Raw genomic sequence first — 115,343 nt, 5'->3', positions numbered from 1 at the left:
AACAATATTAATATTTTTACCTGTAAGTTGATTGGGATAGCCGGAGCCGTCCCACTTTTCATGGTGTGTATGGGCAATGATTGAACCACACTTTAAGATTTCGTTATTCGAATTCTTTAGAATATCATAACCAACTTCGGCGTGAGTTTGCATAATGGCCCACTCTTGAGCATTAAGCTTATCGGGTTTATTGAGAATATGATCTGGAATGCTTATTTTTCCAATATCGTGCAAGGGCGAGGCGAGTTTTATTACTTCACACTCGAAGTTATTTAAGCCATATAACTTACCTAATAATTCACTATAGTGCGCAACTCTTTTGACATGTGACCCGGTTTCTTTTGAACGTTTTTCAACGGCTTCACCAAGAATATACGATAACTCCTTTTGCGAATCCTTCATTGTTTCTCGTAGTTTTAGGTTATCGTAAGCCAGAGCTATATTATTAGCAAAAAACTCCAAAAGCTGATAATCGGTGGTTCCTAATAACGAGGCTTTATGCACATACAGCATCGTTTCTAGGCCCGCCTGAGTTGGAAAATAGCCAATGTAGTCATGCATGGTTTTTTGTGATGATTTGCGATTGTGAGCCTCAACAAATAATTGCTTTACATCTTCGGGGAGCATATTGGCATTAGGCTCAGGCTCAACACCTGAAGCTGCCAGTAGCTTAAAATCAGTGGCTGGGGATGTTTGTTGGTTAACAGCAGCAGCACAATAAATTTCTGTGTCATCTAAGCTCATAACATTGGTTACATGAGATAAAATTGTTGATGCAAACTCATGGACACTATCACATTTCAAAAATGAGCTAGAAGCGTTGATTATTTTTTCAAGCCCTTTTCTATGGCGCTCAATAATTTGAATATCACGGTGTGAACGCAAAGCTGAATACAATAATGTTTTCATTTTTATTGCCGTCAGCTCGGTTTTATTTTTGTAATCGTTAATGTCGTACTCGCGGATCACCGCTTCTTCGGGGGCTTCGCCGGGCTGGCCAGTACGCAAAATAAGACGAATATCGTGGTTATTAATATCATCACGGATAAATTTTATTAAATCTAACCCAGCATGGCTAGTTTCCATTACCACGTCGATTAAGCCAACCGAAAAATCGAGATTTTGTTGTAATAATACTTTTGCAGCTTTCGCTGAATATGCATGATGCAAACATAAAGCTTTATTTTCAAAGGTAAAGCCTGATAGTACAAGTTTAGTGACTTGGTGAATATCATCCTCATCATCAACCACGAGGATATTCCAGAACGCTTGTGGTGACTGAGCTTCTGACTCTTCAATGACATTTTCTGAAAATAAAAAGTCGTTCACATTTACACCTTTAGTTTAATCACCCTGCTAAAGAGTATAGTGCTTGTTTTTTAGTCTGCCTTGTTGCTCAGTGGTTTTTTTTCAATGTTTTTAAGCTCAATTTCAATTGCATCACATGAAATATGTATTTCATATAAAGAGGTTAGCAACGATAGCGCGAGGCTGGCTAAGCTAATGCCAAATAAAATTACGCCAGTGGTTTTAAACTCAATAAATAACGCAAACATTGAGAATGTACACATTAAAAAAGAAGCAACGCCATAGACTTGCATGGTTCGAATGAGCCTAATGCGTTTCCTTAGGTTTGTAATTTGTGCAATGACTAATGGTCGAATGGTGTCGCCTTCACGGGCATTAAGTTCACGAATTAATTGTGCTAGCACTAAAAAACGGTTGGTATATGCTAATAACAATAAAGAAATTGCAGGGAACAGCAGTCCAGGTGTCGTGAGGGTCATGATTATTTCCTATATAACAATTACTTTGCTTAGAGTAGCTTAGGGTAATTTAATCGCAAAGAAAAAGAGGTTGTCATTGCAAAATAAAATAAATAATAACAATACAGAGCAAGCTCCATTTCAATGGTTAACAATCTATTGCGCAGCAAATGCGGTAGAGGCAAACATCGTGAAAGGATTATTACTTAACAGCAATATTGAGTGTCAGTTACTCGGTGAGTCCTTACAAGGGGCTGTTGGCGAAATACCTTTAGAGCAAACCCAAGTTAGAGTGCAGGTTTTTGTGATTAAAGAGCGCCAGGCGCGGCAAATATTGGTAAACTACACTCAAGTACAACAATCCGCTCCTGATTGGGTATGCCCCAACTGTCACGAGCATAATGGACCAACATTTGAAATTTGTTGGTCTTGTAGGACACCAAATAATGACTAAAGCGAATAATTTTCAGCGTATAAGAGAGCTTAACTATTTGCAACAAGCGGTACTGGCGGCAGCATTAATTGAACGTATGCTGCCTAATTATGGTTTATTTAGTGAAGCAACAGGATTTGGTGACGAAGCTATTTTGCGCAGTGCACTTAATTTGTGTTGGGAAAAAATCTTACTTCCGAAAAGTAAGATTAGTCTTGAAAAGCAAATTGAGAAAATAGAGCCGAATGTTCCAGAACTCGCTGATTTTGATATGTTCGGAACTTATCCAGCGATAGATGCCGCCACTGCTTTATTAGGCTTAATGCATGGTTTAATTGCCAAAGATGAGCAAGAATTTATCAGTATTAGTAAAATCTCTCAGGCGACTGTTGCGCGTTTTATTGAATATCAATTAACGGTTGAAGGTGAGCTGGCTGATAATACAGCAGTACGTGAACATCCGTTGATGCAATACGAAATTGAAGTGTTAGGTGAGTTAATTGATTTTGTTGAGCAGATGGGCAGAATAACAGCTGAAAACGTGAAAGCGTTAAAGCAACATGCTATCGCTGATGGACAAACAAACATTGGTATTACACTTTAAGTAATCAAAACTCTGATTAAGAGATTTATTTTAAGAATTTAAAAGTGCCAAAGGGCATGGGAGAAAACTGCAGTGCGAATTTTAGGCATTGAATCGTCGTGTGATGAAACGGGAATTGCAATTTATGATGATGAACAAGGTTTACTTGCTCATCAACTCTATAGCCAAGTAAAAGTGCATGCAGATTATGGCGGTGTAGTGCCTGAGCTTGCATCTCGAGATCATGTTCGTAAAACCTTGCCATTAATCGATGCTGCTTTTGCACAGGCCGGTTGCGGACCGGGAGATATCGATGGTATTGCTTACACTGCAGGCCCTGGACTTGTGGGGGCGCTATTAGTGGGGACCTCAATTGGGCGCTCTCTCGCCTATGGTTGGAATATTCCAGCGGTGGCAGTGCATCATATGGAAGGCCATCTACTGGCGCCCATGCTTGAAGAAAGTGTGCCTGAGTTTCCGTTTATTGCCTTACTAGTGTCAGGTGGGCACACCATGATGGTTAAGGTGGCTGGGATTGGCCAATATGAAGTATTGGGTGAATCGGTAGATGATGCAGCAGGTGAAGCATTTGATAAAACGGCCAAGTTACTTGGTTTAGATTACCCTGGTGGACCACGATTAGCTAAACTTGCTGAGCAAGGTGTTCCTAAGCGCTTTATTTTCCCACGACCAATGACAGATAAACCGGGCCTTGATTTTAGTTTTAGTGGCTTGAAAACGGCGGCTGCAATTACTATTCGTAATAATGACGATGATCAGCAAACCAAAGCAGATATCGCTCATGCGTTTCAAACCGCAGTTATTGATACATTAGTTATTAAATGTAAGCGTGCTTTAAAGCAAACCGGTATAAATCGCTTAGTAATTGCTGGTGGTGTAAGCGCCAATATACAGCTACGTGCGCAACTAGAGCGGGTAATGCAAGGCATGAAAGGACAGGTTTATTATCCGCGTACAGAGTTTTGTACTGATAATGGTGCCATGATCGCCTATGCTGGTATGCAGCGCCTAAAGGCAGGGCAGTTTGCCAGCCTTGATATGAAAACGAAACCACGCTGGCCGATCGATAGTTTAGAGGCTATTTAAACTGAAGTATTGGTATCATCTTTAGTTGGTGACGCTTTCTTGTCACCGATTTTAGGTTCTTTGCCACTAAATAAACGTTTAATATTACCGTGATGACGAAAGATAATCAAAAGAGTTAAAAGAGTTACTGGTAAGGTATAAAGCGGCTTGATCCACCAAGTGTATAATGGCGCTAAAGAAACGGCGACTAATGCGCCCAGTGATGAATAGCGTGTAATGACAACGACCGCCACCCAAGTTGAAATTAATAGCCCGCCTAGAAACAAGCCAATGGGTAGTAATGTTCCAAAGGCAGTTGCAACTGCTTTGCCGCCTTTAAAGTGAAAGAATACCGGAAACATATGCCCTAAACACGCAGCAACCCCGATTAATCCCAGCATTAGTGGTTCAAATTGTAAAAAATAAGCGCCCCAGACAGGAATCGTCCCTTTGAGAATATCAAATACTAAAACTAAGCAGGCAGGAACCGCTCCACCAAGGCGATAAACATTGGTGGCGCCTGGGTTGTTTGAGCCATTGCTGCGAGGATCGGGTAGCTTAAACAGCCGAGACACTAAAATAGCCGATGAGATCGACCCGAGTAAATAGGCTAAAACTAACATTAAAACGGCTATCACGCGCTTCCTTATTTTTTAATCACAGTTTTTCGGCTATCATTGGCCGCAAAAATTGCATTCATATTTTTTGCTGTTTAAGTAATAGGTACTAAATATACCTGCAGGCTAATAATATTATATGGGTAATTTTACATAATAAAACACAGTTAAAGTGTATAAAGGCTATAAATGCAAATTATAGCCGATGTAGACTTAAGTCAATGAGTTTTAAGTTTTTGCCAGTTGGAGCAGTTATGGATAAGGTTTTTATATCGCAACTACATGTTGACACTATCATAGGCGTGTACGATTTTGAAAAAGAAACCAAACAGAGTTTGTATTTTGATATCGAGATGCTGTGTGATATTAAACCCGCAGCAAAAACCGATGACATTGCCTTAGCACTTGATTACGCAAAGGTAAGTGAGAGAGTAATCGCGCACACGACAGCACAGCCTGTTGAGTTATTGGAGACCTTAGTAGAGCAACTTGCGGCTATCATTTTAACCGAGTTTGCTACAACACAAGTTACCATTCGAGTTAGTAAACCCGCAGCCGTAGCGCAAGCACGCACTGTAGGTGTTGAAATTACCCGACTCAAGGCACGTTAAGATGGCGCAAATTTATATTAGCCTTGGCTCTAATGTTGATAAAGAACATTATATCCGTCAAGCGTTAATTGCCCTAAAAGCTCTTCTTATAGAATTCGATCATTCCAGCGTCTTTGAAAGTGAAGCCGTTGGCTTTGCAGGTAATAACTTTTACAACTCAGTCATTGGTGCACAAACACAGATACCGCTTCCCCAGTTATGTCAGTTACTCAAACAGATTGAACGAGAGAATGGTCGCACAAATAACGATAAAAAATTTAGCCCGCGTACACTTGATCTAGATTTACTGTTTTACGATGACGTAGTGTGTGATTCTCCTGCACAGTTACCCCGTGATGAAATCACCAAGAATGCCTTTGTTCTTCAGCCTTTGGCAGAAATAGCTCCCGATTTTTATCATCCTACAGCAAAGCAAACAATTGCTCAGTTGTGGAATACTTACAACAACCCCAAGCAAAAATTATGGAAGGTGGAGTTTACTAACCCATGAGTATTATCGAAATTATTGTTTTAGCCCTGATCCAAGGATTAACTGAGTTTTTACCTATTTCAAGCTCAGCTCACCTCATTCTCCCTTCACAAATTCTTGGTTGGCAAGATCAAGGCCTTGCCTTTGATGTTGCTGTGCATGTAGGTACGCTGATTGCCGTAATAATTTACTTCAGAAAAGAAGTTGTCGAAATACTTACTGCATGGTTTAAATCATTTGGTGCGCAAGGTGCAACAGATGACAGTAAACTTGGCTGGTGGATTGTTTTAGGTACAATCCCGGCCGCTGTATTAGGTTTAATTTTTAAAGATTTAATCGAGCTCTATTTACGCAGTGCGTGGGTAATTGCAATCACTACTATTTTGTTTGGTTTATTACTTTGGTATGCCGACGTAAAAGGTAAGCAAACTAAAACCATTTATCAATTAACTTGGAAATCAGCACTGATGATCGGCATGGCGCAAGCGATGGCGATGATCCCAGGTACGTCACGCTCAGGTATTACTATGACCGCCGGTTTAATGCTGGGGATGAATAAACAAAGCGCTGCGCGTTTTTCATTTTTACTCGCAATTCCAGTGATCTCAATGATGGGCTTGTATTACACCATTGAGCTGGCATTAGGGGATCATATAGTTGATTGGACAACGTTAATTTTAGGTGCAGGTTTATCGTTTATCTCTGCGTATGCGTGTATTTTCCTGTTCTTAAAAATAATTGAACGTATGGGGATGATGCCATTTGTTATCTATCGATTATTATTGGGCGTAGGTTTAATTGTATTTTTGATGATGTAGCACTGCGTTTATTAAAGATAAATAAAAACGCCTTAACTCAATGAGCTAAGGCGTTTTTTATAAGCCAATATACACCTTAAATTAGAAGGTGTATTTTGCACTCATCGATAAGCGACCTTTCCTGCGAGGCTCTGCAATTACATCTACATTTGCGCGGTTAAGCATAAGTAAGGGAATTATTTAACTTATATACTTATTTAGTTGTTATTTAGCACAAGTGTTGTGTTAGATGGCAATGGTAACTGAACGCTATTTTTGGCATTATGGCACCTTATCGATTATCTATTTTTTAGCGCTGCGTAAGCTATGTGTGGCGGCAAAGGAATAATATGCATATTCATATTTTAGGCATTTGCGGCACCTTTATGGGTGGTATTGCGGCGATAGCTAAGTCGCTAGGCCATACAGTCACGGGCTCTGATCTAAACGTATACCCACCAATGAGCACGCAACTTGAAGAGCTTGGTATTAAATTAACCCAAGGCTATGATACATCTCAGTTAGAACCCGCACCAGATATGGTGATTATTGGCAATGCAATGAGTCGTGGTAACCCATGTGTTGAATATGTATTGGACAAGGGCTTAGCGTATACTTCCGGCCCTGAATGGTTAAAGCATAATTTATTGCAAAACTCTTGGGTATTGGCGGTTGCTGGAACTCATGGTAAAACCACCACTGCAAGCATGCTAGCATGGATTTTAGAATACGGGGGTTTAAAGCCAGGGTTTTTGATTGGCGGTATTGTGCAAAATTTTGGTTTGTCGGCACGGGTTGGCGAAACGCCATTTTTTGTTATTGAAGCTGATGAATACGACACTGCCTTTTTTGATAAACGCAGCAAGTTTGTGCATTACTTACCGCGCACACTGATTTTAAACAATCTTGAATTTGATCATGCTGATATTTTTGAAGATTTAAACGCTATTAAAAAACAATTTCACCATTTGATGCGTACACTACCAAGTAGCGGCAAAGTTATTTGGCCACAACAAGACGATGCTCTGCAAGACGTAATTAACCAAGGTTGTTGGAGCGAAAGTGAAACACTAGGTGGTGATTGGGGATATGAGCTGATAAATGCCGATGGCAGTGAATTTGCAGTGTTACTCAATGATGAATACCAAGGCTCGGTAAAATGGCAAGCGTTTGGTGAGCACAATGTTAAAAACGCTATCATGGCTATTGCTGCCGCGCGCCATGTCGGGATTGCAATTGAACATAGCATTACAGGGTTAGGGGAATTTATTAGTCCTAAACGCAGAATGGAGCTAAAAGCCGATATTGCCAATATTAAAGTGTATGATGACTTTGCTCATCACCCAACAGCTATCACTACAACGGTTGCTGGGTTGCGTGCAAAAGTAGGCAATGAAAAAATTATTGCGATATTAGAGCCGCGCTCGAATACGATGAAAATGGGCGTGCATCAACATACGTTATTGGCGTCATTAGTTGATGCTGATGATGTGTATTTATTCGAGCCCGACAATTTAAACTGGTCGTTAAGTGAGCAGGCTAAACAGGCTGGCATGGTATGCTTGAGTAATACCGATGAGATCGTTGAGCAAGTAGTCTCGAAAGCGCAACCGCAACAACATATTTTGATCATGAGTAATGGTGGCTTTAATAGCCTCCACGACACATTGATAACAGCTTTGCAGCATAAATTTATCCAGCAATAAACCGGAGCGACAGTGCAATATAAAGAAACCATAACGCTGGCCTTTAGTGGTGCGTCAGGCGCGCCATATGGCTTACGATTACTTGAAGTATTGCTCGCGCAGCAGTTTCGCGTGTATGTATTGATCTCAAGCGCGGCGCGGGTAGTGCTAGATACAGAATCAAACATTAAATTATCAGCCAATGAAGATAAAGCCACCGAACAATTAAGTAGCTTATTTAAATCACAGCCAGGGCAGTTACAAGTATTTGGTAAAGATAACTGGTTTAGCCCTGTGGCGTCTGGCTCTGCAGCGCCGAAAAAAATGGTCGTGTGCCCGTGTAGTGCAGGCTCGGTCTCTGCAATAGCGATGGGGGCCTCTGATAATTTATTAGAGCGCGCCGCTGATGTCGTGATTAAAGAGCGTGGTCAGTTAATTTTAGTGCCACGAGAAACGCCATTTAGTGAAATTCATCTAGAAAACATGCTAAAGCTCGCAAAGCTCGGGGTAACAATTATGCCAGCTGCACCGGGGTTTTATCATCAACCGCAAACCATTAATGACTTAGTTGATTTTATGGTTGCACGTATTTTAGATCATTTAAAGATTGCACACACACTAACTAAACGTTGGGGTTATGGGGAGGGTAAATCATGAGTAAAGCATTGGCTTTGAATATTGAAGGCCTGACCAAGGTATATAAAAATGGTGTTGAAGCCGTTAAAGGTGTGGATCTACAAGTATATGAAGGTGATTTTTTTGCCTTGTTAGGCCCAAATGGCGCGGGTAAGTCAACTACCATTGGCGTGATCTCATCACTTGTTAATAAAACCAAAGGCTTAGTTGAGGTGTTTGGTCACAACATAGATTCAGATTTAGAAGCCGCTAAATCACAACTAGGCTTAGTGCCACAAGAATTTAACTTTAGCCAGTTTGAAACGTTGACGCAAATACTGGTAAATCAAGCGGGTTACTATGGTGTACCCCGTAAGGTGGCGCATCAACGAGCGGATAAATATTTAGCGCAATTAGGCTTACTTGAAAAGAAAGACAAACAAGCACGAACACTATCAGGCGGTATGAAACGTCGTTTAATGATTGCTCGTGCGTTAATGCATGAACCAAAACTGCTAATTTTAGATGAGCCAACCGCCGGTGTTGATATTGAATTACGCCGCTCGATGTGGGATTTTTTAAGACAAATTAATGAGCAGGGGGTGACAATTATTCTCACCACCCATTACTTAGAAGAAGCCGAGCTGCTGTGTAAAAATATCGCGATCATTGATTCCGGCATTATCGTTGAAAACACCACCATTAAAGCATTGCTTGCTAAGCTAGATAAAGAAACCTTTATTCTTGATTTAAAACAGCCTGTCCAGCCAGTTACCGTTAAACTTGATGATTATAAGTTTACTATGGCTGATGATCATACTATTGAGGTTGAAGTAGCCAAATCTCAGGGCTTGAATGCAGTATTTACAGCATTAACCGAGCAGGGCAATACCGTGCTTAGCATGCGAAATAAAGCTAACCGATTAGAAGAGTTGTTTGTAGGTTTACTAGAGCAAGGGCGGGGCAAGTAGATGTTTAAATATGGCGTAGCCTTAAAGAGTTTATGGTTTAAAGAGTGTATTCGATTTTTGCGTATTTGGGTACAAACACTCGTGCCACCGGCAATCACTATGAGTTTGTACTTTGTGATTTTCGGTAATCTTATTGGTTCTCGTATTGGTGATATGGGTGGCTTTAGCTATATGGAGTTTATTGTACCGGGTCTTATCATGATGTCGGTGATCACTAATTCGTATTCTAATGTGGCATCAAGCTTTTATTCAACCAAGTTTCAAAAAAGCATTGAAGAGCTGTTAGTTGCACCCGTGCCTAATTATATCATTGTGCTTGGCTATATGGGCGGCGGTATGACCCGTGGCATGTTGGTGGGATTAATTGTTACGTGTGTGTCGTTATTGTTTGTGGATATTCAAGTCCATAATATTTTTGTGATCATCGCGACAGTAATTTTAACCTCTGCAGTATTTGCATTAGGCGGTTTGATCAATGCTATTTATGCCAATAGTTTTGACGATATCAGTATTATCCCAACTTTTATTCTAACGCCATTGACCTATTTAGGAGGTGTGTTTTACTCAATCACTTTATTGCCAGAGTTTTGGCAAGGCGTATCGCAGGTTAATCCAATTATTTATATGGTCAATGCCTTTAGGTATGGTTTCTTAGGCGTGTCGGATGTTGATTTAACGGTCGCATTTGGCGTGTTGTTATTATTTATTACAGCCTTATTTACATTAGCTTTAACGTTAATTAAAAAAGGTGTGGGGTTAAGACACTAATGAGTGATGCAAATTCACGAAGTATTGTATCGAATCAACCAGGCATACATGAAAAGCTGGATGATATAGTTAATAAGCATTTAACTGCCCAGTTTAAAAAACCTATTGCAGCACATACGCAAGCAGCGTTTGAGCAAGTCAATGAAAAGGTACAGGCCTTTGCTGGGCCCATTATTTTAGATTCGTGTTGTGGGGTAGGTGAAAGCACAGCAAATTTAGCTAAATGCCATCCTGATGCGTTAGTGATAGGTATTGATAAGTCATCTCATCGTTTAGATAAACATGACATTGAATATAAACAAACCGATTCAGGTCAGTACATTTTAGTACAAGCCGATTTAAATGATTTTTGGCGACTTGCAGTGTCGGCTAATTGGCAACCCACACACCATTACTTGCTGTATCCAAACCCGTGGCCAAAAGCTAAGCATATTCAGCGGCGTTGGCATGGCGCTGCTATTTTTCCATTTATTGTTAAATTAGGTGGGCTGTTAGAAGTTCGCAGCAATTGGGATATTTATGTGAAAGAATTTGCTCAAGCTCTCAAGCTCACCGGACATAACTGCACAGTCGAACATTATCAAAATGATTTGGCAGTTACACCATTTGAACGAAAATATTGGGCAAGTGGTCAACCAAGCTACCGCTTAGTGATTAATTTAAATGTTGCTTCAAAATAAACCTAAGTGCTTTTATAACTTAATGTTTTCGTAAATCTCTTAACCTGAGTTTAGATTAAGAGATTGGATACGATTGCTCTGTATTTGCAGTAATATGTGGCATAGGCTCGGCAAAGTAATTGCCTTGCATTAGTGTCACATTGGCCTTTTTTAGCGCGTTGGTGATAGGTTTACTCTCTACATGCTCAGCAATTAGCTGTAACTTAAGTTGCTGAGTAAAACTGGCAATGTGTTCAATAAATAAATAAATGTCTTTATCGTGGATAATTTGTTTGATCAAACTACCATCAAGCTTAATGCCATCCACTTCTAACTTTAGTACATTAGATATATTCGAATAACCAGTGCCAAAACCATCAATTATTACCCGTACACCGCGATTCTTAACCATGGTTATAAATGCTTTTACCTCAGAATAATTTGCGATAGCTTCAGTTTCTAATAGTTCTAGGGTGACATTGCTTGGTAGTGGATAGCGTTTAAATTCATCTTCTAAAAACTCTGCTAGGCTTGGGTCAAGTATATCTTGGACTGTGATATTGATGCTCCAGCACGTACTGGTTTTTCTAAATCGTGCAAAGCACTGTGTGAGCATTGTGCGGGTGAGCATACCATCCATGCGAGAGCGATTAATGACATCTAAGAATGACTCTGGTTTGAGAATTTCACCATGACAGGTGATCATCCTAGGCAAACATTCATACTGAATGATAGTGTTGGTTTCATTATCATAAATAGCCTGAAAATAAGGCACAATTCTATTATTCTCAAATGCTTCACGTACTTCTTTTGCCATTGCTATATTGTATTGATATTGGTTTTTTGCATCATGTAGTGTGCTTGAATAATTAACCACAGAGAGTCCACCCTGTTTGGCTTGTAATGCGGCAATATGAGCATTTTCAAGTAACATTGATTTATTACCTTTGGCAATGCCTGCGCACAAGGTGATGTATATAAAGGGGTCGGTAAGTAATGGGGTGCTGCAATTGTAAGCTTGGATCACCTCTAGAAAACCTGCATTACCTTTATCCAAAGGAGCAATAAGGACTATTTTGTTGGTTGTTAGACGAAATATCTGGCTACCTGTAGGACTGTGTTTTTTAAAGTGTTGCAATAGGTTTTTCATAACACGGTCACCTATTTCCGTACCATAAAAACCACAGATATCTTCAACTTCATTTACCCAAATAACAGCGAGTTGCATATGATGTTCTGAGGAGTTTTTAATATAATATTCAAGAGCAATATGATTGGCAAAGCCGCTACTGGTATCGGTTGAAATCGCACGTCTCAATAAATAAACATAAATACCTGCCACTAACAGAGCAATAAAAAAGAAAAATACAGCCATGCCCGCAGCTTTAGATACACTTTGTGCTAACCGTAGATTGAGATCGTATATGGTGATATCGGCTCCAGTTAAATAGGTGACTCCATTGGCATCAACAAAAGGGACAAAAATTGTTTTAAAATACCCCCATTGATCTTTTGAAATTTCAAACACCGGCTCTGTTGAATAAAACGCGCCAATATTAGCGGTAGTTGCTTCAGGGTATAGATCGAGTAATTGGGTGATTTTACCGATATTTTGATCGTTTTGAGTGTAACTAGAAGCACTAAAATATACATTACCGTCTTTTAATACCATGGCATACACATAAGCGATATTTAACGCATTAGCAAACTCTGATAATTGACGGCTTTTTTGTTGGTATTCTGTTGATGATATATATTGTCCAGCATTGATTTTTTGATGGTAGTCATCACCCAACATATGCTTAACGCTTAATGCGGCATTGAGTAATCGAGTATCAACGCCGCGCATTATTTCGTTACGAGTGCTGTTGTAAGTGTAATAGATGTAGCTTAATAAACTGATAAAAAGCAGCATAAAACCCGCGATTATCCAATTTGTCCGTAAATTTGTATCTATCATGCTCTTCCTTTATTTATCAGCCCTCCTATTATACAAAAAAAGGCTGTATCGCCTATAAAAATATAGCTGGCCATTTGAATGATAAATATTAATCAATTTATCATTCATTTGTTATGCAATTGACTACTTTTGTGGCTTTATGCGAGACATTTCTATTCTATTACAGTAAAGTTAACGCATTTCGTAGAATCATTGTAGTTTTAGCGTTATTAACAATGGAGTTCCTGATATGGATCTTCAGCTAAACAAAGCTACATTTACTGGGTATAAAGATGGATCAAAAGCGTTGTGCTGTCGCCTCTAAAGAAACACTGATGCGTATATTTACTGTGCCTGAAGCACCAGACTCAACTTTGAGTAAAATCGAACTTGAGATCTCGAGCAATTTAGCAGGTTTTTTGAATGAGAACATAGCGGCAATTGAAAAGCCATTGCATGAGGTTGAAAAAGATTTTCAATCGGCAGCGATCCCAGAAGATCCGACTTTTGTATCTGCTTATGCGCAAGATATTATGGAGCAACTTGTTGCCCATTCAGTGCATACGGCAGCGCCAAGCTTTATCGGTCATATGACGTCAGCATTACCGCATTTTGTATTGCCACTTTCTAAGTTGATGGTTGGTCTTAATCAAAACTTAGTTAAAATAGAAACCTCCAAAGCATTTACGCCACTTGAACGCCAAGTATTGGGTATGATCCATCATTTAATATTTGGGCAAGATGATAGCTTTTATAGTAAGTGGATGCACAGTGCTAAAACGTCATTGGGCGCATTTTGTTCTGGTGGCACAATTGCAAATATTACCGCATTATGGATTGCCCGAAACCGCTTACTTAAAGCCGATGGTGAATTTAAAGGGATTGGTTCACAAGGTCTTGCTAGTGCAATGTTGCATTATGGTTATAAAGGCCTTGCAGTACTAATCTCAGAGCGTGGGCATTATTCATTAGGAAAATCAGCTGATTTGCTTGGCGTTGGTCGTGATAACTATATTGCTATTAAAACCGTAGATAACAATAAAGTTGATGTTGATGCAATGCGCGAAAAAGCCTATGAGCTAGCAGCGCAGGGCATAAAAGTAATGGCTATTATAGGGGTCGCAGGCACGACTGAAACAGGCAACATTGATCCTCTTGATGCTATGGCTGATTTAAGTCAAGAGCTCGATTGTCATTTTCATGTCGATGCGGCATGGGGGGGAGCAACACTTCTTTCTGGTACATATCGTTCTTTGCTTAAAGGTATTGAACGGGCAGATTCCGTTACTATTGATGCTCATAAACAATTGTATGTGCCGATGGGAGCTGGATTAGTGCTATTTAAAGATCCTGCAGCTGCGGATGCGATTGAGCACCATGCGGAATATATATTGCGAAAAGGGTCGAAAGACTTAGGCAGTCACACACTCGAAGGTAGCCGTCCAGGCATGGCTATGTTAGTACATGCGTGTTTACGGATCATAGGCCGAAAAGGCTACGAAATTTTAATTGATAAAGGGATTGAGAAAGCACGTTATTTTGCTGATTTAGTAAAGGCTGATGATGATTTTGAACTTATCTCAGAGCCTGAGTTATGTTTGCTAACATACCGTTATGTGCCAAAACAAATTAAGCAAACAATAGCGCAAGCCGATGAGCAAACCCGTTTGGATATATTTGCCTCGCTAAACCGTTTTACAGCGAGTATGCAAAAACGCCAACGTGAAGCTGGGCGTTCATTTGTATCACGTACACGATTAACACCAGCTCAGTATGATCATCAACCAACGGTGGTCTTTAGAGTGGTACTTGCTAATCCGCTTACTTCTGAGAACATTCTTCAAGAAATACTTGCAGAGCAAAAAGCGCTAGCTAAAACAGATCCTGTGTTTAAAAAGTTCTTATCTAAGTATATGGATTAGTTGTATAGCGGCACTTCTTTAAATAAAGCAGTGCCGTTGCTTTTTACTGTTCAGCTAAAACAACTGGCTTTAATCATTTCACTAATCATATGTTGTGACGGTTTTATTTTTTCCATAGCTAAAAACTCATCCGGTTGATGGGCTTGGTTAATGGAGCCAGGCCCCATTACGATAGTCTCGCAGCCAAGCTGCTGAATAAACGGTGCTTCTGTGCAGTAATTTACTGCCACAGCTTGCTCGCCGGATATCTTTTCTGCAAGTTGCACTAATGCTGTGTCAGTACTGCCAGTAAAAGCAGGAATAGGCTCATGCATATCCAGCACACTCACTGCATCTGGGCATTGGTTATTAATTTCTGCTGCGATTTTTAACAACATCATTTGCAGTTCTTGCACGCTTAAACCTGGCAATGGGCGCATATCAATGTGCATTTCACAGCAGCCGCAAATACGATTTGCGTTATCGCCACCGTGAATATGGCCTAGGTTTAATGTTGGATAGGGAATAATAAAGTGCTCTACTGAATATTTATTCTTTAACTCTTCTTTTAAAAGTAACAATTTTGCAATTACTTTATGCATCACTTCAATGGCATTTAAACCACGTTCAGGATCAGAACTATGACCTGAGCGGCCAACTACTCGAATGGCTGTGCTCATATGTCCTTTATGTGTAAATACTGGCGTCATATCAGTAGGTTCACCAATAATACAGCGGGCAGGTTTTAAGTTTGGATGCTTGCAAATTTGCTGTGCACCGGCCATGGTCGTTTCTTCATCGGCGGTGGCTAAAATTAAAATGGGCTGGGTTTGCGTTGTTGCATCGAGTTTGCTAATTGCTTGCAGTACAAATGCAAAAAAACCTTTCATATCGATACTACCTAAACCATACAGTTTATTATCATTTTCACTTAATTTAAACGGATCATAATTCCAGCGACTATCATCAAATGGGACTGTGTCGGTGTGACCGGCAAGCATTAAACCACCATCTCCCTGGCCACGTTTTGCGAGTAAGTTAAAACGACCTTTAGGGCCTGACAACTCAGTAATTTCGCATTCAAAACCTAAGCTAGTACACCAATTGGCAAGTAGGTCGATCACGCCTTTATTACTCATAGCTAACGATTCATCCATGGCACTAATGGAAGGGGCGGCAATCAACTGCTGATACATGGACAAAAAAGACGGTAAAGGCATAAAAAAATCCAAATTAATTATTCAATCTAATTGCATAACAATATAAAAGTATTTATGATGAATATCAATTCACTTTTTAAGCATAAATATATTAAAGCGACGCAATGAATATAAAACGACGATAATCCAGTTTCATTCCCAACACAGTGTGTTTATACACTGTCTAACCCGATTTGAATGTAAATGTAGTAGCACAACCCAAAAAGAGTAACGAATGAAAGTAGTGATTATTGGCGCAAGTGGTTATAGCGGCGCAGAATTAGCAAGTTTAGTCGTAAAACATCCGCAGTTAACTCTAGCTGCGTGTTATGTGTCTGAGCAAAGCTTAGACAAAGGTAAGCTATTAAGCGACTTGTATCCTGAGCATGTTGGTTTACTTGATTCTCCTTTATTGCCGCTTGGCGAAAGTGCATATAACGATATCGAAAGCTCTGCAGATTTTGTGTGTTTATGTACTGATCATAAAGTGAGTGTTGATTTAGCGCCACGTTTTTTGAAGATGGGTAAGAAAGTATTTGATTTATCGGGTGGTTACCGTTTAAGCAGCAATAAAGATTATCAAACCTACTATGGTTTTGAACATCAACATACCGAATTATTAAATGAAGCTGCTTATGGCTTGGCTGAATGGAATAGTGAAGCGATTGCAAAAGCGCAGCTAGTCGCCGTAGCGGGCTGTTATCCAACCGCTGCATTAAATGCGTTAAAGCCACTGCAGCAAGCCGGCTTATTAGCCGAGCAAACCATTATTATTAATGCGGTATCGGGTGTAACCGGTGCGGGACGTAAAGCGAGTGTCGCCACGCATTTTTGTGAAGTATCGCTTGCACCTTATGGATTGTTTAATCATAGACACAGTCCTGAGATTGAGCAGCATTTAGATCACAAGGTGCTATTTACGCCGCATTTAGGCAATTTCCCACGGGGAATTTTAGAAACTATCTATGTGCAATTAAAAGCAGATGTTACCCCTGAGCAAGTCGCGCAAGCTTATCAAGTGCTTGCTGATGAGCCGTTGATTCGATTGCTGGGCAATAAAATACCTTCAATTAAAGGGGTGGCTAAGCAGCCATTTGTGGACATCGCTTGGCAACAACAAGGTAGTCAACTGATAGTCATGGCGGCGATTGATAATTTATTAAAAGGTGCTGCGGGTCAAGCACTGCAATGTATTAATTTAGCTATGGGGTTACCTCATAGCACTGGTTTAAAAGGGTAACAGTAATGCAAACATGGGTCATCAAACTCGGTGGTGCAGTACTCAATACGGAAAACGCGGCTAAAGCGTTATTTGAAGTGCTTGCCTCACAAACTCAAGCACAGTTTGTGATTGTGCATGGTGGTGGGGCGTTAGTTGATAGTTGGTTAAAAGAAGCGGGCTTTGCCAGTGCTAAACATCAGGGCTTACGTATTAGTCCTAAAGAGCAAATGCCTTACATTGTTGGCGCGCTTGCTGGGTGTGCTAATAAACAATTAATGAGTCAAGCAATTATCGCAGGTCATAAACCAGTCGGGCTGAGTTTATACGAAGCGGGCATTATTTCGTCGCAAAAGCTTAAAGCACTTGGTCAAGTAGGGCAGTGCGATAGTGGTGTGCAGAGCGTTATTCCTGAATTACTAAAATTGGGGCGCTTACCGCTGGTGAGTTCAATTGCTTTTGGTGATGATGGCCTTTGGTATAACGTTAATGCGGATGAAGCAGCTGCAGCAATTGCGAAAGAGCTCGATGCAGAAATTATTTTTATGACCGATGTAGTAGCGGTGCTTGATGCAAATAAACAGCCGTTACATCAACTTGACACAAATCAGATCAATACTTTAATTGCAGAAGGAGTAATTTGGGGTGGGATGGAGGTCAAAGTTAAGACCAGCCTTCTTGCTGCCCAACACTTACGACGTGGCGTTTATATCTCGAGTTGGCAAAAGCCAGAAAACTTAGTAGCTCTACTTGCGGGTGAGCACGTCGGAACAAAAATTACGCCATAGGTTTTATATGTTTAATCATTTTTTATCGGGTCTAGAGTTAGACCAACAAGGCGCACTTAAATTACTTAAGCTTGCGCAAAAAATTAAAGCTAACCCCGCTGATTTTAGGCAAGCACTGGCTGGCAAATCGGTGGTTACGTTATTTGAAAAACCAAGCTTACGTACGCGTTTATCATTTGATATTGGTATCAATAAGTTAGGTGGTCATGCTGTGTATCTTGATTCACAAAATGGTGCCATGGGCGCTCGTGAATCAGTAAAAGATTTTGCATTAAATATTGCCAGTTGGGCTGATGGTATTGTGGCACGGGTATATCAACATAAAACATTAACCACACTTGCTGAATTTTCAAGCGTACCTGTGGTCAACAGTTTGTGTGACTTATATCACCCATGCCAGGCATTGGCAGACTTTTTAACATTACAAGAAGTGTATGGTGATGTGAGCCAGCTAAAACTCGCTTATTTAGGTGAAGGTAACAACGTAACCCATTCACTGATGTTACTAGCGGCTACTTTAGGTACGGATTTTGTTGCCGTATGCCCTAAGGGCAGTTCACCAGACTCGCAAATTTTAAAGCAGGCTGAGCAAATTGCAGCTATGAACGGCGCGTCTGTGATGGTAAGCGACCGTATTGAAGCCGCTGTTGGCGCAAATGCTGTGTATACTGATACATGGGTATCGATGGGCGACGACACACCGCTTGAACAAGTAAAAGAAAAGTACATGCCGTATCAATTAAATGCCGCATTACTTGAACAAACAGGGGCTGACACTGTGTTGCATTGCCAGCCTGCACATCGGGAGTTTGAAATTACTTCAGAAGTAATGGACGGTCCTGCGTCAAAAATTATACAACAAGCAGAAAACCGTATGCATGCGCAAAACGCGTTGCTTGTTTCATTATTAAATCCAAATTTTGTTTAAGGAACACCTGTGAGCTCAATTAAAAAAGTTGTATTAGCCTATTCTGGTGGTTTAGATACGTCGGCCATCGTGCCATGGTTAAAAGAAAACTATGGCTGTGAAGTTATTGCATTCGTGGCTGATGTAGGTCAAGGCGCAGAAGAGCTTGAAGGTGTTGAAGCAAAAGCGATCGCATCTGGTGCGTCTGAATGTTATGTAGTTGACTTAAAAGACGAAATGGTAAGTGATTATATTTACCCAACGTTAAAAACCGGTTCAATTTACGAAGGTACTTATTTACTTGGTACGTCAATGGCACGTCCTATTATCGCTAAAGCGCAGGTTGAAATTGCTCGCAAAGTAGGTGCAGATGCACTTTCTCATGGTTGTACAGGTAAAGGTAACGACCAAGTACGTTTTGAATCTTGTTTTGCCGCGCTTGCTCCAGATCTTCAGGTGATTGCGCCATGGCGTGAGTGGGACTTATCAAGTCGTGAATCATTACTTGATTACTTAGCTGAGCGTGATATTCCATGTTCAGCATCAGCAACTAAAATCTACAGCCGTGATGCAAACGCATGGCACATTTCTCATGAAGGCGGTGAGCTTGAAGATCCGTGGTGCCAACCAAGTGAGCAAGTGTGGACCTGGACTAACTCACCAGAGCAAGCACCGAATGAGCCTGAATTTGTTACCTTAAATGTGGTCGAAGGTGAGGTGGTTGCGGTAAATGGCAAGCAGCTTAAACCGTATGATTGTCTAGTTAAACTTAATGATATTGCATCCCCACATGGTGTGGGTCGTGTTGATATCGTTGAAAACCGTTTAGTGGGCATGAAATCCCGTGGTTGTTATGAAACCCCTGGTGGCACAGTGATCATGGCGGCATTACAAGCAATTGATGAGTTGGTACTTGATAAAGCAAGCCGCAAATGGAAAGAAGTACTGGGCGGCGAATTTTCGCACTTAGTGTATGACGGTCGCTGGTTTACGCCGCTTAAAGATTCAATTTTAGCGGGGGCAGAAGCGTTATCAACGGTCGCTACCGGTGAAGTTGTAGTTAAACTTTACAAGGGTCAAGTAACTGCGGTTCAGAAAAAATCACCAAATAGCTTATACAGCGAAGATTTTGCAACATTTGGTGCAGATGATGTGTATGACCAATCGCATGCTGAAGGCTTTATTCGTTTATTCTCGCTTTCAAGCAGAATTTCAGCACTAGCGAAAAAGTAATTTTACTACAGCCCCGTTACTATAAGGCGGGGTAATTTCAAGGGTTTGGAGAGATTTCATGGCATTATGGGGCGGACGTTTTTCTACGGGTCCAGATGAGGCGTTTAAACAATTTAACGACTCACTTCCCTTTGATTATCAACTAGCAGAGCAAGACATTGTCGGCTCTGTTGCCTGGGCTGGGGCCCTAAAGCAAGTTGATGTACTAAGTAGTAGTGAGCATCAATCACTGGTAGCGGCATTAAATGAATTACTCGACGAAGTAAAAGCGGATCCACAAGCGGTGGCAACGTCAGGAGCTGAAGATATCCACTCTCATGTTGAAGCTGCTTTGATCGAAAAAGTAGGCGATTTAGCTAAAAAGCTTCACACCGGACGTAGCCGTAACGACCAAGTCGCCACTGATTTTCGTTTATGGTGTCGCGATACCGCAGATCACTTACTTGCGGCGCTTGGTCAGTTAAAAGGTGAGTTTATCGCGTTGGCTGAGCGTGAGTTGGGTACTATTTTACCAGGTTACACCCATTTACAGCGTGCTCAACCATTACTATTTAGTCATTGGTGTATGGCGTATGTTGAAATGATCGAACGTGATGAAAGTCGTTTAGCCGATGCAAAAGCGCGGATGAACTTTTGCCCATTAGGCAGTGGTGCTCTTGCCGGTACTGCGTACCCAATTGATCGGCAAACACTTGCCGTAGGGCTAGGTTTTACCGCTGCGACTAAAAATAGTTTAGATGCCGTATCAGATCGTGATTTTGTGGTTGAGCTATTAAGTTGTGCATCAATTTCTATGATTCATTTATCACGTATGGCAGAAGATCTGATCTTCTATAACTCAGGTGAAGCGGGTTTCATTGAGTTGGCTGATAACGTGACCTCTGGTTCGTCACTAATGCCACAAAAGAAAAACCCAGACGCATTAGAACTTATTCGTGGTAAAACGGGGCGTGTATTTGGTGCATTTAGCGCCATGATGATGACATTAAAAGCACTACCGCTTGCTTATAATAAAGATATGCAAGAAGACAAAGAAGGTTTGTTTGATGCAATGCCAACCTGGCTTGCCTGTATTCATATGGCGCAAGCCTGCATTAAAGGCGTAAAAGTTAACGGTGAGCGTACTTTAGCCGCAGCTAAAGGCGGGCATTCAAATGCCACCGAACTTGCCGATTACTTAGTAGCTAAAGGGATCCCTTTTAGGGAAGGTCATCATATTGTTGGTGTATTGGTACAAATGGCTATCGCACAAGGGAGTAACTTAGAAGATTTAAGTTTAGAACAATTCCAATCGGTGCATAGTATTTTTGCACCGGACGTATATGCTGTACTCGAGATAGACGCATGTATAAAAGCGCGTCAAGCACTAGGTGGTACATCATTAGAGCAAGTTACAGTTGCAGTTAAAGATGCCAAAAAAAAACAGCAAATAACGGTTCGTGATGCCAATCTTGATGATGTTGAGTCGATAGCTAAGCTGATCCAGCACTGGGCTACAGTAGGTGAAAATCTACCGCGTGCTAAAAGCGACATGGTGCACTCAATTAATGAGTTTGCAGTAACTGAAGTGGCTGGAAAAGTCTCGGGCTGCGCATCGCTTTACATTTACGATACAGGCCTTGCTGAGATTCGCTCGCTAGGGATAGATCCTGAAACAGGTATTACTGGGCAAGGTCGTCAGTTAGTTGAACATTTATTAGTTAAAGCCAAAAAATTGGCACTCAATCGCATCATTGTTTTGACGCGAGTACCTGATTTCTTTGAAAAGCAAGGTTTCACATTCTGTACGAAAGATAGCTTACCGGAAAAGGTAATGAAAGATTGTGAACTGTGTTTACGCAGAGACAATTGCGATGAAGTCGCAATGGAATTTATTTTGAAGCTAAGTAGTAATGCGGAGATCCCGTGTAAAAACGTGGCCTAGAAATCCCTGGATGTAAAAGACGTACGGTTACCCCTGTGCGTTTTTTTATGCCTTATCTTACCTGGTATGACCTGTTGTGTGGGATATGTTGTACCAAATTAAATATCAAAAAAGATCGCTTTCTAAAATGTTGGATCGGTAATTGCTTGCTATAAAAGTGTACGATGACTCAGTGTGTGTTCATCTTATAAGCGCCAAGAAGTTATCAGAGCGTTAAAAACAGTGGTTTATTTAATGAGCCATTTATTCAACATTTATTGAAAGGATTAATCTAATGCAAATTACTGCTAATAACCAATTGCAAATGCAAGCATATAATAATATGCAACAATCAAAGCCAGCACTTGAACAAAGCGCTAGCAATAAAACCTTACAATCTGATACAGTGTCTATATCTCAAGAAGCTTTGCTAGCATCAAAAGGCGAAGCTGAAATTCAACGTGGCGGTGGGATTATTGTATTAGACCCAGATAAACGCCCTAGATAGATTCTTATGAGTGACAGATGTATTTAACAGAGCATTTTGGTTTGTCGTTAGGGGCCCTAGTAGTTTGGGGCTTCATGATGGCTTTCTTTTTTAATTTATTTTTATGGTTTGCTGATTTAAAGCGAGATAAAGTACTGTTAATTACCTCTTTTGTTGCTTTTATTTCTTATTTTGTTAGTGATCACCTATTTACTTGGTTTGAAAATTCAGAAATATATCTACAGTGGGCTCTGTATGATATAGCAACATTAAGCCTAATATTAACGGGTGCATTTATAGTAAAGGCTAGCTTAAAAAGTCCTGCATTTGTATATGTAGTTATCGGCCTTTTGGCGAATACATTTCTTTTCCTTTGCATGTACTATGATCTGCATATCATTGAAAATACAAAACCATGGATTCTTTGGGATGTATACTCTTTTGGTGTAAATATCATTGATTTTACAATGATAGTAGCCTTGATTGTCGATCGTGACATTTTAGGTTTAATTAGGCTTAAAAATGCAATTAAAGCATTATTTAAAACACACCACGTAAAACACTCCATTTAGCTTATGTTTATAAATGACGTAGTTGGTCCGTACATCGGTGTATTTATCGAGTGGGGATTCTTAATGGTCTTTTTATTAAATAGGGTACTGTACATAAATAACTCCAATAAAAGCATAGTACTATTTTCATTTATAATGGCGCTTTCTTATATAACGAGTGAACACCTCCCTTTAGTATCTATTATTTATTTGAACTAGTTTATATACGATTTACTCATTCTTACTTGCATTGGGTTGTTGATCAGATATCAAAAGATTAGCCCCTCTCCAGTTAATTGCTATATTGTGTGGGCTTATCTTAAATGCTATTTTAATTGCCGCAATTTATTGCGATATCTATGTGCGATCAAATTCTGAGCCTTGGTGGCTCTGGTCTGTTTATTCTTTTGGCATTAATATATGCGATGTGGTGATGATAACAGCCTTAGCTATAAATAAAGATTTTTTAGGCTTAAGCAAATTATTAAGAAAGGCTAGGGTAATCAAAGGCCTAAATAAACATCAGGCCTGCGTTTCGAAAATTTAAAAGCGGTATTCCCAGCTGGTTTTTAATGCGCTGTTGGTATCAGACTCGTTAGCAAGTTCGTCTTTATACACTGAGCCGCTGATCTTCCATAAACCACTAAAAATAGCCTGCTGATAACCAAGCTCTAATTGTAAGCGTTCAAGCTTTTCAGTGACTTGGGTTAAATCGGTGATGTCAGTTTCAAACCAACGTAACTTCGCATAGCCACCATAACCGTTCATAGTATGATAATGCGCCCCTAATACTGCTGATTTACTTTGCTGTGGTGTTGCAGAGCCAATTAACCGATCTTTATGATTATAGGCTTGGGCATAATTAATAAATGCTTCATTAGCATCGTCACAACTAAGTTGGGCTGTACAATCTTGTTGTGTATTTGAATATTCGAAATAGGTTTTTAGTAGTTGCTCTTGGTCGCCAAAAAAGCTCTCAACGCCAATTGTATAAAAAGCATCACTTGGCGCTAAGCCACTGTCATTTTTTCCCATTATCTCGGTGTAAAATGCAATTGGTTGCTCTGCTATAGTGGTTGAGTATTTGGCATCTAAGCTGGTTAAGCGTTGCTTATTTGTTATTACTTCCAGCGTATTAGGATTTACTTCTGTATTGGTTAAATAATCAGAGCTTGCGGTACTAAATGCAACCTCAAGTCCTGGAAGTGGTGTGCTGGCAAAGCGCATAGCCCAGTAGTCGCCTTTTTCACCATGACTTAAATGTGGTTTTTGTTTTGCGTAAATACCAGTTAACTGCCAGTTACCAATGAATGATAACCAACTTGGGCCGACATATTGGGTGTTAGCACGGTTAATTCTTAGCCCTTTCATTGGTGCGGCATTATTCGACAGTAGTAACGCATTGTCGTTACTTGGCCCCCACCAATGGCTTACTTGTTCGGCGCTAACAGACCAATTGCCCATTAATACTGCTAAGTAGCTGCCATGATAGTTTATGTGTTCATCATCAAGTGCCTCATCAGCATAATTAACACTGACTTTGGCGCTAACACGGTCGCCTGTGATGGAGCCATAGCTATTTATACCACTTTTTTGTTGATCGCGTTTGCCAAAGCTTTGTTGCAAAGCCGGCTCACTATTGTAGTTAATCCTCACACCAGAGCTATTGCCTTGTTTAGCTTTCTCTAAGGCATGTTTTACGTGTTGATAAGCAAATCGACTTTGTGTTGATAAACTGCTGCTTTCAATAGTATTTAAATCTCTGGCAATGCCTTGCCACATCAAGGGATAACTATTGATCGGTTGTTTAATCACGCCTTGGTTAAAGAGCATCTCAATTGAGGCTCGTAATAAAGGGTCGTCACTTTCAATCCAAGGTGATGAAAACGCGGGTGTGGCAATCACAACTAGGGTGCTTAAATAGATATTTAACTTCATCCGTGTAACTTTTCCTGTAATGCTTTTACTACAATGGGGTGTACAAACTCACTGACATCGCCTTTATGACGCGCGACTTCTTTAACTAGGGTTGAAGAGATAAATGAGTTCTTTTCAGCTGGGGTTAAAAAAACACTTTCTAAATCAGGATTTAAACGACGATTCATATTGGCAAGCTGAAACTCATAATCAAAGTCAGACACCGCACGAATTCCTCGGAGCAACACATTCGCACTATGATCGCGTGCTAAATCAGCTAATAATCCAGAAAAACCGATCACGCTGACGTTATCTAAATGAGTGAGTAAACTATTAGCAATTGCTACCCGCTCATCTAGGCTAAAGCAGGGTTTTTTACTAGGATTGTGAGCGATTGCAACAATCACAGTGTCGAACATTTTTGCTGCCCGCTGGATCAGATCTGTGTGGCCATTAGTTAATGGATCAAAGGTGCCAGGGTAAATTGCGGTGACTTTCATAAGTATCGGCTTAGTATTGTTTTGAGGGTTATATTAACAGTCTTTGTTGTTTAGATCAGCCTGCAAATTGAGCTGGTTTGGGTATATAGGTAAATGAGTTAATTTCATTAATAAGCAATAACTACGAATTATGGGTTAGAAATTTTCAAGTTTGTATTTTATTGGATAAGATTTCTATATACTGCGCGGCTAATAATACTGAGTGAATTCTGAGCATTTACTTAAATAAAACAACCAGAGTAGCAGGATATGAGTACCAAGGATAAAATTATTAAAACTAGCATCATGCTATTTAATCAACATGGTGAGCGTGCAGTCACAACCAATCATATCGCTTCTCATATGGGGATCAGTCCTGGCAATCTTTATTATCACTTTAAAAATAAAGAAGACATTATTCGCCATATTTTTGCATTATATAGTAAGCATTTACACACTCAGTTTGTACCAATGGCAAAACATGATGAAGCACTGGTGCATTTAACAGGGTATCTAGATGCTTTATTTGATTTGATGTGGCGTTTTCATTTTTTCTATGACAACTTGGGTGATATTTTATCTCGCGACGAGGTATTGAAAAAAGACTATATTGAGTTTCAAGCCGCTTTGCTAAGTCAAGTACGCGAAATTGTAATTGGCCTGCGCGAAGGTGGGATGATCGCTATTGATGATGAAGATGCCATTGAACTTGCTCATATGTTAAAAATCACCGTCAGTTTTTGGACACCTTATATTAAAGCGAGGCGCTTAAGCGGTGAACTTATGCAGCAAGATATTTATAATGGTATTTTAAAAGTATTAGCGCTTTTTAAAGCCTTTGGTACAGAGCTAAGTATCCCGAAAATTAACCTGTTACGTGAGAAATATAGTGCGCTTGCTGCGCAGACTGAACCAGCCAGCTAAGTGTTGGGTTTTTGTTTATTTCCTAGACGTTAGATTTTTGCTATAATCGCGCGCCCAACACGTGGGTGCGTGAATCCTAAATATTGTCTAACGAGTAAACTATGCTTAAATTTATCGTCAAACTCCATCCTGAAATAGCCATTAAAAGCCGTTCTGTGCGCAAACGTTTTACTAAGTTGTTAGAAAACAACATTAAAATTGTGTTACGCAAGCTTGACGAAAAAGTACAAGTACAAAATAACTGGGACAATATATCTGTCCTAACTAAATCAGATGATGCGCAAATGCGTGTTGATTTTATTGATGGCTTACAGCGGATCCCCGGTATCGTGCAGTTTATCGAAGTGACCGAAACTAACTACGAAAACCTACACGATATTTACGAAAAGGCGCTAGATATGGTTGGCCCAACCGTAGTAGGCAAAACATTCTGCGTGCGTTGTAAACGCCAAGGCAAGCATGATTTTACCTCTACCGATGTAGAGCGTTATGTGGGGGGGGGGTTAAATCAGCACGTAGATGGTGCCAGCGTCAGATTGAAAAACCCTGAAGTAACTATTCGTCTCGAAATTAAAGATGATAAAGCGTATATCGTAACGCATACCCATCATGGTATGGCTGGTTTCCCACTACCAACCCAAGAAGATGTATTGTCGTTAATGTCCGGTGGATTTGACTCCGGTGTTGCCAGCTATCAAATGATCCGTAAAGGCGCTCGTACTCACTTTTTGTTCTTTAATCTAGGTGGTGCTGCGCACGAAATCGGCGTTAAACAAGCCAGTTATTATATTTGGAAGCAGTTTAGCTCAACCCATAAAGTTAAATTTATCAGTGTAGACTTTGAACCTGTTGTTGCTGAAATCTTAGAAAATGTTGAAAACAGCCAAATGGGTGTGATTTTAAAACGCATGATGATGCGTGCAGGCAGCCAGATAGCTGAAAAAATGGGTATTCAAGCGCTTGTTACCGGTGAGAGTCTAGGCCAAGTTTCAAGTCAAACATTAGCCAATTTAAGTGTGATTGACCGTGTTACCGAAACGCTTATATTACGCCCGCTGATCCAACATGATAAGCAAGAAATTATAAACATCGCTCGTAAAATCGGCACCGCAGAAATGGCTGAAACTATGCCGGAATACTGTGGTGTGATTTCTAAAAAGCCTACCGTTAAAGCTAAAATTGCCGTAGTAGAAGCTGAAGAGCAAAAGTTTGATTTTGATGTGCTCAATACTGTTATTGAAAACGCACGTATTATGGATATTCGTGACATTGACGTTGAAGCTAAACAAGAGTTAAAAGAGGCCGAGTCAGTTTCTGATTTACCTGCTGATGCTGTGGTTGTGGATATTCGCTCGCCGGAAGAAGAAGACGCCAACCCGCTTGAAATTGAGGGGATTGAGGTCGTGCACTTACCGTTTTTCCGTCTTGCAACTAAGTTTGGTGATTTGCCACAAGACAAAGACTACTACTTATATTGTGCTAAAGGTGTAATGAGTCAGCTACAGGCGCTTATTTTACATGACAATGGCTTTGCCAATGTTAAGGTTTATCGCCCGTAAGCTTGATGGCTACTAATAACAAGCGCGAGTTAAATCGCGCTTTTTTTATGTTTGATAGCATCGAGTAAAGATTGATTGTGAGGGGTATTAATACCGAGTTGATTACCTTTTTGGCAAATATAACCGCACATAGCATCAATTTCTGTGATGCGATTATGGGCGATATCTTGATGCATTGATGAGTAATTTTTTTTGGTATCACTCATCACTTGATAGGCGTTCGCCAATGCTTCAGCAAGTCGCACATTAATACCTAGTTTATTTGCTACGGTACAGGCTTCGTTTAAGATATTTAAAATTATGCCGCTAAACTGTGGTGCAGTCAGAGCGCCATTGTTCACATTGTGCAGCGCACTGAGTGGATTAATAGCAATATTAACGAGTAATTTTTCAAAGCGTAGTTGCTGTATATTATTTGTGGTTGTTAATTCAGGAATAGCGTTTAGTAGATTTTTAACTTCAGCGAGTTGTGTTTTTGCTTGCTGGTTACAATCACCTAAAATGCTGCTCCCGATACCAGTATGCAACACACTAAAAGGTGTATCTTTGTAGCCCGCTAAACGTGTTGTTAAAAAGTATAGTCCTTGTTGTTTTGTAAGTTCGCTATTTATTTCATCTACATTACCCATGCCATTGTGAGATAAAATCAATTGGCATTGAGCGCTTAAAAAAGGCTTTAGTTGCCTAAATGCGGTGGCAACTTGATATGCTTTAACAGTAAAAATAACAACATCGACTTGGCCGTGCTCGGATAATTGAGCCAGATTTGTCAGTTGGCAATTAATTGCTTGTTTTGGCGCGTTTGCTTGTTGATAAAAACGAGGTTCGTCAATAGCATGTTTGGTAAGTAAGGTAATCTTGTGCTGTTGACTCAAATAATGGCTATAGAGCAGCCCAATGGCACCATCGCCAACGACGATTATATTAGCCATTTTGATTCTTTTTAAAACGAGAATAAATACCGAACAACAAAAAGAAACTAGCAGCCCCAGAAAAGTCAGCAACAACATCAGCAACAGAGGCGCTACGATAAGGGATTGTACTTTGCATTAGCTCAATAGCAATGCCATAAAATGCTAATAACACGAGGTGAACGAATACTGGTAGCTTGAATGCTCTGACCATCACAGCTGCTAGAACAAAGAAAATAGTAAAATGCACTAACTTATCCATGTGAGGCAATGACGATACCCCAACGCCCCTAAAATCGCGGGCAAACAAAAAGGTAAATACCAGAATACTGATTAAAAATAGAGTTTGATAAACACGCCGAGTCACGAAAAATCCTAAATCGTTTAAAAATAGAGCCACAGTATATCAAACAAATTTCGTATCATAGCTGAACAAAGCATAGAAAAGTGTAAAGATTTATAAAATTTATATAGTATAATTATCGACAATATAAATTTGAATTAAAAATACCTTGCTAGGAGAGACTTATGCCTTCATTTGACATTGTTTCGGAAGTCGAAATGAACGAAGCAAAAAATGCTGTTGATAATGCCAACCGTGAGCTAGAAACTCGCTTTGATTTTAGAGGCGTTGATGCGTCAATAGAGCTTAATGATAAAACCATTAAACTAAAAGCAGAAGCTGATTCACAGGTTATGCAGTTGTTTGATATTTTAGCGAGCAAAATATCAAAACGCGGTATGGACGTATCAAGTTTAGAGCTGCAAGATATTTCACGTGCGGGAAAAAATGTTTACCGTAATGTTGCACTAAAGCAAGGTATCGAAAAGGATATGGCTAAAAAAGTAGTTAAAGCCATTAAAGATTCTAAAGTAAAAGTACAAGCCGCGATCCAAGGCGAAGAAGTACGTGTCACGGGTAAAAAACGTGATGACCTACAAGAAGCCATGCAAGTAGTACGCAGTGCCGACTTAGGGCAACCGTTCCAGTTTAAAAATTTTCGTGACTAAAAACAGCTTCTAACGTTTAACTCATTAGACGCTTAGGGTTGATTTAAAAAGCCAAGCTGCCGCAATGTAGTTTGGCTTTTCTGTTTGCCCAGCGAAGCTGGCAGGTGACCTAATAGTAGCGAGCAAGCCTAGGCCGATGAAAGCCAGTAATGGTGTGTAGGATAAAACCAAGCCGACTTTCTTAAGCTCATTATCGAGTGTAGCGATGCCAAACTAATAGTTTGAAGGCTTGGTTTATATTCAATGGAAAAAGTGAGTAGGATGAGGCATAAGCCTCCCCCTACTCAATGTGTTTGTATTTTTGTTGGCGAGTTATAACTGCCAGTTAATTGAAATCGCGTAATTACGTGGGGCACCGTAATAGCCTTGAGACCAGAATAGGCTTTGGATGTATTTTTCATTGGTGACGTTATTTATATTGAGAGAGATACCTACATTATCCGTAATATTGTAAGTAGCCATCAGGTTTAAGATACCGAATGCATCTTGTTTTGTAACCGGTATGACACCTAGTCCGGTAATTGGCTGAATACGTTTCGTGTCATCTTGCCAGCGGTAATTTAAGCCAAGCGTGAGCCCTTCAATTTCAGGCTCTTTATGAGTGATGGCAAGTTTATACTGGTTTTTAGGGGTATAATTCTTAACAAGCTCATCACCATCAATATTGATGGTGCTATAACTAAAACTAGTACTGAGGGTTTCAGTAATTTTACCGCTAAGCTCCACTTCAAAACCATCACTGTTTATACCGTCAGCGCTATAGAAACGGCTATCATCTGGAGATGAGCCTGGAATTGCAACCGCAAGGCCAACTTGCTTAGCATCAAAATAAGCAAGGGTAACAAACAGGTTATTATCTAATAATTGTGCTTTTACGCCTATTTCACTGCTTTTACCTGTGATTGGATCAAGGTAATCACCATTGATATCTCGCTCAGTTTGCGGCACAAATGTTTCTGTGTAGCTGGCATACGCTGCTAGATTATCGTTAATATCGTACACAGTACCAAAATAAGGAATGGTTTTATCCGCTTTTTTATCTTTGGCAACACCATACGACATACCTTTAGACTGCCAGTTAACTTGGCTAACGCCGGCTAATAAACTGAGTGAGTTGCTAGCGCGAATACGCGTAGAAATATAAGCAGAACGTTGCTTATTATTTACATCAACTGTTTTTAAGCCATCAGTAAAGGTGGGAGTGGGAGCAGTGCCATTCCAATCAACAATAGATGGCATAACTGGGTAGCCATTAATATTGTCAGATAAAGATTTGTCTTTATTGCTCATGTCAGCTTGATTTATACCGAATGAAAGATCATGTTCTTGGCCAAATAGGTCAAACTTACCGGCTGCATAGAGGTCAAAAATGTCATGTGTATCTTTGTGGTCATACTCACTAGCCAGCCCGATTAAACCCAGTTCAGTTTCTTTATTTGGCGTTTTATATACGTAAAATAACTCAGAATCTTGCTCATTCACTAAATGCGCATAATTTGCTTTGATAAACCAGCTATTAGTGATGCTTTGCTCAACAGAGAGAAAAACTTGTTCAGTGGTGTTATTCCAGTATGACCAATCAGATGCAGTGCTGGTAGAAGAATCATAATTTGTTGCACTACCATCTGTATAAAAGAGCGGTAATGCACCCCAAAGAGGGCTATCTGCATCTTTTTGCTGATTTACATAGTTTACCGATAAAATAGTACTGTCGGTCAGCTGGCCTTCATAGGCAAGGTAATAAATCGTTTTATCTTGCTTGTAGCGATCTAGGTATGAATCTGTTTTTTGTTTAGTAAACGCAACACGAACGGCGTGGTTTTCAGTTAACGCCGTTGAGGCATCTAAATCCAAGCGTTTGTTATTCCATGAGCCGTGAGATGCAGAAGCACTGACTTTAGTTTGGTAAGTGGGCTTTTTAAGCACCATGTTAACGGTTGCAGAGGGGTTGCCTGCGCCTGTCATCAAACCATTTGCACCGCGAACAACTTCGACGCTTTCAAAAATAGAGGTATCAAGTGTACCTTGAATTGAGCCGTTATCTTGCGGGGTGCCCATACCGTTTACTTGGAAGTTAGTAATCTCAAAACCACGGGCTTTAAAATAGGTGCGATCTGTTTCTATTTGTTCAACGGTGACACCGGGGGTTGCTTCTAAAACTGCATTTATATCATCGAGAGAAAAATCGTCCATTAAGGCGCGTGATATAACTGAGATCGACTGCGGCGTTTCTTTGATGGTTAAGCCCAATTTTGTTGCTGACTGAGCATCTTCGGTAATGTAATTTTTATAGTGTTGTCCATACACCGCTATCTTTTCAAAGGATTCATTGTTGTTATTCTCTTCGGTTGCGTGAGCTAAACCAGTTAGTGCAATAGATGTGAAAACGGCTAATTTAGATAAGCGTAAAAACTGCGGGGCAGACATGTGATATTCCATAAAATTAAAAATAAGCACACAAACTAATCTAAATGGTAACTATTTGCAATTGGTTGTTGCACTTGAATTGATAAAGAGTTTGATTCGGGGCAATAAAAAAGCGGCCTTGGCCGCTTGAGGGAGTAATGTAATTTTATTGTTAGCTTAGAACGCGTACTTAACAGAGAGCTGCAGGCGGTCCAAATCACCATCAACACCACTTTCAGTTTCGCGTTCTGCATGCTTTAACTCAGCACCAAACGTTAAACGTTTAACTGGTGAGTATAAAATGTTAGCGCTATAGCTTTGGCTAGATTCAGTTGGGTCACCTGTAATCGTAAGCAAATCAGTGTTATTATCTGCTGAGAAAAATGAGTAAAGGAATGTTGAGCGCCATTGGTTATTCCAATTGTGCTGGTAAGCAATAAACCCTGATGTAGAGTCAATTGCATCAAGCTCATCACCATTAAGCACTGCACCATGAGCAACATTTAAGCCAACGTAACGACCTAAGCCTTTACCCTGGGTAAGCATAAATTTAACGTTGTCTTGGCCAACTTTAAACATACCAGATGCACTAATGCCAATTGATGTTTCATCAGCGTCAAGGCCGCCCACTTTATAAGTAAGTTGGCGAGCAAGCGCTGCAACCACTAAGTTACCCCAATCAGCTGCATGCGTGTAACGTGCCGTAAAATCCGGTAATGATGCATCATCGGTTACAGCCATACCATTTGAAGTTGTAATTGTACTTTCAGGGTTTTCTAGTGAGAAAGACCATGCGCCGGTTGTGTATTTAACTTGTGCTTGACGAACAAATACCGTGCCTTCAGCTGGACCTACAAAATCAAGAGTTTCAGGTAGTGCACCAACATTTTGGAAGTTTGACCATGTTTGACCAAATAACCAGCTGTCGTAAGAAATAAATGCGTGGCGAATACGTGGCGCGTATGAGTTAGACACGCGTTCATTACCGCCAGTAGCAGACGCTAGAAAATCTATTTCGATTTTACTACTTATGGTTTTACCATTGTCGAGGAGTGTTGATGTGCCAAAATTAAAACGAGACTGACGTGCGTGCATATCAAATACAGCATCAGAGTTGTTGTCGACACCGACTGTTAATGTACTTGGTACATAAAAGTCACGCCCTACATTTGTTCCTGCAGGCGCACCAGCTGAATAATCACTCCACATCGCATCGAGTTTTATATAACCGCCATAAGTCACATCAGTGCCACCGATGGTTGCGGCTTGTGCTGTAGCTGAAAGCGCGCACAATACGGCAGTGGCAGTAAGTGTTTTTAATACTGTTGATTTTGTTGTCATAGTCAAAGTCCTATTCGGGGCTGCTTGTTGCATTATACTTGTGTTGTGATACCACTTTTGATTAAGTAGGCTTTTCACTCAATTACCTATTGGTCTATTAGACTAAGGTAGTAAGTTTGCTGTCTTAGTCTAAACATATCATTAGTATTGTGTTTAATAGTGTAAAATGATGAAATTTAAAACAATTAGAGCATACAGTGAAATAAATCAAAGATAATACAACTAAGGTCTAATACTTTCGCCCGCTATGCTGGGTGATCCTTAAGATAGGCCTTAGGCAAGTAATTAAAATGGAGACGACTATGTCACAAAGTATCTATCCAGTTCCTGCACATATCAAGAATGCAGCCTTAGTTGATAACGATAAATATAACACACTTTACAAGCAATCTATTGATAACCCTGAAGGTTTTTGGGCGGAGCACGGTAAGCGTCTCGATTGGTCAACACCTTTTACTAAAGTAAAAAATACCTCTTTTGATAAAGGCCATATCAGTATTAAATGGTATGAAGATGGCGAACTTAATGCTTCGTATAACTGTATCGACCGCCACTTGGTAACTAAAGCAGATAAAACGGCATTGATCTGGGAAGGTGACGATCCTTCCCAAAGTGAACACATTTCTTATCAACAACTGCATGACGAAGTGGCAAAATTTGCCAACGGTTTAAAAAAGCTCGGTGTGAAAAAAGGCGATCGCATTGCTATTTACATGCCTATGTCACCGCAAGCTGTTTATGCAATGCAAGCATGTGCGCGTTTAGGTGCAATTCACTCAGTGGTCTTTGGTGGTTTCTCACCATCAGCAATTGCTGATCGTATTAAGGATTCTGGCGCTAAAATTGTTATTACCTCAGATGAAGGGCGTCGTGCAGGCAATACAGTGCCACTTAAAGCAAATGTTGATGAAGCTGTAGCACAACAGTCGGTTACTACCATTGAACACGTTGTTGTACATCAGCTAACTGGTGGCGACGTACAATGGCATGAACATGATGTATGGTGGCATGATTTAGTTGCTGATCAAGCCCCAGACTGTGCACCAGAACCGATGAATGCAGAAGATCCACTCTTCATTCTTTACACTTCAGGTTCAACAGGTCAGCCTAAAGGGGTGGTTCATACGACTGGTGGTTATTTAGTGTATGCATCGATGACTCACGAATATGTGTTTGACCTAAAAGAAGATGATATTTTTTGGTGTAGCGCCGATGTGGGCTGGATCACAGGTCACAGTTACATCGCTTATGGCCCATTAGTTAATGGTTGTACACAAGTCTTATTTGAAGGTGTACCCACTTACCCAAGCGCAGGACGTATGGGTGAAGTAGTTGATAAGCATAACGTTACAATTTTATACACAGCGCCAACGGCTATTCGTGCTCTAATGGCTAAAGGCGATGAACCAACCGCGACTTCAAACCGCGATAGCCTACGTATTTTGGGCTCGGTGGGTGAGCCTATCAATCCAGAAGCATGGACGTGGTATTACGAAAGCATCGGTAAGGGTAACTGCCCAATTGTCGATACCTGGTGGCAAACAGAAACGGGTGGCATCATGATCACACCTTTACCAGGTGCAATTGATATGAAACCAGGTTCTGCAACCCGTCCATTCTTTGGTATTGCGCCAGCATTATTTGATGCTGAAGGTAGCACTCTGGAAGGCGCAGTTGATGGTAATTTAGTTATTCTTGATAGCTGGCCATCACAAGCTCGTACAGTTTATGGCGATCATGAACGTTTTGAACAAACTTACTTCTCAGCTTATCCTGGTGTGTACTTTACTGGAGACGGTTGCCGCCGTGATGAAGATGGTTACTACTGGATCACCGGCCGTGTTGATGACGTATTAAACGTATCAGGGCATCGCTTAGGTACTGCTGAGATTGAAAGTGCACTGGTTGCTCACCCTGCGGTTGCCGAAGCTGCTGTAGTAGGTTACCCGCACGATATTAAAGGCCAAGGTATTTATGTTTACCTTACGCCAAACGAAGGTGTAACGGTCAGTGACGAATTAACCAAAGAGGTTCGTAATTGGGTTCGTAAAGAGCTTAGCCCAATAGCTTCACCAGATATGATCCAATGGTCACCAGGTTTACCTAAAACCCGCTCAGGTAAGATCATGCGTCGTATTTTACGTAAGATCGCTGCAAATGAGCACGAGCAATTAGGTGATACCTCAACACTTGCAGATCCAAGTGTGGTTGATGAACTAATCGAAAACCGATTAAATCGTTAAATATGCGTTAAAAACTTGATTAGAAGTTGATTCTAAACGTAGTATATCGGCTGTCAGCTATTCAATAGATGGCAGCCGAATTCATTAGGAGTGAACCATGAGTCAGTTTTTAATAGCGGATGACCACCCGTTATTTCGCGAAGCATTAAAAGGGGCATTAACGGCAAAGTTTGATGGTTTAGAAGTTTTTGAATCTGAAAATTTTGAAACCACATTGCAAGTGCTGAGCGAGCAAGAAGATTTAGATATTTTACTACTAGATCTTCACATGCCTGGCAGTGGTGATTTATATGGCCTAATTCGCATTCGTGAAGATTATCCAAGTTTGCCAATAGCTGTTGTCTCTGGCAGTGAAGATATCAATATTGTTTCAAAAGTAATGAGCTACGGGGCGATGGGATTCATTCCTAAGTCATCATCATCAGATGATATTGCCGGAGCAATTAATCAAATACTCGATGGCGATGTATGGCTACCACCCGAGCTTAAAGACAAAGTAGCGAGCGTTACCAATGAAGATAAAGAAATCGCCGCTCAAGTAGCCTCCCTTACCCCACAGCAATATAAAGTGCTGCAGTATTTGCACGAAGGTTTGTTGAATAAACAGATCGCTTATGAACTACATATTTCAGAAGCAACGATCAAAGCGCACATCACCGCGATATTCCGTAAGCTTGGCGTGTATAACCGCACGCAAGCGGTGTTGATAGCTGCAAAATTACAACTCGAACCTATCGAGCAAACACACTAAGTACAGTATAAAAGTAGTCAATAATAATAAAAATAAAGAGGCGTTGCGCCTCTTCATTCGAATCTATTTCTAGAGCCTAGCTAAATACAACGGTTCGATTACCATTAATAAATAGCTTATGTTCTGATGCTAATTGCAGTGCTTTACAAAACACTGTTTTCTCTACATCTTTGCCCATTTTGGCCATCATTTCAGCAGTGTTTGCATGGTTTACATGGGTGACGTCTTGCATAATAATCGGCCCTTCATCGAGCTCATTATTAACAAAATGCGCAGTTGCACCAATGATCTTAACTCCTCGTTCAAATGCCTGATGATATGGTTTTGCACCGATAAAAGCTGGTAAAAATGAATGATGAATATTGATAATTTTACCGTCAAAACGGCCTACAAATTCAGGGCTTAAAATCCGCATATATTTGGCAAGGCCAATGATATCGGGATTGTAGCTGGCAATTAAGTCACCTACTTGCAGGTCGTGTTCAGCGCGTGATAGCCCTTCATGGCTGACCACATGAAACGGCACATCAAAGCCTTTTGCCAATGGCGCTAAGTCAGGGTAATTAGCAATCACAGCCAATACTTCAATATTCAGTGCTTGCTCAAATTGCTTTAGCAATACGCCCCCTAAGCAGTGGGCTTCTTTAGTCGCTAATAACACCACTTTAGTTTTCTCGTCAGTGTGCAGTGCTAATTGCGCACCATCGGGTAACAAAGCCTGTAATTGATTTAAAAAATCAGGATGTGGTTGGCCCGTTAGTTCAGTGCGCATAAAAAAGCGCTGAGCATCTTTATCTACAAATTCATTATTGCGGGTAATATTTAAATTATGCTGATGACAAAGCCCGGTGATTTTCGCTATTAAGCCGACATCATCGGCACATTGCGTGGTTAGTATCGTGTTCATTTTTCCTCATTCTAATCCCGTGAACAGTGGCTCCATTATTTGTTAATTTGTCACAATAGCAAGGGCTTTATTGAATGATTGACTATAAATCACCTTGCTCGGAGTAATTAAGTTGACAACGCAAGTTACTGGGAGTCGTCCCCGTCCAGCGTTTGAAGGCGCGGCGAAAGTTAGTTAAGTCACTAAAGTTAAGTTCGCCTGCTAGGGTTTCGTTACTTTGCGCTAAAGTGGCGATATTAAACACCGCGGTTTGGCGATTGATACAATCTTGCAAGGCACTAAAACGAGTATGATGTTGTTTTAGTTTTCGCTTAAAAGTGGCGGGGCTCATAGCGAAATACTGGGCAACTGTTTCGAGGTTTTGTTGTGGTTGAGCACTAATATGATTGCGCACTAATTGCAACCAAGGCGCAGCGGGTAAAGGGTGCTGCTTTATGGTTGCTAATGATTGCTGCAGCAGGCTCGGACAGCTATCTATTAAGTGTTTGTTATAAAGTTCATCACTAATACTGACCATAAATAATTGTTGTGAAAACTTGCAGTTGGCTTGTAGGTTAGTTTGATATTGCTCTATGTGTGAGGGCTGCGCATAGGGAAACGAAAAACATAAATCACTGTTATTACCTATTCGCCATTTACATGTTGCAGCGATAAAACTGGCAAATAATTCGCAGCAAAATTGTTCAACGGCTGCATTTATAGCCCCAAAGCTGAGGTTGATAATGAAGTAATGTCGGCCTTGGTGGTATTTATGTTCGGCATTAAATAAGTTAAAGCCATGCAAAGGAGTGCGTGTGAGTAGTTTTTGCAGTGTGCGTAAACTTTCTGCTTGAGAAAATGCGCTATATAACGGATTGTGATTAAGTAGTTTTCGCCCTAGTAAAAAACTGAGTTGGTGTTGATTATCAAATTGACGACAGTTTTCTTGTAATCGATAAAATTGCTCAACACTGATCGAAGCCGTTCCAGCTGCAAAATCTTGATAAAATAATCGAGTTCCTTTGAGTAACTTATCAGGGTGTACCCCTCGGTGTTTGGCTAAATCAACTAATTGCGCCGCCCATGACTGTAAACCTTGATAAGGAGAGTCGATATAACTGCTGTTGCTAAGGCTTGCATTCACGCAGTATGTCCATGTAAGTTTTTGTTCGTTAGTAATTTTTGATGCAATTGACTGAGTAAACCTGAGGTAGAATCACGGTGTGTTGCGGCTACTAAACTAGTGTGTACTTTTTGTTTGTAGCTCACTGCTTTATCGCTGCTATTAAACGAAAACGCTTCTAAAGCACTGACTAACGATACGCTTAGCTGCTCTGCGACAGCGAGTTCGGTATTGGGCAACATGACAATAAAGCAATCACTGGCGTAACGGCAGACTAAATCTTGTTCACGCACATTCAAGGTGATCACTTGAGCAAACTCTTGTAACAGCTTATCGCCTTCAGCATCACCAAATTGACGATTAAACCGATCAAACTGAGCAATATCTAACATCAGTAATGAAAACCCATGCAGGCTATGGTGGAGCAAATTTAGCTCGCGGTTGATCTGGCTTTTCATATAATCGGCGCTAGCTAGACCGCTGATAGCATCACTGAGTTGATGCTCTCGATAAAAGCGCTCGCGATTACGTAATTGTTGATTAATGGTCATTTGCTCTTGGTGCCAATGATACAAAGCCATGGTCATTAAAATCATCCCAAATGGTGCGGGAATAGATTCAATGGTACTCAGCCATGCTTGTTCATCGCTGTAATATACAAATTCATCAATAAAATCGAGCGTCATCGATAGATTCATAATCGCAAGGCCTGAGAATAATAAGTTAGTTACTCGTCCCTTTGGCCTACTTAATAGAATAAAAAAGATCCACAGCAGGGTCATGGCAGTAATACCGCCTTCGCCACCTACATCAAACCAATCGATCTGGCTATGGCCTTTGTAGTGGCCGTAGCTAAGTGTCAGGATTAATACGCTGGTTAACATCACCACTAAGATAAGCAGTAATGAGCGATGTAATTTTAAAAACGATAAATTCATTGTCAGCTCAATAGGTATATTTGATAGGCAGAATAAGCAAACAGCTTAAACACCACTAGGGTCAGATTAGCTCACTGTGATGACATATTTTTTACGGTGGCAACTTTTCAAACGGATTATTGTTGATTTTTGAATTAAAAAACCACAAAAACAGGGGGTCAAATCAGCTCATTTTGCCGTATTTAACTACTTAAAATGCTCATACAACGGCTAATTATCAAGGGTGTAACGGGTACTGACATATTTCTTTCATGATTGCCCCTTAGGGTGTTGCTGTAAGTCAAGCATGGCCAAGTAAATAATTAAAATCACTAGCAGCAACCAAGAGAACAATTATGAACCCTTTTATCAAATCGAGTATTGCATTAGCGTGTTGTGGCATTTTATATGCGACCCCAGCCCTCGCCGATGGCCGTGTGCAAGGACGTATTACAGATGCCAGCCAAAGTGTGTATTTTGGTGGTGCGAAAGTATCGGTTAAAGAATTAAACTTAAATACCGTTAGTAACCGCGATGGCTCGTTTTCGTTTAATAAGCTACCTGCCGGTGACTACACCTTAGTGGTTGATTACATTGGCGCACCATCGGTAGAGCAAAAAATAACGGTGGTTGATTCACAAGTTTTTACACAACAAATTATTATTGGTGAGCAACAAGAAGCCATCGACAATATCATTGTTTATGGCCAAAGTGCCGGTCAAGCAGGCGCAATTAACCGTCAAAAAAACGCAACTAATTTAAAATCGGTAGTCAGTGCTGACTCGATTGGCCAGTTCCCTGATCAAAACGCAGCAGAAGCATTACAGCGTTTACCGGGTATTTTTATCGCTCGCGACCAAGGTGAAGGGCGGTTTGTTGGTATTCGCGGTATTGATCCTAATTTAAATAACGTTACGGTTAATGGCTTAAATGTGCCGTCGCCTGAGGCGGGTGTTCGCTCTGTGGCGATGGATGTATTGCCAAGTGAACTAATTCAAAGTTTAGAAGTAAGTAAAACTGTTACCCCAGACATGGATGCCAGTGCTATTGGTGGCTCTATCGAAGTAAAAAGCTTAAGTGCCTTTGATAAAGCCGGTGAGAGCTATAGTTTTACTGCACAGGGCTCATATAACGAATTAGAGTCAAAAACTAGCCCGAAGCTTTCAGGTAGTTACACTAATGTTTATGAGCTTGATGGTGGTCTTGATCTAGGTGTAGCAACAGCTATTTCGTGGTTTAAGCGTGATTTTGGTTCACGTAATATGGAGACTGACGGTGGGTGGAGTGAATTTGATGTTGAAGATGCTGCAACTGGCGACAAGGTCTCATTATTTGGCGCTGAAGAAATTGAGCAACGCCAGTATCAAATTACCCGTGAGCGTTTAGGTGCAGCACTTAATTTAGACTTACACAGCGGCGCCACTGATAAATATTATTTACGCACACTATATAGTGACTTTTCTGATGATGAGTATCGCCAACGAAATGAGTATAAGTTTAGCGATGGCAAACTATTAGATAGCAACGAGAGCGGTGCAAACTTTAGTGGTGCAGAAATGGACCGCGATACCAAAGACCGTTATGAAGAACAAAGTATTCTTTCACTGGTACTTGGTGGTGAAAATCAATTAGATAATTGGTTTGTTGAATATAATGTTGGTTATTCTAAATCAGAAGAAAAAGAGCCAAACCGCTTAGATGTAACCTTTGCTGGTAAAGATATTGATATGGGCTACATTGCGCGCGTTGATACTCCATCATTAAGCCAATCGACTAATGCCCACGATTTAAGCCTGTTTGAGATGGATAAAATTGAAGCGGCCAATAACCTTAGTGAAGACGAAGAGCTTAGCTTTAAACTCGATTTCAGCCGTGATTTTGTGTGGCAAAATAATAATGGTGAATTTAAGTTTGGTTTCAAACATCAAGATCGCGAAAAGCGTAATGATGTAAAGGTTGCTATTTATGATGGCGACTTTTTAGATGCTCTTGGTAGCGACTTTACCGCGCCTGAACCTGACTTTGATTTGGGACGTTTTGGACCGGGCCTTGATCGCGGTGCGATTCAAGCCTTTGTGAGAAAAAATAAAGAGGCGTTTGCTTTCAATAGTAATGAGTCACAAGTTGAATCTGATGGTCAAAGTTATGTAAGTAATGAAGATATTACCGCCGCTTATGCGATGGTTAGCATGGATATTGATAAGTTACATGTTGTCGCGGGCGTGCGTTATGAAGGAACTGAGTTTGAAACGCAAGGTAACCAAGTTGACTTAGTAGTCGATAAAGTAAGTGATACAGAAACTGTTACCACCACGCCTTGGCAAGTAAGTAAAGATTATGACTACTTTTTACCAAGCTTAAATTTACGCTATAACATCAGCGATAAACTAGTGACCCGTTTTGCTTACACCAATACTATCGCGCGGCCAACCTTTAGCGATTCGGCCGCTTACCAATTAATTGAAACTGAAACAGTTGAAGATGAAGGCGTAATGGTTACCGAGCGTAAAGCTGAAGTCGGTAATCCCGGTCTCGCCCCTTATGAATCAATGAACTTAGACGCATCAATCGAATATTACCCAGGTTCCATTGGGGTGTTATCTGCCGGTGTTTTCTATAAAGACATCGACAACTTTATTATTCAACAAGAAGTACAAGATAACGGTGATTGGGATGGTTTTGACGAAGTAGTGCAAATGGTTAATGGCGGTAAAGCGTCATTAACGGGGATCGAGCTAAACTGGAACAAAACCTTTAAATCAGGATTTGTGCTTGGTGCAAACGGAACCTTTATTGATGCGGATGAAAAATTACCAAATCAAGCAGACACAGTGGCAAATATCATTGTGGGTTTTGAAAATCATGCTATTAGCACTCGTTTAAGCACATCATATAAGAGTGAGAGTTTCCAGTTTGATGATGCTGATATGGCGGTTTATGAAGATAGCCACATGCAATTGGATTTCAGCAGTAAATATTACTTAAACGATAATATCAACGTGTATTTCAATGCCACCAACCTAACAGATGAGCCAATGTACTTGTACCACGGCGAAAAACGTTACAACTACCAGTACGAATCTTACGGTCGTACATTTGAGCTAGGTTTTACTTTTTCTTCTTTGTAAGGTGAACATATGAGCCTGCTTAACAGTAGGCTCATTGTTGAGGATATTATGATTAATAAAACTATTTTGTATATTGCACTAACCGCATGTTTAGCAACGGTGGGTTGCACAGCTCAAAGTAACAAACAAAGCAGTACTGACGTCGCAAGTACCAGTAAAAAAGCCTCCGACAAGATTGAATTTTTAGCTTTTGGTGATGGTGGTTATCATGTTGACTATCCAAAAACTAAACACATAACCAACCCTAAAAACAAGCAACAGTTTATAGCCGCAGAGTTTGCTGATTGGTTAGAAGATTATCGCCCTCGTGATGAATTTGACCATGCTCCAATATATATTTATCCAGGCACTGAGATTGCTACAGAGCAAGGGGGCGCTCAGGCTGTGGGGATCGCAATGGCAAAATTGTGTGAAACAAAAGCGTGCCAATTTGCTATTCAGCTCGGTGATAACGTATACCCTGATGGTGCCGATGCTAATGATGGTAAAGATGACCAAAAACGTTTACACGACTTAGTGTATGCGCCGCTTGAGCCATTATTTAAAGCTGAGCCTAATTTAGTGGTGTATTCCGCATTAGGTAATCATGATTGGAAAAGCTCGCGCAAAGGCGTAGCGGTACAAACGCAATGGATGGCAGAGCAAGCGAACTTTCACCTAGACGAAAAAGGCTACTATAGCTACAAAATGGGTGAGCCGGGTAACGATGTAGAATTTTTTGTGCTCGATACTAATATGTTACTGGCAGGGCAAAGTTATTATGATGTGCCGCTAAACCCAGATGGCAGCGAAACAGATGAGCAACAAGCAATACGTGATGGCCGCGCAGATCTTGAAGTACATGACCCCCATGAAGGGCCACAAAACGATGAAGACCTAGCTCAGCTTACATGGCTTAAACAAGGCATTGCAAACTCGACTGCTAAATGGAAACTGGTTTATGGACATCATATTTTATGGTCAATTGGGGGCACTAAATATAGTGAAGGTCACGTACTGCGTAAATTACTAATGCCAACGCTTTGCAAATATGCAGATGGTTATATTGCCGGCCACGAGCATGACTTAGAGTTACTAACCGATGATTGCTCTAAGTTTGATACCGGTAATAGCGTTGGCAAATTGCCGCTGATCATTTCTGGCGCTGCGTCTAAAATGCGTGGTAAACACACTCCGTTTGCACAGTTTCAAGAACGCCAATATCCAGAATATGATTTGCTTTGGTCAAAAAGCTTTGTATGGGGGTTTAGTCACATCAGTTTGGATAATCAAGCCAATAAGCTTGATGTGAGCTTTTATACCACGCCACGAGATTTAACTGGCAGTATTATTGATGAAGGTAGTTTTAGTTTTTCTAAACGTACTCGCTAAACACTTAAAATATGAAAAAACAGTGCTGCGGTGCTGTTTTTTCATTTTAGGATGAAATTGTGTTCGTTTAGAAGTTCGCTTTACAGTGAGTATCGAGTATGTATACCGCGACAAAGTGATTTTAGCGTGCGTAGTTACCGGCTGTGTAAAATAAACTAGTTACACAATTGACTCAATCGTCCAGCTGTTGAAGTTTTATATATTTATATTCACAAGCGTTTACGTTATAAGGGAGTATTAAAAGTAGCCAAGGATTGAAAAATGGACGATATTTTAGGGCTCATAGTCATTTTATCGTTAGTTGTAGTTGCAGGCTCTATTGCCGGTCTTATTGCTTTAATGCAAATAAGTACGTTAAAGCAAGATATTGCGATGTTAAAAAAACAACAGCGTGGAGTTATGACAGGCAATACCGGGCAGCATCAAGTGCCGCGAGACATTGCTGCTGATATAACTGAGCCGCAAGCTGAGCCTCCGGTTGCGCTAGAACGATCATCCCAAGCTGAGGCTACTTTACATCAGCATCCACCAGCAAAAAATTATGCAAGCACCGCATCAATTGCAAAGACGACGTCTCATCCGAAACAAGCTTCTTCTTCAGTTGTTGATATTTTCTTTAGTAAATTAAAAACCCAGTTCCAAGAAAATTGGATGACCTGGATTGGCGGTATCGCGCTGGCCTTTGGTGGTATATTTTTAGCAAAATACAGTCTTGATGCCGGCTTGTTATCACCAAGCTTACGACTCACCATAGGGGGCTTATTTGGTGTTTCATTAATTGCCGGTGCCGAGTATTTACATAGAAAAGGTATTGTCTTCGAAGGCTTTAATAATTACGTGCCTGCAGCACTTGCAGGTGGCGGGTTTATTAGCTGCTTTGCTTTAACGTTATTAGCTTACTCAAGCTATGCGATGTTCAGCCCAACTGTGGCATTTGTGATGCTGGCAGTAATTGCACTGGCTGCAAGCTCTATGGCGCTGCGTTTAGGGCCCTTATTGGCAGTGCTTGGTATAGTTGGCGCTTACAGCGTGCCGATTTGGGTTAATACTGGCAGCGGTAATTTAGCTGCTTTACTTATGTACATTGGCTTTATCACTTTTGCTGCGGTACTAGTGGCGCAAAAGGTAAAACGTAATTGGTTGTGGTATTTACTATGGGCTGGGCATATTGGCTGGTATTGGGTGGCACTGAGTGTAATTAATACGCAGCAATATTGGATTGTTGGTGGTTTTGCACTGCTCTCTATTATTGGTTTAATTGCTATTGCACGATTAGGTTTAACTTTGCGTTTATTAGAGTATCGCCCGCATAGTTTACAGCGATTATTAAAATTACAGCCGGATCATTCGCTACTGTTAGCAATAGTGATTCCTTTACTGCTGACGATAGTGACAGAGGCGGTGAGCTTACAATGGCAAATTGTGATGGTGTGTTTAATCGTCATGCTGTTATTTTTAGTGCTGCAAAATAGTCGTTGGGATCTTTGGCAAGGTGTGGCGCTAGTCGTTGCGGTATTATTGGTCCTCAGTCAACAACGTTATAGTGTTGATAGCAAAGATCATTTGTTTGTATTTAAGCAAATGCATGGCGTAGGGTTATTACTCGCGGTTGGGCTTTGTCTATACGGGCTTTATTTTGGCGCGCGTTACTATAAACGTTTAACGTTTCATTTAGTGGCTGCGTTTAGTGTGTTTACCTTAATTGCAACGCTCTACACCATAACACCCGAGCAAGGCTTAGGCGTTGCGTATCCGCTATGGAGTGTATTGTTGCTAGTAACGAGTGGTGTATTAATTAAACGCGCACAAACAGCTCACACTCAATGGCAGCAGTTTAGTTATTGGGTTGGTGCTAATGCTAATATAACTCTTTGTTTAACTATGTTATTAGCCGATAGCGGGTTAACCCTCGCACTGGCTGCTCAAGTGTTAGTTATTAGCTATCTGGTGAAACGCCATGCTGTACCTATGCCGTATTGGCCTATTAAAGTGCTGGTGGCTGTGGTGCTGGCAAGACTAACCTTTGCACCGTGGACGGCACATTATTTTGATCTAACCATACTTTCAATGCATTGGAGCGCAATTGTGTATCCATCAGCGGTTGGGTTATTTTGGTTTGCCGCAAAACAGTGGCAACAAACAGATATGAAAATTTGGCTCGAAGGGGCTGCATTACATTGCTTAGCATTATTTATCACCACCGAAACCAGCTATCAACTAGTCGGGCATTATCCACAGCTTACTTCTTTAAGCTTTTATGAGCAGGTATTACTCAGTTGTAATTGGTTAGCACTTGGCTGCGTTTATTTGCATCGGTCACACAGCGCAGGGCAACTGGGTAAACTTTATCGCATTGCAGGGCTTGCACTTGCGGGACTCGCTGGCTTGTTGTTGATAAGTATAACATTATATGAAAATCCACTCTTTATACGCCTTTACGTTGGTGACATGCCATTATTTAATTGGCTGTTATTAACCTGGCTCCTACCAAGTATGCTTACACTGTGGTTGGCTAAATTAGTTAAATCACTTAATGCTAAGTTTAGCCAAATAGTACTGAGCGTATCAGGCTTATTAGCCGTGTTTGCCATCAACACACTTATTCGCCAATATTGGCAAGGCGGGTTCATTTATCTTGATAAAGCGACCAGTGACGCCGAGCTATACAGCTATTCGATCATTTGGTTATTACTTGGTGCGTTGGTGGTCATTACCGGGCATTTAAAACAACAATTACTACTACAAAAAGTCGGCTTAGGCATTCTTGGTGCAGTGATAGTGAAGGTATTCTTAATTGATATGGCAAGCCTAACTGGCTTGCTCAAAGCTGTATCATTTATTGGTTTAGGGCTATCTCTGGTCTGCTTGAGCTGGTTGTTCCAAAAGCTGAGGAGTAAAGCCGAATAATATCAGCTGCAACATTATGAGTTTTGAAGCTAATGTTTATTTTAGATGTAAACCACTAAGCTTTAGCTAGGGTAAGTATTATTATTTAAGGAGTTTATGGATGAAGCTACCATTAAATTGCGACGCACATTATCATTCACAATTTATGTCTCGCTCTCAAAGTCGTGCGATGTATGACTGGTTAACGTCACACTTCGATCTTACTCAACCTGAACTCATGCAAATGCCCGATGGTAATGAGGTGAAAATTTGTCCTTGGCGAATGATTTTTTTAGATCCCAAATTAGAGCAGTCTCAACTTTTTCCTTTATATCATGGTCGACGCGCTATTTGGTTTCCTCTTTTAAGCCAATTGCAGCAGCAGATAGCCGAGCTTACTGGAGTTGAATTTAGTGTTGCTGTGTGCCTTTATTACCCCGATGGGGCAGAAAGCTTAAGCTTTCATAGTGATCTACCTGCTTTTGGCCCCACTGATATTATTGCTTCAATAAGCTTAGGTGCAGAGCGTGAGTTTTTAATCCGCAGTGCAAATAACAGCAAAGATCAGCATAGTGTTACACTTGAAAATGGCTCACTTTTGATTATGGGCCAGGGTTTTCAAGATATGTACCAGCATGCTTTGGCAAGTGCGGAAAATGTAACCAGTCCCAGATTTAATATCTCATTTAGGCAGTTTTTTTGGCCCAAAAAATGAGTACTTAGCTACAAGGTTTAGTATTATTAAAAAGGTTTGGAGCAGTATCCATTAACCTTAAAAAGTGTGGCAGATGGATACTATTTATTATTCTTGTAATTTTCTAACTTAGCATTTAGCACCTACAATCGACACTTTTTAACCTCATGTACTGTGATTAAGCAGTGCTTTTAATTTCCCTGGTTTTATCGGTTTTGATAAATAGTGAATATCCTCTGCTTTGGTGGCTTGCTTTAACTCTACGTCGCGCACTGCGGTGATCAAAATAGCGGGTACATTGGCTTGCCAAATCTCTCGTAGAGCTTTAATTAAGCTGATGCCATCGTGTTCATGACCAAGCTGGTAATCCATTAATATAACATCCGGAGCGCTGTGTGTATGTGCGTACTCTAGCACGTTGTCAACTTGGTCGAATAACTGATAATTAGCTTGCCACTTTTGCAATAAGCTGGCCATGGCATTAAGGTTTTCAGGATCGTCGTCAACGGCAATGATATTCATAGCAGAACGCTCTTCAAACAAGCTGCTGGTTGCGAGTTTTTGTTGCACAAACTGGCTTTCACCATATGGTATTTCGATACTAAAACAGCTGCCTTTTTGAGGCGTTGAACGCACATCTAAGCGGATTGAAAGTAAATCAACCATACGTTTTACAACGCTAAGCCCTAAGCCAACGCCTTTGTTATCTGAGGCTTCTACGCGGTAAAAGTCGTTAAATATTTTGGTTTGCTCTACTTCACTAATGCCAGAGCCAGTGTCCCATACTTCAATACGCAAGTGATGCTTGCGTTTACGACATGCTACTAAAACTTTGCCCGTACTCGTGTATTTAACCGCATTTGATACTAAGTTCTGCACAATTCGTCGTAAATAGGTGATATCACTGTGGACAATATGTTGCCCGCTGCGCACCGTGAGCTTCAGGCCTTTCTCGCTTGATAAAATGGCGTACTCGTTGCGCAGCGGTGCGAGAATATCGTCAATGCTAAAATGACGCGGGGTGGGTGTCATTGCACCTTGCTCTAGTTTGGCTATTTCTAATAATGCTGACATTAAATGCACGGTTGAATCGAGACTCGCGCCAAGTTTTTCGAAGTTGTTGATATTGATATCAGCAAGGGATTTTTCATCAATTGCGGCAAGGTAGAGTCGGGCGGCATTGAGTGGCTGTAAAATGTCGTGACTTGCCAAGGCTAAAAAGCGGGTTTTACTGTCGTTAGCTTGCTCTGCTTCGCGCTTTGCTAAAGTGAGTGCTTGCTCAGTTTGTACGCGGCTTTCTATTTGTGCTTCGAGATCTTTGTTAATGGTGCGAATTTCTTGGGTGCGCGCTTCAATGCGGTTTTCTAAGTCCATATTGACTTCTTCGAGCGCATTTTGCGTGGCAATGTGGGTGGTGATATCTGAAAAGCTAGTAACAAAGCCGCCATCAGGCAGTGGATTACCAATCATCTCAAACACTTGGCTATTGCGACGGTGGCGAATAAAGTGATGTGAGCTACCATTTTTTAAATGTTGTACGCGTTTATCTACTTGACGATCAATTTCACCGGGGCCACATTCACCACGCTCAGCGTTATAACGAATAATGTCTTCAATTGGTTGGCCTACTTCTAAAAAACCAGTTGGGTAGTTAAACATTTCTGCGTAGCGTTTATTCCATGCCACTAGGTTAAGTTCTTTATCAACAACTGAAATACCGTGACTGAGGTTTTCCAGTGAGGTGTAGAGTAGATTTTGATTAAATTGCAGGGCTTGAGTAGTTTCATCAAAAAAGTTAACTACTTCTTCAAATGCCATGCGTTTACCTGATGCTACGGTATGGATAAGTGCTTGTGCAGAAGATGCCCCTAATACGCCCGTTAAAGCACGTTCGCAGTAAGCTATAAACTCAGGATCTGGGTGCGTATTATTATCATCAAGTTTATGTGTTAGCGAAAAATGCGAGAGGACTTGTTGGCTGCGTTGAATCCCTAAAAAGGTTTGTAGCAGTACTTTAAAATCGTATACAGTGGCTTTGACGTTTTTGTTTAAACGTCTTGCAAGTGCAGCTTGCTCCTTGGGATTAACGAATGCCGCAGCTTGAATTTTATCAATTAAGCGCTCATCAGCTCCCAGTGAAAAACTAATATAACAGCCGATATTGGCAAATAAAGCAATCAAGGTGCCGCGGGTGATCAACGTTTGCTGTAACTCTGCATCAAGGGTATTGCCAGCATCGAGTATAGGCAGCATTAAAAACAGTATCCAGCAGATCAGACCCGCTAATAAACCAGCATAAACACCGTAGGCATGACCTTTGCGCCAGTATAGGCCGCCCACAATAGCGGGTAATAATTGCGTTACCAAAGAAAATGCAACTAACCCCATGCTGGCAAGTGCTTTGCCGTGACCAAACCATTGCTGATAAAAATACGATAAGATCAAAATCCCAGCGATGGTAAAACGCCTTACCAGTAATATTTGTGGCTTATAGCTGTTGGTGATCAGGTTGCGTTTGAATTTACGCCGTAGCATTAACGGTAATACTACATCATTTGAGATCATAGTGCTGAGCGTCAAAGTGGCAACCACAATCATCGCAGTCGCTGCGGATATTCCGCCAATAAATACAAAGGTGGTCAGTAATACATTGTTATTCATTAATGGTAGTGCTAATACAAAACTATCGGGAGAGAAGCTATTGCCAATCTGTGGATGAATAGCGGCGGTGGCTATTGGTAAAATCATTGCAGCAGTCAGCAGTAAATACAGTGGAAATGCCCAACGAGCGGTAAATAGGTGGCGTTTGTTTTGGTTATCAACCACTGTAACGTGAAACTGCCGTGGTAAACAGATGATAGCAGCAGCGGCCATTAATGATTGGCCAATAAAGTTAAAGCTCAAAAAGTTAAAATTATTCCAATGTTGCCATAAAGATTCTTTTATTTGTCCTTCATTAGCACTGGGTAAATTATACAAGGTGTACACAGCCAAAGCCGCCACAGCTACAAGTGCCAGTAGTTTGATCATTGATTCAAATGCGACTGCCAGCATTAATCCTGAACGGTATTCGGTTACATCAACTTTACGGGTGCCAAAAAATATTGCGAACATTGCCATGATCAAGGTGGCGGAAAGCGCGACCATTGACCCCGATATTTTATTGTCACTTTGTAGTAATAAGAAGCTGTTGCTCAGTGCTTTTAGTTGTAAGGCGATATAAGGAATGGTTGCTAGTAGCGCAATCATCGTCACCATAATAGCGGTGGTTTGACGTTTGCCATAACGGGCAGAAATAAAATCGGCAATGGTGGTGATATTTTGTTTTTTACTCACCAGCACTAGTTTACGTAAAAAACCTTGTCCGAAAAAAAACAACAATGCAGGACCAAGTAAAATTGGTAAATAGCTCCAACTGCTGGTGGCTGCTGTACCCACTGAGCCGTAATAAGTCCACGATGTACAGTAAATACCCAAAGAAAACGAGTAGACAAAAGGATGGTGGCTAATTCGTTTGGCCAGTGCTGTGGTTTTATCACCCCAGTTTGCTAGCCAAAACAAGATGCCAATGTACGCTAAAGCGACAAAAATCAGTGCAGCAGTCATGTTTTATTCAATTATTATTTTGTGATTGCACACCATACCAGAAGTTTTCACTATTTTGAGCTGTCTATTTTTATATTGAACATGTAACTATCTCTATCTGTTTGATATTTATTGTTAATTTGTTTTTTTTAGATCTATTAGACTAATGTCGCAGGGCTGCAACATAACCTAGGTGAATAGTTAAAACTATTCAGTGTGTATATTTAACATTATGATAATTAATGTTTTTTACCTTAATTTAATAAAAAGAGCCTTACAGTTTACGTAAACGTTAATCTGCTGTTACGACTATGGTCTCAATTCAATGTTAAGGCTGTGTTGCTAAATTGGCTGGTGAAGATAATAAAAACCACATCACCTTTTATAGATGTTAAAGAGGAAATAAAAATGGCTTTTAAAGATGAAGAACAAGCAAAAGCTTATTGGGCGGAAAACATTTCACTGCTGTTTAAATTATTAGCAGTTTGGTTTGTCGTGTCGTTTGGGTTTGGCATATTACTGGCTGACGTACTTAATGAAGTGCGTTTCTTTGGGTTTAAACTTGGCTTCTGGTTCTCCCAGCAAGGCGCGATTTACACCTTTGTAGTTTTGATTTTTGTATACGTTTTCAAAATGAATACGTTAGATAAAAAATACGGCGTAGATGAATAGGAGCTAAGCAATGGATGTTCAAACACTCACGTTTATAATTGTCGGGCTGAGCTTTGCGCTTTATATCGGTATTGCAATTTGGGCCCGAGCAGGCTCAACAAAAGAATTTTATGTAGCAGGTGGTGGTGTTCCGCCTCTGGCAAATGGTATGGCAACAGCCGCTGACTGGATGAGTGCAGCGTCATTTATCTCAATGGCGGGTATCATCTCTTTTGCAGGGTATGATGGCGGCGTTTACTTAATGGGGTGGACAGGTGGCTATGTACTACTTGCCATGTGTTTAGCACCTTACTTACGTAAATTCGGCAAGTTTACTGTGCCTGATTTTATCGGCGACCGCTACTATTCTCGCACCGCTCGTTTAGTAGCAATTTTGTGTGCCATCTTCATTTGTTTTACATATATTGCAGGGCAAATGCGTGGTGTCGGCGTTGTATTCTCACGTTTCTTAGAAGTTGAAATTGAAACGGGCGTTTACATTGGTATGGTTATCGTTTTCTTTTATGCGGTACTCGGAGGCATGAAAGGCATTACTTATACCCAAGTAGCACAGTATTGCGTATTGGTATTTGCTTACTTAGTACCCGCAATCTTTATCTCAATGATGATGACAGGTCACTTCTTTCCGCAAACTGGCTTCGGTGCTACGCTAAGTGATGGCTCTGGCATGTATGTACTTGATAAGCTTGACGGGTTAAGTGCTGAACTGGGTTTTGCTCAATACACCGAAGGCTCTAAGAGTATGATTGATGTGTTTGCTATTACAGGTGCATTAATGGTCGGTACTGCTGGTCTTCCTCATGTAATCGTACGTTTTTTCACTGTTCCACGCGTTAAAGATACGCGTATTTCAGCAGCGTGGACATTAGTGTTCATTGCTATTGTTTACACAACCGCGCCAGCGGTAGCCGCATTTGCCCGTGTTAACATGATTGATACCATTAACGGTAAAGATGGTAGCGGGACTGAATATGCACAGGCACCTGCATGGATCAAAAACTGGGAAAGAACAGGTTTAATCACTTTTAATGATAAAAACGGTGATGGCAAAATGTTCTACACCGCAGGTAAAATTGATGATCCAAATAGCGCTAATGAAGTTAACGTTGACCGCGACATCATGGTACTTGCTAACCCCGAAATAGCTAACTTACCAGCGTGGGTCGTAGCGCTAGTCGCGGCCGGTGGTATTGCTGCTGCACTATCAACAACCGCAGGCTTACTGTTAGTTATTTCGACCTCGGTATCGCACGATTTACTCAAGCGAACTTTAAAACCAGATATTAGCGATAAACAAGAGTTACTCGCAGCGAGGTTGGCGGCCATGGTTGCGATTGTTATCTCCGCTTACTTTGGTATTAACCCGCCTGGATTTGTGGCGTCGGTGGTGGCATTTGCATTCGGCTTAGCTGCTGCAAGTTTCTTCCCTGCGATCATCATGGGTATCTTCTCCAAGAAGATGAACAAAGAAGGTGCGGTTTTAGGCATGGTAACAGGTATCACCTTTACTGCTGCTTACATCATTTTCTTCAAGTTTGTCAGCCCTGAGCTAAATAATCCTGAGCATTGGCTCTTAGGTATTTCGCCAGAAGGTATTGGCTTAGTAGGGATGATTGTTAATTTTGCAGTTGCGGCAATTGTAGTGAAATTTACTGCCGAAACTCCGGTTGAAATACAACAAATGGTTGAAGGTATTCGTAACCCGAAAGGTTCTAGTGAAGCACATGCTCACTAACAACGCAGATACTCAGTTAATAATTGATATACCCAAAAGCCCGACTTAAGTCGGGCTTTTTATATTAAGGTTAATGCATGTGTTTACAATATATATGTACCTGTTAATATTAAATTCACATCGTGTCGTTTGGCTCTGTTGCGGGTACGCGGGGCAGGTAAATATTAAAATTTATTTATGTTCAGTAGCGCATTTGTTAATTGGGTATAAAGTACGATATACAGCGTCAATTTTATTAATCAAATATAAAGGAATACATTATGTCTAGTTCAACAACTGGAGTAGTAAAGTGGTTTAATGAAGAGAAGGGTTTTGGTTTTATTACTCAGGATAATGGCGGCGCTGATGTGTTTGTTCATTTTCGTGCAATCGCATCTGAAGGTTTCAAAACGTTAGCTGAAGGCCAAAAAGTTTCTTACGAAGTTGAACAAGGTCAAAAAGGCCCACAAGCATCTAATGTTAGAACAATATAATCTTAGCGTCTTTATTTACTAAATGAAAAAGCCCGACTTAAGTCGGGCTTTTTATTTAGTTCTGGTAGCATTACAGTAGCTATACAATTGTTTTTTGCGAGTAACAAGATGAATCATGAGCAACAGGAAGTCGCCCAGTTTGTGCTGGCACAAACCCCTTTTAGTCACCTTGATAACAGTGCTACGGATTATTTTGTAAAGCGCCTAGATGTTATTTATCTGACTCGTGAAAACCAAACACAATGGCTGCAATCCGAGTCACCTAAACTGTTTTTAATTCGTTCTGGTTTGTATGACTTAGTGGATGCTAAAGGTGATGTGATCACCCGTTTGGCACAAGGCGATTATTTTGGTTTTCCTTCGTTATTAACCGGAGAAGCAATTCAAAACCATTTAGCAGTGCAAAAAGAAGGCATTGTTTATATGCTCAACCAAGATGCTTTCGACTACTTGCGCCGTGAATATAAAGCGTTTGAGCAGTATTTTGTGCGCGCGCATGCAAATCGGCTGCTTTCTTCACATTATAAAAGCCAAAACGATAGTTGGTCTGAACGTAAAATATCTGAACTGATGTCACGTAAAGCGGTCACTTTGTCGCCTGATGCAAGCATTCGCCAAGCAGCTAAAAAAATGAAAGAGCACGGCGTTTCGTCGATTATGGTGACAGAATTTGAGCGCTTAGTTGGTGTAGTTACAGATCGCGATTTACGCAACCGGGTATTAGCCGATGAAATCGATCCTAAGCACGCTATTCAGACAATCATGAGTGCTAAACCAAAATTTATTTTTGAAAACAATCGGGTGTTTTCGGCGTTGCATTTAATGCTTAAACATAATATTCATCATTTACCAGTATTGGATGAGCACCATAAAGCATTGGGCATGATCACCAGTACCGATTTATTACGCCAACAAAAGAGCGATCCCGTTCAATTAATTGGCCGTATTTATAAAGCTCATAGTGTCGCAGATTTAAAGCGTTATGCGGCAGAAGTACCTAAATTATTGCGGAGCTTTTCTCATAATATAGATGATATATCGTTGATAGGTAAATTACTCAGTGGCTTAACTGATGCGTTAACTTCACGGCTAATATATTTATTCCAAGAAGAGTACGGAGCGGCGCCGACCAGTTTTAGCTTTATTTGTTTTGGCTCTCAAGCGCGTGAAGAGCAAACCTTGCATTCTGATCAAGATAACGGCTTATTACTGCCTGATGACTTAAGTGAGCAACATCAAGATTACTACCGCCGGATGGGGGAGTTTGTTTGCGAACAGTTGGTTGAGTGCGGTATTAAACGCTGTCCTGGTAACATTATGGCCAGCAGTGAATTGTGTAGAATGAGTATATCTGATTGGTGTGAAAAGTTTTTTACTTGGATAAAAAGTCCAACACCACAGGCTATGCTTAACTGTAAAATATTTTTTGATTTACGCTTTATTGAAGGCTCAACAGCGCTTTACACCGCATTTTGTGAGCAGTTAACCCGTATTTCTCACAACGAATTATTTTACGCGGCGATGGCAACCGATATTAAATCTAACTCAGTGCCAATTGGTTTATTTAATCAGTTTAAACTCGAAAAAGATGCTAAACAGCATAAATACATCGATTTGAAAAAGCGTGGCGTGGTGATCATCAATGATATTGTTCGTCTATATGCGTTAAAAGCAGGAATACGCCGTGCGAATACCCAAGAGCGCTTAGATGCATTGTTGAAACATTCATTATTAAGTAATCACGATGTATATAACTTGAAAGATTGCTGGCGGTTTTTAACTCAGTTGCGTTTGCGCACGCAAATAAACGAAGAAGGGTTACCTAGCAACTGTATTAACCCGGATAAACTAAACTCCCTTGAACGTCACCAATTAAAAGAAGCCTTCTATTTACTTAAGCTCGCACAACAAGCGGCGGCATTTAAGTTTGCTCGTGGGAGTTTATAACTATGTGTTTTGCTGTGAATAAAGTGACAAGTTAAGTGGTTAAACGTTGGTTGAGTCGCTATTTTGCGCGTAAGCAATTACTTGCTCAAAATGCACTAGTACAGCGCTATATAGTGATTGATTTAGAGCTGACAGGGCTTGATCCAAAACAGCATGAAATTGTCTCGATTGCATGGCTGTTGATAGACAACCAATGTATTAAATTAAGTCAGGCGCAGCATACAATTAATAAAGATGTACAACGCCTTGAGCAAAGCCCTGTATATCACGGTATTTCCCTGCAAGATGTCGCAACAGGGCAAAAATTAGCGGCTATTTTAGCTGCACTAAGCGCACATTTTTCGGATGCTATCTTAGTGTTTCATAATGCCACACTAGATTGGGGATTTTTAAAGCAAGCATTTCAAACTCACGGTATTACGATACAACCTAAATTGATACTCGATACTTTTCATATTGAAAAAAAACGCTTACATCACCAAGGGCACGAAATTGGCTTGGATGATTTAACTCTTGGCGCTTGTCGGGCGCGTTATGAGTTACCTTATTACAGTACTCATCATGCCCTTACCGATGCTATGGCGACCGCAGAATTGTTGCTGGCACAATGTCATCAAATAAGTCGTGGTAAGGAATTAAAATTGGCTGCGTTGGTTTGATGTGTTAATTCGGTGTTAATCATATGTCCAAGCCATCTAAAGATACGAGCGTCGTTGGAATTAAAGGCGATTTAGGCAAGGCATTAATTGCCAATAAGAGTGGTTCTATTGTTAAAATCAATAACACAGTATAAATTACTTTTAAACCAATAGGTTGGGTTTTTTACGGGCACTTATCATCATCGTTGTAACTTCTTAAAAGGGACTGCCATCTTTAGCTGGCATTTTAGTGAAATTACACCATCAAAAACAGGCTTAAAGCATTTATTTAACCTTCCCTCTTATAATCAAGGCAAAGGTCGATTACAATACCCGCATCTAAAAGGCAGGTGGCCTTTATCTGCAAGCAACTAGAGTGGATTTTCTTCTTTATGGCAATCAAACTTGCAATCAATGGTTTTGGTAGAATTGGTCGAAATATTGTTCGTGCTCTTTATGAATCGGGCTTAAGCGACGAGATCAAAATTGTTGCGATTAATGAACTTGCTGATCCTCAAGGGATCGCTCATCTTCTTAAATATGATACGTCTCATGGCCGTTTTGCGTTTCCAGTTCTTTTAGGTGAAGACACCTTATCGGTAGCGGACGATATAATAGCTTTATTTGCGGAACAAAATCCGCGTGAATTACCGTGGCAGTTACTTGATGTTGACGTGGTTTTAGAGTGTACTGGGGTGTATCACTCTCGTGAACATGCGCAATTACATCTTGATGCTGGCGCAAAGAAAGTTTTATTTTCTCAGCCTGCAGATGCGGATGTTGATGCCACAATTGTCTATGGTATTAATGATGATGAACTACTCGCTGAACATACGATTGTCTCTAATGGCTCATGTACTACCAACTGTATAGTACCAGTGATCAAAGTACTAGATGATGCCTTTGGTATTGAATCAGGTGCGATTACAACTATTCACGCGTCGATGAACGATCAGCAAGTAATTGATGCTTATCATCATGATTTACGTCGTACCCGCGCTGCGAGTCAGTCGATTATTCCTGTAGATACTAAATTAGCTCGTGGTATTGAGCGTATTTTACCTAAGTTCCATGGCCGCTTTGAAGCCATTGCAGTACGTGTGCCGACTATCAATGTTACTGCGATGGATTTGAGCGTGACAGTCAACGCTGATGTTGATTTAAATGCAGTGAATAAAGTATTAAAAGCCGCAGCGAGAGACCGTTTAGAAGGTATCTTAAGTTATACAGAAGAGCCATTGGTCTCGATTGATTTTAATCATGACCCACATTCTTGTATTATAGATGGCACGCAGACACGAGTCAGTCATAAACGACTGATAAAGTTGTTAGTGTGGTGTGATAATGAGTGGGGATTTGCTAATCGAATGCTCGATACCGCACGAGTTATGATGGCGGTAAGTCAATAATAGAAATTTCAAAACTAAAAATAAAACCTATATATTTCAAGAAAGTATCGTTAACTAAGGAGAAGTCCATGTCGGTCATAAATATGGCGGGTTTAGATTTAAACGGCAAACGCGTGTTAATTCGTGAAGATTTAAATGTACCAGTAAAAGCAGGTAAAGTGACCTCAGATGCACGTATTCGTGCTGCATTACCGAGTATTAAATTAGCCCTTGAAAAAGGCGCTAAAGTAATGGTTATGTCACACCTAGGCCGCCCTACGGAAGGGGAATATGATGAAGCGTTTTCTTTAGCGCCAGTTGTTGATTACCTTAATGAAGCACTTGAACAAAATGTACGTCTTGAAAAAGATTACTTAAATGGCGTTGAAATTGCTGATAATGAAGTGGTGGTTTTTGAAAACGTACGCTTTAATGTTGGCGAAAGCAAAGATGACGAAGCGTTATCTAAAAAGCTTGCTGCATTATGTGATGTGTATGTAATGGATGCATTTGGTACAGCTCATCGTGCTCAAGCGTCTACCCATGGCGTTGGTTTATTTGCAGATGTTGCTTGTGCAGGCCCACTATTGGCGGCTGAATTAGAGGCATTAGGTAAAGCACTTGATAACCCAGCTCGTCCATTAGTGGCGATTGTGGGCGGCTCTAAAGTATCAACTAAACTAACAGTACTTGATTCACTTTCAACGATTGTTGATCAATTAGTCACTGGTGGCGGTATTGCAAATACCTTTATTGCTGCGGCAGGCTACCCAGTTGGTAAGTCATTATACGAGGCTGACCTAATTGATGAAGCAGATAAGCTAAGTGCGGCTGCTAAAAGTAATAATGGTGAAATACCAGTACCTACTGATGTGGTTGTTGGCAATGAGTTTTCAGAATCAGCCGTTGCAACATTAAAAGATGTTAGCGAAGTAACAGACACAGATATGATTTTTGATATTGGCCCAGATACAGCGAGCAAACTTGCAAAAATTATTGCTAATGCAGGTACTGTTGTATGGAATGGTCCTGTAGGTGTATTTGAATTTGACCAGTTTGGTAATGGCACCCGTGCTATTGCTCAAGCAATCGCTAATTCAAATGCGTTCTCAATAGCTGGTGGCGGTGATACGTTAGCAGCGATTGATAAATACGGCATTGCCGATAAAATTTCGTATATTTCAACTGGCGGTGGTGCTTTCCTTGAGTTTTTAGAAGGGAAAAAATTACCAGCAGTTGCTATGCTTGAACAACGCGCTAAGTAATTAGCGTTTACTCAATGTAGTTAGCAATCGTTAGTTTAGGCTGTTAACTACACTGAGTGTGATCAGATGTTAAATACCTCTCACCCTTATTTAATCGCTGATTTTGTATAACGGTAGCTTTGGTAAGAGCCAATACTATCGAGGTGCAGTGATTGTACCGAACTCAACTATTCCGTTCGAACTAGATAGCTTTGCGCGTGCGCAGCTATCGACAATTTGGAGAATACCAAATGGCTTTAATCAGTATGCGACAACTTCTTGATCATGCAGCTGAACATGGTTACGGCGTACCAGCATTTAACGTTAATAACCAAGAGCAGATCCGCGCTATTATGATGGCGGCTGATAAAACTAACAGCCCAGTAATTGTACAAGGTTCAGCTGGCGCTCGTGCCTACGCTGGTGCCCCATTTATACGTCATATGATTTTAGCTGCGATTGAAGAGTGGCCACATATTCCAGTGGTTATGCACCAAGATCACGGTACCTCACCTGGTGTTTGCCAACGTTCAATTCAATTAGGTTTTTCATCAGTGATGATGGATGGCTCGTTAATGAGCGATGGTAAAACACCATCATCATATGAGTATAACGTTGATGTAACGCGTAAAACTGTTGAACTTGCACACTCTTGTGGTGTGTCTGTTGAAGGTGAGTTAGGTGTGCTAGGCTCACTTGAAACTGGCGAAGCTGGCGAAGAAGATGGCGTTGGTGCTGAAGGTAAACTCACCACCGATCAAATGTTAACTGATCCAGAAGAAGCGGCTGACTTTGTAAGTAAAACCCATGTTGATGCGCTGGCAATTGCCTGTGGAACTTCACACGGCGCGTATAAATTTACACGTCCGCCAACGGATGACATTTTAGCGATTGATCGTATTAAAGCGATCCACGCACGCATTCCTAATACTCATTTAGTTATGCACGGTTCGTCATCAGTGCCGCAAGAGTGGCTTGAGATCATTAATCAATATGGTGGTGAGATCCCAGAAACCTATGGTGTGCCAGTTGAGCAGATCGTTGAGGGAATTAAGTTTGGTGTACGTAAAGTAAATATCGATACAGACTTACGATTAGCATCTACAGGGGCTATTCGTCGTCACCTTGCACTTAATCCAGCAAACTTTGATCCACGTAAGTATTTAGCTGAAGCGACAAAAGCAATGACTGAGATCTGTGTTGCACGTTATGAGTCATTTGGTACTGCGGGTCAAGCAGGTAAGATCAAACCAATATCACTTGATGAGATGCACCTTAAATATTTAACGGGTGAATTAGATCCGAAAATTAAATAAGTTAATTTATTAAGTTATAAAACAGCCAGTAGTGTTAAAGCTACTGGCTTTTTTATATCTGATCGTAAAAGATCATTATTTTACCAAGCAAGGGGTTTTGGGATCATTGATTTACTAACTGTGCTTTGTTGGGATCCGATTTTTACTAAGGATCAGCTTGATTTACAGAGGTTTTGTCATAAAAATAGCCATTTCAAAGCCTGGTTGTATAAATGATCAGCAACTTATGGCTTTAGCTAGGTAAAGCACTGATCCCAGATCTGACTCGGTTGGTAAACGAATGATCCCTGATGTGAAACTTAGTAGGATTTTGATCTCTGTAAATGATCGCAGGTGTTAATAGGTGTTTGGCTGAGTTAGGGGGTAAAGACACTTTCGTGGCTTACATCGTGATACTGTATAGTTGATTATTGAAAGGGGAATTTAATACAAAGTAGTAATGCAGCAATTCTAAAGTATGATGTTTAAATGTGAAATTTGATAATGCACGCTTACTCCGTACCTTAAAAAGGTTTATTTTGTTTTTTTTACCCCGTATTTCGATTTACACGTTACACTTTCATAAAAATGTCATACTTAGTCATAATAATGAAAACTAGTTCGATAACGAAAGAGATAAATTGGAATGTCACGTAAAGTACTTGTCGTCGATGACGAAGCACCGATCAGAGAGATGCTGGTTTTTGTATTAGAGCAAAATGGTTTTCAAGCAATTGAAGCGGAAGATTACGATTCAGCCATTGCAGCGATGGTAGAGCCTTATCCTGATATGGTGTTGTTAGATTGGATGCTACCAGGAGGGAGTGGAATTCAAATTGCTAAAAAGTTTAAGCAAAGTGAATATACTCGCCAAATTCCTATTATTATGCTGACTGCTCGCGGCGAAGAAGAAGATAAAGTTCGCGGTCTTGAAGTCGGTGCAGATGATTATGTTACTAAACCATTTTCACCAAAAGAATTGATGGCGCGTATTAAAGCCGTTATTCGTCGTGTGTCGCCAACTTCATTGGAAGAAGCGATTGATGTACATGGTTTACGTCTTGATCCTATTTCACACCGTGTTACCTCAGAAGGTAGCGAGTTAGATATGGGACCAACAGAATTCCGTTTACTGCATTTCTTTATGACTCATCCTGAACGTGTTTATAGCCGTGAACAGCTACTAGATAACGTATGGGGGACTAATGTCTATGTTGAAGATAGAACCGTAGACGTGCATATTCGTCGCTTACGCAAAGCGATTGCACCGCTTGGTCATGACCGTTTAGTACAAACTGTACGTGGTGCAGGCTATCGTTTTTCCAGTAAATTATAAGTGTCATGGAGATGACTAAGCCAATAATTACTTTTGGCTTAAATTTACTTACTCTAAGGTAAAGTGAGTGTATGTATCGAGTTGTTAATAAACAGGCGTTAGCAAAGCGTCTGTTTATCTATTTTCTTCCTTTATTATTAATTGGCGTGCTTATTGGTGCGCCATTTTTGCTTTTATTTTTAGGATCTTTCTCATTGCTTGTGTGGCATTATCATCAACTCTATCGGCTCAGTGATTGGCTATTGAATCAACGTAGTTTTAATCCACCTGAAGGCGAGGGGGCATGGGAGCAAGTATTTGAAGGGATCTACCATTTACAACATCGCAACCGTAAAAAACGTAATGAATTAGCTGATTTGATCCGTCGTTTTCGCGATGGTGCCGAAGCGGTGCCTGATGCGGTAATTGTTCTACAACGTGATTTAAGTATTGTTTGGTGTAATCAACTAGCTTTAAAAGTGCTTGGTTTACAGTGGCCAGCGGATCATGGTCAACGGCTTGACAACCTTATTCGCGATCCTAAATTTGCGAAATACATGCAAACGGAATTGTTTGATGAAGCATTAGAACTTGAAAGTGGTCACAGTGTCGAGCAAGTTTTAGAGTTTCGGGTAATGCCATATGCCAGCTCACAATTAATGGTTGTTGTTCGTGATGTAACGCGTTTAAAGCAACTTGAGCAAATGCGCAAAGACTTTGTGGCCAATGTATCGCATGAACTACGTACGCCATTAACCGTTGTTACTGGTTACTTAGAAATGTTTGATGGCGATATGGTGCCGCCACCGGCAATGTGGAATAAAGCACAAGGTACTATGCTTGAACAGTGTAAACGCATGGATAGCTTGGTAAATCAGCTATTGTCGTTATCACGTATTGAAGGCGCTCGACGCCAAGATAATGATAAAGCGATCAATGTACCGCAGTTACTTAACTATATTAGAACTGAAGCACAATCATTGAATCAAGATAAAGGGCATGAATTGATATTTGATATTGATGCCGATGTCGATATAAAAGGCGCTGAAGAGGAGCTGCGCAGTGCCTTTTCTAATTTAGTGTTTAATGCCATTCATTACACCAAAGCGGGCGGTAAAATAACCGTAAGCTGGCAGCTAAAAGATAATCACGCATCCTTTTCAGTGGTTGATAATGGTGATGGCATTGCACCAGAGCATATTAACCGCTTGACTGAGCGTTTTTATCGAGTTGATAAAGCACGTAGTCGTACAACTGGTGGTTCGGGGCTGGGGTTAGCCATTACCAAACACGTACTCACTCGTCACGATAGCCAATTGATAATTAAAAGTAAGTTAGGTGAAGGTTCATGTTTTTCGTTTGCTTTTAGTCGTGAAAAAACAGTGCTGCTAAATAATTTAGCCAAAAACGCCTAAGTCATAAAAGTGTCATTTTAGAGTAATCTAACTGTCATCTATTCTCTTTAGAGTAGGCGACAGTTAAGAAATGGACGAACAAAATCGGAGCAACCTAATGAGATTTAAAAACCTAGTAGCCGCAATGGGTGTGGCAGTAACAACATTTGTATCTGCACAAGCAATGGCAGTAGATACAGCTATTCCTGAGTATCAAAAAACCAGTGGTATTTCAGGTAATTTTTCATCTGTGGGCTCTGATACTTTAGCCAACATGATGACCTTTTGGGCTGAAGAATATAAACGTATTTACCCAAATGTGAACATCCAAATTCAAGCGGCTGGTTCATCTACTGCGCCACCGGCATTGACGGAAGGTACTGCAAATTTTGGCCCAATGAGCCGCAGAATGAAATCAAAAGAAATCGAAGCGTTTGAAAAACGTTATGGTTATAAACCTACAGAAGTACGTGTAGCGATTGATGCATTGGCAGTATTTGTTCATAAAGACAATCCAATTGAAGGTTTACGTATTGACCAAATCGATGCTATTTTCTCTTCAACTCGTAAATGTGGTGCTGGCGCAGATGTAACTCGCTGGAGTGATGTTGGTTTAACAGGGAATTGGGCTGCAAAAGACATTCAGCTTTATGGTCGTAATTCTGTATCTGGTACTTACGGATACTTTAAAAACAAAGCGCTATGTAAAGGTGACTTCCGTAACAACGTGAACGAGCAACCAGGTTCAGCATCGGTAGTGCAATCAATTTCTTCATCAGTGAATGCAATTGGTTACTCAGGTATCGGTTATAAAACATCAGGCGTACGTACTGTACCACTGGCGAAAAAAGGCGATAACTTTGTTGATGCAACACTTGAAAATGTAGCAACAGGTAAATATCCACTGTCGCGCTTTTTATATGTTTATGTGAATAAACACCCGAATAAACCGCTTGCACCTATTGAAGCAGAGTTCTTAAAAATGGTGTTATCACAAGATGGCCAAAAAATTGTAGAGAAAGATGGTTATGTACCACTTTCTGGCAAGATGGCAATGGGCGAACTTAAGAAGCTAGGTCTTCTTTAAACTTAACGCCAACTATGAGTTCATAAAAAACCGCGCAATGTAAATTGCGCGGTTTTTTTATATCAACTAAGTTCAGGGGTTAGTTAAATAGCTTCTTTTTGAGTTGTTGATGGGCATTTAAAACGCGTTTACGTTTACTTAAACCTTGGCGCTTAAAGCTCTGAATTGGCATTACGCTAGATTGCTCTTGCCCCAATGTAGGGATTGAAAAGTTAGCAACATCATCATTCGGTAATGCTATTTCTTGCTCATGTACACGTAAGGCTGCAAGGGTGTCGTTATTATCAACTTCACTTGGACAAATAAATATGCCCATTTTACGTAATTTAACGCCTAACCCTATGCTACTTGAATATCGTACAATTGGCGCTGCTAAGATCAATCCAATTAAAATCGGCGATAACCACCAAAAGAATACTGGCGTAAAGTAATAAGCAATACCGCCCCAAGCTAAGGCGATTAAGGTTGAAAGTAATGTGTAGCCTATCGCTTCTTGCCACGGAACCATACGGCCTGAGCGAGGCTGGGCGTCCCAGGTTACTTTTTTACCTAAAAATACACACACCACAAAGTAGCTATGAAAAACCATCATCAGCGGGGCGATAATAATGGCAAATACGGTTTCAATGATTGAGCCTAAAATTAATTTAAATGAGCCACCAAATTGTTTATTACGATGGAGCAAGGTGACAATAATCCCCATTAATTTCGGTAATAATAACAACACAATTGTGACAAAAAGCAGTGAGTTAATTAATTCTGTTTTTGCTATTTGCCAAGTTGGAAATAATTGATATACCTGATTAAAATAGACATTACTGTTTAGTGCGCGAGTGACTGCATCTATAGTGCTTAGCACTAGCATAGATAACCAAATTAATGATGAAATGTATGCCGTTGCACCTAATAAAAAGTGCAGCTTACTCATTATTTTTAAACCCGACGCAGGTAACAAACCTAAATGTTGAATGTTGCCTTGCACCCAGCGCCTGTCGCGAATAGCGTAATCTAAAATATTACTCGGTACTTCTTCGTAGCTACCTTGTATATCACTGAGTAATAATACATCCCATCCAGAACGATGCAGTAATGAAGCTTCTACAAAATCATGGCTTAAAATTTCGCCGCCAAAAGGAGCATTGCCTTCTAGCACTGGTAAACCGCAGCAATCAATAAACGCTTTAACCCGAATGACTGCATTGTGGCCCCAGTAATTAGCGTGATTAGTCTGCCAAAAAGCTGAACCGGTTGCTAACATTGGACTATAAAGTACTGACGCAAACTGTAGAAAGCGACCAAAAAAAGTATCTTGCCTAACAGGGATCGGAATCGTTTGAATAAGCCCAGCTTGTGGATTGTTGATCATGCTGCTGGTGAGCTCAAGCATGCATTGACCCGTCATGATGCTATCAGCATCAAGTACAATCATGTGCTCGTATTTACTGCCCCAACGCTCGCAAAAGTCAGTTAAGTTACCTACCTTACGGTGTTTGTTATCTTCGCGGCGGCGATAAAAAGTTTGTTTGGCAAAATCACCTAGGCGTTCGGTCAAGGCATGCCACGCTTTTAGCTCATTGTTAGCTATTTCTTTATCTTGTGTATCACTTAATAAGTAGAAATCAAAATGCGCAAATTGGCCTGTTTTTATCAGTGAGCGTAAGCTCACTTCAAAACCAGCGATAACTCGTTGTGTATCTTCATTGTAGATAGGCATAACGATGGCAGTTCTGGTTTTACTCAATGCTTGCTCATCAATTTCGATTGCTTTTTGGCGCGTTAGTGTCAGCGGGTCAATTCTAAATAATTGTAAAATAAATCCCATACAGCCACTGCAAAATGCGGTCACAATCCAAGTAAAGGTAATTGAAAACAGCGCAAGTAATGCATACTCAAGCGGGGTCATGCCATTTGAATTTAAAATATCAAACATGATCCACATACCATAAGCTGAGATGGTTAACACTAACAGTGAAAACAGCCATACACGAGTCTTTTTAAAAGGCATTGCAGTATTGCGCATATTACTGTTACTCGACGTCATTTGGATACCAGACATAACTCCATACCTCACTTACTTCTTTATCACGTAATGTTAATGATAAGCGCATGTCAACAGGCTTACCGCCCTCTGGCGCGACTTTAAAAGCAACACGCCAGCCTTGATTATTTGGTAATTGTTGCACTCTTTTATCGCTTACCTCACCTGAATTTAGGGTCAAATTAGCAAGCAATTTTAGCTTGGCTGATAAGTTGTTAATATTGTCACCAGAGAAGTCAACCGTAAATTGGCGATGACTTTTTGGTGGCGGATTATCTTCACCGGGTAATGCAGCACTGCCAATGCGAGTACGTAAGACTCGGGCTTTATCTTGACTCGCAAGCACTGCGTTAAATGTTGACAATTTATAACTAAAACTAAGTGTTTCACCTGCTTTAAGTGATTGCTCTGGCACCCAATAACTAACGATATTGTCATTGGTCTCGGTGTCAGTCGGTATTTCTACTAACTCAACTCGACCATTTCCCCATTGTCCTTGTGGTTCAATCCACAGGCTTGGGCGAGCATGGTAATGTGCTTCAGTATCGAGATAGTTATTAAACTCACGGTCACGTTGTGCAAGGCCAAAACCTTTTGGATTGTCATAACCAAATGACGTTACACTAAGCTGTTTAGGATTATTCAGTGCTCGCCACACCCATTTATCGTCTTGTGATTGCATAAGCAAACCATCAGAGTCATGTACTTCTGGTCGATAATCATCAAAGAATTTAGTGCTATTTTCGCCGTGGTAAAACATGCTTGTAAGCGGTGCAATACCTAGTTTTTTGATGTCTTTTCGGGCGAATATTTGCATTTTAGTTGTTACTTCAGTTGCTGTTGATGGGCTGATCTCAAAACGATATGCGCCAGTAACAGAAGGGCTATCAAGTAATGCATATAATACAATGTGAGTGTCTTCGGGTTTTGGCTTAACTAACCAAAACTCTTTAAATACTGGAAACTCTTCACCCGAGCTGAGTGCTGTATCAATGGCCAGACCTCGCGCTGAAATACCATATACTTGATCAGGACCCACTATGCGAAAATATGAAGCGCCTTGGAATACTGCTACTTCATCTTTATACTCGTTATCGTTTAAAGGAAAGTGCAATCGAAAACCGGCATGGCCTAGCTGGTTGTTACCTAAAGCCGCAGTAATTTTTTGTTCAAGTGGTGCCGCAGTACCATCATAACGGTAGTAATTGGTTTTAAATGGAAGCTTTGCTACCTTGGCATCGGTATCAACAGTATTGATAGTAACAGGATTTTTATAAAGAAAGCCGGGATGAAATAATTGCACTTCATATAAACTTTCACCTTTCCAGATAGCATGCTCTTGACGAAAACGAATCGCCCTATAATCTTGATAATTAATATCCGTTAACGCATCAATCGCAATTTTTTGATCCGGTATGTAAGCTTTTTCAGCTAGTTGTTTAGCTCTACTTGTGATCACCTCAAATAACTGCTCTGAAGGGATTGTAAGCACAGTTGGCTGTTTTATTGGCGAAGCGCTTATTGGCTCAGCTTGAGTTACAGGGTTATCCTGTGTAGCACTAACATTGCAGACACATAGGGTGAGTAATGCACCTAATAAAACTTTATTTTTACTTAATAGATGCAGAGTTACTAGCTTTGTCGTTTCCATAGGGTTTCCTTTAGCCATTACCTAGTTAATTTTAAAATACTGTAATAAGTCGAATTTAAGTTTTCAGAAATAAATCTATATATTTCATATGCTTTTTCTTTGTTAGTCGTGTAGATAGTGTATTTTCTTTGTATAAGCTGGAAATAATTACACGGAATGTATGACTACTTATTATGAATGTAAGTAGATATTACTAGAGTAAACCTTGCTATAAGGTGAATGGCAGAAAAATCACGATGACTACTGTATAAAAGATACTCAAAGCAGACACGGGGGGTAAGGAAGCTTGCCAATCATGATAATTGGCAAGTTAAAGTGTATTATTGTGTATTACCTAATGCTTGTGCATTTGCTTTGCATTGGTTATAGGCTTCAATACATTTGGTATTACAGACTTTATATACCATGCCTTCGCCGGTACTTTGTTGTTCGCAGTTCACTTCACATTGATAATTCTGTTGTGCGCATTGCTGCATTTCTGGGTTTTCTATTTGGTTTTGACACCCGGCTAATAGGCCGATACACAGCGAAATACTTGATAATTTTAATAATGAATTCATGCTTATCCCAATTATTGTTATGTAATATCAACGAGCAGATTGTCTATTAGTCTTACTGGTCCTAAGAAGGCTGCCGCCAAAATCACTAGTTGACTATCATTGAGTGTAGCTTTTTTTAAGGTATCGCGCTGAGCTATTTCAAAGTAGTCAATTTTGAGCCCTGCTTGCTCTAGTTGCTGCTTTGCTTGTAAGCATATGTCGTCAAAATCACGTTGTCCTGAATTTAACTGTTCTGCGCTCCAATTAAGGGTTTTAAATAACACTGTTGCAGTTTCTTTTTGATCTTCTGATAAGTAGCCATTACGAGAACTCATTGCTAATCCAGACACTTCACGACTGGTTGCAACGCCGATAATTTCTACTGGAATTGACAGGTCGTGGGCCATGGTTTTAATCACTTGCAATTGTTGATAGTCTTTTTCACCAAAGCACGCATAGTCAGGCTGTACTAAGTTAAATAATTTAGTAACCACCGTTGCTACACCGCGAAAATGGCCTGGGCGTGAGCCGCCGCAATAGCCCATTGATATATTTGGTACATCGACAAAACTTTGCGCATCTAAACCGTTTGGATAAATGCTCTCCACAGTCGGCGTAAATACCATATCCGTCCCAAGCTCAGCAAGCCCTTGTTTATCCGCAGTGAGGGTGCGCGGGTAGTTATCAAGATCTTCGTTGGCACCAAATTGCATCGGGTTTACGAAAATACTAACCACGACTTTATCAGCCATGTTTTTAGCTTTCTCAACAAGTGAAAAATGCCCTTGATGCAAATTACCCATAGTTGGTACTAATGCTACGCTAAGTCCAGTTTGACGCCATGCTTTAATTTGACTGCGTAATGATTTTATTTCAGTGATCGACTGCATTATTTAAACTCATGTTCCGTGCTTGGAAAAGCACCACTTTGAACGTCGCTACAATATTTTTTAACCGCATCCGGCATATTGCCAGCTTCGAGTAAAAAGTTTTTAGAAAATTTAGGGATGTAACCGGCTGAAATGCCAACTAAGTCATGCATCACTAGAATTTGGCCATCAGTTTGATTACCTGCACCAATCCCAATGGTAGGAATATTAACCGCGTCAGTAATTAACTTGGCAAGCTCAGATGGAATACATTCAAGAACCAGCATCTGTGCGCCCGCTGCTGCAAGCGCTTTGGCGTCGCAAATCATTTTTTGTGCTTGTTGTTCTCCACGGCCTTGGATTTTAAAACCACCAAACACATGTACTGATTGCGGTGTTAAGCCTAAATGTCCACATACAGGTATACCTTGTTGAGTCAACGCAACAACCGAGTCGTACAACCATTCTCCCCCTTCAATTTTGACCATGTTAGCACCAGCTCGCATTAACTCTGCTGCATTTTTACAGCTTTCGGCTGGGTTTGAATAGGTCATAAATGGCATATCTGCAATGACGAATAAATCACGGCTACCAGCGCGTACGCAGCGAGTATGGTATGCAACATCTTGATTGGTGACAGCCAGCGTATCATCGCTACCATGTAACACCATACCTAACGAATCACCGACTAAAATAACGTCTACGCCGTTATCGTGAAATAACTTTGCAAAGCTGGCATCGTAGGCTGTTAATGCCGTAATTTTTTGTTGGTCTGCTTTCATTTTATTGAGCGTAGAAACGGTTATTTTAGACATAGTATCCTCGTAGGCAACGGCCTGAAATTAATTACAGAGATAATTGTTGTAATTCGTTTAGTGGCAAATTGGTGGTAATACTGTGAAGTAATGTACCATTTGGCAGCGTAATCTTTGGGGCTATTTCAAGTAGCGGATAAACCACAAACTCGCGTTCAGTTAGACCATAATGTGGTACAATTAAACGCTCGCTATTAATGACTTGATCACCAAATAATAAAATATCAATATCTAAGGTGCGCGGCCCCCAGCGCTGTGCTTTTCGTACTCGGCCGTGCTGAAGTTCTATTTGTTGTGTTAAATCAAGCAATTGCTCAGGTGATAGCGTGGTTTTTAGCGCCGCGACAGCGTTAACGTAGTCAGGTTGATCTTGCGGGCCCATTGGTTTGCTCGCGTAATAATGCGATACACCTATAAACTCGCAATCAGCTAATGCGCGCAATGCAGCTACAGCGTTATCTAGTTGTGTACGTGGAGCGTTTAAATTAGCCCCTAAACCAAGGTAGACAGTTTCCATAATTACTCCTTTGTTGTCTTTGGGGTACGTCGGCGAGTACGGCGACGGCCTTTTGTTGCGCCTTGCGTACCTAACGCTTTAACCAACTCTTTTTGACCATTGATGTCTTGTTTTAAATAGTCAGTCCACCAGTTAACTAATTGCTGATGCTGTTTTTCACCTGCCTGTACGCGCAAGAGTAAAAAGTCATACGCAGCTTTAAACCGTGGTTGCTGTGTAAGGCGATATGCACGTTGTCCTGAGCGTTTATCTAAGCGGTGCTGAATATGCCAGATATCACGAGCGCCAAGGGTAAAACGCTTTGGTACGGCAATATGCTGGGCATTATCGCTGAGCACTTTATTCATACCTTGAGCGAAAGCATCGTATTCAGATAGTTGCTCTTGTTCTTGCAGTGCTTTAGTGATTTGCAATAATGGGAACCATAATAATGCAGCAAAAATAAATGCTGGTGTTACTTTTTTATCGGCATTAATACGTTCATCTGTATTACGGAACATCTGTTGAATTAAAGCGAATTCTAAGCCATCAGGATTATTATCTAAAATATTATCAAGGGCTGGAAATAATGATTTGAAAAGGCCATATTTACGAAGCATTAAAAAGTTTGCTTCGGCCTTGCCATTTAAAAACAGTTTCAGTGTTTCTTCAAATAACCGCGCTGCAGGGATATTATCTAACAGGCTTGCTAATTCATTTAATGGCTGCTCGGTTGCCGGTGCAATTGACATATCGAGTTTGGTTGCAAAGCGAACTGCGCGCAGCATACGTACAGGATCTTCGCGGTAACGGGTTGCTGGATCACCAATCATCTCGATTTGTCGAGCGTTAATAGCTGCTAAGCCATTAGCATAATCATGGATTGAAAAATCATTTATTGAATAATATAACGCATTGATTGAAAAATCGCGGCGCTCAGCATCTTCTTCAATACTACCAAAAACGTTATCGCGCAGCAGTTGCCCTTGGTCACTTGATTGGCTAATTTGGTTTTTATCTTCAGGCGCTTCGTGATGACCACGCATGGTGGCAACCTCGATTATTTCACGGCCAAAAACAATGTGTGCTAAACGAAAGCGACGGCCAATTAAACGGCAATTGCGAAATAGCTTTTTAACCTGATCTGGAGTGGCATTGGTGACCACATCAAAATCTTTTGGTTGTTGGCCTAACAAAATATCACGAATGCAACCACCAACAAGGTAGGCATCAAAGCCTCCGTCTTTCAGGCGATATAATACCTTGATTGCATTTGGGCTAAATTGTTTGCGAGAAATACCATGCTCATTGCGTCCAACTATTAAAGGCTGCGCAGAGACTTGGGTATGTTCGGCTGTTACTGAGGCGGTTGGGCCCATAATTTGCCGACAAAATTGAAAAAGCTTGGAAATAATAATCTGTCTCCTACAGAATTCGGTTATTTGATGGACGCCATCAAAAATTAAACCAAGTATAGCCTCACTTTGCTATTAACTGCACAGGTGTTGCGTTTACTTGGTAATAGCTATGGTATTAGAGCCTTGTTCATTTTAGCCAGTTAAACAGTCATTGCTAGGGTTAAAACTTTCTCGCATAACGACGCTGGAAATTATTATCCTGTTATTGAGCTACTTGACTGTTGAATCGTGTACAACCTTAACGCAATTGCTATTAATTAAATGAATTGCACATTTAAGGTGGGCTATCATATACCAGCACAGCTTAAAAATTAAGTTGAAGGCCTTAAAATTAGCCTTTTTTAGTGAATTTTTATTTGTTTAAATGCGTAAAGGCGGTTGTATGGCTGTGTGGGTTTTGCGAAATTTGAATTTGTGTCACTTTAGGGACGTTTTGCAAGCTGTAATTATCGACAGCCCAAGCTAGCATTTGCTCGATATTTAGTTCAAGTAATTCATCTTTGGGCGCCAACCCTAAAAATTCGAATGCATTCAGCAAAGCCGGTTTGGGGTTACTTTTGCTAATAGCTGGGGCATAGTTTTGTTTTGATAATTTAAGCCCAGGTTTAGCGACTGCTAATGGTAAATGTGCGTAATGGGGGGCAGTGCTAACCAATTGTTTAAATAAGCTCAATTGGCGTGCGGTTGGTTCAAGCAAGTCTGCGCCGCGTACGACATGAGTGATACCTTGGGCAATATCGTCTGCGACCACCACTAGTTGATAAGCAAATAGTCCATCACTGCGCTTTATGAAGTAATCTTCATGGGCGAGAGCATGGGCTACATTCACCTCACCTTGAATGAGATCATGGTATTGGCATGTAGCATGTTGCTGAATTAATCGCAGAGCGCTGCTGCTCTGACTATGCTTTAAATGACGGCAACGGCCTTGGTAAATACCGCCAAGCGCTTTAATTTCTTTGCGCGAGCAGTGGCAAGCATAAATAAGTTGCTGGTTATTTAGATTATTAATGGTATGCGTATACAGGTCATGGCGCTTAGTTTGATAGACCACCTCTTCATCCCAGTACAAACCATAGGCTTCTAAGGTATTGAGAATATCTTTAGCGGCGCCGTCTACAACACGTGTGGTGTCGATATCTTCAATACGAACTAACCAAGTACCTTGGTTGCTTTTCGCATCAAGGTAGCTGCCCACAGCCGCCACCAGCGAACCAAAATGAAGTGGTCCAGAAGGTGACGGTGCAAAGCGACCGCGATAGTTGCGCATAGGCGCAGTTACGGCTGTGGTAGACATTTGATTAATTACTAGTATTAACCACGTCCAGATTGTTTTTCTTTGATTTCCGCAAGCGTTTTACAGTCTACGCATAAGTCTGCTGTAGGACGTGCTTCTAAACGACGGATACCAATTTCAATCCCGCACGAATCACAAAAACCAAAATCATCTTCTTTGATTAATTGGATCGTCTTTTCAATTTTTTTGATCAGCTTGCGTTCGCGGTCACGAGTACGAAGTTCTAAAGAGAACTCTTCTTCTTGTGCTGCGCGGTCAACTGGATCAGGGAAGTTAGCTGCTTCGTCTTGCATATGCGATTTAGTGCGGTCAACTTCATTGCGTAAATCGTTGCGCCATGCTTCCAAAATAGTTTTGAAATGAGTGCGCTGTGCATCATTCATATACTCTTCGCCCGGCTTTTCCTGGTACGGTTCTAAACCGGCCTGAGCCAATAACCCTAATTTTTTTTGGTCTGGCATAACTTTCTCCTAAATCCTTAATATAATGCCCAGCATAAGCCGGCGGCTATAAATAACAGAATCCTATGGCCTAGGCAAATTTATTTTTCATTAATTAGTCTTACTTAAACCGCATCAATAAAATTAAAAAAGGTACGATAAGTGGTTTATACACCGATTATTGTTAAAATAAGTGCTCAAAAACTTGCCTTGTTATATGGGCGAAAACCTTAAAAACAAGTCGCTTTTAATTAAAAGTAAGCTTTTCTGTTAGTGTAATTTCAGTGCTCGAAATATCGGCTTTATAAGCAAGGACTTCTACACCTTTAGTAATTGCTAAATCAACTAGTTGAGCGTACTTTTCGTCAACGTGGCGCGCCGCACTAACTTGCGTAATCCCTTGGTGCAATACTGCAAATAGCAGCACTGCACGATGGCCTTGTGCAACCATTTCAATTAATTCACGAATATGTTTTTGACCGCGAAGAGTTTCAGCATCAGGGAAGTACCCTTGGCCGCTTTGCGGGGCATTTTGACTGAGTAAAGTAACCGATTTTACTTCTACATAGCAGTCTGGGTGTTGAGGAGCTGTAAGTAAAAAATCGATACGGCTATTTTCATCACCATATTTAACCTCTGGCTGTATTTTAGTGTAGCCGTTAAGCTCGCTGATTAGCGCTGCGTGAAGTGCTTCTGCAACTATTTTATTCGCGATTGCCGTATTTACACAGATCAGATGGCCAAACTGGTTTTGCGTCAATTCTAATGAATGAGGATATTTTCTTTTTTGATTGCTACTGGTGGAATAAAAGGCTGAAAAGTCAGGCTCCGCGCAGCCTGTCATTTTACCTGTGTTGGCACAATGGGCAGTAAACTCTGAGCCATCGCTAAGGCGTAAATCGGCTAAAAAACGTTTGTAGCGTTTGATTAAAGTAGCGTGTTGGAGTGGTGTTGTATATTTCATTATTTTAGTTATTTGGTCTCATGCAGTTGGGAAGTTGTTGTGGCTATAGTAAACTCATTATCACAATTTTAGCGCAAAGAGTATTCTAACATGTCTGAAAAATTTGTTGTTCAATTAAGCGAGCAGGGTGCTGCATCGCATTGGGGCGAAACCGCTACGTTATCTTTTAATGAGCACGGTGCAACGGTTCATTTATCTGAACAAGAAACATTAGTAAATGTACAAAAAGCCGCGCGCAGTATTGCCAATCAAGGCGTTAAAAATGTCGTGCTAGCTGGTGATTGCTGGTGTACAGAAACACAGTGGGCTTTTTATCAAGGCTTTGTATCTCCTAAGTCATTACATGGTGTTGCATTTGCCGAAAATGCTAAAACAGATAGCCAAGAATTAGCTTCATTACTACGCTCGGCTACTTGGGCGCGTGAAATGATCAATGGTACGGCGGATGATATTTTCCCTGAAAGTTTAGCTGGTAAAGCTGCGGAATTTATTCAATCGCTAGCTCCTGAACACGTGAGCTACCAAATAATCAAAGGTGATGCGCTACTTGAGCAGCAGTGGATTGGTATCCATGCTGTTGGTCGTGGTAGTGAGCGCCCGCCTGTATTACTTGCACTTGATTACAACCCAACTGGCAATGAAAATACGCCTGTGGATGCGGCACTTGTTGGTAAGGGGATTACTTTTGACTCTGGCGGTTATTCAATTAAAGCTAGTGAAGGCATGCTTGGCATGAAATGCGACATGGGGGGGGCTGCCACTGTTACTGCTGGGTTAGCGTTGGCTATTAGTCGTGGTATCAACAAACGTATAAAACTGTTTTTATGTTGCGCTGAGAACCTTATTTCAGGCCATGCTTACAAACTGGGTGATATTCTTACCTATAAGAATGGCACGACCGTTGAGATTGTAAATACCGACGCAGAAGGTCGTTTAGTCCTTGCCGATGGCCTGATGGCTGCAGCTGAAACCGGCGCTCCGTTAATTATTGATGCAGCAACACTAACAGGCGCTGCGCTAGTTGCTGTTGGTCAAGAGTACAATGCCTTATTTGGACTTGATAAAGAGTTTGTACGTGAAGTTGAAGGCTTTGCTGGACAAGAAATGGAAGGTGCGTGGCCACTACCACTTGAAAAGTGGCATCAACAAAACTGTCCTTCACCATATGCTGATACAGCTAATAGCCGTGCTCAAAAAGGTGGTGGTTATGGTGGTGCATCAAATGCCGCTGGTTTTTTGTCACGTTTTGTACCAAACGACGGCAAAGGCTGGGTGCATATGGATTTAGCTGCAGCGTTTAATATGGGCAGCACCAGTCAATGGGCGGCAGGCGCAACAACCGTAGGTATGCGTACCGTAGCACGTACTTTGTTAGAAAAAGCATAAACGTTCTATGCTAAAAAGCGCCGACATTGGCGCTTTTTTATTACTTGAAAAATAGTAATTACAAACTCAAACAAGCTTTTTTTATTTATTTGCTGTAAAATCATGCCCCACTTTTGTCGTTCAAGTTTGCTGTAAACTACACTTGAATGATCTACTTACACTGGGGTTTCTATTATGTCTGATAAGACTTACATCACGGCTCAGCAATTGCTCGAAGATTCATTTCGCGTTGCGGCACAAGTTTACCAAGATGGTTTCCGTCCTGATTTTATAATCGGTATTTGGCGTGGTGGGGCTCCAATTGGGATTGCAGTGCAAGAGTACTATGATTATAAAGGCATAGAAACAGATCATATTGCAGTACGTACATCTTCATATTACGGCATCAATAAACAGTCTAAAGAAATAAAAGTACATGGTTTACATTATATTATCGAGAATGCCAATGCGGGTGATTCACTATTGATTGTTGATGATGTATTTGATTCAGGGCGTAGTATTTTTGCACTGAAAGAAAAGCTTTCGGAATTGATGCGTTTAAACTTACCGCAAGATATTCGCGTTGCTTGCCCGTACTACAAGCCAAAAAACTCAAAAGTTGATATGAAGCCTGATTACTACATTCATGAATCAGAAGAATGGCTGGTATTCCCACATGAGCTATCGGGGTTAACACCTGATGAGATCATCGCCGGTAAAACAGATTTAGTAAAAATACACGATATTTTATTAGCAAAATAAATTTATTGGGTGAAATAAAAAAGGCCTGTTTAAGGCCTTTTTTATTTATTAATTAGCTGTCTAAACCAATATTATTTATAAGTTTCAAACACTTCTTTTAATCGCGCTAAGTGAGCATATACGTAACTGCTCGACATACGATCTTGGTTTAGGAAGTTTTTATCTATATTGATGCTTGAAATTGGGGTTGTTGCGCTTCCAAAATCTAGTGCGTTATGTGAATTACCAATACGTGTACTCACGCTATGCTTCCAACTTTTCGCACCTTTGACTTGCCAGTTTCCTGCACTCATATCTTTACGTGATGTCAGAGGAATACTAAATCCTATACCCACTTTTTCTATGGTTGTATTGCTGTATGAAACTGCAATATTGGCGTCGCCAAACCAGAATTTAGTTTCTAGTTTATAACCGCTGTCCTCATTCCAGAATTGGCCTGCAGTTATATGGAATGAGACATCTTTTTCAGCCCATAAATAACGGTATGAATAAATAGAGTAATCACGCTTGTCGGTGTTGTAATCTTTGTATTCAAAGTAGCCTAGTTTAGCTTTTACTTTATGACGACCCTCTGGACTTTGCCATACAGTTTCATTAGTTATACCTATAAAATCAAAGTAATCTTGGTAAAGACCAAATTGAGTTTGGTTATAGATATTAAATGGTAGTGCAAAAGTTTGGTAGACAATAGCTCGTTTTATGCCAGTCTCTTGACGAGAGTTTTGAAAGACCTTTCCTGGTTCAAAATTTTCAGTGTTAGCTACATTTACTTGACCAGTAACGTTGATACCTGCACCGTACCATAGTGGCATATGTAAATCTGCTTGTAGTGCTAATGAATGGTCATATACACCAAATTCAGTAGCGTAAGTTGAAGCAAGCGATGGTGTAAAAGATAGTCTAGGTACAAAATAAGGGCTGGTGCTTTGGGTATTTCCGGCCCATTTAACACCTTCAGCACCTTTATCACTAAATTGAGTGCTGACTATTAAATCTGGTGTAATATTTTCATTGATAAAACGACGATAATTATCTAATCGGCCTTTGAGCTGTAACTGTGGAATATCTTGTTTTGATAAACGTACTACAAATTCATTATCGCTGCTGGTAAAGTGCTCAGTGATGCGGCCTAACACGAGCCCAAGTGCGTCAATTTCGTTGCGGTTAAATACAGAGTTTTCAAACTCTACAATAATTAACTGAGAGTGAGAAATACCTACGCGGATATTTTCAAATCCATCGTTTATAAGCGCGTTTTTCAAACCGTGTATTTGCTGGTTAGTATTTGAGTCGGTTTCAGTGTTCTTCGCAACCGTACTGTTTGTTTCTAGCTTTTTGTTACTTTCAGGCTGTAGAGTAATGTTTGATTGCTGTGTAACTTTAGCTATCTTTGTAGGCTTTTCTACTGATTTTAGAGTTACAGGCGCAGGCCTAACTGGTGTGTAATTAGTCCGCGCTTCATCACTGAACGGCATGCTTACGTTAATACCCCAATAGACATTATCATCGGCCAATTTTGTATTTGAATATAAACGGCTATTAAATGAAACAGTTGCTAAATCGTATAACCATTCTTTAGGAAGTGTTACACGAGCACCTACATTAAATGCCTCGGCATCATGTTCAGCGAGTACAGAAAGCCAGGTGAAAGGTTGGTATTCTATACCTGCAAAAATACCGTCTAACTGTCCGGTAAGTGTGTCTGATGCGCCAATACCGGCACTAAAACGGAAGTCCCACCACTGCTTAGATGCAACAGCGTAATACGCTTCATAGTTATTAGCAGCCCCTCCAACATCTTTAGCACCAACAGCGATACTGACCCAATCTTTAGGAATGAATGGAATTTGGTATTTGGCATTGAATGATAAATCACGAAGTTGGTCATTGTTACTAAAACTAAATAAGTTATCATGCATGCTTGATGAGGTTATTCGACCATTGACTTCTAACCCATCAAATAGCCCTGCTGAAAAAGTAAAATTATGGCCATCGACGTACTTGCCTCTAATTTCTAGTTGATTGCTGTAGCCTATATCAACTATGCCTTTATCCATAACTGCTGCTGAAGGGGTATGAAAAATACCGGTAAAACCGTTATAAGCAATGCCGTGAGTCATTGTATCATCGGCAAGTAATGGTGAGCTGATCGTTAGAGCACAAACCGTTACTAAAGTTGTTTTTTTATTTATCACGTTGTTAACCAAAATAGATTTAAGTTAGGTTTTAAGTCCTTAAAACCAGTCAAGGTATTTAATGTAGCAATAAAATCTTATAAACAAAAATTATTGCATTTTCAATATACAAAAGCCGCGCAAATGCGCGGCTTTTGAAAGGATAACCAATATGTTGATTAATTAGCTGCCGCCAGTAGTGCCAGTAGTGCCAGTAGTGCCAGTTACTACACGGTCTTCAACGGTACAGTTATCACGTGGGATATTGAATGTTACATCAGTACCATTTGCTGTAACGGTGGTGCTTTGCAGGCCAACATTAACACCTGTAGGAATCACCTTAACATCATAAGATGAACCACTTTGCAGGCCTGTTAATGCGTAAGAGCCAGCAGTCTCAACTGCAGTCGAAATTGCTCTCTTAGTTTGAGAGTATAAAACTACCGCACCAGTAAATGGGAACGCTTTGTTTTGATCTACTTCAGCATTAGAGCACGTATATGTAACGTTTAAGTTTTGAGATACGATATCTACAGGGCTATTTAGCTCAACATTTACGGTACCACATAAGTTTGCATTAGCTACAGTGGCCCATACGTTACCATTTTTATCTCGAACAGATACATTTGCAACTGCATTGTTAGCTACAACACCTGAACCGTAAAGGTTACCTTGATTTTTCTTAACAAGTTTCTTTTTCGAAATTGTTGAAGAATTAAGATGTACATACAAACCTGAAGCTGGAACAGCATCACCTGTAAAGGTGTAAGCGATAGGAGTTGTACATGCTGTTTGGCCTTCGCTTAATGCAAAACCAGTTAAGTGGTCAGTAGCAAAATTAGCTGGCAGAGTTAGTGCACCTGCAGTGCCTACTGTTGCTTTCTCAGTTTCGTTAGTCCAAACACCAGTTTCTTCATTATATGAAGAAACGTCAAACTTATCACCTGCTGCAACTGTTGAACCATCAATTGTTTTAAATGTATTTGGTAAGTTTGCAGCTAAAGAGATATCTCCTGAGAAGTTTTTAACTTTAGTGTCACCAGCAAACATTTCAACAGTCATGTAAGCCGCTGGAACAACTACTTTAGCAGCATCGGCATTGGATAGGCCTTCAGGGATTAGGTCAACAGCTGGGGTTTTATCTGCTGTAGCGTTAATGTCTGCAGTTACAACGTTTAGTGTGATTTCTGTACCTGTAACGGCTGCGCCAGCGGCATCTTGAAGTTCAATATCTGAGCCGATTTTGATTGAAGCAGCGCCAGCTGTTTCATCTAAAGGAGTTGCTAATTTACCATCAGCAGCAGCAATATTTTCTTTTTTGAGAATGGTAACTTTAGCTTCGTCTAATTTTACTAAAGAAACAATAGTATCAACCACCTCAGATTTGTCGCTTAGATCAATGATAACACTGTTGGAAGCATAACCTTCAGCTGTTACTAGTGCAGTTAATGACGTTAATTCTGCACCTTCAGCAAGAGTGAAGGTAAAAAAACCGTCATCCGCGCTGACTTCAGTGATTTCATCACCATTAAGTGCCGTAACATTAGTTGAGGCTACGCCTGCTTCTAAGAATTTCACTGTAGAAGCAACAACTTCACCAGATACAGAATCAACAACATTACCTGCTACATAAAATGATAATGCAGTAGGCGTATCTGGAATAGGAACTTTTACTGTTGGCTCTGGTTTCACAGGAGGCTTAACATAATCGTTATTGTCGTTGTCACTAAAACAGCCGCTTAGAGTTGCTGTAAGGCCAAGTGCAAGAGCTAGCTTGGTGAGCTTGAATTTATTATTTCCCATAATCGTTACCTTTCTTTCCTTTCTCTTTAAAGTAAACAGACTTAATTGCAGTTTTATAAATGTACCGAAGCGCGCACCAAGTCAGGCTTGCACCAATAATACAATAATTAGTTCATCAAGGATAAGCGCACATTATATATACGTCAAGTGAACATTATATATACTTTAATTAATTAAATAAGAAAATTGTTACTGGTTTTGGTAAAGAAATCTTGTTTAATTTTTACGGATTTAACATTGCTTCGTAATTTTTTACTATGCTAAAGGAGTAGGTTGTAAATGTAAATAGTCGTATTTTAGGCTGTTGAATGTTGCTTTTTTAAGCTGGATTTTAATAAATGACTACGTTATAGCTGCGAAAAACTATCCACATAATCGCTAAGTTTATCTAAATTAACTGCTTTTAGTCCATCATTTGAACGCGCGACTAAGCCTCTTTCCACCAGTTCTGATACTACGCGGCGATAGGCTCGCTCTGTGGTGGCAAAACGTTCAGCTTCGGCATTTACCGTTGGGTATGCGCGCAGCAGGGTTGGGTTATTATTTTCGGCACGTAATAAGCAGTCTTTGGCGATATTGTAACCCAATGGTAACAATAGTTTATCTAAATTAATTTTTTGGTTTTCTTGAAATTTAGCGGCAATAGTTTGTGCTGTGTATAAACTCAGCTCTGGCTTTTCAAGTAACAAGGCACGCCAGTGCTTTAGTTCTATTAGGTTGTAGCTAACGTCACTGAAGCAGGTAACTGTATAAATGCAGGGATTATTGTTTAGCGCTTCAATTTCACCAATTAAGGTGTTGTTGCAATCAAGTTGGCCCAGCAGTAAGCGGCGGCCATTACCGACATCATAACTAAACGATACAGTGCCACTTCTGACTAATACTAATTTTGTAAGAGGTTGATCTTGGTGGATCAGTACTTCTTTTTTAGATTGTTGATAACGACTGCCAGCAAAGGTTAGTAGCTGGTCGACGAGATAACTAGAAAAATGATATTGAAACATCAACAATGCCCTTCGGACAATTGTCCTATTTATTACATCTTAATGACGTTAGCATTAAGATTCTAAGAATTTACGCTAACTTACTAGCTTAGTTAACTCGGTTAATTAAGTTTAACACCTGATATCCCGTGTAATGATTATTAAAGTGTGCTTTTAGCAGCTTTGGGTTTTTAGTAAGTTAGCCTTTTTATACTATTGCTATATTGTGGAATAACTTTGCCTCAACTACAACATTTGCAATGCTAACCTAAAGTAGTGGAGAGAACAAATGAGTTGGGAATATTTGGGGTATTTTGCCTCAGCTTTACTTATTGCCTCTTTGACTATGAGTGATGTGAGCAAACTTCGTTGGTTTAATCTTGCCGGTTGTATTGCTTTCACAGCCTACGGTATTGCGATTGCCGCATGGCCTGTGGCTATCACCAATGGTTTGCTAACCTTCGTAAATATTTATCATTTAATTAAGCTCAAACGTCAACAACAAAAACCACAATAATAGCGTGGTTTATTGAGCCTTACTCTGGTTATCAATTTGCGCTTTTTGGTAGCGCAATTCACCGCCAATCCATGTTTGATTTACGACAATGGTAAAAATTTCTTGTACTGGCACTTTAAAATAGTCTTTGTCGATTAAAATAAAGTCAGCCCATTTTCCTTGCTCTAAACTACCTAATTTAAATTCTTGATGTGCGGCATATGCAGCACCTAACGTGAATGCTCTGAGTGCATCTTCTCTGCTCAGTGCTTCAGTGACTCGCCAGCCATTAGCGGGTAGTTGATAGTGATCTTGGCGAGTAATTGCTGAATACAAACCGTCAAAGGGGTTGGCCAGTTCAACTGGATAATCTGAGCCTGCAGCTACTACTGAGCCTTGCTTTAAAAACGTTTGCCATGCATATGCACCTTGTAATTGTGTATAGCTAAGGCGCTGCTCTGCCATATGCATATCAGAAGTTGCATGCACCGGTTGCATTGATGGAATGATTTTAAGTGCTTTGAAGCGAGGAATATCTGCTGGATCAACTATCTGTGCGTGCTCTATACGGTTACGCAGTAAAATCCCGCCGGTTTTTTTAAATACATTTTGATAGGCATCTAACACAATATGATTTGCTTTATCACCGATGGCATGGGTATTGGCGCTAAAACCATGGTTAAAGCTCAATGTGTACAGCTGCTCTAATTTTTGTTGAGTTTCGAGCATTAAACCTTGGTGATTCTTTCTATCTGCATAATCGGCCAGTAGTGCAGCGCCGCGGCTACCAAGCGCACCATCAGCATATATTTTTACACTGCGAATAGACATGAAATCGTTAAGATCTTTATAGCGACCAGCTCTGAGCATATCTTCAAGGGACGGATCTGTTGCACTGAGCATTGCAACAATACGCAGTGGTAACGTACCTTGTTCAGCTCTTTGCTTGTAAACTTGCCATGTTTGTTTATCAATTCCAGCATCGTGGGTTGAGGTTATACCTAAGCTAAGCAGATGTTGGCCAGCTTGATTTAAGGCATTATTTACGTCTTGATTTGACGGCGTTGGAATATGTGCAGTAATTAAACTTTCGGCTTTATCGACAAAAATACCGCTCGGTTGACCTGCTTGGTAGCGAATAATTTCACCACCTGCAGGTGACTGTACAGTGGGTGTTAACTTGACTAACCCCATCGCTTTGCTATTAACCCAAATAGCGTGACCATCTACCCGAGAAAGTACTACTGGAACATCTTTAACTACTTTATCTAAGTCAGCAGCAGTAGGAAATTGCTTATTAGGCCACAGTTCTTGATTCCAACCGTGGCCAATAATCCAGCCTTGGTTATTTTTAGCAAATACAGCAAGTTTTTTTTGTATTTCTGCAATCGACGTACTGCCACGTAAATCGAGTTGCGCTAAATTATTACCAAGTCCTATCACATGACCGTGGGCGTCGATTAAACCTGGTAATAAGGTCTGTTGCTCGGCATCAAATACTGCTGCATTAGGGAAACTCGCTTTTAGTTTATCGTCTCCTACTTTTACTACTTTGCCATCTTTAATAACCAATGTAGAAAATTGCTGTAATTGACCACTGTAAGTTGGAGTGTAACCATTCGCATTGTAGATCACCGTGGTATCAGCTAGCACAGGTAAAGATAAAGTGATTAAACAGACGAGTAAGCATTTCATTGTTAGTATTCTTTTTCTGCTTTTGTTAGTTAAACAGTAACAGAGAATACTGAGTCTGCAAATTAAATATAATGAATTATTTATAGTTGTGAGTTGCAACTATGCTTATGAATTAACTATTCATTTATTTGCGTATAGACTAAATTCAGGCAGTGATAATCTACCATCTTTATCACTATCATAGTTTTTGAAACGAGACCATAGGGCAGGATCTTTTGCTGACTCTGAACGAGTGAGAAAACCGTCTTCATTGCGGTCTAACTTTTTGAATTGCTCTGCTATATTATCAGTTGTTGCAAAACTGCAACAACTACTGAGAAGTAACAAACTTAGTCCCAGTTGTGTACAATATTTCATTGGGGGAAACTCGTTAATCTAGGTTATTAGTTAAAAAACGCTTAAATTCAGATAGGGAAATTTTATTGTCTTGGTCTTTGTCCCAACGTTTAAAGTTACTCAACAATTGTGGTTGTGGTTCAAGCTCATTATGCGTTAAATAGCCATCTTTATTGCTATCTAAATGATCAAAACGTTGTTTTACATCCAGTGCAATTGCGCTAAAACTGGTGGCTAGCGACACACTTAATATTATTAATATGCTTTTCATTATTTACATCCTACCTACAAAAAGAATAAAGCATTTGCCATAATTTAAATCCCAACATTAAATCCGTTTACACATTCCCTCCGGGATTATGGCAAATACTTTAAAGCCTTTTAAAATTTAAACTTTGCGAACTTTTGCTCAGGTAATTACTCGCCGTTATTATCACAATTCATTGCAAAAATTGTTTAAACTCAGCAAATGAAATTTGACCATTTTGGTCTTTGTCAATTTGCTCAAAACTTTCGTGTAATACCGCATCTTCAGATGCTTCTGCTTCGCTCAATGTGCCATTACTGTCTTTATCAAGTTCTGCGAAGGTGGCCTCGACATCAATGGCAAAGCTGTTAAAGCTAAGCAGTAGGCTGATGCATAAGCACAGCGGTGTTAATATTTTCATATTATTTCCTTATAAACAGTGGTTGATACGGGTATTACAAGAACGATGCCAATCTTTTTATTGCATAAATATCAGTGGCTTAACTTTTTTGCATGATAATAAGTGGGAAAAAATGACCGGGCAGCGTGTCTTTTTTGCAACAACTTTTAATGGGTATTGATTAAGTTTTTAAAAAACAGTTGGTTAAGTTGTTTCAATTTAGCGTCAGTCGCTTTATATAGCGCTACACAGTTCGCCTTATTCATTATTCTTATTGATTCAGCTAGTGTAAAAGTAACACCTTCCATAATCAGGCATTTAACTAAAGGAGTAGCGATAGTGGCCTCATTCGCTAAAAAGTACAGTGCATTACTTAGTTGGCGACCCAATTTAATAGGCCAGTTTTTGTTTAGTACTTTGTTATCGCTGCTGCCATTATCACTGGTAGTGATTGTATTTTTAAATGCGCTGAATAAACAGCTAGCAGTAACTCAACAAATCGTCAGTGAAAATTATCAAATTACCAAGTCATTTAATAATCTCAAGCAAGATCTCAATAGTTTAGAGCGCGCAACGCGACAAAACTGGGTGCTAAAAAGCGAATCACTCGATGAATTGATTGTTGATAAGTGGCAATCATCACTACAAAGCATTGATGAACTAACTTTTATAAGCCCTACGGGGGAGTATATTAAGCAATGGCAGCAACTCGCACAGGTATTGCAATTAGCGCATACTCAACTCGTTACTGAAGGACAACAAGATGCGCAATTATTTATTCCTGTGAGTGAATTTATTGCGCGTCAAACTGTGTGGCTAAGAGATCAAAATGAGCTGCAAATAACTAAAAATCAGCAACAGTTAAAAGCTTTACAAAGCTCATTTATCAATTGGTTAATAGCACTTATCCCATTAACTTTACTAGTAGGTGGTGGTTTTTTATGGCGTATAAGTGGTCGCTTAAAAGGATTAACGTCGGTTATTGATAAGCTTGGGCAAGGTCATTGGCAACAAAAAATAGCTGTACAAGGCTCTGCTGAGTTGGTTGAACTAGGAAATAAATTACAATGGGTGCAAGAGCAGTTGCATCAATTAGAGCAACAAAAAGATACTTTTTTACGCCATGTTACCCATGAATTGAAAACACCATTAGCGTCAATGGTTGAGGGCACTGACTTACTCGCCGATGAAATCGTTGGACCTATTAACAAAGAGCAGCAAGCGGTGTTGGCGTTAATTACCCAGAGCATGGTGCGTTTGCGCGCTATGATCGATAGTTTACTTAGTTACAATGCGATTCGCAGCAGCAAAGAAGACTTAAGCGAGCTGGAATTCTCGCAATTAATAACCAAGATAAACAGCCATTTTGAACATCGTTTAGTGGCGCGTAAGCAAAGCTTATATTGGCATTGTGAGTTACCCGATCAACCACTGGAAATTGCTGCAGAGCTTGTTGAAATGATCTTAATTCAGTTGATCTCTAATGGCTTAAAGTTTTCACCAGCAGGACAGGCGGTCAACATTGCTCTGTCATTAGCTGGTCGTACTTTGACTATGAGCGTTAGCGATCAAGGCACCGGTATTAAAGAGCAAGAGAAATCACATATATTCAGTGCCTTTTATCAAGGTAAGAATGCTAAAGATGTAACCGCTCAAGGTAGTGGCTTAGGGCTCACCATTGTAAAAGAGTCTGTTGAGCAATTGATGGGTACTTTACACGTTGAGCATAATGAGCCACAAGGCTGTCGTTTTATAATTCAAATCCCAGTCATCCCTCCAACCAATAAAAACCAAGGAGTTAATTAGCATGGGCGTGCGTTTAAATGTCATTTTAGTGGTTTGCATTACAACCTTAGGGCTCGCAGGGTGTGAGTTAACTGAGCAGCCAGTAAATAAAAGCAACCCTCAAGCTGAACAAGCGGGTAAGGTGACGACACCACAAGGGGAACGTTTACCAAATCCGAAACCTAGGCCGAAAACCGATCCTATGTATGCACCTGCCGAAACGGTCATTGGTTGGCATGCAAAGTCGTGCGGTGGTTTTCAAGTGGCAGCGAGTAAAACGGTTTATATTGGTGCTAAAGAGCTTCAAAATTATTTTGATTTTAGTTGTAAAAATAATGTATTAGCACCGGAAAAAGTATTAACGCAGCTGCTAAAACTGGATCAAGCTTATTATTGGCCAGATGACATAAAACAGTATTTTTGGCTGCAAAAACAACAAATAAAACAGCAGATCAATGCTAAAAAACAGCAGCAAGCGCTGAATAATAAAATGCAAGAAACCCTGTCATCACTGGCAGCCATCGAGCAGCAACTATTACTACGTGAAGAAACTAAGGAGCAGTAATAATGTCAACAGAGCAAAACCAAGGCGCGCGAATTTTACTGGTCGATGATGATACAAGTTTATTAAAACTATTGGCTATTCGCATAGAATCTAAAGGCTATCAAGTGACTACCTGCCAAAGCGGTATTGCTGCGCTACAGTTATTAAAAAATAATGTGTTTGATGCTGTGATTACAGACTTACGCATGGATGAAATGGATGGTATGGCATTACACCGTCAGCTACAAAATCGTTACCCAGCACTGCCTGTAATGATGATGACTGCTCATGGGTCTATTCCTGATGCTGTTGAAGCGACGAAGCAAGGTATTTTTGCCTTTATTACTAAACCGGTAGATAAAGATGAGTTATTTGATAGTTTAGCAAAAGCGATTGAAATTCATGGCCTCAGTGCCGATGAAAGCGCATCAAACAGCAATATCGTGACCCGCAGTGGTGCTATGCTGCATTTACTTGAGCAAGTTAAATTACTAGGTCCAACTCAGGTCAATGTGCTGATCTCGGGGGCCAGTGGTACAGGTAAAGAGTTACTAGCTAATGCTATTCATCAACATAGCCATGTTAGTGAAGGTCCGTTTGTCGCAATAAACTGTGGTGCGGTACCGAGTGAATTACTAGAATCAGAATTATTCGGTCACAAAAAAGGGGCTTTTACAGGCGCGATTAAAGACCACCAAGGGTTATTTCAGCAAGCGCAAGGCGGTACTTTATTTTTAGATGAAATCGGTGATATGCCACTTAATTTACAAGTTAAGTTACTGCGCGTATTACAAGAAAAAACGATCCGCCCAGTGGGCTTTGAAGAAGAAATTCCAATTGATGTGCGGATTGTATCAGCAACTCATAAAAACTTGCCTGATGCGATTGCTAATCAGCAATTTCGCGAAGATTTATACTATCGCTTAAATGTTGTGAATCTTAAATTACCAGCATTGTGTGAGCGCAGAGAAGACGTGAGTTTATTAGCGCAGTATTTTAGCGCTACCATTGCTAAACGTATGGAACAAAAAGAAAAGCGTTTCGCCAATGATGCGATGCATGCATTAGTACGTCACGATTGGCCGGGTAATATTCGCCAGTTACAAAATGTAGTAGAACAGGTTGTCGCACTTACCCCAGGTGAAGTAATATCAGCACAGCTGGTTGAAAGTGCACTTAATAGTAATACCAACAATGTTGAGCCGCTTTCACTTAACGATGCTAAAAAAGAATTTGAGCGTGATTATGTGATTAATACTTTAAAGATGGCTGGCGGTAACGTGGCTGAAGGGGCAAAACTAGCTAAACGTAACCGTTCAGATTTTTATAAGTTGATCAAAAAACACAACATTAACGTTGATACTATGTGTTAGGAGAGAAAATGCAGTTATTTATGGTGTATTTAGGTGGGCGTATTCAGGGCTGCCATATTGAAATGCATGATGTTCGTTTTGTTGTTGGAGAATCGATTGAACAAACTTACTCAAAATTAAAAGCGCAGTGGGTCGGTGATAAAAGTAGCGTGCACATGGACAGTTACATGGCGGTAAATCACATTGATGGCTTTGCAGTAACTGTGGTAGATGAACCCGTGGCTCAATCGCAGCAGTTATATTTTGTAAATTTAGGAGCGTATCGTGCTGATAGCTTAGCTGAGCAGCATGACTTCGCGTTATATGTAGCAAGCAGTAGCGACGAAGCTAAACAAAGAGCGAAAGAAGATTTACTAGCTGGTTTAAGTCATATTCATAAAGATGACTTACATGATGTAGATGATTGCTTTGCAATTGACTTGCTTGACAGTCAATTACATATCAAGCTAACCCCGAGCGAGCAATCTCAAACGATTAAGCCAGATTGGTTTGGTTGCCATATCTTATAAATAATTAATAAAAGAGAGTATGCAGTGCAAGCGTTAGTCGTTATCGCTTTGTTCTGCACGCTCTTTGTCTTCACTGTTGCTGGCAATTTTAAAAGCGACAATAACTAAGCCAAACATAGCAAAAGGTAACGCTGCAAGCATGTATTCGATAACGTTGCTATTTTGGAAGCTGGCTTGTAATAAAAAATGCCCAGCAATACACAGAAAAATAACAACCAGTAAGATCGGTAATAAAATAAGTTCTTTTTTAGCTGAATGAGTTTTCATTATTAAGCAGTACTTTTACAAGGTACGCTATTGTAATGAGCAAACCGCTTTTAGGTCAAACAATTAGGCTGATAAATTACTTTTGATTGCGTTATATCATGTTTTTCAGTATCAGAGCTTGGCTCGCTACCGCGCAACTCATCATTATCGTCATAGTTGTATAAATCAAAAATAAAATCAATTTCTTCACGTTTCAATATCGCTTGCATATAGCTGCCTATCTTATCAACTTGGTTAAGTAGCAAGCATATGTCCGTGTGACTGAATTATAAGTGAACATTAACTATACAAAATGTGTATATATGTAATCCTTAATTATTATTTAGAGGCAGTCGAACGGTAAAAGTCACACCATCAGTATTTTTATTATTCGCCGCGCTAACTGTGCCTTTATGGTATTCACACACTAGACGCACAATATAAAGTCCTAAACCTAAATGAGGTTGTAGTTGAAGCTGTTGGCTACGAACCGACACCATTGAATCAAAAATATGATCTGTTAATCCTTCGGGTAAAAGAGGGCCTAAATTACTGATAGATAACAGGGCTACATTATCATGTTGATCAAGGCTGACACTTATTGCGCTACCTTTAATATTAAACTCTAAGGCATTATTGATCAGTTTATCTAGCAACTGAGCAATAAACTCAGGTGCGCCGCACAGTGGTAATGGTTGCGAGCAAATATCAAGTTTAAATTGTTGTTGTACATAGGTTAGCTGGTAGCCTTGCATGCAACCATTGATCACGTTTCGTAAATCAAATGGTTCCGCTTCAGCGCTTTGGATGCTTTGTTCAAGGCGTGTTGCTTCGCTCATGGTGGTGATTATTTTACCTAAACGCTCGACTCCTTCACTGGCACGATCAAGGTATTTTTGGCTCAGTTCAGTTTGTGGCTGCATTTGTAAGTTTTCAAGTGAGCTTCGCACTACTGCAACGGGTGTTCTGAGTTCGTGAGATAACCGCGACGACATGGTCTCTAAATAGTTAGTATAACCACCTAAGCGACTAACAATATTTGCAAAGCTGCGAGATAAATCACCAATTTCATCGTTTGAATCGCTGTAATTAATAGTGCCAGTTACTCGCCCTTGAGCATCAATGGCTTGCTCTGCGGTATCTCTTAAGCGGCGAATACGACAGGAGATCCTTGATGCAAAAAAGAATAATGTGACTGTGCCTATTAGCATCACTGCTAAAATCACATTAAATAGTTTCTCTAACGATTTGTTGCGTAATGTGCGAACACCATTGGTAGTCTCTTCTGCGATCACCGCACCAATTACGTGGTCTTGGATCCAAATAGGATAAGCTGCTGATAAGATCACTGCTTTGTTATCTGGCGTGAGTCGCCATGATGAGGCTGGTGTGCCGCTCAGGGCTTTGCCAATATGAGTGCCCTGCATTGCAGCCACATCGTGCAAGGTATCTAAAAACTCGTTTTCGGGTCGAGTAAGTACCTTGTAATAAAGCGGGTGTAAATAGTTTTGTTCAAAGCGCTGCCACCAAGTTGTTGGCGGTTTATCTGCAATGCCATCAGCCCATACACCGTCGGCATGGTGAATTGAACCCGATTGCGCGAGTACTCGATGGTGGTTATCAACCACCCAAATTCGACTGCCACTGTGGCCCATGCCCTTTAAAATACGATTAATTTCAGGGGAGGGCACCAGCACTGAGCCTATGTCATTTGGGTTGAGTATATTTGATGTGGACATTAATTGCGGCTCAACCTTATCAACATCCCAGTCTTCTATTGCAAAGCCTAGCTTATTGCCCAGCATATTTAATGGAAAGCGTAGTTCAAGATTGTAGCCAGTTGGCGTGCTGATAAAGTAACCTTGAATTTTTGTGATTGGCTCTTTGCTTAGAGCATCAAATGCATTAACCCAGCCATCTTGGCGAGCGGCAACGATGTAGTGTTTAAATTCCCCCTGTGGGTTTTTTAACATGATCTGTAAATGATCATTGCGTGTGAAACTTAAGCTATTTTTAGCGCGATAGACCAGCGAGTCGTCAGTTACTTTAAATACCGCATATAAAAACGTCTCGTACTTGCCAACCATATGATCAAACGAGAGATCCGAACTTTGATGATCCGTTTTATTACCTTGTAAATATCGCTCATCATAGTGCCACATTAAGCTTTGATAAGGCTTCCAGTCAGACAGTTTACCGTCAAGCTGAATAGGGTTACTTAAGTTATACGCATAAAGATCACGGCCTTTGACGACTTGATCTAAAAAATTGGTTTGCGAGTCAAATAATGCTGGGCGCTCATGCAGGGCCGTGGCGAGTGCTCGTGTAGTGCCGACTAAGGTTTTTTCTTGACCTTGGCGCAGAAATTTTTCCATTTCCCACACGTATTCATAGCCAAGCCAAGGCAGTAAAAATAAAAAACACGACAGCAATATAAATTTACTGCGCAAACCAAAACGCAGCATTACAGTTGCTCCCAACGGTAACCCATGCCGTACACGGTGTCGATACAATCAAACTGCGCATCTAAGGCAATAAATTTTTTACGGATACGTTTAACATGAGAAGTGATAGTGCTGTCATCAACGTAAATCTTTGCATCACTCATTAGTTCGTTACGGCTTTTTACATGCCCAGGGCGCTGTGCGAGTGAATGCAGCATCCAAAATTCAGTTACGGTTAAATCGACAATTTGCTGCTGCCAAAATACTTGCATGCGTTTAGTATCAAGCATGAGCGGGCCGCGATTGAGTAAGGCATTTTGATCAGCGGGTTGCTCGAGTGCTTCCATACGTCGAAACAGTGCACCGATACGAGCCGCCAAATGCGCCATGCTGATATCTTTAGTGAGATAGTCATCAGCGCCCATGCGTAGGCCACACACAGTATCTATTTCGCTGTCGCGGGCGGTTAAAAAAATAATCGGCAAGGTTTTAGAAAGCGAACGCAGAGTTTGGCATAGTAAGAAACCGCCATCAATTTCATGACCTAAACCAATATCGACAATCGCTAAGTCTGGCAATACGTCATTAAAAGCATGCTCTGCACTTTGACGGTTGCTATAGCCACTGACCAGATAACCCTGCGCGCTGAGCATTTCCATGTAATTTTCGCGGATCGCGGGTTCGTCTTCAATAATTGCAATCTTCTTCATTTACAGCACCTTCTTATATTCTAGTTGCACTATACCTAATTTTTTTGCTTTCGCACTGGCGAAAAAGCAATTGCCTTTTTTTTGCCACAATTGCTCAGCAGTTTGCCTTTTTTGCTCCCCTTTGTTGCCACTTGAGCTTGCTTTAATGGCGTTATACCAAATCGGGCAGCTACCAACCCATGAGTTGCCAACTATTAAGTAATTAAGCAAAAAAGGATTACACCATGAAAAAAATAATTATCGCTTGCACCATCGCTACTATTTTTGCAGCACCTAACTTAGCCCACGCTGACACAGTTGCAGTTAAAGCAAAAGAAACTCATAAAGAAACGGTGATAGGTTTAAGTACGGGGGCAATTGTTGGCGGTATTGTTGGCGGCCCTATTGGTGCCTTTGTTGGTGCATTTGCCGGAGGCTTGATTGGCGAGCAAGAAGTGGCAGAAGATAAAATTGCTGAGCAACAACGAGCTTTAGTTGTGCTGCAAGATAAAACCGATGATTACCAGCATGTACTAGCTCAAAATGCGCAAATGAGTGAGCAGCTCGATAAGCTTGAGAGTAATAACGAACGCCTTGCATTAGCAAAAATGCACAACCTAATGGCAATGACCATTCAATTTAAAACCGGTTCAAGTGAGATTGCCCCGCACTTTGCCAGCCAACTTGATCAACTAGTGAATTTACTACAAAGCCAGCCAGACTTGCAGCTGGATTTAAATGGCTTTGCCGATCAACGTGGTGATGAGCTCGCTAACCTAGTGCTTTCAAAGCAGCGAGTCGCAAATGTACAAAGCTACTTAATAAAGCAAGGTATTAGCCATACCCGCTTAACGACTACCGCATTTGGTGAGCAACAAACTGTGGCAGATAGCGATAATTATGAAGAAAACATGTTTGATCGCCGTGTAACGTTAACAACTCGTCCAAGCACGCAGCCGTATAACCAAACCGCGAGTAACTAATCGCCATTTTGCCAAGTAGCCGCCAAGGGGTGATTTTTATGTTGAGTAAACCAAGCAAAGTGCTGACCCGTAGCCATTTATGGTTACGGGGAAGCCTTTTTACCTTCATCGCGTTTGTTAGCTGTGCGAGTAACGCCAGCACATCGCCAGAACTAACTATGTTCGACAGCAATGGTGCAAAGGCAGCGCCTGGCGTTATCTTAAAAAGTGATGCCACCATGACAGTCACCGGATTGATAAACCATGTCGTGGTAACTCAACATTATCGCAATGAAAACCCGTTTGCTGTTAATGCACGCTATGTCTTTCCGCTGCCCGATGAAAGTGCGGTTCATGCCATGACTATGCACATTGGTGAGCGGGTGATCAAAGGTGAAATTGATAAAAAAGCACAAGCCGAGCTGCGTTTTCAACAGGCACAACAAGCGGGTAAACAAGCCGCTTTGGTGCGTCAGCAGCGCTCGAACATGTTTGTCACTAATGTGGCAAATATCGGGCCTGGCGAAGAAGTGCAAATAGAGCTGAAATACCAGGAAGTGATTGATTATCGCAGTGGTACATTTGCACTGCGATTTCCAACCACGATAACGCCGCGTTATCATCCGATTAATGGAGTATTAAATGCAACAGCAGAGGGTATGATTGACTCACAGAGTAATGAGTTATCATCAGCGAGTATTGCTACCACGGGTTGGATAGCACCGATTTACATGGCCACTAAAAATACAGGCTCGGTTCAAGGCGAGTTTAAGCTAACGGTTAATATTGATGTTGGCCTAGAGCTGGTGGATATTCAGTCTAAATATCATCGTATTAATACCGAAAACCTGGCATTTGGTCAGTATCAAGTTACTTTAAATGAACAACATGCCGTGAATCGTGATTTTTTACTGGAGTTTAAACCGCTGCAAAAAGAGCAAACGCAAGCCGCATTTTTTACTGAGCAGCTCAGTCATGGTGAGCGTTATGGATTATTAATGTTGCTGCCACCGGATGATCATTTTACGCAGACTCAGCGTCTAGCAAGAGAAATTATTTTTGTAGTCGACACTTCCGGCTCTATGCACGGACAATCAATGGAGCAAGCCAAAAGTGCACTTCATTATGCGTTATCGTTACTTGATAGTAACGACAGCTTTAATATTGTCGGCTTTGACGATCAAATTATGCCCATGAGCGATAAACCTGTGCCAGCTAATGATTTTAATTTACGCCGTGCTGAGCGCTTTGTATATAATTTACAAGCTGATGGCGGCACCGATATTAAAGGGGCATTAGATGGTGTACTAGATGCTCGTGATCATCTAGGGTATGTGCGTCAAGTGGTATTTTTAACTGATGGCAGTGTCAGTAATGAAGATGCATTGTTTAAACATATTAGTGCGCAACTAGGTGATAGTCGTTTGTTTACGATTGGTATCGGTAGTGCGCCTAATAGTTACTTTATGCGTCGAGCTGCAGATGTTGGGCGCGGAACGTTTACATATATTGGCAGTAGTAGTGACGTGCAACCAAAAATGCAGCAACTATTTGATAAGTTAGCTCATCCTGCAATTACTCAACTTGCGCTTAGCAGTGATTTGGCAAATCAAGCTCTTGAATATTGGCCATCGCCGTTACCCGACCTGTATTTTTCAGAGCCGGTGATGGTTGCTATAAAGCTTGAGAATAATGCCGGCGTTACTTTAGCGGGGCAAACGGCGCAAGGACCGTTGTCGCTAAAGTTAAATACACAACAAGGGCGACCGGCTCATGGAATTGCAAGGTTGTGGGCACGGCAAAAAATTAAATCATTATTACTTTATAACGAGCAAGAGCAGGTTAAAGCACAGGTTGAGAGTCTAGCGCTTGAACATCAATTACTTAGTCCGTTTACCGCCTTTGTAGCGATTGAACAGACACCATCGAGCACTGTTGCTGAGCAGAATGTGCAAGTGGTTAATCAACGACCTCAGGCTCTAGCAATGAGTTTGCCACAAACTGATGGGCAAAGCAGGCTACATATTTTACTCGGTTGCGTGCTGTTGGCTGGTTTTGCAGTATTGAGACTGAAAAAATGAAAGCAGTGATTGGCGCTATATTGTTGATTGTTGGCTTGGCGTTGCTTGGTCATGGTAGTTATATGCAAGCTAAAGCGTGGCTGGCACAACGCCTTATAGAGCAGGCTTGGCAAGTGGCACTGACAACGCCAGAGCAACAAGTTAAACCCTGGTTTTATGCTGATAGTTATGTAACTGCACAACTGAATTGGCCAAGCCAAAAGCAAACCTTAACAATATTAGCAGGAGCCAGTGGCCGTAACTTAGCGTTTGCCCCGAGTCACTTTTTAGCTAGTGCAGAGCTAGGCTCTGAGCAAGCAGGCGTGTTAATTGCTGGACATAATGACACTCACTTTGCTTTCTTACAAAAAGTGAATGTGGGTGAGCAATTTAGCTTACAAACGCAAAATGGCCAAATTGATCGCTATCGAGTGCGTGGGATTGCGGTTATTCATCAGTCCCAGTACGATTTTTTAGCGCATAAAGGTTTGTATTTATTAACCTGTTATCCGTTTGACTCTTTAGCCTCCGGCACTGAATTACGATTATTAGTCTCTGCCGATAAATTGCCATCAACTACATCGGCGTTATCTATGTCTACTACCAATTCTTGATGACGCTGACTTATCATTACACCTACAAATACCACGCCAATGCTGAGCCATTGGCTAAGAGAGAGCACTTCTCCCAAGATAATTGCTGATAATATTAGGGTGAAAATCGGTATTAAATTTGAATAGGCTGCGGCAGTGAGCACCGACACCTTACTAATTGCGTAATTATACAAACCATAGCCGCCTAAGGTGACGCAAGAGCCTAAATATAAAATACTTAATAATGCGCCAAGGTCATGTTGATTTTCACTGGGTAAATCAATAAACAGTAAAAATGGCGCAAAGAACAGACTACCGCTAAAACCTTGCAGTGCAATTAAGGTTAATGGTGAGTAGCGAGCAACTAAATGTTTAACTGAAATAGTATAAAATGCAGCGCAGACCATTGCCATTAACTCCAAAAAGTTACCCAGTAATGGATTGGGAGCCTGCTCTGAGCTTGGCGACATTAAAGTTAATAAGGTACTGCCGCCAATACAAAAAGTGAAACCAATAACAATCGCCTTACTGATGTACTCTTTGAGCATAAAAAACGCTAAAAGTGCTACGATAATCGGTAAGCACGATACAATAACCCCCGCTTGAGAAGCTGAAGTATACTCCATTGCATGGCCTTCAAATAAAAAATACAAACAGGGCTCAGCCAGCGACATCCCCATCAGATATTTCCAGTCACCTTGATGATATTTAAAGCGAATAACGTAACGCCATAAGCACAATGCCATGACTAATGTGGTTAACATGCGTAAAAAAATCACCAGTGCAGGGTCATAAATGGCGATCGCGTATTTTAGCGCGATAAAAGAACTGCCCCATAAAAAGGTGGCGATTATTAAACATAAACTGGCCGGCATGAAGATCGCTTTAAAGTGAATTAAAGCACGATCCTAGCACGTCAGCACCGTGATTGAATATTTTTAACTTGTTCAAAAATCGATAACTGGTATAAATAAATCCTTCAATATTTTTGTGTAGTAAAAAGCATGCAAAGGGCACAGGTAATAGTGGTTAAGCTGGGAACGAGTGTACTCACTGGTGGAACCGATAAACTCGACAAAGCACACATGGTGGAATTAGTTCGCCAATGTTGTGAATTAAAAAAGCAAGGTCATCAAGTTGTGCTGGTATCAAGTGGCGCGGTGGCTGCTGGCCGAGAGCAATTATTAAAACCCTGTGGTCGTTCATTGATTGATAAACAGATGCTTGCCGCAATTGGTCAAGGTCAGCTTATCCACATTTGGCAAAGCTTATTTGCTTTGTATGGCGTGAATGTAGGGCAAATGCTACTTACTCGTGCGGATGTTGATGACCGAGAACGCTACCTCAATGCCCGCGATACTTTAACTGCATTATTAAGTTATGACGTGGTGCCAATCATTAATGAAAATGATGCGGTCGCAACTGCTGAAATTAAAGTAGGTGATAACGACAACCTCTCAGCACTGGTCGCTATATTAGCTAATGCCGACAAATTATTATTACTAACCGACCAAGAAGGCTTATTTACCAGTGATCCACGTACAGATGTTAATGCGCAATTAATTGACGAAGTGGCACATATTGATGATGAGTTACGCCAGCTTGCTGGTGGCAGTGGAACTAGTCTAGGCACGGGTGGCATGGCAACGAAATTGCAAGCCGCTGATATCGCTCGTCGAGCCGGGGTGGAAGTGATCATAGCCAAAGGTGCTGGTAAAAATGTGATCCTTAATTGTATGGGCGAACAGTTACCAGGCACACGCTTTGTAAAGCTAACAGCGCCAAGAGATGGCCGTAAAAAATGGCTGTTAGCTGGACCTAAAAGTAGTGGCCAAATAGTGATAGATGATGGCGCTGTAAACGCTTTGCAGCAACAAGGCGCTAGTTTATTAGCCAAAGGCGTACGCGGTGTGCGCGGGCAGTTTGAACGTGGCGATTTGATTGATTTAGTCACCAGTGATCAACAATTAGTGGCCCGTGGGTTAGTACGTTTTAGTAAAGCTGAAATCGATATCATTAAAGGTTGTCATTCAAGTGAAATAGCGAAGTTACTCGCTTTTGATTGCGGTAGTGAAGTGATCCATCGAGATGATTTGGTGTTGTTTTAGATTATTAAACTACAGCATTGTAAAACATTAATGTCATGTCTTGAGGATATAAATGAATAGTTTAATAATACAGTAAGACTAAAGCTTTTATTCTTTGATGCTGGCCTTTTCACTGCGGTATTGAGTTTGGCATTATATTTTCAAAAATAACGCGGATTGCTTTGCTTTTTAGGAGATGGATCCGCGCTTTTTGATGCTATTTTAGCTTTATATTCTGTGTTAAAATCTGTGCCCTTAAATTGTTGTAAACAGGGCTCAGTTGATGAAATTAGTTCGTTGGTTATTAGGTAGTTTGATCTTATTTTTTGATTTTGTTTTTACACCACGTAGTAAAAAACGTCTTGCGGGAGAGCAAGCTCAGCTTGATCAACTCACTGCACAATTTAAACTATATCAATTCAAAGCTTGCCCATTCTGCGTAAAAGTGCGCCGTGCAATTAAACGCGAAGGCTTAAAAGTTGAAACGCGCGACGCGAAAAGTAATGAACAGTATCGCCAAGAATTGCTCGAACAAGGCGGAAAAATAAAAGTACCGTGTCTACGTATCGAAAAAGATAACCAAGTCACTTGGTTATATGAATCAAACGATATCATTGCTTACTTAAATAAAGCTGCGGCTTAATATTCATTTTTCAAGCGCATTTGCTGTGTTAGCATTTAGCGCATATTTTATTGTCCATTGAAAGAGAACATAACCATGACAATTCGTACACGTGTTGCGCCGTCACCAACCGGTGACCCGCATCTTGGTACCGCTTATATCGCCTTATTTAATTACTGTTTTGCTAAGCAGCAAGGTGGCGAATTTGTACTTCGTATTGAAGACACAGACCAAGTACGTAGCACTTCAGAATCAGAACAAGCGATTATGGATAGTCTTCGTTGGTTAGGGCTTGAATGGGATCATGGTCCTGATGTCGGTGGTGAGTTTGGTCCTTATCGTCAATCAGAGCGTAGCGATTTATATAAAAAGTATGCACATCAGTTAGTTGATGATGGCAAAGCATTTTATTGTTTTGCAACCAGCGAAGAGCTGGAGCAAATGCGTGAAGAGCAAATGGCTGAAGGCCTGCGTCCTAAATACGATGGCCGTGGTTTGAACCTTACTGATGACGAAATTAAAGCCAACTTAGCTGCCGGTAAGCCTTACGTTATACGTATGAATATTCCAAGCGAAGGTACCTTTAAATTTAACGATTACTTACGTGGTGAAATTGAGATCCCGTGGGAAAACGTTGATATGCAAGTGTTACTTAAAGCCGACGGTTTCCCAACGTACTTCTTAGCAAATGTAGTTGATGATCACCACATGGAAATTAGCCATATTTTCCGTGGTGAGGAGTGGATCAACTCTGCGCCTAAACTGCTAAAATTATATGAAGATTTTGGCTGGCAAGCGCCGGTGCTTGGTCACTTACCACTATTACGTAATCCAGATAAGTCAAAGCTTTCTAAGCGTAAAAATCCAACTTCTATTAATTACTATAAAGAAATGGGTTACTTACCTGAAGCGGTACTTAACTACCTTGGACGCATGGGTTGGTCAATGCCGGATGAGCGTGAAAAGTTCACGCTTGCTGAAATGATTGAACATTTTGATATGAAGCGTGTATCTCTAGGTGGTCCAGTATTTGACGTTGATAAACTAAGCTGGTTAAACGGCATGTGGATCCGCGAAAACTTCAGCAACGAAGAGCTAATTCAGCGCTTTGTAGATTGGAAGTTTAATGGGGCAATGCTTGCTAAAGTATTACCAGAGGCGAAAGCCCGCATTAATACTCTATCAGATATGGTTGATTTAGCAGGTCATTTTGTCGGTGGTATTCCAGCTTACGACTCTGCGTTACTAACCGCTGGTAAAGCCGATGAAGATGTAATTCGCCAAGCTTTACAGTTCTTTATCTGGGAGCTTGAAGGCTTACGAAGCTGGGAAAAATCAGCAATATTTGCTATAGCTAAAGCGGTATCTACTTTCCATGAGCTGAAGATCAAAGACTTTTTAGAGCCAATTTTTGTGGCCATTACTGGTAAAACGTCTTCAACGTCAGTACTTGATGCAATGGAAATTTTAGGCTCAGATCTTTCTCGAGCCCGTTTACGTGTAGCACTGGCGCATTTAGGTATTTCTAAAAAGCAAGCGAAGAATATTGAGCGTGCGTATCGCGAGTATCCTGCTGCATAGGTAAAGTAATCTAGCTAAGCTTGATGATCATTAAAAGCCGAACTTTATTAACGTGGAGTTCGGCTTTATTGTTTTAATCTGTTTTGTTCTAGACTTTAAACTCATCCACAGATAAACGGAGTTCTTCGGCAAGTTTAGCGACTTCAGAGCTAGATATATTGGTTTGATTTGCGCCGTCAGCGGTTTGTTCAGCAATGGCTACGATAGACTCAAGGCGCTCGCTAATCTCTTGTGAGACTTGTTGTTGCTCTTGTGCTGCGGTTGATATTTCTTCACTCACATCATGTGCTAAAGCAACCGCTGAGGTGATTGAATCCAGTGCTGCGTTGGCTAGGTCTGATTGTTCAACACAAGAGTCAGCTTGTTGCTTACCTTTAGACATTGCAGTTACGGCTGCTTCAGCGCCTGTTTGCAATGATTCGATCATGGCTTGAATTTCTTGAGTCGAGGCTTGTGTTTTACTAGCCAATGAACGAACCTCATCAGCAACAACGGCAAAACCACGACCTTGTTCACCGGCACGTGCTGCTTCAATAGCTGCATTAAGTGCTAGTAAGTTAGTTTGATCCGCGATACCACGAATAACATCAAGAATACTACCAATCGAGGCGCTATCTTGATGAAGTTTATTAATGACTAGTGAGGCTGATTCAACTTCACGAGCTAGCTGCTCAATGGTCGATTTATTCTGGCTAGAAATACCCTTAACACGTTCCGCTTCTTTATCGGCATTTTTGATTTCTTTAAGTGCCTGTTGTGCGCTATTACTCACCGTTTGTGAGGTACTGCTCATTTGCGTTGTCGCTGTTGCAGCTTGTTCTACTTGTGCTTGTTGATTACGAATTGCTTGGCTTGATTCACCGGTAATAGCAGAGGTTTCTTCTGAGGCCGCAGCAAGTTGGGTGGAGCGAGATATAATGCCTTGGATCAAGCTGCGTAAGCTGGCGATAAGTGTATTACAACTACGCGAGAGCTCACCAAATTCATCTTTAGCGGTATCGTCAAGACGTTGTGTCATGTCGCCACTAGCAACAATATCAAGAATACGGTTAACTTCTGCCAGTGGTTTTGTAATGCGATTAACTGTTATATAAGCTACGATTATAGCGAGCAAGGTGGCGCTGATCATACCAACCCAAGTCCATAAGTTGGCTGAGTCTACGTCGATCCTAACCTCTTTTTGTAATTCAAAAGCAACATTGCTGGCTTGAGCAACTAACTCATTGAGTTGTTTTAGCGCAGTTGCCGTAGCTTGCTCTGCCTCAGCGAGTTCCGTTTCAGTCATCGCTATCACATCAATTAAGCGTTTTTTGTTAGCTGAAATACTATTATTGCCGAGAATGTTATCGCGAAGAGAAACAAAATAGTTGTTTAGATCGTTATATAAACCCGGCTCAGCGGCTTCAACAACCGGTTTGAGTAGCTTTAAGCTACGCTCAATTTCTTCTAAATAATAAAGCTGCTCATTCTTGACGATATCTAAGGTGTTCTGAGTTTTAACTGTCAGCATGTCGGTGCTGTTAGTCACCAAAGATAAAAAGTTATTCTCTAATTTATTTGCCGCTTGATAGGCTCTGCTATCACTGCTTTCTAAACCGTCAATATCGATAATATCCAAAACCACAGAATTAGCATCTTCCGCAGCAAGCTCAATAGTTTCTAGCTGCGCTCGTAATGATTTATTGAGTTCTAATTGAATTTTTTTATCTTTTAATAAATCTTCTACTGAATTAATAAAGCTTGTATAAGTTCGTTCAACGTTTTGACTGCTTTTATTTAGTTGAACGTTGTCACTGACAACTTGTCGTAATTGCGAGTAAGATTTATCAAAGTGTTGTTTTTGTTCGAATACTGATTTTTTAATTGGTGCAAGCTCTGCAGCTGAAGTGGTATAAAAGCTTGCTTGAGCAGCTTTACTCATTAAAATAAACTCAACCTGTAGTTCAGAACTTTGTTCCAATGCTGGCAATGATAATTGATTTACTTGCTGCGCTGAATTATTAATATTTGCGATTCTGAACAGTGAATTACCCCCAATTAAAAGAAGCAATAAGGTGATACAAATAAAACCACCCCAAATACGTTGGCTGACAGTTAAGTTCATATAAAAATTCCATAAAGAGAGTAGCAATTAGACTTTATCGGCTTTATTGCGGATAAGTTAAGTAATTAAATTTAATTACTTTTAACATTTATAACTTTAAATCTAACAGAAGATGAGTTTTTTTTCAGGTTATTTAGATAGAATTAGCTGAATTAACGCTGAATAATTGTTTGTTTTTTAATTCTAGCAAGGTCATAGCTCCACCCCACACACAGCCAGTGTCTAAAGCGTGGATATTTTCATGATCGGTTACACCTTCAAGTGCAGCCCAATGACCAAAAACAATGTGCTTTTTAAACGTATTAAAGCGTGGGTGTTTAAACCAAGGGATCATTGCATTTGAGTCAGCAATACCGCCTTTAAATGTCAGCTCTAATTGCTCATCAAGGGTTAAAAAACGCATTCGAGTAAAGTAATTTATAATATAGCGAAATTGCTCAAAGTCAGTAAGTTGCTCATTCCAAACCACAGGGTGCTGCTCATACATATGCTTGAAATAGTCAATTGCATCAGGTCCCTGATAACAGTGTTGTGCAAATTGAGCATGCTGTAGAGCTTGTTTAATAGACCAAGCTGGGTTTAGACCTGCGTGGCTAATAAATACCTGCTCTTGTTTAAGCCATAGCGCGAGTGGTTGCTGCTGCAACATGGCGATATAAGCAGGTAGCTTTTCTGAGCTCAGTAGGGCGGCGAGTTTATCTTTGGGGTTAGCTGGTTTGTTTAGCATGTAGTTGGCAATCAGGTGTAAATCATGATTGCCTAAGGTAACAGTGATACTATCTTGGTGTTTATATAAGTAATCTAAGCAGGCGAGGGAGTCGGGGCCGCGGGCGACAATATCGCCTACTAAATAAAGGTGATCTTTGCTTGGGTTGAAGTCAACTTGCTGCAACAAAGCTTGAAATTCTTTATAACAACCTTGTAGATCACCTATTGCGTAATTTGCCATTATTTAACCTAAATTCGGGAGAATAAATCTATCTCCTGTGGCTATTTTCAACGCTAACTGCGTTGAATCTACTTGCAATAGGCCAGCTATTGACGCGTAAATTCGCCTTGTTATCTCTGAAAATCTCCGACAGGACAGCTTAAAGGCTAGTTATATCATTAAATCAATGCGTTAATAAATATCTTAACCCGGTTTTAGGTTATTTAATGTAAAATATTAGGCTGTGATAAACGAAAAACATGAATGGGCGCATCAAACTCTGTACCGAACTCATTTTTTAAGGTGTAATAACCTTGCATCGTTCCTACAGGAGTATCTAGCACTGCACCACTGGTGTATTTATAGCTTTCACCAGGGCCAATAGTTGGTTTTTCACCGACTACGCCTTCACCTTGTACTTCGATTTCTTTACCATTAGCATCAGTGATCAACCAATAGCGGCTAACTAACTTTGCACTGCATAAACTGTGATTTTTAATGGTAACGGAATAGGCAAATACATATTTATCAAGTTCAGGTTGTGATTGACCCTCAACATAAAATGTTTCTACCGATACTTTAATGGGTGAGCCCAAATTACTGCTTGTTGTCATAAATCCAATTAGCTATATCAATAAATTGTTGTAACGAAAGGCTTTCAGCACGCAACGTGATATCTATACCAATACTAGTTAATTCATCTGCGGTGAGTAAATTAGCTAAGCTGTTGCGCAGTGTTTTGCGGCGCTGATTAAAGGCCTCTAAACACACAGTGTTAAGAATTTTAGTACTTTTTGCTGTACGTTGCTCTGGCTTTTTCGGTATTAAACGAATAACGGCAGAATCAACTTTCGGTGCTGGTTTAAAACACTCTGGTGGTACTTCAATAACCGGCATGGCATTACAGTAATACTGGGTCATTACACTCAAGCGACCAAACGTTTTACTGCCAGGTCCAGCTACCATGCGTTTTACCACTTCTTTTTGTAGCATAAAATGCATATGCTCAATGTTGTCGGCAAACTCGAATAAATGGAATAGTAATGGTGTTGAAATATTGTACGGTAAATTACCAAACACTTTTAGTTTGTTGCGGTCAGCTTTGATCAAACTTGAAAAATCAAATTTCATCGCATCACCTTGATGCACAGTAAGCTTAGGCCCTAAAAATGGGTGCTCAGTTAAGCGCTGAGCTAAATCTTTATCTAGCTCAACAACGGTTAAGTGGCCACTTAGCTCACTTACCGGTTCAGTGATAGCACCGAGACCTGGACCTATTTCAACTAAATTATCTTCAGGTTTAGGATCAATCGCGGTGACGATTTTATCGATGATCATCTCATCACATAAAAAGTTTTGCCCAAAACGTTTACGGGCGCGGTGTCCTAAATGTACTTTATCTGTCATTGATTTTGTGCTTTTTCATGGGCGAGCTTAATTGCTTCGCGGATCGCTAATTCAAAACTACCAACATCAGCATCACCAGTGCCGGCTAAATCGAGCGCAGTACCGTGATCAACTGAGGTGCGTATAAACGGCAAACCAAGGGTGATATTAACCGATTTGCCAAAACCTTTGTATTTTAGCACAGGTAAACCTTGATCGTGATACATTGCCAGCACAGCATCAGCTTGTGATAGATATTTGTCTTGGAACAAGGTATCAGCAGGTAATGGGCCGATTAAATTCATACCTTCACTATTGAGCTGTTCAATGGTTGGGGTGATGGTGTCAATTTCTTCACGCCCTAAATGGCCATCTTCACCCGCATGAGGGTTCAGCCCACAGACTAAAATACGTGGTTTATCAATACCAAATTTAGTTTGTAAATCATGGTTTAAAATACCCGCAACTTTACTTAAACGCTCACTTGTAATAGCACGAGATACATAAGCTAGTGGGATGTGCGTGGTCACTAGTGCAACTCTTAAGCCTTCAGTAGCTAACAGCATCACCACATCAGGGGTGTTTGATTGCTGGGCAAAGTATTCGGTATGGCCGCTAAATGAAATGCCAGCTTTATTGATAATACCTTTATGAACAGGGCCAGTTACAACGGCTTCAAACGTACCATTCATATTTTTTTCGCACGCGATACGTAAGGTATCGAGTACGTATTGGCCGTTGGCATCATTTAATACGCCCATTTCAACGTCGGCACCTAAATCAACCTGGTGCAGATAAACACTCCCTGCGGGAGCGATTGCTGCTGGTGCGTTTTCATCAAATGGAATTAAATTGATTGTTAAACCAAGCTGTTTGGCTCGCTGTTGTAATAACTGCTTATCAGCAATCACAACCAGCTGCGCAGGCCAATCATGCTGGGCAAGTTGCAACAGCAAATCTGGGCCAATCCCGGCAGGTTCGCCGGGAGTAATTGCAATACGTAGGATCATTGGTTATTCATCAATTGGGAAAATTTCAACATGGGCTTGCTCACGCATTTCTTGCTGCCAGTTAAAGCTTTCTTCTTTGAATTTACGATTAAACAGCATGCCATGAGCACGGTTACGTTTGGCTAGTTCGGTTTTATCAGCAATGCGTTTGTCTAATAGCTGGACTATATGCCAACCAAATGTGGTCCTAAACGGGTCACTGATCTCATTTTTATCAAGTGATAGAAGGGTGTCTCTAAACTGTGGCACATAGGTTGTTGGGTCTGTCCAATCGTACTCTCCACCTTTAAGTGCAGAGCCTGGATCTTCTGAATACTCTTTAGCAAGCTCACCAAAATCAGCTGTCCCAGCGCGTAACTCTTTGGCAAAACCATTTAGCATATTGCGGGCTTTTTCTTCACTTAAGATAATTGACGGCTTGATTAGGATATGGCGAGAACGAACTTCAGTTGTTTCAACAACCTGGCGACCACGAATATCTTGCACTTTAATGATATGAAAACCAGCGCCAGAGCGTAGCGGGCCGATAATGGCATCTTTTTTAGTGCCTTTCACTGCTTCAGCAAATAATGACGGCATTTCATTGATACTCATATAACCTAGCTGACCACCTTCAAGAGCTTTTGAACCACTTGATGATGAAATCGCGATGCGTTTGAATTCTTTACCTTCTCGTAAAAATTCGATGACTTTATCGGCACGAGTTTTTGCGCTAGCAATTTCATCCGCAGTGGCATTATTTGGAATATCAATGAGGATATGACCAATGTCATACTCTTCGGTATTTTGACCTTGGCTTTCCATTATTTTTAAAAGGTTATCAACTTCTTGCGGGCTAATATAAATACGACGATCTACGTTTGCGCGCATCACTTGTTGAGTAGTAATTTCTTTACGAATTTCTTCACGATAAGACTGGAAACTCTCGCCTGACGCTTCAATCGTACGGCGCAAGTCTGCAATTGTTCCGCCTTGTTCTTTAGCCATACTAACCAAAGTTTGATCCAGTTGGCTATCAGAGATTTCTAACCCCATACGTTCGGCTAATTGCATCATCAGCGCTTGATTTACTAAGCGCTCCATTGCTTGAATGCGTAGCGTATCATCTGAGGGTAATTCTTGTCCTTGTTCTTTAGCTTGGGTTTTTACACGGTTAACTATGGTGTCAACTTCACTTTGTAAAATAACTCCTTGATTTACAATACCAACCACCTTGTCTATTTCAACAGGGGCTGCGAAAGCACTTTGGCATAAGCCTAGCGTCAAAAATGCGGATGCTAATAATTTTTTTAAATTCATACTTTTTCTAATACTCTTGCTAATAGTACGGTAATACTAGTTATTAAGAAAATACGGTCTACGATAGCCAAAAATACCTTGTTGTAATAATTTTTGTGCATCATAACGGCTTTTACTACCTAACCCTTTTAAGACAATATTAAATCCAATACTTGAATCAAAAGTGGCTTGTTCTTGGCCTATCGCTTGATTTAAATCAGTTGCGATTTGGCGACGGGCTGTAACTTGAAAGGCCCAACAGCATGATTCATATTGCAATCCGCTGAACACCTCGACACTACGACCGTTTTCTAAATCACGGTGATAGCTATTTACAAACTGCCATTGATCACTGAGCGGAACGCTAGTAAAAAACCCAACTTGTTCGATTGTATTGCCTGAGACATCATTTGCATAGCGATGGTTCAATTGTACTAGTTGATTATCGTCACCTTTATAATCTAAGGTCACATTTGACTGGATAATCTGCTTACCATCGGTGTCATATTGAATTCCGCCAGATAAATACCAACGGTGGTGCCAATGTAACATGGTTTGTGCCGCAAACAAGGCATTATAGTTGGTATCTGAGTTTAACCCTTGCGATGTTGGCTTGGCAGAGTCACTTAAATAAAATATTTGACCAGCACTAAAATTAAATAGCTCTTCACTTTTATTATTAAATAAGCGCGTGGTTGCACCTAATGTAAACTGATTCGCTGCGGCTATACGGTCCACACTTGAAAAGCGACTATCACGGAATAAACCAAAAAAATCATCTTGTAGTTTTGTTGTATCGTATAAACCTATCTTGGATTGATCTTTATTCGGTGTATACAAATATTGCATTTGTGGCTCTAAGGTTTGAATACCATCATCAGCGAAGATTGTAGTATCACGCTCAAAGTTTAATTGGCTGTATAAACGCACTTTAGGTAAAGTACGTGAAACTGATTCAGCGTAATTAGTATTAGCAAAATCACCTTCTTGCTTATAGTTAGTGTGCAGTACGCTAAATTCAGATAAAAACGACCACGCATGTTCTTGATGGCCGTAGCTTACTTTTGGTTCGATGTGCAAACGAGTTGCTCTCTCAATAGCTTGAGTATCATTGGTAAAGTGGCTCAATTCACCATCTAAGGTCAGTTCAATATCCTGAAAACTAAATGGTGCTGTTTGTGAAAAGCTAATTTGTGGCCACGCCGCATACGATTCAACATGATCACCAAGCACTTCAAAGTTTTGTACTTTTATATCTGTACGCCAAGTATCGCCTAAGTGTGATAATGAGCCAGTACGATACAGTTGGGTGTCAGTACGTGTTGCGTAATTAGAGCTCAAATCAGTGAGATAATTATCATCGCTGACGTTGGTTATATCAACATTAGCACGCCAATTTTCGGCAAAATAACTTTGTTGTTGCCAGTGAAATAGAAAGCGTTCATCGAGCTCTAGTTCGGAGTCGTCTTTATCAAGGTATTCAAGTGCTACGAGACCTTCATTGCTATCACTTAAATAACGAAACTCGGTTTGCAGCTGCAAACCTTTTTTAGACATATAGCGAGGTGTAATCGTGGCATCAAAGTTTGGTGCAATATTCCAATAATATGGAGTAACAGTTTCTACACCATAGCGACCTGAACTGGAAATGTTGGGTGTTAATAGGCCCGACTTTCTTCGATTATCAATAGGGAAAGTGAAATAGGGTAAATAAAGTACTGGCGTATCCATAATACGCAATACCATATCATGGGTTTCTCCCCATCCATCTTCACTGGATAATAAAATTTGTTCGGCTTGAATCTCCCACAAAGGTGTATCGCTTGGGCAGGTAGTAAAGCTTGCGTTCAGCAGGTCTAAGCCAGACTTATTTACCGTAAACTTTTCTGCACCGCCATGCCCTTGTTGAGCAGTGAGCCTATAATCGGCACCAAGTAGGCTGATTTCAGAACTATTTAAATCGGCATTGAGACCTGAGCTACTTACTTCACTGATCGTGTTACGGTAAGTAATAGGACCTGTTGCATTAAGTAACCCACGCAGTTTGTCAATTAGCGCACTTTGTGCGGACAAACTCATAGTAAGGGTGTTAATATCAACATTACCAGTAAATTCTGCGCTTTGGGTGCCAAGCAGTTCAATATCATCTGAACGGATATCGATCATGCCTAAGTCAAGGCCAGCAAGCGGTTGCCAAGCTCTGGTTTGCATTGAATTGCCACAAAAGTTGTGTGTCAGTTCAGTTTCGGCGAACGATGGTGCGCTGATCACACTTAGCATCATTATGCCCCAGGTTTTGCTCATTTATTAACCTTAATATGCTGTCGTTGGATGTAAGAGTGACATAATAAAGGAAAACAATGGCAAATACAGTAATTGACTTAGTGAAAAATAGATATCTTGTAAAATGAATCGTTATAAAAGTTTACAGCAGTTTTTAAATCCGCACTTCGAAGATGAAGTATACCAGCTAGCTGCGATCACCGCAGACGCCAGTTTTCGCCGTTATTTCCGTTTAAATCGTGGTCAAGATAGCTATATAGTTATGGACTCAGATCCAGCTAAGCTTGATAACACCCCTTATATAGAACTCAACAAATTTTTTTCTGAGCATGGTTTCAAATTACCAAAAATATTACATGCAGATGAAAAACAAGGATTCTTCTTATTAAGCGATTTAGGCAATATACATCTTGCTGATATGCTCGATGATAAAGAACGTATCAATCACTATAAACATCTTATAAAACTCAGTGCACAATGGGCAAAAATGCCGCCTGTTGAACACATGAAAGATTTTGATCGGGCATTTTTAGAATTAGAACTAAGTATTTTTTTAGAATGGTTGGTAGAAGGGTTTTTAGAGTTAAAAGTCACTGAAGCAGAACGTACTTTATGGCAAACGAGTTGTGAGTTACTAATTGAAAATATACTCGCGCAACCTAGCGTCACCGTACACCGTGATTTTCATAGCCGTAATATTATGCACTGCGAACAGCAATGGGCAATTATTGACTATCAAGATGCTGTACAGGGCCCAGTATGTTATGACCTTGTATCGTTACTACGTGATTGCTATTTTAAACTTCCACACGATGAACTTGAATACTTATTAGAGCAAGCATTTGCTGAGTTTGAGCAACAGGGTTTGATCAATAACATCAGTTTTGTAACTTTTAAACAATGGTTTGATTTAACCGGTATTCAACGCCATTTAAAAGCGGCGGGTATTTTTTGCCGGTTAAATTTACGCGATGGTAAACTCGGTTATATGGATAATGTATTACCTACATTGCGCTACATTGGTGACGTGGCGCAAGATCACTCATCGTTGGTGGAGTTGGGTAAATGGATCAACAGTACGATTATTCCTGCTACCTTAGTTGCACTCAATAAAGTGCCTACTAAATAATGAAAGCGATGATTTTAGCCGCAGGTCGCGGTCAGCGAATGATGCCACTTACCGCAGAGTTACCTAAACCTATGTTAAAGGTGCAAGGAAAACCATTAATCGAACATCATATTGAGCGGCTAAAAACTGCAGGGATCACTGATTTTATTATTAACCTTGCTTGGCAAGGCGATAAGATCCGTGCTTACTTTGGTGATGGTAGTCAGCTTGGTGTACATATTGAGTATAGCCAAGAGCCTGAACAGGGATTAGAAACTGCAGGAGGTATTATTCAAGCATTACCTTTGCTTGGTGAACAATTTATTGTTATTAATGGCGATATATTTACCGACTATGATGTTAGTTCATTGCTGCATATTCATTTAGATGCGGGCGAGGCACATATTGTGTTGGTTGAAAATCCAGCCCATAACCCAAATGGTGACTTTACGTTGCGTCATTTAAGTGTAGATAGCCCCAAGTATACATTTTCTGGTATTAGTCGTTTTCATCAGCAATTTTTTGCAGGAATTGCAGCGGGAACTCATCGCTTAGGGCCATTATTAAAAAACAAATTGGCTGAGCATGTCGTTTCTACGGAGCTGTACATAGGTAACTGGGACGATATTGGTACTCCAAAACGATTAACTCAATTGAATGAGTTGTTGGTAGAGCAACAACTCATTAAGTAATTCACATATATAATAGGAGCGCCTCATGTGGGGTAAAATTTTAGGTGCCTGCTTTGGCTTTATGTTTGGGCGCATTATAGGCTTATTTATAGGTTTATACTTGGGCCATATGTTTGATAAGAGTTTAAAGCAAAACTTTGATAAGGCCGGTGGCTTTTCAAGCTTATTTAAAGGTGATGATGATATTAATCAGCGCCAAGCGTTATTTTTTACCAGCTGTTTTGGAGTAATGGGGCACATTGCTAAGTCAAATGGCCGCGTAAGCGAAACCCACATCCGTGCGGCCAGTTTATTTATGGATGAAATGGGACTTACCAGTGATGATCGCAAAGAGGCGCAAGATGCGTTTAAAGCGGGAAAAGACGCTGATTTTTCATTAAAAGAAACTGTTTTCGATTTTAAAGAGCGTTTTGCTCGTCGCCATGATTTATTACAACTGTTTTTAGAAATTCAAATCCAAATGGCGTTTTCTGATGGGGTGTTAGCTGCGCAAGAAAAGGAGCTACTCCAAGAGGTAAGTAAGTTATTAGGGATCTCTAAAACTCACTTTGCATTCGTACTTAAACGTTACCAAGCTGAATTTTCATTTCGTCAGCAACAACAACGGTATCAACAGCAACAACAACGTCAACAAGGGCAAAGCAGTAGTTATCGTGAAGGCTCAGGGCATCATGTACCGGCAAATAGTGGCATGAGCCGTACTCAAGCGCTGGCTTTGCTAGGGCTAAATAATGAGGCGAGTGAACGAGAAGTAAAAGTAGCGTACCGTAAATTAATGGCGCAGCACCATCCTGATAAATTAGTTTCTCAAGGTTTACCTAAACATATGATGGAACTGGCAGTCAAGAAAAGCCAAGATATTCAAGCCGCTTACGAATATTTAAAAAAGGCGGCGTAAAAACCCGTCTACTTCTTTGGTCAAGCGCTCATGTTGTTCTGACTCAGAGCGCAAACCAAACAGTTCACGTTGGCGATAATCATATTTACTGTGACGTTTAACCCAGCGCTTTCTATCCGCTACACTCAGCAGTAAATCTGGGTTATCTATGTTGTAGTAAATATCCAATAACGGTGGGCTAATAGTCGATATAGTCGCGTTAAGTTGTTGGTTACGTTTACTGTTTGGTAAATAACTGCTAAGGCTGACAAATGCATCTATATTGGTATTGGGGAATTCGCCATAGTGTTCGATCAATACTCCTGCTGAGGCACCTTGTGCAATAACAACAATTTTCCCAGCTTCATCCAATGCACTTTGATACAACGCATTAAAGCGTGCAATTAAGTTGAGTTTATAATTATCTATTATCGCATTGCTCATATGAGCGATAGCATCAACATGTACAACAGGAGTAGCTGTGTCAGCTGAATTGTCTAAGTTTGTAGCTTGTTCAGTCGCAGCAGGTTCAGTAGTTTCTCTTTCATCTGTAGGTGGTACTGCTTGCCAATCAATATCGGGTACTGTCATGGCAATTGTGGCATAGCCTAAATCGTTAAGTTGTGTGCGTAAAAAGTTGAGCCCGTTGTTATTGGTAGGTAGGTGTTGCCAATCAGGAATAATCAACACCACACCGCGCTGCTGGGCACTCATGTGTTGGCGATATAAACTTAAAAACTCAGTATCACCAGCAAGTAGCGGTTTTAATTCATCTTGCGGCATTAAGCGTGATAAATCATTACTGCTGATTATTGACCATGGTGTGGGTGCAATAAAGTCGGCTGCTTGGGTTGGCATGGCCAAGAGAGTCCCGCAAACCAAACTAATTAATTGCAATGCTTTAAACTGTTTGCCGATAACCATATAAACTACCACGATGAATCAATAAGTGGTTATCGGCGTGTACAGCAAAAAGTTTAGGGTAATTTTTTGCTCGTAATCAAAACTCTGGCTCAGCTTCGAAAGTCATAATTTGTGCTGTTCTCGGATGAGTAAGCTGTAGCATTTGTGCGTGCAATTGCAAGCGTGGGGCAGCAGCCAGTGCATCAGGGTGAGCATAGAGCCTATCGCCTAAAATAGGGTGCCCTAATGACAACATATGCACACGTAATTGATGAGATCGCCCTGTAATCGGGGTAAGTTCCACACGAGTGGCGTGCGGCTCATGTTCTAGTACAGTGTAATGAGTTAAAGAGGGCTTCCCCTTGTCATGATCAACCATTTGCTTAGGGCGGTTTGGCCAATCACAGATCAGTGGCAAATTAACTGATCCTGTTAATGGCTCTAGCTTAGCGTACACTCGGGCAATATAGCGCTTTGCAGTTTGGCGTTCTTGAAACTGCATACTTAAATGACGATGAGCCGCTTTATGCATTGCTAAACAAATAATTCCAGAGGTTGCCATATCTAAGCGATGAACTATTTTTGCCGTAGGAAAAACACGGTTAACGCGAGCTATCAAACAATCGGCGTGTTTAGGATCTTTTCCAGGCACAGTCAAAAGTTCACTGGGCTTGTTGACGATCAGTAAATCATCGTCTTGAAATAAAATGCTTAAATACGGATCTAATGGAGGATTGTAGTTAATTAACACGGCCGACCTCAATGATTTATGAGCGCGCTATTTTAGAGAAGTCAGCGCTTATACACAATCAATAACGTATTAGATTAGACTCGAGAGTATTAATGAACGAATGAATTGGCAAGTAGTTGTTAAGCTGAGGGGGGCAAAAGAAAAGCGCGAACTATCGCTAGTCGCGCTTGCGGAATCTTCTAATTTTCTGCATCCTGCAATTGAACTTAATCAAATCCTAAACTTTACTAATCCATGTGATCACACTGTTACTTATTCGTTCTGCGTGATATAGGCTGTCCGTGCCTCTGTCCTATGTGCTTCCTTTTCATCCTTTTTGGTAATCTCTATTACCGATCCTTTACGCATCGTCCTGATGCTATCCTTTAGTTAACAGTTCCATTGTGATGCCCTTTAGGGCCTGTCCGTCTGTCCGCTTTTATAACATCCTGTCTAACAACTCTCTTGCGAGCCCTGTTGTTATTCCTTTTCGCATCATCTTGACGCTGTCCGTATACTTACTATCCTTAGTGCTACCCATCCTGAGCCTGTCCGTGAATCCTTTTTTTCCTAACGTAACCTTTAATTCGAGGTTTATGAGTAATCATTCCTTGTCCGTTTACTCATTTAAGCGTCACTGCTTAACCGATGAAGTAAGTATAGAGAGTATCTGCAAACAAAATAGACTAAAAACTGTATCGAAAATATAGTCATTATTTTGAAATTCTTCAAAAGTCATTTAATTTCAATGGCTTGCTTTGTTTTTTGGCTTTTTTTATGATGCTTTATACTCAATAGCTGTCATAACCGTGAGATATATCGCACAAGTGATTTCCATTATGGGCATGGCTGCCTTTAATAGTGAGTGTAACTGTAGTGTTGCTCAGACAATTTCCAATCGTATACGATTTAAGTGATTTGCTGATAAATTAGCGATTATAGATTGTGGAAAGACCACCCAAAAAGACACGTTTGAGCCGCTATTTAGCGCTCCAAACTCAAAGGTAGTTGCAGAATTTCTTGGTCAGGGCATATACTTAGCTGCAGACGTATTAACAGCAACTGAATATCATACGCTTACGGGGGGCTGAGACATTATTACTCATCGTCGAATAAAGTAAGTGGGGTAACTTTAGGTTCGCCCATACCATCGAAGTTAATACCTTTTTAATCACAAGATAGTTGTGCAAGTACGGTGACTATTTTAAACCGTCGTTTTGTTGGTTCGCATTTTGTGTATAAGGTTATTGTTGA

101 protein-coding genes (1 of these 101 cut by a window edge) are annotated in these 115,343 nt (G+C 40.6%); 55 read left to right on the top strand and 46 right to left on the bottom strand.

What is annotated here, in order from left to right:
• Together J7338_RS02255 and J7338_RS02250 are read right to left on the bottom strand one after the other, a co-directional pair.
• A protein-coding gene (locus J7338_RS02255) for a DUF3369 domain-containing protein (RefSeq protein ID WP_210795247.1) crosses the window boundary here: on the bottom strand, positions 1-1,329 show its 5' portion. Its footprint begins 195 nt before the window's first position; the window shows 1,329 of its 1,524 coding nt (coding positions 1-1,329); the start codon lies at positions 1,327-1,329; its stop codon lies beyond the left edge, outside the window.
• Positions 1,330-1,379: 50 nt separating this feature from the next.
• Positions 1,380-1,787 (bottom strand): DUF2721 domain-containing protein, encoded by a 408-nt coding sequence (locus J7338_RS02250; protein ID WP_210795245.1) that lies wholly within the window; start codon positions 1,785-1,787, stop codon positions 1,380-1,382.
• A 76-nt stretch (positions 1,788-1,863) separates the two neighbouring features.
• Between J7338_RS02250 and J7338_RS02245 the strand changes: the two genes are divergently transcribed.
• The 3 genes from J7338_RS02245 to tsaD all read left to right on the top strand — a co-directional run bounded on the left by J7338_RS02245 (position 1,864) and on the right by tsaD (position 3,889).
• A complete protein-coding gene (locus J7338_RS02245) occupies positions 1,864-2,220 on the top strand; it encodes a putative signal transducing protein (protein ID WP_210795243.1) in 357 nt (118 codons plus the stop codon).
• Positions 2,213-2,803, top strand: a complete 591-nt coding sequence (locus tag J7338_RS02240) for a YjaG family protein (protein ID WP_210795241.1) — start codon at positions 2,213-2,215, stop codon at positions 2,801-2,803. Before J7338_RS02245 ends, J7338_RS02240 begins: the two co-directional genes overlap by 8 nt.
• A gap of 72 nt (positions 2,804-2,875) precedes the next feature.
• Positions 2,876-3,889 carry a tRNA (adenosine(37)-N6)-threonylcarbamoyltransferase complex transferase subunit TsaD gene (gene tsaD / locus J7338_RS02235; RefSeq protein WP_210795239.1) on the top strand — a complete coding sequence of 338 codons (1,014 nt, stop codon included), beginning with the start codon at positions 2,876-2,878 and terminating at the stop codon, positions 3,887-3,889.
• Here tsaD and plsY read toward each other — a convergent pair.
• Positions 3,886-4,506 (bottom strand): glycerol-3-phosphate 1-O-acyltransferase PlsY, encoded by a 621-nt coding sequence (gene plsY, locus J7338_RS02230; protein WP_210795237.1) that lies wholly within the window; start codon positions 4,504-4,506, stop codon positions 3,886-3,888. The genes tsaD and plsY overlap by 4 nt on opposite strands.
• Before the next feature lie 233 nt (positions 4,507-4,739).
• On the opposite strand from plsY, the gene folB reads away from it, so the two are divergent.
• The 8 genes from folB (at position 4,740) to trmB (ending at position 11,081) form a co-directional block, all read left to right on the top strand.
• Positions 4,740-5,096 (top strand): dihydroneopterin aldolase, encoded by a 357-nt coding sequence (folB, locus tag J7338_RS02225; protein ID WP_210795235.1) that lies wholly within the window; start codon positions 4,740-4,742, stop codon positions 5,094-5,096.
• 1 nt (position 5,097) lies between these two features.
• Entirely contained in the window at positions 5,098-5,586 is a 489-nt protein-coding gene (gene folK, locus J7338_RS02220; protein ID WP_210795233.1) for a 2-amino-4-hydroxy-6-hydroxymethyldihydropteridine diphosphokinase, read from the top strand.
• A complete protein-coding gene (locus J7338_RS02215; protein ID WP_210795231.1) occupies positions 5,583-6,383 on the top strand; it encodes an undecaprenyl-diphosphate phosphatase in 801 nt (266 codons plus the stop codon). Before folK (J7338_RS02220) ends, J7338_RS02215 begins: the two co-directional genes overlap by 4 nt.
• A 329-nt stretch (positions 6,384-6,712) precedes the next feature.
• A complete protein-coding gene (mpl, locus tag J7338_RS02210) occupies positions 6,713-8,068 on the top strand; it encodes a UDP-N-acetylmuramate:L-alanyl-gamma-D-glutamyl-meso-diaminopimelate ligase (RefSeq protein ID WP_210795229.1) in 1,356 nt (451 codons plus the stop codon).
• Positions 8,069-8,080: 12 nt separating this feature from the next.
• Complete coding sequence (locus tag J7338_RS02205; protein ID WP_210795227.1) at positions 8,081-8,704, top strand: flavin prenyltransferase UbiX; 624 nt, start codon at positions 8,081-8,083, stop codon at positions 8,702-8,704.
• A complete protein-coding gene (locus tag J7338_RS02200) occupies positions 8,701-9,633 on the top strand; it encodes an ABC transporter ATP-binding protein (RefSeq protein ID WP_210795225.1) in 933 nt (310 codons plus the stop codon). Before J7338_RS02205 ends, J7338_RS02200 begins: the two co-directional genes overlap by 4 nt.
• Positions 9,634-10,401 carry an ABC transporter permease gene (locus J7338_RS02195; RefSeq protein WP_210795223.1) on the top strand — a complete coding sequence of 256 codons (768 nt, stop codon included), beginning with the start codon at positions 9,634-9,636 and terminating at the stop codon, positions 10,399-10,401.
• On the top strand, positions 10,401-11,081 hold the full coding sequence (gene trmB / locus J7338_RS02190) for a tRNA (guanine(46)-N(7))-methyltransferase TrmB (RefSeq protein ID WP_210795221.1): 681 nt from the start codon (positions 10,401-10,403) through the stop codon (positions 11,079-11,081). The genes J7338_RS02195 and trmB overlap by 1 nt, the downstream gene beginning before the upstream one ends.
• A gap of 55 nt (positions 11,082-11,136) precedes the next feature.
• Here the strand turns inward: trmB and J7338_RS02185 are convergent, their stop codons facing one another.
• The gene (locus J7338_RS02185; RefSeq protein ID WP_210795219.1) at positions 11,137-13,020 is read right to left on the bottom strand and encodes a bifunctional diguanylate cyclase/phosphodiesterase; all 1,884 of its coding nucleotides are present in this window, start codon (positions 13,018-13,020) and stop codon (positions 11,137-11,139) included.
• A 272-nt stretch (positions 13,021-13,292) separates the two neighbouring features.
• Between J7338_RS02185 and panP the strand changes: the two genes are divergently transcribed.
• Positions 13,293-14,921 carry a pyridoxal-dependent aspartate 1-decarboxylase PanP gene (panP, locus tag J7338_RS02180; protein WP_210795217.1) on the top strand — a complete coding sequence of 543 codons (1,629 nt, stop codon included), beginning with the start codon at positions 13,293-13,295 and terminating at the stop codon, positions 14,919-14,921.
• 50 nt (positions 14,922-14,971) lie between these two features.
• Here the strand turns inward: panP and argE are convergent, their stop codons facing one another.
• Entirely contained in the window at positions 14,972-16,120 is a 1,149-nt protein-coding gene (gene argE / locus J7338_RS02175) for an acetylornithine deacetylase (RefSeq protein WP_210795215.1), read from the bottom strand.
• A 214-nt stretch (positions 16,121-16,334) separates the two neighbouring features.
• Between argE and argC the strand changes: the two genes are divergently transcribed.
• From argC to J7338_RS02140, 7 genes are all read left to right on the top strand, one after another.
• Complete coding sequence (argC, locus tag J7338_RS02170) at positions 16,335-17,339, top strand: N-acetyl-gamma-glutamyl-phosphate reductase (protein ID WP_210795213.1); 1,005 nt, start codon at positions 16,335-16,337, stop codon at positions 17,337-17,339.
• Positions 17,340-17,344: 5 nt separating this feature from the next.
• Positions 17,345-18,106, top strand: coding sequence for an acetylglutamate kinase (gene argB / locus J7338_RS02165; RefSeq protein ID WP_210795211.1), 762 nt, complete (start codon positions 17,345-17,347; stop codon positions 18,104-18,106).
• Positions 18,107-18,113: 7 nt separating this feature from the next.
• On the top strand, positions 18,114-19,034 hold the full coding sequence (locus tag J7338_RS02160; RefSeq protein WP_210795209.1) for an ornithine carbamoyltransferase: 921 nt from the start codon (positions 18,114-18,116) through the stop codon (positions 19,032-19,034).
• Between the two features lie 9 nt (positions 19,035-19,043).
• Positions 19,044-20,246, top strand: coding sequence for an argininosuccinate synthase (locus tag J7338_RS02155; protein ID WP_210795207.1), 1,203 nt, complete (start codon positions 19,044-19,046; stop codon positions 20,244-20,246).
• A gap of 58 nt (positions 20,247-20,304) precedes the next feature.
• The gene (gene argH / locus J7338_RS02150; RefSeq protein WP_210795205.1) at positions 20,305-22,170 is read left to right on the top strand and encodes an argininosuccinate lyase; all 1,866 of its coding nucleotides are present in this window, start codon (positions 20,305-20,307) and stop codon (positions 22,168-22,170) included.
• 274 nt (positions 22,171-22,444) lie between these two features.
• Complete coding sequence (locus J7338_RS02145) at positions 22,445-22,657, top strand: hypothetical protein (protein ID WP_210795203.1); 213 nt, start codon at positions 22,445-22,447, stop codon at positions 22,655-22,657.
• 17 nt (positions 22,658-22,674) lie between these two features.
• On the top strand, positions 22,675-23,208 hold the full coding sequence (locus tag J7338_RS02140) for a hypothetical protein (protein WP_210795201.1): 534 nt from the start codon (positions 22,675-22,677) through the stop codon (positions 23,206-23,208).
• Positions 23,209-23,730: 522 nt separating this feature from the next.
• Here J7338_RS02140 and J7338_RS02135 read toward each other — a convergent pair.
• Both J7338_RS02135 and coaD read right to left on the bottom strand, forming a co-directional pair.
• The gene (locus J7338_RS02135) at positions 23,731-25,125 is read right to left on the bottom strand and encodes a capsule assembly Wzi family protein (RefSeq protein ID WP_210795199.1); all 1,395 of its coding nucleotides are present in this window, start codon (positions 25,123-25,125) and stop codon (positions 23,731-23,733) included.
• A complete protein-coding gene (coaD, locus tag J7338_RS02130; protein WP_210795197.1) occupies positions 25,122-25,604 on the bottom strand; it encodes a pantetheine-phosphate adenylyltransferase in 483 nt (160 codons plus the stop codon). Before coaD ends, J7338_RS02135 begins: the two co-directional genes overlap by 4 nt.
• A gap of 249 nt (positions 25,605-25,853) precedes the next feature.
• Here coaD and J7338_RS02125 point away from each other — a divergent pair, with 249 nt between their 5' ends.
• Both J7338_RS02125 and thiI read left to right on the top strand, forming a co-directional pair.
• Entirely contained in the window at positions 25,854-26,507 is a 654-nt protein-coding gene (locus J7338_RS02125; protein WP_210795195.1) for a TetR/AcrR family transcriptional regulator, read from the top strand.
• 101 nt (positions 26,508-26,608) lie between these two features.
• The gene (gene thiI, locus J7338_RS02120; protein ID WP_210795193.1) at positions 26,609-28,066 is read left to right on the top strand and encodes a tRNA uracil 4-sulfurtransferase ThiI; all 1,458 of its coding nucleotides are present in this window, start codon (positions 26,609-26,611) and stop codon (positions 28,064-28,066) included.
• Positions 28,067-28,095: 29 nt separating this feature from the next.
• On the opposite strand, the gene J7338_RS02115 is transcribed toward thiI, so the two are convergent.
• Both J7338_RS02115 and J7338_RS02110 read right to left on the bottom strand, forming a co-directional pair.
• Positions 28,096-28,998 (bottom strand): ketopantoate reductase family protein, encoded by a 903-nt coding sequence (locus J7338_RS02115; protein WP_210795191.1) that lies wholly within the window; start codon positions 28,996-28,998, stop codon positions 28,096-28,098.
• Positions 28,991-29,344 (bottom strand): VanZ family protein, encoded by a 354-nt coding sequence (locus J7338_RS02110; protein ID WP_210795189.1) that lies wholly within the window; start codon positions 29,342-29,344, stop codon positions 28,991-28,993. The genes J7338_RS02115 and J7338_RS02110 overlap by 8 nt, the downstream gene beginning before the upstream one ends.
• 161 nt (positions 29,345-29,505) lie before the next feature.
• On the opposite strand from J7338_RS02110, the gene J7338_RS02105 reads away from it, so the two are divergent.
• Complete coding sequence (locus J7338_RS02105) at positions 29,506-29,988, top strand: YajQ family cyclic di-GMP-binding protein (RefSeq protein ID WP_145235145.1); 483 nt, start codon at positions 29,506-29,508, stop codon at positions 29,986-29,988.
• 312 nt (positions 29,989-30,300) lie between these two features.
• On the opposite strand, the gene J7338_RS02100 is transcribed toward J7338_RS02105, so the two are convergent.
• Together J7338_RS02100 and J7338_RS02095 are read right to left on the bottom strand one after the other, a co-directional pair.
• Complete coding sequence (locus J7338_RS02100) at positions 30,301-32,415, bottom strand: TonB-dependent siderophore receptor (RefSeq protein WP_210795187.1); 2,115 nt, start codon at positions 32,413-32,415, stop codon at positions 30,301-30,303.
• 156 nt (positions 32,416-32,571) lie between these two features.
• Positions 32,572-33,735 carry a DcaP family trimeric outer membrane transporter gene (locus J7338_RS02095; RefSeq protein ID WP_210795185.1) on the bottom strand — a complete coding sequence of 388 codons (1,164 nt, stop codon included), beginning with the start codon at positions 33,733-33,735 and terminating at the stop codon, positions 32,572-32,574.
• 302 nt (positions 33,736-34,037) lie between these two features.
• On the opposite strand from J7338_RS02095, the gene acs reads away from it, so the two are divergent.
• Positions 34,038-35,978 (top strand): acetate--CoA ligase, encoded by a 1,941-nt coding sequence (gene acs / locus J7338_RS02090; RefSeq protein ID WP_210795183.1) that lies wholly within the window; start codon positions 34,038-34,040, stop codon positions 35,976-35,978.
• Between the two features lie 97 nt (positions 35,979-36,075).
• On the top strand, positions 36,076-36,729 hold the full coding sequence (locus tag J7338_RS02085) for a response regulator transcription factor (protein ID WP_145235295.1): 654 nt from the start codon (positions 36,076-36,078) through the stop codon (positions 36,727-36,729).
• 76 nt (positions 36,730-36,805) lie between these two features.
• Here J7338_RS02085 and purU read toward each other — a convergent pair whose 3' ends face one another.
• From purU to J7338_RS02070, 3 genes are all read right to left on the bottom strand, one after another.
• Entirely contained in the window at positions 36,806-37,636 is an 831-nt protein-coding gene (purU, locus tag J7338_RS02080; RefSeq protein WP_182783733.1) for a formyltetrahydrofolate deformylase, read from the bottom strand.
• Between the two features lie 82 nt (positions 37,637-37,718).
• Complete coding sequence (locus J7338_RS21010; protein WP_210795181.1) at positions 37,719-38,759, bottom strand: AraC family transcriptional regulator; 1,041 nt, start codon at positions 38,757-38,759, stop codon at positions 37,719-37,721.
• On the bottom strand, positions 38,756-39,676 hold the full coding sequence (locus tag J7338_RS02070) for a GGDEF domain-containing protein (RefSeq protein WP_210795179.1): 921 nt from the start codon (positions 39,674-39,676) through the stop codon (positions 38,756-38,758). The genes J7338_RS21010 and J7338_RS02070 overlap by 4 nt, the downstream gene beginning before the upstream one ends.
• A 335-nt stretch (positions 39,677-40,011) precedes the next feature.
• Between J7338_RS02070 and J7338_RS02065 the strand changes: the two genes are divergently transcribed.
• The 4 genes from J7338_RS02065 (at position 40,012) to J7338_RS02050 (ending at position 47,755) form a co-directional block, all read left to right on the top strand.
• Positions 40,012-42,783, top strand: a complete 2,772-nt coding sequence (locus J7338_RS02065; protein ID WP_210795177.1) for a TonB-dependent receptor — start codon at positions 40,012-40,014, stop codon at positions 42,781-42,783.
• Positions 42,784-42,831: 48 nt separating this feature from the next.
• On the top strand, positions 42,832-44,154 hold the full coding sequence (locus tag J7338_RS02060) for a metallophosphoesterase (protein ID WP_210795333.1): 1,323 nt from the start codon (positions 42,832-42,834) through the stop codon (positions 44,152-44,154).
• Between the two features lie 261 nt (positions 44,155-44,415).
• Positions 44,416-47,061 carry a DUF2339 domain-containing protein gene (locus J7338_RS02055; protein WP_210795176.1) on the top strand — a complete coding sequence of 882 codons (2,646 nt, stop codon included), beginning with the start codon at positions 44,416-44,418 and terminating at the stop codon, positions 47,059-47,061.
• Positions 47,062-47,161: 100 nt separating this feature from the next.
• A complete protein-coding gene (locus J7338_RS02050) occupies positions 47,162-47,755 on the top strand; it encodes an alpha-ketoglutarate-dependent dioxygenase AlkB (protein ID WP_210795174.1) in 594 nt (197 codons plus the stop codon).
• Positions 47,756-47,899: 144 nt separating this feature from the next.
• On the opposite strand, the gene J7338_RS02045 is transcribed toward J7338_RS02050, so the two are convergent.
• Positions 47,900-51,340 (bottom strand): PAS domain-containing hybrid sensor histidine kinase/response regulator, encoded by a 3,441-nt coding sequence (locus J7338_RS02045; protein WP_210795172.1) that lies wholly within the window; start codon positions 51,338-51,340, stop codon positions 47,900-47,902.
• Positions 51,341-51,727: 387 nt separating this feature from the next.
• Between J7338_RS02045 and J7338_RS02040 the strand changes: the two genes are divergently transcribed.
• From J7338_RS02040 to J7338_RS01990, 11 genes are all read left to right on the top strand, one after another.
• Complete coding sequence (locus tag J7338_RS02040) at positions 51,728-51,991, top strand: DUF4212 domain-containing protein (RefSeq protein WP_210795170.1); 264 nt, start codon at positions 51,728-51,730, stop codon at positions 51,989-51,991.
• Positions 51,992-52,001: 10 nt separating this feature from the next.
• The gene (locus J7338_RS02035) at positions 52,002-53,726 is read left to right on the top strand and encodes a sodium:solute symporter family protein (protein WP_210795168.1); all 1,725 of its coding nucleotides are present in this window, start codon (positions 52,002-52,004) and stop codon (positions 53,724-53,726) included.
• 260 nt (positions 53,727-53,986) lie between these two features.
• Entirely contained in the window at positions 53,987-54,199 is a 213-nt protein-coding gene (gene cspE / locus J7338_RS02030; RefSeq protein ID WP_210795166.1) for a transcription antiterminator/RNA stability regulator CspE, read from the top strand.
• A 108-nt stretch (positions 54,200-54,307) separates the two neighbouring features.
• On the top strand, positions 54,308-56,146 hold the full coding sequence (locus J7338_RS02025) for a DUF294 nucleotidyltransferase-like domain-containing protein (RefSeq protein ID WP_210795164.1): 1,839 nt from the start codon (positions 54,308-54,310) through the stop codon (positions 56,144-56,146).
• A 35-nt stretch (positions 56,147-56,181) separates the two neighbouring features.
• Positions 56,182-56,805 (top strand): 3'-5' exonuclease, encoded by a 624-nt coding sequence (locus tag J7338_RS02020; protein WP_210795161.1) that lies wholly within the window; start codon positions 56,182-56,184, stop codon positions 56,803-56,805.
• Between the two features lie 371 nt (positions 56,806-57,176).
• Positions 57,177-58,193: an erythrose-4-phosphate dehydrogenase gene (gene epd, locus J7338_RS02015; protein WP_210795159.1), complete on the top strand. Its 1,017-nt coding sequence runs from the start codon at positions 57,177-57,179 to the stop codon at positions 58,191-58,193.
• A 68-nt stretch (positions 58,194-58,261) separates the two neighbouring features.
• The gene (locus J7338_RS02010) at positions 58,262-59,437 is read left to right on the top strand and encodes a phosphoglycerate kinase (protein WP_210795157.1); all 1,176 of its coding nucleotides are present in this window, start codon (positions 58,262-58,264) and stop codon (positions 59,435-59,437) included.
• Positions 59,438-59,667: 230 nt separating this feature from the next.
• Positions 59,668-60,732: a class II fructose-bisphosphate aldolase gene (gene fba / locus J7338_RS02005; RefSeq protein ID WP_145235361.1), complete on the top strand. Its 1,065-nt coding sequence runs from the start codon at positions 59,668-59,670 to the stop codon at positions 60,730-60,732.
• Positions 60,733-61,357: 625 nt separating this feature from the next.
• On the top strand, positions 61,358-62,047 hold the full coding sequence (gene phoB, locus J7338_RS02000; protein ID WP_145235364.1) for a phosphate regulon transcriptional regulator PhoB: 690 nt from the start codon (positions 61,358-61,360) through the stop codon (positions 62,045-62,047).
• A 71-nt stretch (positions 62,048-62,118) separates the two neighbouring features.
• Positions 62,119-63,441 carry a phosphate regulon sensor histidine kinase PhoR gene (gene phoR / locus J7338_RS01995; protein WP_210795154.1) on the top strand — a complete coding sequence of 441 codons (1,323 nt, stop codon included), beginning with the start codon at positions 62,119-62,121 and terminating at the stop codon, positions 63,439-63,441.
• 97 nt (positions 63,442-63,538) lie between these two features.
• Positions 63,539-64,507: a PstS family phosphate ABC transporter substrate-binding protein gene (locus tag J7338_RS01990; protein ID WP_210795152.1), complete on the top strand. Its 969-nt coding sequence runs from the start codon at positions 63,539-63,541 to the stop codon at positions 64,505-64,507.
• A 79-nt stretch (positions 64,508-64,586) separates the two neighbouring features.
• Here the strand turns inward: J7338_RS01990 and mdoH are convergent, their stop codons facing one another.
• The 10 genes from mdoH to sfsA all read right to left on the bottom strand — a co-directional run bounded on the left by mdoH (position 64,587) and on the right by sfsA (position 75,034).
• A complete protein-coding gene (gene mdoH, locus J7338_RS01985; RefSeq protein ID WP_210795149.1) occupies positions 64,587-66,563 on the bottom strand; it encodes a glucans biosynthesis glucosyltransferase MdoH in 1,977 nt (658 codons plus the stop codon).
• Positions 66,535-68,196, bottom strand: a complete 1,662-nt coding sequence (locus tag J7338_RS01980; RefSeq protein ID WP_228732897.1) for an OpgD/OpgG family glucan biosynthesis protein — start codon at positions 68,194-68,196, stop codon at positions 66,535-66,537. The genes mdoH and J7338_RS01980 overlap by 29 nt, the downstream gene beginning before the upstream one ends.
• Positions 68,197-68,516: 320 nt before the next feature.
• Positions 68,517-68,756 (bottom strand): hypothetical protein, encoded by a 240-nt coding sequence (locus J7338_RS01975; protein ID WP_210795147.1) that lies wholly within the window; start codon positions 68,754-68,756, stop codon positions 68,517-68,519.
• 17 nt (positions 68,757-68,773) lie between these two features.
• Positions 68,774-69,625, bottom strand: a complete 852-nt coding sequence (gene panC, locus J7338_RS01970) for a pantoate--beta-alanine ligase (RefSeq protein ID WP_210795145.1) — start codon at positions 69,623-69,625, stop codon at positions 68,774-68,776.
• Positions 69,625-70,419, bottom strand: coding sequence for a 3-methyl-2-oxobutanoate hydroxymethyltransferase (gene panB, locus J7338_RS01965; protein ID WP_210795143.1), 795 nt, complete (start codon positions 70,417-70,419; stop codon positions 69,625-69,627). The genes panC and panB overlap by 1 nt, the downstream gene beginning before the upstream one ends.
• 31 nt (positions 70,420-70,450) lie before the next feature.
• Positions 70,451-70,936, bottom strand: a complete 486-nt coding sequence (folK, locus tag J7338_RS01960) for a 2-amino-4-hydroxy-6-hydroxymethyldihydropteridine diphosphokinase (protein WP_210795140.1) — start codon at positions 70,934-70,936, stop codon at positions 70,451-70,453.
• Positions 70,937-70,938: 2 nt separating this feature from the next.
• Positions 70,939-72,294, bottom strand: coding sequence for a polynucleotide adenylyltransferase PcnB (gene pcnB, locus J7338_RS01955; protein ID WP_210795137.1), 1,356 nt, complete (start codon positions 72,292-72,294; stop codon positions 70,939-70,941).
• Between the two features lie 391 nt (positions 72,295-72,685).
• The gene (gene gluQRS / locus J7338_RS01950; protein WP_210795135.1) at positions 72,686-73,630 is read right to left on the bottom strand and encodes a tRNA glutamyl-Q(34) synthetase GluQRS; all 945 of its coding nucleotides are present in this window, start codon (positions 73,628-73,630) and stop codon (positions 72,686-72,688) included.
• Between the two features lie 17 nt (positions 73,631-73,647).
• Positions 73,648-74,091 carry an RNA polymerase-binding protein DksA gene (gene dksA / locus J7338_RS01945; RefSeq protein ID WP_145235383.1) on the bottom strand — a complete coding sequence of 148 codons (444 nt, stop codon included), beginning with the start codon at positions 74,089-74,091 and terminating at the stop codon, positions 73,648-73,650.
• A 226-nt stretch (positions 74,092-74,317) separates the two neighbouring features.
• Positions 74,318-75,034, bottom strand: coding sequence for a DNA/RNA nuclease SfsA (gene sfsA / locus J7338_RS01940; RefSeq protein WP_210795133.1), 717 nt, complete (start codon positions 75,032-75,034; stop codon positions 74,318-74,320).
• Between the two features lie 90 nt (positions 75,035-75,124).
• Between sfsA and pepB the strand changes: the two genes are divergently transcribed.
• Together pepB and J7338_RS01930 are read left to right on the top strand one after the other, a co-directional pair.
• Entirely contained in the window at positions 75,125-76,420 is a 1,296-nt protein-coding gene (gene pepB, locus J7338_RS01935) for an aminopeptidase PepB (RefSeq protein ID WP_210795130.1), read from the top strand.
• Between the two features lie 174 nt (positions 76,421-76,594).
• The gene (locus J7338_RS01930; RefSeq protein ID WP_210795128.1) at positions 76,595-77,161 is read left to right on the top strand and encodes a phosphoribosyltransferase; all 567 of its coding nucleotides are present in this window, start codon (positions 76,595-76,597) and stop codon (positions 77,159-77,161) included.
• A 71-nt stretch (positions 77,162-77,232) separates the two neighbouring features.
• Here J7338_RS01930 and J7338_RS01925 read toward each other — a convergent pair whose 3' ends face one another.
• The 3 genes from J7338_RS01925 to J7338_RS01915 all read right to left on the bottom strand — a co-directional run bounded on the left by J7338_RS01925 (position 77,233) and on the right by J7338_RS01915 (position 82,142).
• The gene (locus tag J7338_RS01925) at positions 77,233-79,356 is read right to left on the bottom strand and encodes a YjbH domain-containing protein (RefSeq protein ID WP_210795126.1); all 2,124 of its coding nucleotides are present in this window, start codon (positions 79,354-79,356) and stop codon (positions 77,233-77,235) included.
• A 162-nt stretch (positions 79,357-79,518) separates the two neighbouring features.
• The gene (locus J7338_RS01920; RefSeq protein WP_210795124.1) at positions 79,519-81,138 is read right to left on the bottom strand and encodes a hypothetical protein; all 1,620 of its coding nucleotides are present in this window, start codon (positions 81,136-81,138) and stop codon (positions 79,519-79,521) included.
• Positions 81,139-81,485: 347 nt separating this feature from the next.
• Positions 81,486-82,142 carry a Crp/Fnr family transcriptional regulator gene (locus tag J7338_RS01915; protein ID WP_210795122.1) on the bottom strand — a complete coding sequence of 219 codons (657 nt, stop codon included), beginning with the start codon at positions 82,140-82,142 and terminating at the stop codon, positions 81,486-81,488.
• A gap of 268 nt (positions 82,143-82,410) precedes the next feature.
• On the opposite strand from J7338_RS01915, the gene J7338_RS01910 reads away from it, so the two are divergent.
• On the top strand, positions 82,411-82,638 hold the full coding sequence (locus J7338_RS01910; protein WP_145235395.1) for a YgjV family protein: 228 nt from the start codon (positions 82,411-82,413) through the stop codon (positions 82,636-82,638).
• 9 nt (positions 82,639-82,647) lie between these two features.
• Here J7338_RS01910 and J7338_RS01905 read toward each other — a convergent pair whose 3' ends face one another.
• The 4 genes from J7338_RS01905 to J7338_RS01890 all read right to left on the bottom strand — a co-directional run bounded on the left by J7338_RS01905 (position 82,648) and on the right by J7338_RS01890 (position 85,316).
• Positions 82,648-84,312, bottom strand: a complete 1,665-nt coding sequence (locus J7338_RS01905) for an amidohydrolase (protein WP_210795120.1) — start codon at positions 84,310-84,312, stop codon at positions 82,648-82,650.
• 120 nt (positions 84,313-84,432) lie between these two features.
• Complete coding sequence (locus J7338_RS01900; RefSeq protein WP_210795118.1) at positions 84,433-84,669, bottom strand: EF-hand domain-containing protein; 237 nt, start codon at positions 84,667-84,669, stop codon at positions 84,433-84,435.
• 13 nt (positions 84,670-84,682) lie between these two features.
• Positions 84,683-84,919 (bottom strand): EF-hand domain-containing protein, encoded by a 237-nt coding sequence (locus J7338_RS01895; protein WP_210795115.1) that lies wholly within the window; start codon positions 84,917-84,919, stop codon positions 84,683-84,685.
• 169 nt (positions 84,920-85,088) lie between these two features.
• On the bottom strand, positions 85,089-85,316 hold the full coding sequence (locus J7338_RS01890) for an EF-hand domain-containing protein (RefSeq protein WP_145235406.1): 228 nt from the start codon (positions 85,314-85,316) through the stop codon (positions 85,089-85,091).
• Between the two features lie 315 nt (positions 85,317-85,631).
• Between J7338_RS01890 and J7338_RS01885 the strand changes: the two genes are divergently transcribed.
• Genes J7338_RS01885 through J7338_RS01870 form a run of 4 tightly spaced genes read left to right on the top strand, consistent with a single transcriptional unit; the run spans position 85,632 to position 89,506 of the window.
• Entirely contained in the window at positions 85,632-87,101 is a 1,470-nt protein-coding gene (locus J7338_RS01885) for a sensor histidine kinase (protein ID WP_210795328.1), read from the top strand.
• A gap of 1 nt (position 87,102) precedes the next feature.
• Positions 87,103-87,645, top strand: a complete 543-nt coding sequence (locus tag J7338_RS01880; RefSeq protein ID WP_210795113.1) for a hypothetical protein — start codon at positions 87,103-87,105, stop codon at positions 87,643-87,645.
• Positions 87,646-87,647: 2 nt separating this feature from the next.
• Positions 87,648-88,997 (top strand): sigma 54-interacting transcriptional regulator, encoded by a 1,350-nt coding sequence (locus J7338_RS01875; protein WP_210795112.1) that lies wholly within the window; start codon positions 87,648-87,650, stop codon positions 88,995-88,997.
• Positions 88,998-89,005: 8 nt separating this feature from the next.
• Entirely contained in the window at positions 89,006-89,506 is a 501-nt protein-coding gene (locus tag J7338_RS01870; RefSeq protein ID WP_210795109.1) for a DUF1543 domain-containing protein, read from the top strand.
• Positions 89,507-89,539: 33 nt separating this feature from the next.
• On the opposite strand, the gene J7338_RS01865 is transcribed toward J7338_RS01870, so the two are convergent.
• From J7338_RS01865 to pdsR, 4 genes are all read right to left on the bottom strand, one after another.
• Positions 89,540-89,773: a hypothetical protein gene (locus J7338_RS01865; RefSeq protein ID WP_210795107.1), complete on the bottom strand. Its 234-nt coding sequence runs from the start codon at positions 89,771-89,773 to the stop codon at positions 89,540-89,542.
• A 50-nt stretch (positions 89,774-89,823) separates the two neighbouring features.
• Positions 89,824-89,982, bottom strand: coding sequence for a hypothetical protein (locus tag J7338_RS01860; protein ID WP_210795105.1), 159 nt, complete (start codon positions 89,980-89,982; stop codon positions 89,824-89,826).
• 102 nt (positions 89,983-90,084) lie between these two features.
• Positions 90,085-92,217, bottom strand: coding sequence for a proteobacterial dedicated sortase system histidine kinase (pdsS, locus tag J7338_RS01855; protein WP_210795103.1), 2,133 nt, complete (start codon positions 92,215-92,217; stop codon positions 90,085-90,087).
• Positions 92,217-92,906: a proteobacterial dedicated sortase system response regulator gene (pdsR, locus tag J7338_RS01850; protein WP_210795101.1), complete on the bottom strand. Its 690-nt coding sequence runs from the start codon at positions 92,904-92,906 to the stop codon at positions 92,217-92,219. The genes pdsS and pdsR overlap by 1 nt, the downstream gene beginning before the upstream one ends.
• 224 nt (positions 92,907-93,130) lie before the next feature.
• On the opposite strand from pdsR, the gene pdsO reads away from it, so the two are divergent.
• Genes pdsO through J7338_RS01835 form a run of 3 tightly spaced genes read left to right on the top strand, consistent with a single transcriptional unit; the run spans position 93,131 to position 96,521 of the window.
• Positions 93,131-93,868, top strand: a complete 738-nt coding sequence (pdsO, locus tag J7338_RS01845; RefSeq protein ID WP_210795099.1) for a sortase-associated OmpA-like protein PdsO — start codon at positions 93,131-93,133, stop codon at positions 93,866-93,868.
• Positions 93,869-93,906: 38 nt separating this feature from the next.
• The gene (locus J7338_RS01840) at positions 93,907-95,928 is read left to right on the top strand and encodes a marine proteobacterial sortase target protein (RefSeq protein WP_210795097.1); all 2,022 of its coding nucleotides are present in this window, start codon (positions 93,907-93,909) and stop codon (positions 95,926-95,928) included.
• Complete coding sequence (locus J7338_RS01835; RefSeq protein WP_210795095.1) at positions 95,925-96,521, top strand: class GN sortase; 597 nt, start codon at positions 95,925-95,927, stop codon at positions 96,519-96,521. Before J7338_RS01840 ends, J7338_RS01835 begins: the two co-directional genes overlap by 4 nt.
• On the opposite strand, the gene J7338_RS01830 is transcribed toward J7338_RS01835, so the two are convergent.
• Complete coding sequence (locus J7338_RS01830) at positions 96,413-97,375, bottom strand: DMT family transporter (protein WP_210795093.1); 963 nt, start codon at positions 97,373-97,375, stop codon at positions 96,413-96,415. The two genes, J7338_RS01835 and J7338_RS01830, sit on opposite strands and share 109 nt — an antisense overlap.
• Positions 97,376-97,504: 129 nt before the next feature.
• Between J7338_RS01830 and proB the strand changes: the two genes are divergently transcribed.
• The 3 genes from proB (at position 97,505) to gltX (ending at position 100,790) form a co-directional block, all read left to right on the top strand.
• Complete coding sequence (proB, locus tag J7338_RS01825; RefSeq protein ID WP_210795091.1) at positions 97,505-98,608, top strand: glutamate 5-kinase; 1,104 nt, start codon at positions 97,505-97,507, stop codon at positions 98,606-98,608.
• A 262-nt stretch (positions 98,609-98,870) separates the two neighbouring features.
• Positions 98,871-99,230: a glutaredoxin family protein gene (locus J7338_RS01820; protein WP_210795089.1), complete on the top strand. Its 360-nt coding sequence runs from the start codon at positions 98,871-98,873 to the stop codon at positions 99,228-99,230.
• 75 nt (positions 99,231-99,305) lie between these two features.
• Positions 99,306-100,790 carry a glutamate--tRNA ligase gene (gene gltX, locus J7338_RS01815; RefSeq protein ID WP_210795087.1) on the top strand — a complete coding sequence of 495 codons (1,485 nt, stop codon included), beginning with the start codon at positions 99,306-99,308 and terminating at the stop codon, positions 100,788-100,790.
• Positions 100,791-100,878: 88 nt separating this feature from the next.
• Here the strand turns inward: gltX and J7338_RS01810 are convergent, their stop codons facing one another.
• The 7 genes from J7338_RS01810 to lptD all read right to left on the bottom strand — a co-directional run bounded on the left by J7338_RS01810 (position 100,879) and on the right by lptD (position 109,800).
• The gene (locus J7338_RS01810; protein WP_210795085.1) at positions 100,879-102,894 is read right to left on the bottom strand and encodes a methyl-accepting chemotaxis protein; all 2,016 of its coding nucleotides are present in this window, start codon (positions 102,892-102,894) and stop codon (positions 100,879-100,881) included.
• A 133-nt stretch (positions 102,895-103,027) separates the two neighbouring features.
• A complete protein-coding gene (locus tag J7338_RS01805) occupies positions 103,028-103,843 on the bottom strand; it encodes a symmetrical bis(5'-nucleosyl)-tetraphosphatase (protein WP_210795083.1) in 816 nt (271 codons plus the stop codon).
• Between the two features lie 203 nt (positions 103,844-104,046).
• The gene (gene apaG / locus J7338_RS01800; RefSeq protein ID WP_210795081.1) at positions 104,047-104,436 is read right to left on the bottom strand and encodes a Co2+/Mg2+ efflux protein ApaG; all 390 of its coding nucleotides are present in this window, start codon (positions 104,434-104,436) and stop codon (positions 104,047-104,049) included.
• The gene (gene rsmA, locus J7338_RS01795; RefSeq protein WP_145235444.1) at positions 104,420-105,229 is read right to left on the bottom strand and encodes a 16S rRNA (adenine(1518)-N(6)/adenine(1519)-N(6))-dimethyltransferase RsmA; all 810 of its coding nucleotides are present in this window, start codon (positions 105,227-105,229) and stop codon (positions 104,420-104,422) included. Before rsmA ends, apaG begins: the two co-directional genes overlap by 17 nt.
• Positions 105,226-106,218, bottom strand: coding sequence for a 4-hydroxythreonine-4-phosphate dehydrogenase PdxA (gene pdxA / locus J7338_RS01790; RefSeq protein WP_210795079.1), 993 nt, complete (start codon positions 106,216-106,218; stop codon positions 105,226-105,228). The genes rsmA and pdxA overlap by 4 nt, the downstream gene beginning before the upstream one ends.
• 3 nt (positions 106,219-106,221) lie before the next feature.
• Positions 106,222-107,517, bottom strand: coding sequence for a peptidylprolyl isomerase SurA (gene surA, locus J7338_RS01785; RefSeq protein WP_210795076.1), 1,296 nt, complete (start codon positions 107,515-107,517; stop codon positions 106,222-106,224).
• A 36-nt stretch (positions 107,518-107,553) separates the two neighbouring features.
• Positions 107,554-109,800, bottom strand: a complete 2,247-nt coding sequence (gene lptD, locus J7338_RS01780; protein ID WP_210795074.1) for an LPS assembly protein LptD — start codon at positions 109,798-109,800, stop codon at positions 107,554-107,556.
• Positions 109,801-109,903: 103 nt separating this feature from the next.
• Between lptD and J7338_RS01775 the strand changes: the two genes are divergently transcribed.
• The 3 genes from J7338_RS01775 to djlA are packed head-to-tail and all read left to right on the top strand — an operon-like array spanning position 109,904 to position 112,477.
• Positions 109,904-110,908, top strand: coding sequence for an aminoglycoside phosphotransferase family protein (locus J7338_RS01775; RefSeq protein ID WP_210795072.1), 1,005 nt, complete (start codon positions 109,904-109,906; stop codon positions 110,906-110,908).
• On the top strand, positions 110,908-111,579 hold the full coding sequence (murU, locus tag J7338_RS01770) for an N-acetylmuramate alpha-1-phosphate uridylyltransferase MurU (protein ID WP_210795070.1): 672 nt from the start codon (positions 110,908-110,910) through the stop codon (positions 111,577-111,579). The genes J7338_RS01775 and murU overlap by 1 nt, the downstream gene beginning before the upstream one ends.
• 25 nt (positions 111,580-111,604) lie before the next feature.
• On the top strand, positions 111,605-112,477 hold the full coding sequence (gene djlA, locus J7338_RS01765) for a co-chaperone DjlA (RefSeq protein WP_210795068.1): 873 nt from the start codon (positions 111,605-111,607) through the stop codon (positions 112,475-112,477).
• Here djlA and J7338_RS01760 read toward each other — a convergent pair.
• Together J7338_RS01760 and rluA are read right to left on the bottom strand one after the other, a co-directional pair.
• The gene (locus J7338_RS01760) at positions 112,460-113,380 is read right to left on the bottom strand and encodes a DUF3530 family protein (RefSeq protein WP_210795066.1); all 921 of its coding nucleotides are present in this window, start codon (positions 113,378-113,380) and stop codon (positions 112,460-112,462) included. The genes djlA and J7338_RS01760 overlap by 18 nt on opposite strands.
• A 76-nt stretch (positions 113,381-113,456) precedes the next feature.
• Positions 113,457-114,110 carry a bifunctional tRNA pseudouridine(32) synthase/23S rRNA pseudouridine(746) synthase RluA gene (gene rluA, locus J7338_RS01755; RefSeq protein WP_210795064.1) on the bottom strand — a complete coding sequence of 218 codons (654 nt, stop codon included), beginning with the start codon at positions 114,108-114,110 and terminating at the stop codon, positions 113,457-113,459.
• Positions 114,111-115,343 lie beyond the last annotated feature (1,233 nt).

The sequence above is a fragment of the Pseudoalteromonas ostreae genome, assembly GCF_018069805.1.
Taxonomy (GTDB): Bacteria; Pseudomonadota; Gammaproteobacteria; order Enterobacterales; family Alteromonadaceae; genus Pseudoalteromonas; species Pseudoalteromonas ostreae.
This window is presented reverse-complemented; position numbering and strand designations above follow the sequence as displayed.

Coding starts and splice junctions, on each gene's coding strand:
- J7338_RS02250 (WP_210795245.1), bottom strand. CDS start 1,787: ATGACCCTCACGACACCTGGACTGCTGTTCCCTGCAATTTCTTTATTG.
- J7338_RS02240 (WP_210795241.1), top strand. CDS start 2,213: ATGACTAAAGCGAATAATTTTCAGCGTATAAGAGAGCTTAACTATTTG.
- folB (WP_210795235.1), top strand. CDS start 4,740: ATGGATAAGGTTTTTATATCGCAACTACATGTTGACACTATCATAGGC.
- folK (WP_210795233.1), top strand. CDS start 5,098: ATGGCGCAAATTTATATTAGCCTTGGCTCTAATGTTGATAAAGAACAT.
- J7338_RS02215 (WP_210795231.1), top strand. CDS start 5,583: ATGAGTATTATCGAAATTATTGTTTTAGCCCTGATCCAAGGATTAACT.
- mpl (WP_210795229.1), top strand. CDS start 6,713: ATGCATATTCATATTTTAGGCATTTGCGGCACCTTTATGGGTGGTATT.
- J7338_RS02200 (WP_210795225.1), top strand. CDS start 8,701: ATGAGTAAAGCATTGGCTTTGAATATTGAAGGCCTGACCAAGGTATAT.
- J7338_RS02195 (WP_210795223.1), top strand. CDS start 9,634: ATGTTTAAATATGGCGTAGCCTTAAAGAGTTTATGGTTTAAAGAGTGT.
- trmB (WP_210795221.1), top strand. CDS start 10,401: ATGAGTGATGCAAATTCACGAAGTATTGTATCGAATCAACCAGGCATA.
- J7338_RS02185 (WP_210795219.1), bottom strand. CDS start 13,020: ATGATAGATACAAATTTACGGACAAATTGGATAATCGCGGGTTTTATG.
- panP (WP_210795217.1), top strand. CDS start 13,293: ATGGATCAAAAGCGTTGTGCTGTCGCCTCTAAAGAAACACTGATGCGT.
- argE (WP_210795215.1), bottom strand. CDS start 16,120: ATGCCTTTACCGTCTTTTTTGTCCATGTATCAGCAGTTGATTGCCGCC.
- argC (WP_210795213.1), top strand. CDS start 16,335: ATGAAAGTAGTGATTATTGGCGCAAGTGGTTATAGCGGCGCAGAATTA.
- argB (WP_210795211.1), top strand. CDS start 17,345: ATGCAAACATGGGTCATCAAACTCGGTGGTGCAGTACTCAATACGGAA.
- J7338_RS02160 (WP_210795209.1), top strand. CDS start 18,114: ATGTTTAATCATTTTTTATCGGGTCTAGAGTTAGACCAACAAGGCGCA.
- argH (WP_210795205.1), top strand. CDS start 20,305: ATGGCATTATGGGGCGGACGTTTTTCTACGGGTCCAGATGAGGCGTTT.
- J7338_RS02145 (WP_210795203.1), top strand. CDS start 22,445: ATGCAAATTACTGCTAATAACCAATTGCAAATGCAAGCATATAATAAT.
- J7338_RS02140 (WP_210795201.1), top strand. CDS start 22,675: ATGTATTTAACAGAGCATTTTGGTTTGTCGTTAGGGGCCCTAGTAGTT.
- J7338_RS02135 (WP_210795199.1), bottom strand. CDS start 25,125: ATGAAGTTAAATATCTATTTAAGCACCCTAGTTGTGATTGCCACACCC.
- coaD (WP_210795197.1), bottom strand. CDS start 25,604: ATGAAAGTCACCGCAATTTACCCTGGCACCTTTGATCCATTAACTAAT.
- J7338_RS02125 (WP_210795195.1), top strand. CDS start 25,854: ATGAGTACCAAGGATAAAATTATTAAAACTAGCATCATGCTATTTAAT.
- thiI (WP_210795193.1), top strand. CDS start 26,609: ATGCTTAAATTTATCGTCAAACTCCATCCTGAAATAGCCATTAAAAGC.
- J7338_RS02115 (WP_210795191.1), bottom strand. CDS start 28,998: ATGGCTAATATAATCGTCGTTGGCGATGGTGCCATTGGGCTGCTCTAT.
- J7338_RS02105 (WP_145235145.1), top strand. CDS start 29,506: ATGCCTTCATTTGACATTGTTTCGGAAGTCGAAATGAACGAAGCAAAA.
- J7338_RS02100 (WP_210795187.1), bottom strand. CDS start 32,415: ATGTCTGCCCCGCAGTTTTTACGCTTATCTAAATTAGCCGTTTTCACA.
- J7338_RS02095 (WP_210795185.1), bottom strand. CDS start 33,735: ATGACAACAAAATCAACAGTATTAAAAACACTTACTGCCACTGCCGTA.
- acs (WP_210795183.1), top strand. CDS start 34,038: ATGTCACAAAGTATCTATCCAGTTCCTGCACATATCAAGAATGCAGCC.
- J7338_RS02085 (WP_145235295.1), top strand. CDS start 36,076: ATGAGTCAGTTTTTAATAGCGGATGACCACCCGTTATTTCGCGAAGCA.
- purU (WP_182783733.1), bottom strand. CDS start 37,636: ATGAACACGATACTAACCACGCAATGTGCCGATGATGTCGGCTTAATA.
- J7338_RS02070 (WP_210795179.1), bottom strand. CDS start 39,676: ATGAATTTATCGTTTTTAAAATTACATCGCTCATTACTGCTTATCTTA.
- J7338_RS02065 (WP_210795177.1), top strand. CDS start 40,012: ATGAACCCTTTTATCAAATCGAGTATTGCATTAGCGTGTTGTGGCATT.
- J7338_RS02060 (WP_210795333.1), top strand. CDS start 42,832: ATGATTAATAAAACTATTTTGTATATTGCACTAACCGCATGTTTAGCA.
- J7338_RS02055 (WP_210795176.1), top strand. CDS start 44,416: ATGGACGATATTTTAGGGCTCATAGTCATTTTATCGTTAGTTGTAGTT.
- J7338_RS02050 (WP_210795174.1), top strand. CDS start 47,162: ATGAAGCTACCATTAAATTGCGACGCACATTATCATTCACAATTTATG.
- J7338_RS02045 (WP_210795172.1), bottom strand. CDS start 51,340: ATGACTGCTGCACTGATTTTTGTCGCTTTAGCGTACATTGGCATCTTG.
- J7338_RS02040 (WP_210795170.1), top strand. CDS start 51,728: ATGGCTTTTAAAGATGAAGAACAAGCAAAAGCTTATTGGGCGGAAAAC.
- J7338_RS02035 (WP_210795168.1), top strand. CDS start 52,002: ATGGATGTTCAAACACTCACGTTTATAATTGTCGGGCTGAGCTTTGCG.
- cspE (WP_210795166.1), top strand. CDS start 53,987: ATGTCTAGTTCAACAACTGGAGTAGTAAAGTGGTTTAATGAAGAGAAG.
- J7338_RS02025 (WP_210795164.1), top strand. CDS start 54,308: ATGAATCATGAGCAACAGGAAGTCGCCCAGTTTGTGCTGGCACAAACC.
- epd (WP_210795159.1), top strand. CDS start 57,177: ATGGCAATCAAACTTGCAATCAATGGTTTTGGTAGAATTGGTCGAAAT.
- J7338_RS02010 (WP_210795157.1), top strand. CDS start 58,262: ATGTCGGTCATAAATATGGCGGGTTTAGATTTAAACGGCAAACGCGTG.
- fba (WP_145235361.1), top strand. CDS start 59,668: ATGGCTTTAATCAGTATGCGACAACTTCTTGATCATGCAGCTGAACAT.
- phoB (WP_145235364.1), top strand. CDS start 61,358: ATGTCACGTAAAGTACTTGTCGTCGATGACGAAGCACCGATCAGAGAG.
- phoR (WP_210795154.1), top strand. CDS start 62,119: ATGTATCGAGTTGTTAATAAACAGGCGTTAGCAAAGCGTCTGTTTATC.
- J7338_RS01990 (WP_210795152.1), top strand. CDS start 63,539: ATGAGATTTAAAAACCTAGTAGCCGCAATGGGTGTGGCAGTAACAACA.
- mdoH (WP_210795149.1), bottom strand. CDS start 66,563: ATGTCTGGTATCCAAATGACGTCGAGTAACAGTAATATGCGCAATACT.
- J7338_RS01980 (WP_228732897.1), bottom strand. CDS start 68,196: ATGGAAACGACAAAGCTAGTAACTCTGCATCTATTAAGTAAAAATAAA.
- J7338_RS01975 (WP_210795147.1), bottom strand. CDS start 68,756: ATGAATTCATTATTAAAATTATCAAGTATTTCGCTGTGTATCGGCCTA.
- panC (WP_210795145.1), bottom strand. CDS start 69,625: ATGCAGTCGATCACTGAAATAAAATCATTACGCAGTCAAATTAAAGCA.
- panB (WP_210795143.1), bottom strand. CDS start 70,419: ATGTCTAAAATAACCGTTTCTACGCTCAATAAAATGAAAGCAGACCAA.
- folK (WP_210795140.1), bottom strand. CDS start 70,936: ATGGAAACTGTCTACCTTGGTTTAGGGGCTAATTTAAACGCTCCACGT.
- pcnB (WP_210795137.1), bottom strand. CDS start 72,294: ATGGGCCCAACCGCCTCAGTAACAGCCGAACATACCCAAGTCTCTGCG.
- gluQRS (WP_210795135.1), bottom strand. CDS start 73,630: ATGTCTACCACAGCCGTAACTGCGCCTATGCGCAACTATCGCGGTCGC.
- dksA (WP_145235383.1), bottom strand. CDS start 74,091: ATGCCAGACCAAAAAAAATTAGGGTTATTGGCTCAGGCCGGTTTAGAA.
- sfsA (WP_210795133.1), bottom strand. CDS start 75,034: ATGAAATATACAACACCACTCCAACACGCTACTTTAATCAAACGCTAC.
- pepB (WP_210795130.1), top strand. CDS start 75,125: ATGTCTGAAAAATTTGTTGTTCAATTAAGCGAGCAGGGTGCTGCATCG.
- J7338_RS01930 (WP_210795128.1), top strand. CDS start 76,595: ATGTCTGATAAGACTTACATCACGGCTCAGCAATTGCTCGAAGATTCA.
- J7338_RS01920 (WP_210795124.1), bottom strand. CDS start 81,138: ATGGGAAATAATAAATTCAAGCTCACCAAGCTAGCTCTTGCACTTGGC.
- J7338_RS01915 (WP_210795122.1), bottom strand. CDS start 82,142: ATGTTTCAATATCATTTTTCTAGTTATCTCGTCGACCAGCTACTAACC.
- J7338_RS01910 (WP_145235395.1), top strand. CDS start 82,411: ATGAGTTGGGAATATTTGGGGTATTTTGCCTCAGCTTTACTTATTGCC.
- J7338_RS01905 (WP_210795120.1), bottom strand. CDS start 84,312: ATGAAATGCTTACTCGTCTGTTTAATCACTTTATCTTTACCTGTGCTA.
- J7338_RS01900 (WP_210795118.1), bottom strand. CDS start 84,669: ATGAAATATTGTACACAACTGGGACTAAGTTTGTTACTTCTCAGTAGT.
- J7338_RS01895 (WP_210795115.1), bottom strand. CDS start 84,919: ATGAAAAGCATATTAATAATATTAAGTGTGTCGCTAGCCACCAGTTTT.
- J7338_RS01890 (WP_145235406.1), bottom strand. CDS start 85,316: ATGAAAATATTAACACCGCTGTGCTTATGCATCAGCCTACTGCTTAGC.
- J7338_RS01880 (WP_210795113.1), top strand. CDS start 87,103: ATGGGCGTGCGTTTAAATGTCATTTTAGTGGTTTGCATTACAACCTTA.
- J7338_RS01875 (WP_210795112.1), top strand. CDS start 87,648: ATGTCAACAGAGCAAAACCAAGGCGCGCGAATTTTACTGGTCGATGAT.
- J7338_RS01870 (WP_210795109.1), top strand. CDS start 89,006: ATGCAGTTATTTATGGTGTATTTAGGTGGGCGTATTCAGGGCTGCCAT.
- J7338_RS01865 (WP_210795107.1), bottom strand. CDS start 89,773: ATGAAAACTCATTCAGCTAAAAAAGAACTTATTTTATTACCGATCTTA.
- J7338_RS01860 (WP_210795105.1), bottom strand. CDS start 89,982: ATGCAAGCGATATTGAAACGTGAAGAAATTGATTTTATTTTTGATTTA.
- pdsS (WP_210795103.1), bottom strand. CDS start 92,217: ATGCTGCGTTTTGGTTTGCGCAGTAAATTTATATTGCTGTCGTGTTTT.
- pdsR (WP_210795101.1), bottom strand. CDS start 92,906: ATGAAGAAGATTGCAATTATTGAAGACGAACCCGCGATCCGCGAAAAT.
- pdsO (WP_210795099.1), top strand. CDS start 93,131: ATGAAAAAAATAATTATCGCTTGCACCATCGCTACTATTTTTGCAGCA.
- J7338_RS01840 (WP_210795097.1), top strand. CDS start 93,907: ATGTTGAGTAAACCAAGCAAAGTGCTGACCCGTAGCCATTTATGGTTA.
- J7338_RS01835 (WP_210795095.1), top strand. CDS start 95,925: ATGAAAGCAGTGATTGGCGCTATATTGTTGATTGTTGGCTTGGCGTTG.
- J7338_RS01830 (WP_210795093.1), bottom strand. CDS start 97,375: ATGCCGGCCAGTTTATGTTTAATAATCGCCACCTTTTTATGGGGCAGT.
- proB (WP_210795091.1), top strand. CDS start 97,505: ATGCAAAGGGCACAGGTAATAGTGGTTAAGCTGGGAACGAGTGTACTC.
- J7338_RS01820 (WP_210795089.1), top strand. CDS start 98,871: ATGAAATTAGTTCGTTGGTTATTAGGTAGTTTGATCTTATTTTTTGAT.
- gltX (WP_210795087.1), top strand. CDS start 99,306: ATGACAATTCGTACACGTGTTGCGCCGTCACCAACCGGTGACCCGCAT.
- J7338_RS01810 (WP_210795085.1), bottom strand. CDS start 102,894: ATGAACTTAACTGTCAGCCAACGTATTTGGGGTGGTTTTATTTGTATC.
- J7338_RS01805 (WP_210795083.1), bottom strand. CDS start 103,843: ATGGCAAATTACGCAATAGGTGATCTACAAGGTTGTTATAAAGAATTT.
- apaG (WP_210795081.1), bottom strand. CDS start 104,436: ATGACAACAAGCAGTAATTTGGGCTCACCCATTAAAGTATCGGTAGAA.
- rsmA (WP_145235444.1), bottom strand. CDS start 105,229: ATGACAGATAAAGTACATTTAGGACACCGCGCCCGTAAACGTTTTGGG.
- pdxA (WP_210795079.1), bottom strand. CDS start 106,218: ATGATCCTACGTATTGCAATTACTCCCGGCGAACCTGCCGGGATTGGC.
- surA (WP_210795076.1), bottom strand. CDS start 107,517: ATGAATTTAAAAAAATTATTAGCATCCGCATTTTTGACGCTAGGCTTA.
- lptD (WP_210795074.1), bottom strand. CDS start 109,800: ATGAGCAAAACCTGGGGCATAATGATGCTAAGTGTGATCAGCGCACCA.
- J7338_RS01775 (WP_210795072.1), top strand. CDS start 109,904: ATGAATCGTTATAAAAGTTTACAGCAGTTTTTAAATCCGCACTTCGAA.
- murU (WP_210795070.1), top strand. CDS start 110,908: ATGAAAGCGATGATTTTAGCCGCAGGTCGCGGTCAGCGAATGATGCCA.
- djlA (WP_210795068.1), top strand. CDS start 111,605: ATGTGGGGTAAAATTTTAGGTGCCTGCTTTGGCTTTATGTTTGGGCGC.
- J7338_RS01760 (WP_210795066.1), bottom strand. CDS start 113,380: ATGGTTATCGGCAAACAGTTTAAAGCATTGCAATTAATTAGTTTGGTT.